General features: G+C 69.0%; 113 protein-coding genes and 3 tRNA genes (2 of these 116 running past the window's edge). 24 read left to right on the plus strand and 92 right to left on the minus strand.

Annotated features, from left to right (window positions below; genetic code table 11):
- Positions 1 to 96, plus strand: partial view of an N-acetylmuramoyl-L-alanine amidase gene (locus FHS23_RS00460; RefSeq protein WP_343053542.1) — the end only. The gene continues 1872 nt to the left of window position 1, outside the view; 96 of the gene's 1968 nt are visible here — the last part of the coding sequence; its start codon lies off the left edge, out of view; the stop codon is at positions 94 to 96.
- A gap of 77 nt (positions 97 to 173) precedes the next feature.
- Here FHS23_RS00460 and FHS23_RS00465 read toward each other — a convergent pair whose 3' ends face one another.
- The 6 genes from FHS23_RS00465 to FHS23_RS00490 form a co-directional block, all read right to left on the minus strand.
- Complete coding sequence (locus tag FHS23_RS00465; RefSeq protein WP_183646064.1) at positions 174 to 791, minus strand: LysE family translocator; 618 nt, start codon at positions 789 to 791, stop codon at positions 174 to 176.
- Between the two features lie 77 nt (positions 792 to 868).
- Positions 869 to 1657 (minus strand): helix-turn-helix transcriptional regulator, encoded by a 789-nt coding sequence (locus FHS23_RS00470; protein WP_183646066.1) that lies wholly within the window; start codon positions 1655 to 1657, stop codon positions 869 to 871.
- A 13-nt stretch (positions 1658 to 1670) separates the two neighbouring features.
- Positions 1671 to 2717, minus strand: coding sequence for a tRNA (adenosine(37)-N6)-threonylcarbamoyltransferase complex transferase subunit TsaD (tsaD, locus tag FHS23_RS00475; RefSeq protein ID WP_183646068.1), 1047 nt, complete (start codon positions 2715 to 2717; stop codon positions 1671 to 1673).
- Positions 2717 to 3211, minus strand: coding sequence for a ribosomal protein S18-alanine N-acetyltransferase (gene rimI, locus FHS23_RS00480; RefSeq protein WP_183650476.1), 495 nt, complete (start codon positions 3209 to 3211; stop codon positions 2717 to 2719). The genes tsaD and rimI overlap by 1 nt, the downstream gene beginning before the upstream one ends.
- A gap of 122 nt (positions 3212 to 3333) precedes the next feature.
- Positions 3334 to 3978: a tRNA (adenosine(37)-N6)-threonylcarbamoyltransferase complex dimerization subunit type 1 TsaB gene (tsaB, locus tag FHS23_RS00485; protein ID WP_183646070.1), complete on the minus strand. Its 645-nt coding sequence runs from the start codon at positions 3976 to 3978 to the stop codon at positions 3334 to 3336.
- Positions 3979 to 4005: 27 nt separating this feature from the next.
- Positions 4006 to 4764, minus strand: coding sequence for an FCD domain-containing protein (locus FHS23_RS00490; RefSeq protein ID WP_183646072.1), 759 nt, complete (start codon positions 4762 to 4764; stop codon positions 4006 to 4008).
- A gap of 284 nt (positions 4765 to 5048) precedes the next feature.
- Here FHS23_RS00490 and FHS23_RS00495 point away from each other — a divergent pair, with 284 nt between their 5' ends.
- The 3 genes from FHS23_RS00495 (at position 5049) to FHS23_RS00505 (ending at position 9290) form a co-directional block, all read left to right on the plus strand.
- Entirely contained in the window at positions 5049 to 6419 is a 1371-nt protein-coding gene (locus FHS23_RS00495) for an SLC13 family permease (RefSeq protein WP_183646073.1), read from the plus strand.
- Positions 6420 to 6514: 95 nt separating this feature from the next.
- The gene (locus tag FHS23_RS00500) at positions 6515 to 7945 is read left to right on the plus strand and encodes an acyl-CoA synthetase (protein ID WP_343053733.1); all 1431 of its coding nucleotides are present in this window, start codon (positions 6515 to 6517) and stop codon (positions 7943 to 7945) included.
- A complete protein-coding gene (locus FHS23_RS00505) occupies positions 7938 to 9290 on the plus strand; it encodes a carboxyl transferase domain-containing protein (RefSeq protein WP_183646077.1) in 1353 nt (450 codons plus the stop codon). The genes FHS23_RS00500 and FHS23_RS00505 overlap by 8 nt, the downstream gene beginning before the upstream one ends.
- 120 nt (positions 9291 to 9410) lie before the next feature.
- Here FHS23_RS00505 and tsaE read toward each other — a convergent pair whose 3' ends face one another.
- From tsaE to glmS, 5 genes are all read right to left on the minus strand, one after another.
- Positions 9411 to 9875, minus strand: coding sequence for a tRNA (adenosine(37)-N6)-threonylcarbamoyltransferase complex ATPase subunit type 1 TsaE (gene tsaE / locus FHS23_RS00510; protein WP_183650487.1), 465 nt, complete (start codon positions 9873 to 9875; stop codon positions 9411 to 9413).
- Complete coding sequence (locus FHS23_RS00515; RefSeq protein WP_343053543.1) at positions 9863 to 10870, minus strand: alpha/beta fold hydrolase; 1008 nt, start codon at positions 10868 to 10870, stop codon at positions 9863 to 9865. The genes tsaE and FHS23_RS00515 overlap by 13 nt, the downstream gene beginning before the upstream one ends.
- Positions 10867 to 11997: an alanine racemase gene (gene alr, locus FHS23_RS00520; RefSeq protein WP_183646081.1), complete on the minus strand. Its 1131-nt coding sequence runs from the start codon at positions 11995 to 11997 to the stop codon at positions 10867 to 10869. The genes FHS23_RS00515 and alr overlap by 4 nt, the downstream gene beginning before the upstream one ends.
- A 111-nt stretch (positions 11998 to 12108) precedes the next feature.
- Positions 12109 to 13581: an NAD(P)H-hydrate dehydratase gene (locus FHS23_RS00525; RefSeq protein ID WP_183646083.1), complete on the minus strand. Its 1473-nt coding sequence runs from the start codon at positions 13579 to 13581 to the stop codon at positions 12109 to 12111.
- A 6-nt stretch (positions 13582 to 13587) separates the two neighbouring features.
- Positions 13588 to 15453: a glutamine--fructose-6-phosphate transaminase (isomerizing) gene (gene glmS, locus FHS23_RS00530; protein WP_183646085.1), complete on the minus strand. Its 1866-nt coding sequence runs from the start codon at positions 15451 to 15453 to the stop codon at positions 13588 to 13590.
- 183 nt (positions 15454 to 15636) lie between these two features.
- On the opposite strand from glmS, the gene FHS23_RS00535 reads away from it, so the two are divergent.
- On the plus strand, positions 15637 to 16473 hold the full coding sequence (locus FHS23_RS00535) for a dienelactone hydrolase family protein (protein WP_183646087.1): 837 nt from the start codon (positions 15637 to 15639) through the stop codon (positions 16471 to 16473).
- A gap of 169 nt (positions 16474 to 16642) precedes the next feature.
- Here FHS23_RS00535 and FHS23_RS00540 read toward each other — a convergent pair whose 3' ends face one another.
- The 10 genes from FHS23_RS00540 to eccCa all read right to left on the minus strand — a co-directional run bounded on the left by FHS23_RS00540 (position 16643) and on the right by eccCa (position 31431).
- A complete protein-coding gene (locus tag FHS23_RS00540; RefSeq protein ID WP_183646089.1) occupies positions 16643 to 17107 on the minus strand; it encodes a hypothetical protein in 465 nt (154 codons plus the stop codon).
- Between the two features lie 81 nt (positions 17108 to 17188).
- The gene (locus FHS23_RS00545) at positions 17189 to 20230 is read right to left on the minus strand and encodes a hypothetical protein (RefSeq protein ID WP_183646091.1); all 3042 of its coding nucleotides are present in this window, start codon (positions 20228 to 20230) and stop codon (positions 17189 to 17191) included.
- Positions 20231 to 20232: 2 nt separating this feature from the next.
- Entirely contained in the window at positions 20233 to 20586 is a 354-nt protein-coding gene (locus FHS23_RS00550; RefSeq protein WP_343053544.1) for a WXG100 family type VII secretion target, read from the minus strand.
- Between the two features lie 213 nt (positions 20587 to 20799).
- On the minus strand, positions 20800 to 22143 hold the full coding sequence (gene glmM / locus FHS23_RS00555) for a phosphoglucosamine mutase (protein ID WP_183650506.1): 1344 nt from the start codon (positions 22141 to 22143) through the stop codon (positions 20800 to 20802).
- A gap of 411 nt (positions 22144 to 22554) precedes the next feature.
- Positions 22555 to 23025 (minus strand): 30S ribosomal protein S9, encoded by a 471-nt coding sequence (gene rpsI / locus FHS23_RS00560; RefSeq protein WP_183646093.1) that lies wholly within the window; start codon positions 23023 to 23025, stop codon positions 22555 to 22557.
- 14 nt (positions 23026 to 23039) lie between these two features.
- Complete coding sequence (gene rplM, locus FHS23_RS00565; RefSeq protein WP_183646095.1) at positions 23040 to 23492, minus strand: 50S ribosomal protein L13; 453 nt, start codon at positions 23490 to 23492, stop codon at positions 23040 to 23042.
- Between the two features lie 524 nt (positions 23493 to 24016).
- Positions 24017 to 24304: a WXG100 family type VII secretion target gene (locus FHS23_RS00570; RefSeq protein ID WP_183646098.1), complete on the minus strand. Its 288-nt coding sequence runs from the start codon at positions 24302 to 24304 to the stop codon at positions 24017 to 24019.
- A 62-nt stretch (positions 24305 to 24366) separates the two neighbouring features.
- On the minus strand, positions 24367 to 24684 hold the full coding sequence (locus FHS23_RS00575; protein WP_183646100.1) for a WXG100 family type VII secretion target: 318 nt from the start codon (positions 24682 to 24684) through the stop codon (positions 24367 to 24369).
- 470 nt (positions 24685 to 25154) lie between these two features.
- Positions 25155 to 27359 carry a type VII secretion-associated protein gene (locus FHS23_RS00580; RefSeq protein ID WP_183646102.1) on the minus strand — a complete coding sequence of 735 codons (2205 nt, stop codon included), beginning with the start codon at positions 27357 to 27359 and terminating at the stop codon, positions 25155 to 25157.
- A 52-nt stretch (positions 27360 to 27411) separates the two neighbouring features.
- Positions 27412 to 31431 carry a type VII secretion protein EccCa gene (gene eccCa / locus FHS23_RS00585; protein ID WP_183646104.1) on the minus strand — a complete coding sequence of 1340 codons (4020 nt, stop codon included), beginning with the start codon at positions 31429 to 31431 and terminating at the stop codon, positions 27412 to 27414.
- A gap of 288 nt (positions 31432 to 31719) precedes the next feature.
- Here eccCa and eccD point away from each other — a divergent pair, with 288 nt between their 5' ends.
- Together eccD and FHS23_RS00595 are read left to right on the plus strand one after the other, a co-directional pair.
- The gene (gene eccD, locus FHS23_RS00590; protein WP_183646106.1) at positions 31720 to 33114 is read left to right on the plus strand and encodes a type VII secretion integral membrane protein EccD; all 1395 of its coding nucleotides are present in this window, start codon (positions 31720 to 31722) and stop codon (positions 33112 to 33114) included.
- A 73-nt stretch (positions 33115 to 33187) separates the two neighbouring features.
- The gene (locus tag FHS23_RS00595; protein ID WP_343053545.1) at positions 33188 to 34939 is read left to right on the plus strand and encodes a S8 family serine peptidase; all 1752 of its coding nucleotides are present in this window, start codon (positions 33188 to 33190) and stop codon (positions 34937 to 34939) included.
- A 341-nt stretch (positions 34940 to 35280) separates the two neighbouring features.
- On the opposite strand, the gene eccB is transcribed toward FHS23_RS00595, so the two are convergent.
- Positions 35281 to 36924 (minus strand): type VII secretion protein EccB, encoded by a 1644-nt coding sequence (eccB, locus tag FHS23_RS00600; RefSeq protein ID WP_183646108.1) that lies wholly within the window; start codon positions 36922 to 36924, stop codon positions 35281 to 35283.
- An 866-nt stretch (positions 36925 to 37790) separates the two neighbouring features.
- On the opposite strand from eccB, the gene eccE reads away from it, so the two are divergent.
- Both eccE and FHS23_RS00610 read left to right on the plus strand, forming a co-directional pair.
- Complete coding sequence (gene eccE / locus FHS23_RS00605) at positions 37791 to 38969, plus strand: type VII secretion protein EccE (RefSeq protein ID WP_183646110.1); 1179 nt, start codon at positions 37791 to 37793, stop codon at positions 38967 to 38969.
- Positions 38970 to 39045: 76 nt separating this feature from the next.
- Entirely contained in the window at positions 39046 to 39765 is a 720-nt protein-coding gene (locus FHS23_RS00610; RefSeq protein WP_183646112.1) for a hypothetical protein, read from the plus strand.
- Between the two features lie 66 nt (positions 39766 to 39831).
- On the opposite strand, the gene truA is transcribed toward FHS23_RS00610, so the two are convergent.
- The 37 genes from truA to rpsL form a co-directional block, all read right to left on the minus strand.
- Entirely contained in the window at positions 39832 to 40659 is an 828-nt protein-coding gene (truA, locus tag FHS23_RS00615) for a tRNA pseudouridine(38-40) synthase TruA (RefSeq protein WP_343053548.1), read from the minus strand.
- Between the two features lie 71 nt (positions 40660 to 40730).
- Entirely contained in the window at positions 40731 to 41309 is a 579-nt protein-coding gene (gene rplQ, locus FHS23_RS00620; RefSeq protein WP_183646114.1) for a 50S ribosomal protein L17, read from the minus strand.
- A 70-nt stretch (positions 41310 to 41379) separates the two neighbouring features.
- Entirely contained in the window at positions 41380 to 42459 is a 1080-nt protein-coding gene (locus FHS23_RS00625; protein WP_183646116.1) for a DNA-directed RNA polymerase subunit alpha, read from the minus strand.
- 91 nt (positions 42460 to 42550) lie between these two features.
- Entirely contained in the window at positions 42551 to 43156 is a 606-nt protein-coding gene (gene rpsD, locus FHS23_RS00630) for a 30S ribosomal protein S4 (RefSeq protein ID WP_183646118.1), read from the minus strand.
- A gap of 23 nt (positions 43157 to 43179) precedes the next feature.
- Positions 43180 to 43578 carry a 30S ribosomal protein S11 gene (rpsK, locus tag FHS23_RS00635; RefSeq protein WP_030532865.1) on the minus strand — a complete coding sequence of 133 codons (399 nt, stop codon included), beginning with the start codon at positions 43576 to 43578 and terminating at the stop codon, positions 43180 to 43182.
- Positions 43579 to 43593: 15 nt separating this feature from the next.
- Positions 43594 to 43785, minus strand: a complete 192-nt coding sequence (locus FHS23_RS00640) for a hypothetical protein (protein ID WP_183651247.1) — start codon at positions 43783 to 43785, stop codon at positions 43594 to 43596.
- Positions 43785 to 44162 carry a 30S ribosomal protein S13 gene (gene rpsM, locus FHS23_RS00645; protein WP_183646120.1) on the minus strand — a complete coding sequence of 126 codons (378 nt, stop codon included), beginning with the start codon at positions 44160 to 44162 and terminating at the stop codon, positions 43785 to 43787. The genes FHS23_RS00640 and rpsM overlap by 1 nt, the downstream gene beginning before the upstream one ends.
- Positions 44163 to 44400: 238 nt before the next feature.
- Complete coding sequence (gene rpmJ, locus FHS23_RS00650) at positions 44401 to 44514, minus strand: 50S ribosomal protein L36 (protein WP_005453284.1); 114 nt, start codon at positions 44512 to 44514, stop codon at positions 44401 to 44403.
- Between the two features lie 79 nt (positions 44515 to 44593).
- The gene (gene infA, locus FHS23_RS00655; RefSeq protein ID WP_030532868.1) at positions 44594 to 44815 is read right to left on the minus strand and encodes a translation initiation factor IF-1; all 222 of its coding nucleotides are present in this window, start codon (positions 44813 to 44815) and stop codon (positions 44594 to 44596) included.
- Positions 44816 to 45127: 312 nt separating this feature from the next.
- Positions 45128 to 45940, minus strand: a complete 813-nt coding sequence (gene map / locus FHS23_RS00660; protein ID WP_221219025.1) for a type I methionyl aminopeptidase — start codon at positions 45938 to 45940, stop codon at positions 45128 to 45130.
- Positions 45941 to 45957: 17 nt separating this feature from the next.
- Complete coding sequence (locus FHS23_RS00665; protein ID WP_183646122.1) at positions 45958 to 46512, minus strand: adenylate kinase; 555 nt, start codon at positions 46510 to 46512, stop codon at positions 45958 to 45960.
- The gene (secY, locus tag FHS23_RS00670) at positions 46509 to 47816 is read right to left on the minus strand and encodes a preprotein translocase subunit SecY (RefSeq protein WP_183646123.1); all 1308 of its coding nucleotides are present in this window, start codon (positions 47814 to 47816) and stop codon (positions 46509 to 46511) included. Before secY ends, FHS23_RS00665 begins: the two co-directional genes overlap by 4 nt.
- 391 nt (positions 47817 to 48207) lie before the next feature.
- The gene (gene rplO, locus FHS23_RS00675; RefSeq protein WP_183646125.1) at positions 48208 to 48651 is read right to left on the minus strand and encodes a 50S ribosomal protein L15; all 444 of its coding nucleotides are present in this window, start codon (positions 48649 to 48651) and stop codon (positions 48208 to 48210) included.
- Complete coding sequence (gene rpmD / locus FHS23_RS00680; protein ID WP_183646127.1) at positions 48648 to 48833, minus strand: 50S ribosomal protein L30; 186 nt, start codon at positions 48831 to 48833, stop codon at positions 48648 to 48650. Before rpmD ends, rplO begins: the two co-directional genes overlap by 4 nt.
- A gap of 1 nt (position 48834) precedes the next feature.
- Positions 48835 to 49476: a 30S ribosomal protein S5 gene (gene rpsE, locus FHS23_RS00685; protein WP_183646129.1), complete on the minus strand. Its 642-nt coding sequence runs from the start codon at positions 49474 to 49476 to the stop codon at positions 48835 to 48837.
- A gap of 34 nt (positions 49477 to 49510) precedes the next feature.
- Positions 49511 to 49909, minus strand: coding sequence for a 50S ribosomal protein L18 (gene rplR, locus FHS23_RS00690; protein WP_183646131.1), 399 nt, complete (start codon positions 49907 to 49909; stop codon positions 49511 to 49513).
- 2 nt (positions 49910 to 49911) lie between these two features.
- Positions 49912 to 50451 (minus strand): 50S ribosomal protein L6, encoded by a 540-nt coding sequence (gene rplF, locus FHS23_RS00695; RefSeq protein WP_183646133.1) that lies wholly within the window; start codon positions 50449 to 50451, stop codon positions 49912 to 49914.
- Between the two features lie 16 nt (positions 50452 to 50467).
- On the minus strand, positions 50468 to 50866 hold the full coding sequence (gene rpsH, locus FHS23_RS00700) for a 30S ribosomal protein S8 (RefSeq protein WP_183646135.1): 399 nt from the start codon (positions 50864 to 50866) through the stop codon (positions 50468 to 50470).
- 79 nt (positions 50867 to 50945) lie between these two features.
- Positions 50946 to 51131: a type Z 30S ribosomal protein S14 gene (locus FHS23_RS00705; RefSeq protein WP_183646137.1), complete on the minus strand. Its 186-nt coding sequence runs from the start codon at positions 51129 to 51131 to the stop codon at positions 50946 to 50948.
- 3 nt (positions 51132 to 51134) lie between these two features.
- The gene (gene rplE, locus FHS23_RS00710) at positions 51135 to 51704 is read right to left on the minus strand and encodes a 50S ribosomal protein L5 (RefSeq protein WP_183646140.1); all 570 of its coding nucleotides are present in this window, start codon (positions 51702 to 51704) and stop codon (positions 51135 to 51137) included.
- Positions 51704 to 52018, minus strand: coding sequence for a 50S ribosomal protein L24 (gene rplX, locus FHS23_RS00715; RefSeq protein ID WP_183646142.1), 315 nt, complete (start codon positions 52016 to 52018; stop codon positions 51704 to 51706). Before rplX ends, rplE begins: the two co-directional genes overlap by 1 nt.
- Complete coding sequence (gene rplN / locus FHS23_RS00720) at positions 52019 to 52387, minus strand: 50S ribosomal protein L14 (protein ID WP_183646144.1); 369 nt, start codon at positions 52385 to 52387, stop codon at positions 52019 to 52021. It lies immediately after the preceding gene.
- 81 nt (positions 52388 to 52468) lie between these two features.
- The gene (gene rpsQ, locus FHS23_RS00725; protein WP_183646151.1) at positions 52469 to 52750 is read right to left on the minus strand and encodes a 30S ribosomal protein S17; all 282 of its coding nucleotides are present in this window, start codon (positions 52748 to 52750) and stop codon (positions 52469 to 52471) included.
- Entirely contained in the window at positions 52747 to 52998 is a 252-nt protein-coding gene (gene rpmC, locus FHS23_RS00730; protein WP_030532883.1) for a 50S ribosomal protein L29, read from the minus strand. Before rpmC ends, rpsQ begins: the two co-directional genes overlap by 4 nt.
- Entirely contained in the window at positions 52998 to 53417 is a 420-nt protein-coding gene (gene rplP, locus FHS23_RS00735; RefSeq protein ID WP_183646158.1) for a 50S ribosomal protein L16, read from the minus strand. Before rplP ends, rpmC begins: the two co-directional genes overlap by 1 nt.
- Before the next feature lie 3 nt (positions 53418 to 53420).
- The gene (rpsC, locus tag FHS23_RS00740) at positions 53421 to 54284 is read right to left on the minus strand and encodes a 30S ribosomal protein S3 (protein WP_183646160.1); all 864 of its coding nucleotides are present in this window, start codon (positions 54282 to 54284) and stop codon (positions 53421 to 53423) included.
- The gene (gene rplV / locus FHS23_RS00745; RefSeq protein WP_183646167.1) at positions 54284 to 54694 is read right to left on the minus strand and encodes a 50S ribosomal protein L22; all 411 of its coding nucleotides are present in this window, start codon (positions 54692 to 54694) and stop codon (positions 54284 to 54286) included. The genes rpsC and rplV overlap by 1 nt, the downstream gene beginning before the upstream one ends.
- Positions 54695 to 54724: 30 nt before the next feature.
- Positions 54725 to 55006, minus strand: coding sequence for a 30S ribosomal protein S19 (gene rpsS / locus FHS23_RS00750; protein WP_075849106.1), 282 nt, complete (start codon positions 55004 to 55006; stop codon positions 54725 to 54727).
- Between the two features lie 18 nt (positions 55007 to 55024).
- Positions 55025 to 55861, minus strand: coding sequence for a 50S ribosomal protein L2 (rplB, locus tag FHS23_RS00755; protein WP_183646169.1), 837 nt, complete (start codon positions 55859 to 55861; stop codon positions 55025 to 55027).
- A gap of 14 nt (positions 55862 to 55875) precedes the next feature.
- A complete protein-coding gene (gene rplW, locus FHS23_RS00760; RefSeq protein ID WP_183646171.1) occupies positions 55876 to 56184 on the minus strand; it encodes a 50S ribosomal protein L23 in 309 nt (102 codons plus the stop codon).
- Entirely contained in the window at positions 56181 to 56873 is a 693-nt protein-coding gene (rplD, locus tag FHS23_RS00765) for a 50S ribosomal protein L4 (RefSeq protein ID WP_183646173.1), read from the minus strand. The genes rplW and rplD overlap by 4 nt, the downstream gene beginning before the upstream one ends.
- Positions 56870 to 57526 (minus strand): 50S ribosomal protein L3, encoded by a 657-nt coding sequence (rplC, locus tag FHS23_RS00770; protein ID WP_183646175.1) that lies wholly within the window; start codon positions 57524 to 57526, stop codon positions 56870 to 56872. The genes rplD and rplC overlap by 4 nt, the downstream gene beginning before the upstream one ends.
- 31 nt (positions 57527 to 57557) lie before the next feature.
- Positions 57558 to 57863, minus strand: coding sequence for a 30S ribosomal protein S10 (gene rpsJ / locus FHS23_RS00775; protein WP_028848712.1), 306 nt, complete (start codon positions 57861 to 57863; stop codon positions 57558 to 57560).
- 370 nt (positions 57864 to 58233) lie between these two features.
- Positions 58234 to 59427 (minus strand): elongation factor Tu, encoded by a 1194-nt coding sequence (gene tuf / locus FHS23_RS00780; RefSeq protein WP_183646177.1) that lies wholly within the window; start codon positions 59425 to 59427, stop codon positions 58234 to 58236.
- A gap of 126 nt (positions 59428 to 59553) precedes the next feature.
- Positions 59554 to 61653 (minus strand): elongation factor G, encoded by a 2100-nt coding sequence (gene fusA / locus FHS23_RS00785; RefSeq protein WP_183646179.1) that lies wholly within the window; start codon positions 61651 to 61653, stop codon positions 59554 to 59556.
- A gap of 89 nt (positions 61654 to 61742) precedes the next feature.
- Entirely contained in the window at positions 61743 to 62213 is a 471-nt protein-coding gene (gene rpsG, locus FHS23_RS00790; protein WP_183646181.1) for a 30S ribosomal protein S7, read from the minus strand.
- Positions 62213 to 62587, minus strand: coding sequence for a 30S ribosomal protein S12 (rpsL, locus tag FHS23_RS00795; RefSeq protein ID WP_030532894.1), 375 nt, complete (start codon positions 62585 to 62587; stop codon positions 62213 to 62215). Before rpsL ends, rpsG begins: the two co-directional genes overlap by 1 nt.
- Before the next feature lie 563 nt (positions 62588 to 63150).
- Here rpsL and FHS23_RS00800 point away from each other — a divergent pair.
- From FHS23_RS00800 to FHS23_RS00830, 7 genes are all read left to right on the plus strand, one after another.
- The gene (locus FHS23_RS00800; protein WP_183646182.1) at positions 63151 to 63822 is read left to right on the plus strand and encodes a hypothetical protein; all 672 of its coding nucleotides are present in this window, start codon (positions 63151 to 63153) and stop codon (positions 63820 to 63822) included.
- Between the two features lie 73 nt (positions 63823 to 63895).
- Entirely contained in the window at positions 63896 to 64231 is a 336-nt protein-coding gene (locus FHS23_RS00805; protein WP_183646184.1) for a type VII secretion target, read from the plus strand.
- An 11-nt stretch (positions 64232 to 64242) separates the two neighbouring features.
- Positions 64243 to 65394, plus strand: coding sequence for a hypothetical protein (locus FHS23_RS00810; protein ID WP_183646186.1), 1152 nt, complete (start codon positions 64243 to 64245; stop codon positions 65392 to 65394).
- A gap of 124 nt (positions 65395 to 65518) precedes the next feature.
- Positions 65519 to 66103, plus strand: coding sequence for a YbaB/EbfC family nucleoid-associated protein (locus FHS23_RS00815; RefSeq protein ID WP_183646188.1), 585 nt, complete (start codon positions 65519 to 65521; stop codon positions 66101 to 66103).
- Between the two features lie 407 nt (positions 66104 to 66510).
- On the plus strand, positions 66511 to 66831 hold the full coding sequence (locus FHS23_RS00820) for an ESX-1 secretion-associated protein (protein WP_183646191.1): 321 nt from the start codon (positions 66511 to 66513) through the stop codon (positions 66829 to 66831).
- A 2-nt stretch (positions 66832 to 66833) separates the two neighbouring features.
- Entirely contained in the window at positions 66834 to 67949 is a 1116-nt protein-coding gene (locus FHS23_RS00825) for a WXG100 family type VII secretion target (protein WP_183646193.1), read from the plus strand.
- A gap of 3 nt (positions 67950 to 67952) precedes the next feature.
- On the plus strand, positions 67953 to 69401 hold the full coding sequence (locus FHS23_RS00830) for a hypothetical protein (protein ID WP_183646195.1): 1449 nt from the start codon (positions 67953 to 67955) through the stop codon (positions 69399 to 69401).
- Between the two features lie 261 nt (positions 69402 to 69662).
- On the opposite strand, the gene FHS23_RS00835 is transcribed toward FHS23_RS00830, so the two are convergent.
- The 15 genes from FHS23_RS00835 to rplJ form a co-directional block, all read right to left on the minus strand.
- Positions 69663 to 73574 carry a DNA-directed RNA polymerase subunit beta' gene (locus FHS23_RS00835; protein ID WP_183646198.1) on the minus strand — a complete coding sequence of 1304 codons (3912 nt, stop codon included), beginning with the start codon at positions 73572 to 73574 and terminating at the stop codon, positions 69663 to 69665.
- A gap of 115 nt (positions 73575 to 73689) precedes the next feature.
- Positions 73690 to 77184, minus strand: a complete 3495-nt coding sequence (gene rpoB / locus FHS23_RS00840) for a DNA-directed RNA polymerase subunit beta (RefSeq protein WP_183646200.1) — start codon at positions 77182 to 77184, stop codon at positions 73690 to 73692.
- 385 nt (positions 77185 to 77569) lie between these two features.
- On the minus strand, positions 77570 to 78742 hold the full coding sequence (locus tag FHS23_RS00845) for a hypothetical protein (protein ID WP_183646202.1): 1173 nt from the start codon (positions 78740 to 78742) through the stop codon (positions 77570 to 77572).
- A 70-nt stretch (positions 78743 to 78812) separates the two neighbouring features.
- A complete protein-coding gene (locus FHS23_RS00850) occupies positions 78813 to 79652 on the minus strand; it encodes a hypothetical protein (RefSeq protein ID WP_183646204.1) in 840 nt (279 codons plus the stop codon).
- A gap of 54 nt (positions 79653 to 79706) precedes the next feature.
- Positions 79707 to 80969 (minus strand): MlaD family protein, encoded by a 1263-nt coding sequence (locus FHS23_RS00855; RefSeq protein WP_183646206.1) that lies wholly within the window; start codon positions 80967 to 80969, stop codon positions 79707 to 79709.
- On the minus strand, positions 80969 to 82141 hold the full coding sequence (locus tag FHS23_RS00860; protein WP_183650518.1) for an MCE family protein: 1173 nt from the start codon (positions 82139 to 82141) through the stop codon (positions 80969 to 80971). Before FHS23_RS00860 ends, FHS23_RS00855 begins: the two co-directional genes overlap by 1 nt.
- A gap of 38 nt (positions 82142 to 82179) precedes the next feature.
- Positions 82180 to 83364 (minus strand): MCE family protein, encoded by a 1185-nt coding sequence (locus FHS23_RS00865; RefSeq protein WP_183646209.1) that lies wholly within the window; start codon positions 83362 to 83364, stop codon positions 82180 to 82182.
- Positions 83361 to 84347, minus strand: a complete 987-nt coding sequence (locus tag FHS23_RS00870) for an MCE family protein (protein WP_183646212.1) — start codon at positions 84345 to 84347, stop codon at positions 83361 to 83363. Before FHS23_RS00870 ends, FHS23_RS00865 begins: the two co-directional genes overlap by 4 nt.
- A complete protein-coding gene (locus FHS23_RS00875; protein WP_183646217.1) occupies positions 84344 to 85432 on the minus strand; it encodes an MCE family protein in 1089 nt (362 codons plus the stop codon). The genes FHS23_RS00870 and FHS23_RS00875 overlap by 4 nt, the downstream gene beginning before the upstream one ends.
- Positions 85432 to 86808, minus strand: coding sequence for an MCE family protein (locus FHS23_RS00880; protein ID WP_183646220.1), 1377 nt, complete (start codon positions 86806 to 86808; stop codon positions 85432 to 85434). Before FHS23_RS00880 ends, FHS23_RS00875 begins: the two co-directional genes overlap by 1 nt.
- Positions 86805 to 87644, minus strand: a complete 840-nt coding sequence (locus FHS23_RS00885) for an MlaE family ABC transporter permease (protein WP_183646223.1) — start codon at positions 87642 to 87644, stop codon at positions 86805 to 86807. The genes FHS23_RS00880 and FHS23_RS00885 overlap by 4 nt, the downstream gene beginning before the upstream one ends.
- Positions 87645 to 87647: 3 nt before the next feature.
- Positions 87648 to 88400, minus strand: a complete 753-nt coding sequence (locus FHS23_RS00890) for an MlaE family ABC transporter permease (protein ID WP_425501097.1) — start codon at positions 88398 to 88400, stop codon at positions 87648 to 87650.
- 32 nt (positions 88401 to 88432) lie between these two features.
- The gene (locus tag FHS23_RS00895) at positions 88433 to 89584 is read right to left on the minus strand and encodes an ABC transporter ATP-binding protein (protein ID WP_183650532.1); all 1152 of its coding nucleotides are present in this window, start codon (positions 89582 to 89584) and stop codon (positions 88433 to 88435) included.
- 438 nt (positions 89585 to 90022) lie between these two features.
- Positions 90023 to 90415 carry a 50S ribosomal protein L7/L12 gene (gene rplL, locus FHS23_RS00900; protein ID WP_183646230.1) on the minus strand — a complete coding sequence of 131 codons (393 nt, stop codon included), beginning with the start codon at positions 90413 to 90415 and terminating at the stop codon, positions 90023 to 90025.
- Between the two features lie 49 nt (positions 90416 to 90464).
- Positions 90465 to 91010 carry a 50S ribosomal protein L10 gene (gene rplJ / locus FHS23_RS00905; RefSeq protein ID WP_183646233.1) on the minus strand — a complete coding sequence of 182 codons (546 nt, stop codon included), beginning with the start codon at positions 91008 to 91010 and terminating at the stop codon, positions 90465 to 90467.
- Between the two features lie 320 nt (positions 91011 to 91330).
- On the opposite strand from rplJ, the gene FHS23_RS00910 reads away from it, so the two are divergent.
- Positions 91331 to 92545, plus strand: a complete 1215-nt coding sequence (locus tag FHS23_RS00910) for a hypothetical protein (protein WP_246381249.1) — start codon at positions 91331 to 91333, stop codon at positions 92543 to 92545.
- Between the two features lie 131 nt (positions 92546 to 92676).
- Here the strand turns inward: FHS23_RS00910 and rplA are convergent, their stop codons facing one another.
- From rplA to FHS23_RS00935, 5 genes are all read right to left on the minus strand, one after another.
- The gene (rplA, locus tag FHS23_RS00915; RefSeq protein ID WP_183646236.1) at positions 92677 to 93399 is read right to left on the minus strand and encodes a 50S ribosomal protein L1; all 723 of its coding nucleotides are present in this window, start codon (positions 93397 to 93399) and stop codon (positions 92677 to 92679) included.
- 91 nt (positions 93400 to 93490) lie between these two features.
- A complete protein-coding gene (gene rplK / locus FHS23_RS00920; RefSeq protein WP_183646239.1) occupies positions 93491 to 93925 on the minus strand; it encodes a 50S ribosomal protein L11 in 435 nt (144 codons plus the stop codon).
- An 89-nt stretch (positions 93926 to 94014) separates the two neighbouring features.
- Entirely contained in the window at positions 94015 to 94914 is a 900-nt protein-coding gene (gene nusG, locus FHS23_RS00925; protein WP_183646242.1) for a transcription termination/antitermination protein NusG, read from the minus strand.
- A gap of 81 nt (positions 94915 to 94995) precedes the next feature.
- The gene (gene secE / locus FHS23_RS00930; RefSeq protein ID WP_183646245.1) at positions 94996 to 95430 is read right to left on the minus strand and encodes a preprotein translocase subunit SecE; all 435 of its coding nucleotides are present in this window, start codon (positions 95428 to 95430) and stop codon (positions 94996 to 94998) included.
- Between the two features lie 34 nt (positions 95431 to 95464).
- Positions 95465 to 95537 (minus strand) — tRNA-Trp (locus FHS23_RS00935).
- 199 nt (positions 95538 to 95736) lie between these two features.
- Here FHS23_RS00935 and FHS23_RS00940 point away from each other — a divergent pair.
- The 3 genes from FHS23_RS00940 to FHS23_RS00950 all read left to right on the plus strand — a co-directional run bounded on the left by FHS23_RS00940 (position 95737) and on the right by FHS23_RS00950 (position 98460).
- Complete coding sequence (locus FHS23_RS00940; protein ID WP_183646248.1) at positions 95737 to 96969, plus strand: pyridoxal phosphate-dependent aminotransferase; 1233 nt, start codon at positions 95737 to 95739, stop codon at positions 96967 to 96969.
- Between the two features lie 184 nt (positions 96970 to 97153).
- The gene (locus FHS23_RS00945) at positions 97154 to 97504 is read left to right on the plus strand and encodes a GntR family transcriptional regulator (protein ID WP_183646250.1); all 351 of its coding nucleotides are present in this window, start codon (positions 97154 to 97156) and stop codon (positions 97502 to 97504) included.
- Positions 97501 to 98460, plus strand: a complete 960-nt coding sequence (locus FHS23_RS00950) for a DUF1648 domain-containing protein (protein WP_183646252.1) — start codon at positions 97501 to 97503, stop codon at positions 98458 to 98460. The genes FHS23_RS00945 and FHS23_RS00950 overlap by 4 nt, the downstream gene beginning before the upstream one ends.
- A gap of 5 nt (positions 98461 to 98465) precedes the next feature.
- Here the strand turns inward: FHS23_RS00950 and FHS23_RS00955 are convergent, their stop codons facing one another.
- From FHS23_RS00955 to FHS23_RS00985, 7 genes are all read right to left on the minus strand, one after another.
- Complete coding sequence (locus FHS23_RS00955; RefSeq protein ID WP_183646254.1) at positions 98466 to 98864, minus strand: MaoC/PaaZ C-terminal domain-containing protein; 399 nt, start codon at positions 98862 to 98864, stop codon at positions 98466 to 98468.
- Positions 98861 to 99310 (minus strand): FAS1-like dehydratase domain-containing protein, encoded by a 450-nt coding sequence (locus FHS23_RS00960; RefSeq protein ID WP_183646256.1) that lies wholly within the window; start codon positions 99308 to 99310, stop codon positions 98861 to 98863. Before FHS23_RS00960 ends, FHS23_RS00955 begins: the two co-directional genes overlap by 4 nt.
- 142 nt (positions 99311 to 99452) lie before the next feature.
- The gene (locus tag FHS23_RS00965; RefSeq protein ID WP_425501061.1) at positions 99453 to 100553 is read right to left on the minus strand and encodes a S1 family peptidase; all 1101 of its coding nucleotides are present in this window, start codon (positions 100551 to 100553) and stop codon (positions 99453 to 99455) included.
- 245 nt (positions 100554 to 100798) lie between these two features.
- Positions 100799 to 100966, minus strand: a complete 168-nt coding sequence (gene rpmG / locus FHS23_RS00970; RefSeq protein WP_075848953.1) for a 50S ribosomal protein L33 — start codon at positions 100964 to 100966, stop codon at positions 100799 to 100801.
- A gap of 54 nt (positions 100967 to 101020) precedes the next feature.
- Positions 101021 to 101094: transfer RNA gene (locus tag FHS23_RS00975), tRNA-Met, on the minus strand.
- Positions 101095 to 101305: 211 nt separating this feature from the next.
- Positions 101306 to 101377 (minus strand) — tRNA-Thr (locus tag FHS23_RS00980).
- A 175-nt stretch (positions 101378 to 101552) separates the two neighbouring features.
- On the minus strand, positions 101553 to 104240 hold the full coding sequence (locus FHS23_RS00985) for a putative bifunctional diguanylate cyclase/phosphodiesterase (protein WP_183650541.1): 2688 nt from the start codon (positions 104238 to 104240) through the stop codon (positions 101553 to 101555).
- Positions 104241 to 104644: 404 nt separating this feature from the next.
- On the opposite strand from FHS23_RS00985, the gene FHS23_RS00990 reads away from it, so the two are divergent.
- The 3 genes from FHS23_RS00990 (at position 104645) to FHS23_RS01000 (ending at position 108415) form a co-directional block, all read left to right on the plus strand.
- Positions 104645 to 105664, plus strand: coding sequence for a GNAT family N-acetyltransferase (locus FHS23_RS00990; protein ID WP_246381253.1), 1020 nt, complete (start codon positions 104645 to 104647; stop codon positions 105662 to 105664).
- A 398-nt stretch (positions 105665 to 106062) separates the two neighbouring features.
- Positions 106063 to 107814, plus strand: coding sequence for an aa3-type cytochrome oxidase subunit I (ctaD, locus tag FHS23_RS00995; protein ID WP_484573307.1), 1752 nt, complete (start codon positions 106063 to 106065; stop codon positions 107812 to 107814).
- Between the two features lie 115 nt (positions 107815 to 107929).
- Positions 107930 to 108415 (plus strand): DUF309 domain-containing protein, encoded by a 486-nt coding sequence (locus tag FHS23_RS01000; RefSeq protein WP_343053554.1) that lies wholly within the window; start codon positions 107930 to 107932, stop codon positions 108413 to 108415.
- Between the two features lie 148 nt (positions 108416 to 108563).
- Here the strand turns inward: FHS23_RS01000 and FHS23_RS01005 are convergent, their stop codons facing one another.
- From FHS23_RS01005 to FHS23_RS01015, 3 genes are all read right to left on the minus strand, one after another.
- The gene (locus FHS23_RS01005; RefSeq protein ID WP_183646260.1) at positions 108564 to 109268 is read right to left on the minus strand and encodes a tyrosine-protein phosphatase; all 705 of its coding nucleotides are present in this window, start codon (positions 109266 to 109268) and stop codon (positions 108564 to 108566) included.
- Between the two features lie 140 nt (positions 109269 to 109408).
- A complete protein-coding gene (fdhA, locus tag FHS23_RS01010; protein WP_183646262.1) occupies positions 109409 to 110626 on the minus strand; it encodes a formaldehyde dehydrogenase, glutathione-independent in 1218 nt (405 codons plus the stop codon).
- Positions 110627 to 110822: 196 nt separating this feature from the next.
- Complete coding sequence (locus tag FHS23_RS01015; RefSeq protein ID WP_183646264.1) at positions 110823 to 111716, minus strand: isocitrate lyase/phosphoenolpyruvate mutase family protein; 894 nt, start codon at positions 111714 to 111716, stop codon at positions 110823 to 110825.
- A 134-nt stretch (positions 111717 to 111850) separates the two neighbouring features.
- On the opposite strand from FHS23_RS01015, the gene FHS23_RS01020 reads away from it, so the two are divergent.
- On the plus strand, positions 111851 to 112528 hold the full coding sequence (locus tag FHS23_RS01020; protein ID WP_183646267.1) for a GntR family transcriptional regulator: 678 nt from the start codon (positions 111851 to 111853) through the stop codon (positions 112526 to 112528).
- Positions 112529 to 112553: 25 nt separating this feature from the next.
- On the opposite strand, the gene FHS23_RS01025 is transcribed toward FHS23_RS01020, so the two are convergent.
- The 3 genes from FHS23_RS01025 to FHS23_RS01035 all read right to left on the minus strand — a co-directional run.
- Positions 112554 to 113756 (minus strand): MFS transporter, encoded by a 1203-nt coding sequence (locus tag FHS23_RS01025; RefSeq protein WP_221218923.1) that lies wholly within the window; start codon positions 113754 to 113756, stop codon positions 112554 to 112556.
- 188 nt (positions 113757 to 113944) lie between these two features.
- Positions 113945 to 114802: a LysR substrate-binding domain-containing protein gene (locus FHS23_RS01030; protein ID WP_183646270.1), complete on the minus strand. Its 858-nt coding sequence runs from the start codon at positions 114800 to 114802 to the stop codon at positions 113945 to 113947.
- 17 nt (positions 114803 to 114819) lie between these two features.
- On the minus strand, positions 114820 to 115343 hold the 3' portion of the coding sequence (locus FHS23_RS01035) for an SDR family oxidoreductase (RefSeq protein WP_183646273.1). It continues 232 nt past the right edge of the window; 524 of the gene's 756 nt are visible here — the last part of the coding sequence; the start codon falls outside the window, past its right edge; the stop codon is at positions 114820 to 114822.

Genomic DNA, 115343 nt, shown 5'->3' on the forward strand with positions numbered 1-115343 from the left:
CACGTCGTCGTCCGCGGGGAGAAGTACGCCCAGGTGCAGCTCGGCCACCGTGTCGCCTACGTCAGACTCGCCGAGGTCGACACCTGGCACGTGTAGACGTCGCGAGTCCTGCGTTCAGCACCGCGTGTTCCGCACTCGCACCGCGTTCTCTGCGTTCACGCGCGTGCCTGCCGCTAGGACACGAACTGCACGGCGAGGCTGCCGATCATGCCGGTGCCGAACACGACGAGGAAGCCGCCTGCTGTCTTGGTGAGCCACGGCAGCACGCGGTCCATGCGCGCGAGTGCCCGCCGGGAACCGAGCACGAGGGCGACGAAGACGTCCCAGCCGAGCACGGCCGTCACCATCCAGGCGCCGTAGAGCACGAGTGTCGGTGGCCGGGCGGTGGCGACCACGGCGGCGAGGCTGACGTAGAACAGCGCGTTCTTCGGGTTCAGCAGTCCCGACGTGAAGCCGAGCCCAGCCCCACTCAGCCACGTCGCCGGTTCCGTACGCAGCCCCTGGTCGACGTCGACCCTGACGGTCGCCCTGACGAAAGCTATGCCGACGCAGACGAGGAATGCCCCGCCCGCCGCCTGGATCCCGTCGAGGAGCACGGGATGCGACAGCAGCGACACGCCGGAGAACGCCCCCGCGATGAGGATCCCGTTGGCGACGGCGATACCCAGGCAGACCCCGGTGGCGTTCCGCCAGCCGCGCGCCATCGCGGTGCGTGCGATGAGGAAGAAGTCCACCCCGGGAATCAGCAGGGCGAGGAAGTGGGCGGCGGCAACGGCGGCGAACTGCTCCATGTCCCCTCACATGTCTCGGCGACGAACGCACCGAGCATGCGCAGCAGGTGGGATCGGGATCTTGTACGTTCTTGCGCTCAGCCGCGGTAGGCGCCCGGCGAGACGGCGACGTGCGCGCGGAACACGCGGTGGAAATGGCTCTGATCGGTGAAACCGAGTTCCTGTGCGGTGTCCGCGATCGGCACCCCCGTACGGAGTAGGTAGCGGGCCCGCACGATGCGGGCGTTCTGCCGCCAGGCCAGTGGAGTGAGCCCGGTCGCGCGGCGCATCGCCCGCACCAGGCCGTACCTGGTCATACCGACCAACTGCGCCAGTTCGTCGAGTGGCGGGTTCGCCTCGTCACCGCGCAGGCGGTCCATCACCGGCCGCAACCGCAGGCGCAGCGCGGAATCCGTGCCGCTGGGAACGAGATGTTCCGGTGCTGCTGCTCCCAGTTCGGCCAGAGCGGCCCCGAACTCGGCTTCGATGCGCGCGGGTTCCGCGTCGGCGAAGACGGTCTGCATCGCAGCGGCCATCCGCTGATGCAGATCGTCTCGCCGCAGCACACCGATCCCGGACAGCAGTCGGTTCGCCGCTCCCCTGGACACGAGCGAAACCGCCCACTCCTGGCCCATGTGCGCCATCCGGTACCGCCACGGCCCGTCGTCGGGATTACAGGCGTGGACGTGCCCGGCAGGAATGACGACGACGTCACCCGGATGCAGCCGGATCGCGCCCGCGGGCGACCCGGTGAACACGGAGGAACCCCTGTCGATCAACCCGACCGAGAACGTGTCGTGGAAGTGCGGGCGGTAGCACGTGTTCCGCCGACACGAGCCACGCACCTCCAGGTGCGGCAACACCGTGCTGCGCCGGAACTCCCCCATGCTCTCGCTCCCCTCAGACGAGGACCGTGTCCACGGGCAGGCCGGGGTTGGCCGACAGGTCCAGGGAGCTGGGCTTGTGGCCCGCCGCCGCGACGTGGGCACCGAGCGCGGCGATCATCGCGCCGTTGTCGGTGCACAGCCGGGGCCGCGGGATGCGCAGTTCGATCCCGGCCTCGGCACAGCGTTCCCGCGCCAACGTCGACAGCCGCGAGTTCGCAGCCACCCCACCGGAGACGACGAGCGTGCCGACCCCGGCCTCGGTCGCGGCGCGCACCGCCTTGGCCGTGAGCACGTCGGCGACGGCCTCCTGGAAGGACGCCGCGACGTCGGCGACCGGCACCTCCTCGCCGCGGCCCTGCGCACCTTCGACCCACCGCGCCACAGCGGTCTTCAGGCCCGAGAACGAGAAGTCGAACTTCGCGTCCCGCGGGCCCGTCATGCCGCGCGGGAACGCGATCGCCTGCGGATCGCCGTCGCGAGCGGCCTTGTCGATCGGCGGGCCACCGGGGTACGGCAGGTCGAGCAGCCGGGCGACCTTGTCGTAGGCCTCCCCCGCGGCATCATCCACAGTGGATCCGATCTCGGTGATCGCGCCCGCGATGTCGTCCACCCGCAGCAGTTGCGTGTGCCCGCCGGACACCAGTAGCGCCAGGCACGGCGTCGGTAACGGCCCGTGCTGCAACGTGTCGACCGCGATGTGCCCTGCGAGGTGGTTGACGCCGTACAGCGGCACGTCGAGCGCAGCCGCGTACGCCTTCGCCGCGGAGACGCCGACCAGCAACGCGCCGGCCAGCCCGGGGCCGGCCGTCACGGCGACCGCGTCCACGTCGGACATCGAAAGGCCCGCGGCGTCGAACGCGCGGTGAGTGGTCGGCACCATGGCTTCGAGGTGTGCGCGGCTGGCGATCTCCGGCACGACGCCGCCGAACCGCGCATGCTGCTCCACGCTCGAGGCGACCTCGTCGGCCAGCAGTTCCACCGTGCCGTCGTCGTGGGCGGCGACCAGTCCGACACCGGTCTCGTCGCACGAGCTCTCGATGCCCATGATGATCTTCGCCATCAGTGGCCGTCCTCCTGTCGCTCACCGGTGATCGCGTCCCGGCGCATCGTGTAGGCGTCGGCTCCCGAGGGCTGGTAGTAGCCCTTGCGGACGCCGAGTCGCCGGAATCCGTGCTTCTCGTACAGTCCGATCGCGCTGTCGTTGTCGGTACGCACCTCAAGGAACACCGGCGCGGCCAGCTCGTCGGCCTTCTCCAGCACCGCGCGCAGCAGCGCCTTGCCGAGGCCGCTTCCCTGATGCTCCGGACGCACGCCGATCGTGTGCAGGCTCGTCTCGTGGTCACCGCGTTTGCCCATGACGGCGAGGCCCGCATAGCCGAGCACGTGCTCGTCGCCGCCCGCGACCGAACCGTCGACCGCGACGAGGTAGTGCCCGCCGAGGTCGAGCTCGCTGTGGAACGCGGCCGGTGGCCACGGGCTGTCCCCGGCGAACAGCACCTTCTCGATCTCCGCGCACTCCCGCACGTGCCGCCTGCGCATCGGCTCCAGCCTCACGGCCGCCGCAGCGTCGGCGTCGCTCGCCGCGTTCACCGCACCGTTGGCCATCGCACCGTTGGCCACCGCGCCGTCAGGGCTCACTGCACCGTCGGGGTGGGCGAAGGGGCGGTCGCCGGGGATCACGCCGTCACCCGCTTCCTGGTCGCAGGCTCGGCGGCGTGGGGCCTGCGCAGGTACAGCGGCGTCAACGGCCCCGGTTCGCGCCCGGCGAGGACGTCCAGCGCGGCGGCGCGCACGATGCCCACCGGCGTCGGCTGTTCGTGGTCGGCGAGGCGCCCCACCGGTTCCGGGACCTCGTCGCGCGGCCCGACGTGCGGACCGCCGGTGCGCGCTCCGGCGGCGTCGTAGGTCGCCCAGTACACCTCACGGCGGCGGGCATCGGTGACGACCAGCGCCGCTCCCTCCGGACCCGCGGCGATCGCGTCGAGCGTGCACACCGGGTAGGCCGGGACGCCGAGGCTGTGCGCCAGCGCGGCACCCGTGACCAGGCCCGCGCGCAATCCGGTGTACGGGCCGGGGCCGGTGCCCACGACGACGGCGCCGACGTCGGCGAGCGTGATCCCGGCATCGGCGACGGCGTCCAGCACGTGCGGGGTGAGCAGCTCGCCGTGCGCCCGGGGGTCGACGGTCACGCGCGCGGCCACCTGCTCGGCGACGGGCTCCGTGACGTCCGACGCCGTGACATCGGCGGCCGCGGGACCGGACAGCCGGACGATCCCGGCGGTCACCGCGGGTGTGGCGGTGTCGAGGGCGAGAATCAGCACCCTTCGAGCGTACGACGTCGCGGCCGGCTACTCGCGCGCGTCTCCGCCCGCGCCGCCGTCGTCCTCGTCTCGCCGGCCGTCGTCCTCGTCGTCGGGGTTCCAGGACAGCAGCCGGACCTTCGCGACCGTGCGCAGGTGCCTGCGCATCGCCGTGGCGGCGCGCCTGCCGTCGCCGAGGCTGATGGCGTCGAGGATGGCGACGTGCTGGGTCAGCGACCGCGACGGCCTGCCCGGTTGGCGCAGCGACTCGGTGCGGCTCTCGGTGATCCGCTCGGCGATGGAGTTCATGAACTCGGCGAGGATGTCGCTGCGGGCCGCCGCGGTGACGGCTGCGTGGAACCGGCGGTCCCCCTCGACGCCGTACGAACCCGCGGCGATCTCCTCCCGCATGTGATCGAGTGCCGCGGAGATGGCGTCGAGATCGACCTTCGTCCTGCGCTGCGCGGCCAGCTCGGCGAGTTTCGTCTCGACGGCCTCGCGCGCGTCCAGCACGTCGGGCAGCCGCTGCCGGCGTTCGACGAGCTGCTCGACCGGTTCGGCGTCGAGCGTGTGGCCGACGAGGTACGTCCCGCCGCCGTGCCGCGCCTCGACGAGGCCCTGCACCTGCAGCACGACGATCGCCTGCTTCACCGACGTCCTGCTCACGCCGAGCTGCTGCGCGAGGTCGCGTTCGGCGGGGAGCTTGTCACCCGCACCGAGACGTGCCTGGGCGACGTACTCCCGCAGCCGGTCGATGACCTGCTCGTACAGCCGCGGGCGGGCCATCGGCCGCAGGGCGTCGGACACGGTGGGGCCTTTCGATAGCGCTGACCTGCGATGTGTCCCGTCAGGTTAGCAGTCGGGACGATCGCGCCGCCCGGACAAGTGGCCCAGCCACTACACCACTCGAGTGGACCAGCCACTGTGCCACTTACGTCTTGACACGCCGCTGCACGCCGCCGCAAAGTGGTCCAGCCACTGGTCCTGTAGTCCACGACCGAGCACGACGACGTCACTCGGGACCACCACGGCGACGGCCCGGCCGCCCGGCCCACGGCCGACGACAGCGAGCCCAACGACGGGAGATCCGCATGTCCGCCGAACTCGTCTCGATCCTCGTGCTGGTCGTGATCTTCGTGATCGCCACGACGAGGTCCATCAACATGGGTGCGCTGGCGTTCGCCGCGGCCTTCGGCGTGGGCACCCTCGCGGCGGGCATGGACGCCGACGGGATCTTCGCCGGCTTCCCCGGTGACCTGTTCGTGGTGCTCGTCGGGGTCACCTACCTGTTCTCCATCGCGCGGGCCAACGGCACGACGGACTGGCTCGTCCACGCCTCGATCCGACTGGTCGGCGGCAGGCTCGTGCTGATCCCGTGGGTGATGTTCGCGATCAGCGGCACCCTCACGGCGATCGGCGCGGTGAGCCCGGCCGCGGTCGCGATCGTCGCGCCGATCGCGCTCAACTTCGCCTCGCAGTACCGGATCAGCCCCCTGCTGATGGGCGCGATGGTCGTCCACGGCGCCCAGGCGGGCGGCTTCTCCCCGATCAGCATCTACGGCACGATCGTGAACGGCATCGTCGCGCGGGAGGGCCTCCCCGACACCGAGCTCGTGCTGTTCCTCTCGAGCATCGCGATGAACCTCGTCATCGCGGTCATCGTGTTCGTGCTCTGCGGCGGCCTCCGGCTCGCCCGTGCTGCCGAGCGTGTCGGGCAGCCCGCGATGGCGACCGTCGGCGCGAGCACCGGTGGCGGCTCCGGGACCGGCTCCGACCCCGGTTCCGCCGACTCCGGTTCCGCCGACTCCGGTTCCGCCGGGGCCGGCGGTTCGGACGAGCCCGGCGGCCGCTCCTCGCTACGCCTCACCCCGGCCCGGGTCGCGACGCTGGTCGGCCTACTCGCCCTGGTCACCGGTGCGCTGGTGTTCGACCTCGACGTCGGCCTGTCGGCGATCACGCTCGCGGTCCTGCTCTCGGTCGTGTGGCCGGAGACCAGCAGGCAGGCGATCAACCACATCACCTGGCCGACGGTGCTGCTGATCTGCGGCATGTTGACCTACGTCGGTGTGCTGCAGGAGATGGGCACGATCGACTTTGCGGGCCGGGCGGTATCGGACGTGGGCATTCCGCTGTTGGCCGCACTGCTGCTCTGCTACATCGGCGCGGTCGTGTCCGCGTTCGCCTCGTCCGTCGGCATCATGGGCGCGCTGATCCCGCTGGCGGTGCCGTTCCTGGCCGAGGGCACGATCGGCCCGGTCGGGATGGTCTGCGCGCTCGCCGTCGCGTCGACCGTCGTGGACGTCAGCCCGTTCTCCACCAACGGTGCGCTGGTACTCGCCAACGTCGACGAGGACGTGGACAGGGACAGGTTCTTCCGGCAACTGATGATCTACGGCGGGCTCGTCGTGGCCGTGGCGCCGGCCGTCGCGTGGCTGATACTCGTCGTGCCGGGATTCGGATGACCGACCGGCAACCGCTGTCCCCCGTCCCCCGGTGTCGCCGCAGCTCGGCGAGCCGGCAACAGGATTCGACACCAGACCGAGGAGACCGTGTGAGCGTGCCGCCGTTGTTCCCGTCCCTGTCCGCCCCTCCCGCGAAGACCGCGGTGCGGTTCGGGGAGCGGACCCTGACCTACGACCAGCTGGCAGGGGCCGCTGGCGCGCTCGCGGGCAGGCTGACCGGCGTGGGCCGGGTCGCGGTGTGGGCGACGCCGAGTCTGGAGACCGCGGTCGCCGTGGTGGGCGCACTGCTCGCGGGGGTGCCCGCGGTGCCGATCAACCCGAAGATCGGCGAGCGCGAACTGGCGCACATCGTGTCCGACAGCGAGCCGGGCCTCGTGCTCGCCGCGGGAGACGACGAACTGCCTCAAGGCCTGGCCGACGTGCCGCGCATGGACGTCGACGACGGCCCCGCCACGGCCGACCCGCTCCCGGAGCCGGACGCCGAGGCGCCCGCGCTGATCGTCTACACCTCCGGCACGACCGGGGCACCGAAGGGCGTCGTCCTGCCGCGACGTGCGATCGCCTCCACATTGGACGCCCTCGAGGACGCGTGGCAATGGACGTCGGACGACACCGTGGTGCACGGGCTGCCGCTGTTCCACGTGCACGGCCTGATCCTCGGCGTACTCGGCCCGTTGCGCCGCGGCGGCACGGTGTGGCACCTCGGCAAGTTCTCCACCGGCGCACTGACCGCCGCGCTGTCCGACGGCGCCACGATGATGTTCGGCGTCCCGACGATGTACCACCGGATCGCCGACGAGGTCGACTCCGACGCGGCGCTGGCCGAGACGTTGCGCGGCGCGCGGCTGCTCGTCTCCGGGTCGGCCGCGCTTCCCGTGCACGACCAGGAGCGCATCCACGCCGCGACCGGCAGACGGGTCGTCGAGCGCTACGGCATGTCCGAGACCCTCATGAACACCAGCGTGCGCGCCGACGGCGAACGCAAACCGGGCACGGTCGGCGTCCCGCTCCGCGGCGTCGAGCTGCGGCTCGTCGACGAGTCCGGCACGCCGATCGAGACGTGGGACGGCGAGACCGTCGGCGAGATCGAGGTGCGCGGCCCCAACCTGTTCACCGAGTACCTCAACCGGCCGGACGCCACGGCCGAGGCCTTCCACGACTCGTGGTTCCGCACCGGCGACATGGCCACGCGCGACGGCGACGGCTACGTCAAGATCGTGGGCCGCAAGGGCACCGACATCATCAAGTCCGGCGGCTACAAGATCGGCGCGGGCGAGATCGAGAACGCGCTCATCGAACATCCCGGCGTGGCCGAGGCGGCGGTGACCGGCGAACCCGACGACGACCTCGGCGAGCGGATCGTGGCGTGGGTCGTACCCGCCGGTGCCGCACCGGACGAAGCGGAACTCGCCGACCACGTGGCCCGGCTGCTGACACCGCACAAGCGACCGCGAGTCGTGCGGTTCCTCGATCGATTGCCGCGCAACGACATGGGCAAGCTGATGAAACGGTCGCTCCATGGCTGACCTGCCCGACTCGGCCCGCGGAACGATCGACGCCGTCGCCTCGGCGTTCACCGACCTGCCGAACTCCGCCCTACCGAGTTCCGAGCATCCGCGGGCATCCGAGGTGGACGGACCGATCGGCTGGGCGGGCTACGACGCGGCCCGCGACCGCGCGCGGCAGCGGACGGGAGAGCAGGAGTCGGTCGTCTGCGGCACCGGTGTCGTCGACGGGGTCGAGGCGGTACTGATCGCCTTCGACTTCGGCTTCCTCGGCGGTTCGATCGGGCAGCGGACTGGGGACCGGATCGAGGCCGCGTTCGCGAGTGCCCGCAGGCAGCGGCTTCCCGTGGTGTCACTGATCGCCACGGGCGGCAGCCGGATGCAGGAGGGCATGCGGGCGCTGACCCAGCTGCAGCGCATCGCACGGCAAGCGGCGTCGACGCGCGCCGCAGGGTTGCCGCAGCTGGCCGTGCTGCGGAATCCGACGACCGGTGGCGGGTGGGCGACCCTGGGCGCAGGCGCGGACGTCACGCTGGCCGTTCCCGGAGCGCAGGTCGCCTTCGCCGGTTCGCGGGTGCGGCCACCGGGCGAGCCGGACGCCTACACCGCGGAGGGACAGTACGCCGCGGGACACGTGGACCAGATCGTCGAACCGCATCTGCTGCGGGAGCGCCTCGGCCGATGGCTACGGCTACTCACCGGCGCGTCCACTGAACCCGCTCCCCCACCGGCGAGGCCCCCGCGGGAGGCGCCCCGACCGCCCGCGACCGGGTGGGACGCGGTGCTCCGCGCGCGATCGACCGGTCGCCCCACTGCCCGGTCCTATGTGGATTCCTACGTGGACTGGCGCGAGGACATCCGCGGCGACCGGTCCGGCGGCACCGACGACGGTGTGTTGTGCGGTTTCGGGCATCGTAACGGTGCCACCGTGGCGTACGCGGCGCAGTGCGGCACGGCGACCACGCCCGCCGGATTCCGCACCGCGGCACGGCTGGTGCGGCTCGCCGACCGGCTGGGCATCCCCGTGCTGACGCTCGTCGACACGCCGGGCGCCGCCAACGACGCAGCGGCCGAACGTGCAGGTGCCGGCCCCGCGATCGCCGAGCTGTTCTCGGCGATCGCGTCGGCGACGGTGCCGGTCACCACGCTCGTGATCGGCGAGGGCGGTTCCGGCGGGGCGCTCGCGTTCGCAGCCGCCGACCGCATGTGGATCACCCCGGACGCCTACTTCTCGGTCACATCCCCGGAAGCCGCCGCGCGGATCCTCAAACGCGACGCCGACGACGTCCCCGCAACCGCCGACCAGCTACGCCTGCGCCCGCAGGACCTCGTCGACCTGGGCATCGCCACCGGCATCACCGACTGAGCCGCGTCACGGCTTCCACCGGCGACGACCCGGCTCCTTGAATCGACAACACAATCCCCGGAACCCGCAACACGATCTCCGGAACCCGCAACACGGCCCCCGGAATCTGCAACACGGCGGTCAGGGGAGGGTGTCGACGCGGGCTTTCCAGGTGCCGTGGGGCTCGAAGCTGACGGTGCGGGTGTCGTCGGCGTGGCGTTCGATGCGGACGACGAGACGGTCCTCCGACAGCGGTTCGGCCAGCCCCTCGCCCCACTCCACGACGACCGCGGACTGCTCGAGTTCCGCATCGAGGTCGAGGTCGTCCAGTTCGGACAGATCGCCGCCGAGCCGGTAGGCGTCGACATGGACGAGAGCGACGCCGCCGTCCGGCGCGGAATGGACGCGCGCGAGCACGAACGTCGGGGAGCTGACGCGGCCGGAAACGCCCATGCCGTCGGCGATGCCGCGCGTCATCGTCGTCTTTCCCGCACCGAGCGGGCCGGCCAGCAGCACGAGATCCCCCGCCCGCAGCGACATCCCCAACGACCGTCCGAATCGGATCGCGTCGTCGGCCGTGGTCAGTTCGATGGTCACCGGCGCCACCACCTCGACTTCCGTTTCGCCTTCTCCTTGCCCGTGACACCTGTGCACCGTTGCACCAGTTCGATCACGTGGCCGTTGACCTCGTCCGGCTGTTCGAGTTGCAACATGTGCCCCGCGCCGGGAAGTCGCAGCAGCGACGCGTCCGGCAGCTCGGCGACGATGCGTTCGGTGTGCGAGTACGGCGTGATGCGGTCGGCGTCCCCGCCGACGACGAGCGTGTGCACGTGTTTCAGTCCGGCCAGCGCCGCGTATCGGTTGTGGGTGCCGAACGTGTCGGCGAAACCGGCCAGCTGTTTCACCGATGACACCGCCAGCATCTCCTGCATGAACGACACGACCTCCGAAGGCACGTCGTGCTTGCCGAACGCCAAATGCCGCACGGCGGTGCGGGTCAGCTGCCCGCCCGCGGCGCGCACGAACTCGACGATCCCGGGCTGCCATCCGGCGAGTTCGCCGACACCGCGGGTGATCGGATTCTTCCGAGACAGCAAGGATTTCGGCAGTCCGTGGCTGCCGACCTCGCCGGCGGCCGTGGCCAGCAGCGCCACGCCACACACCTGCGAGGCGAACAGCTCGGGTGCCTGCTGGGCCAGCTCCATGAGCACCATGCCGCCCATCGAGTGTCCCATCAGGACGATCGGCTCACCCGACGCGACGGTGCGGATCACGACGTGCAGGTCGGCGGCGAGCTGTTCGATGGTGCTGGTGTCCGGGTCGGCGGGCCCGGACTCGCCGTGCCCGCGGTGGTCGTAGTACACCTGCCGCACGCCCGGCTGTTCGAGCGCGGTGAGAGCGCGGCGCTGGAAATGCCAGCTGCGCCGTGAAAGGGCGAATCCGTGCACACCCACCACTGTCAGTGCGGCCTTCCCCGACCGCGGTGCGATCTCCTCGACGAGCAGTGGCGTGCCGTCCTCGGCGGCGACCGTCGAGACCCTGCCGTCGCCCGGCGCGCCCAGGACGCCCTCGGGTTCCGGCCTGCCCACCTCCGCGGTCACGACTCCGCTCCCGTGTAGGTGCGCTGCAGCCGGGGCCGGTACATGCCCGTGACGATCTCGTAGTCGATCGTGCCGATCGTGTCCGCCCATTCGCGCGCGGTCGGCCCGCCCTCGGAGCCGGTTCCGAAGAGCACGACCTCGGCGCCGACCGGAGGTTCGTCGTCGCCGCAGTCGACGACGATCTGGTCCATGCACACCCGGCCGACGACGGGCCGCCTGCGCCCGCCGAGCCAGACGTCCATCCGGCCCGACAGCGTGCGCGGCACGCCGTCGGCGTAGCCGACGGGCACGAGCGCGAGTGTCGTGTCCCGATCGGCGGTCCAGGTGAGGCCGTAGGACACCGCTTCACCCGCCGCGATGCGCTTGGTCAGCACGACGTGCGAGGAGAACGTCATGGCGGGCGTCAGTTCCGCGGACCCGGGGACGGGATTGAGGCCGTAGATCGCGATGCCCGGGCGGACGAGGTCGAAATGCAGGTCCGGGCGGGTGAGCGTGGCGGCCGAGTTGGCCAGGTGCCGCAACGGGTTCAAACCCGCCTCGCGCGCGAGCTCGTAGGCGTCGGAGAACCGCCGGGCCTGCCGGTCGATCGAGGGGTCTCCCGGTTCGTCGGCCGCCGCGAGATGCGACCACACGGCGACGACGTCGACACCTGACTCGGCGGCGGCGGACTTGACCAGCGTGGGCCACAGTTCGGCCGGGCAGCCGTTGCGCGACAGCCCCGTGTCGATCTTCAGGTGCACGCGTGCCCGCCTGCCGGTGCGCGCGGAAGCGCCCGCCACGCGCGCCAACTCGGAGGCGGACGACACCGACACGTCGACGCCCGCCTCCAGCGCGGGTGCGAAGTCGGCGTCCCACGCATCGAGCCAGCTGAACAGCGGCACGTCGATACCGGCCTCGCGCAGTGCCAGTGCCTCGGCCATCGAGCACGCGCCGAGCCACGTCGCGCCGCCGCGCAGGGCCGCACGTGCGGCCTGCTCGGCGCCGTGGCCGTAACCGTCGGCCTTGACGATCGCCATCGTCTCGGCGCCCGACGCGGCCGCGCGCGACGAGAGCAGTGCGACGTTACGGCGGATCGCGCCGAGGTCCACGGTCGCCAGCGCCCGCGCCGGCCGGGTGTGTGCGGTCATGAGGTTCCTGCGCTGCTGTCGTGTGTCGTTCCGGTGTGCGGTGTCGTTCCGGTGTGCGGAGCCGCCGTTCGGGCCCCTCGTTCGTGGACTGTCGTCCGGTGGGGCCACCGTTCACGCACCGTGTGCGCCATCGTCGCACAACGCACGTACCCGCCGGATCGCCTCCGGTACGGCCGTGAGCACCTGCGATGCCGACGTCGGCGCCCCGGCCGCGGCGATCTCCCCCGCACGGGCGTGCACGTCGGCGGCCGCCCCCGCGGCGAACCACGGGTCGAGTCCCGCGGCGAGCAGTGCCCCGAGGATGCCCGAGAGCACGTCGCCGGACCCCGCGGTCGCGAGCCACGCGCCGCGCGGACGGTTGACGAGCACCCGCCCGTCGGGGGCGGCGACGAGCGTGCAGTGGCCCTTCAGCAGCACGACTGCGTCGAACCGGCGGGCCGCGTCGCGGGCGGCGGCCACGCGGTCGGCGCCGGGGCGGTCGCCGGTGAGGCGGGCGAACTCGCCGTCGTGCGGGGTGAGCACCAGCGGCGTGTCCGGATCCCGCGCGTCGAGGACCTCGGGCCGCGTGGCGATGAGCGTGATGGCGTCGGCGTCGGCGCACACGGGCACGCCCTGCCCGAGGACGTGGGCGAGGACGTCGGAACCGTCGCGGCCCGTGCCGAGGCCGGGGCCCGCAGACCACGCCTGCACCCGTCCCGCGTCGGCCACCGACCCGGTCGCGACGGCCTCGGGCCACCAGGAACGCACCTCGTCGGCGGCAGGCCCTGCATAACGCACCATGCCGGACGTCGCCCGCACCGCGGCGCCCGCGGCGAGGACCGCCGCGCCGGGGTAGGTGGCCGAGCCCGCGGCGATCCCGGCGACGCCCTGCGTGTACTTGTCGTCCTCGGGGGAGGGAACCGGCCAGGCCGCGGCGACGTCGGCGACGTCGAGCTGCTGCAGCTCGGGCGGCCGTCCGTGGTCGGCGCCCAACGGCAGGCCGAGGTCGACAAGTGTGACGTCACCGCACCGCCCCGGACCGAGCAGGTGCACGGGTTTGCGTGCGCCGAACGTGACCGTGGCGACGGCCCGCACGGCGGGTCCGTCGACGGCGCCGGTGTCGGGGTCGACGCCACTGGGCAGGTCGACGGCGAGTACGGGCGCGGTGACGCGGCCGAACAGGTCCGCGGCGGCGGGCCGGAGCGGACCGCGGGCGGAGATGCCGACCACGCCGTCGACGACCAGCTCGGCCCGTTCGATCCACTGTGGAACGTCCGTCTCGGACAACACGCGGCCACCGGAACGGCGCAACGCGGCCAGCCCCGCGGCGTGCGCCTTCTCGGGAGCGAGCAGCACCGCGGCGACGCCCACGCCGCGCCGGCGCAGGAACGCCCCCGCCCACAGTGCGTCACCGCCGTTGTTGCCCGCCCCGACGACGAGCAGCACCCGGCGTCCCGCGACACCGCCCGTGTGTTCGGCGAGCAGCGCGGCCGCGCGCACCGCGACGGCGTGGGCGGCGCGCCGCATGAGCGCACCGTCGGGCGTGCGGGCGAGGACCTCGTCCTCGGCCTCCCGCACCCCGGCGGTCGTCCACGCGCCGCGCACGGCGGGTTACTCCACCGTCACGGACTTGGCGAGGTTGCGCGGCTTGTCGACGTCGTAACCGCGCGTCCGCGCGATCTCGGCGGCCAGCACCTGCAGCGGCACGGTCGACACGAGCGGCTGCAGCAACGTCGACACGGCGGGCACCTCGATGAGCTCGTCGGCGAACGGACGCACCGTCTCGTCGCCCTCCTCGGCGATGACGACGGTGCGGGCGCCGCGAGCCTGGATCTCACTGATGTTCGACACCAGCTTGGCGTGCAGCACCGCGCGGCCCCGCGGCGACGGCATCACCACCACCACGGGCAGGTCCTTCTCGATCAGCGCGATCGGACCGTGCTTGAGCTCACCCGCGGCGAAGCCCTCGGCGTGCATGTAGGCGAGCTCCTTGAGCTTGAGCGCGCCTTCGAGCGCCACCGGGTAACCGACGTGCCTGCCGAGGAACAGCACGGCCTTCGAGTCGGCGAGCCGTGCGCCGAGTTCGCGCACCTGGCCGACGGTCGACAGCACCTGCTCGACCGCCTTCGGCATGGCTTCGAGCTCGGCGAACTCGCGGCCCACCTCGTCCGGGTACTTGGTGCCGCGGGCCTGGGCGAGCGCGAGGCCGACGAGGTAGTTGGCGGCGATCTGCGCGAGGAACGCCTTCGTCGACGCGACGCCGATCTCCGGGCCGGCGTGCGTGTACAGCACGGCGTCGGACTCGCGGGGGATCTGCGCGCCGTTGGTGTTGCAGACCGCCAGCACCCTGGCCTTCTGCTCCCTGGCATGGCGGACCGCTTCGAGGGTGTCCATCGTCTCGCCGGACTGGGAGACCGCCACGACGAGCGTGTCGCGGTCCAGCACCGGGTCCCGGTAGCGGAACTCGCTGGCCAGCTCCACCTCGACGGGCAGGCGGCACCAGTGCTCGATCGCGTACTTCGCGACCAGCCCCGAGTGGTACGCCGACCCGCACGCGATGACGAACACCTTGTCGATGTCGCGCAGATCCTGGTCGGAGATGCGCTGCTCGTCGAGGACGACCCGGCCGCCGGAGAAGTGCCCGCGGAGCGAGTTGGCGAGAGCCTCGGGCTGCTCCTCGATCTCCTTGAGCATGAAGTACTCGTGGCCGCCCTTCTCGGCGGCCGACAGGTCCCAGTCGACCGTGAACGGCTTGCCCTGCGCGAGCTCGCCGTGGAAGTCGCTGACCTCGTAGCCCTCGCGGGTGATCGTCACGAGCTGGTCCTGGCCGAGCTCGACGGCCTCGCGGGTGTGCTCGATGAACGCGGCGACGTCGGAGGCCACGAACGTCTCACCCTCGCCGACGCCCACCACCAGGGGCGACGACCGGCGTGCGGCGACGATCAGATCCGGGTGGTCCGCGTGCGTCACGACGAGGGTGAACGCACCTTCGAGCCTGCGGCACACCGCCCGCACGCTGGCGGGCAGGTCGCCCGCAGTGTCCGGGTCCTTGTCGTAGGCGCGCGCGATGAGGTGCGCGGCCGTCTCGGTGTCGGTGTCGCTCTCGAGCTCGACCCCGTTCGCCTCGAGCTCGGCGCGCAGCTGCGCGAAGTTCTCGATGATGCCGTTGTGCACCACGGCGACGCGTTCGGCCGCGTCACGGTGCGGGTGCGAGTTGCGGTCCACCGGCGGGCCGTGGGTGGCCCAGCGCGTGTGGCCCATCCCGGACCTACCCGCGAACCGCGACCGGCCCACCTCGTCCAGCGCACCCTCCAGGTTCGCGAGCCTGCCCGCCTTCCGCTCGACGGTCAGGCCGCCCGCCCCGTCCAGGACGGCGACGCCCGCCGAGTCGTAGCCGCGGTACTCCATGCGTCGTAGCCCACCGAGCACCACATCCAGTGCGTCCCGGTGCCCGACGTATCCGACGATTCCACACACGCCCTCCAGCGTATCGACACGGCGGCGCGGCGCCCTGGCGGCCGCGGTGGACGGGCGTTGCGCCTCCGCACGGCAGGTGCCCTCGGGGGCATGAACCTCCCGCCGCCCCCGGCAGCACCAGTGCGGATCGCGCACCTGTGTCGGCCGTCTCGTCGCCGCGGGTTGTCGAGTAATCTGCCCGGCATGGCCAAGGCGAAGCAGTTGCTCGAGGACCTCACCTTCCCGGGACCGCACGGCGTGCTGCGCGGCGACCTGGCACTGGTCGGGTTGCCGGGCGTGGTCTACACGCCGAAGGAGGGCCGCGGGCTGGCTGCCGTCGCGTTCGGCCACGGGTGGCTGCAGCCGACCGGCCAGTACCGCGAGCTGCTGCGGCACCTGGCGAGCTGGGGCATCGTCGCGGCCGCTCCGTCGACACAGGGCGGGCCGTTGCCGTCGCACCGGCTGCTGGCCGACGACCTGCTGTCGACCCTGGACATGCTCACCGGGGTGCGGCTCGGACCGGGCGCGATCAGCGTCGACCCGGAGAAGCTGGGCGTCGGCGGCCACTCCACGGGCGGCGGCTCGGCGGTGCTGGCGGCGGCGAAGGAGCAGTCGGTACGCGCGGTCGGCACGTTCGCGCCCGCGCAGACGGTCCCGTCGGCATCGGAGGCGGCCCGTCAGGTGGACCGCCCGGGACTGCACCTGGCCGCGGAGGACGACCTCGTGGCGCCCGCCCAGGGCAACGCCGAGGCCATCGCCCGCGCCTGGGCCGGCCCGGTGCAGCTGCGGACCGTGCCGAAGGCGTCGCACCTGGCCGTCACCGAGGGCATGCACTGGAGCAGGCTGCTCGTGCACGGCAAGCCGAACCGCGCGGCGCACCGCACCGTGCGCGCACTGCTCACCGCGTTCTACCTGACGCACCTGACCGGCACCGACACGTACCGGCCGCTGCTCGACGAGAGCGTGAAAGCCGCCAAGATCGTCGACCTCGACGAGTCGGGCTCCGGTTCCGACAAGGCCGTGACGGCGAAGGCGAACTGACCCGGCCGAGCTGGGTCTCGGCACACACCGGCCACAGCAGTCATAGCGGTCACAACAGTCATAGCGGCCACAGGGCCGGGCGGGCTGCGCTGATGTACCGACTCCGACATGGGCGTGTCAGGCCCCGACGCCGCAGTCGAGTTCCGGCATCTTCGCCGGAACTCGACGACTAGACGAACCAGTCGCGGTTGGCGAAGTCCTCGTCGTCGTCCTCCTCCGCGCGCCGGTGCCGCGCGGCCGGCCCGGGCTGCGTCGGCTGCTGCGACGGTGCAGGGTCCGCGGCGGGCGGTTGCGGCGGCGTGGCGGCGGGCTGCGGCGGGGCCGCGGCGGCCTGCTCGTCCTCGAAGCCGTCCCCGGCGGGACCGAAGTCCATCGTGCGGCCACCACCGTCGTCGCGCCGCTGCAACCACTCGTTCTTCGAGTTCGGATCCTCGCGGGCTTCCTTGTTGGCAGCGATCTGCTCGTCGAGTTCCTTGTTCAGTTGCACGGCAGCCTGCCGACGCGCTTCCGCAGCCTCTTCCCGCTCGCGTTCTGCCTGCTGCGCCCATTCGTTGATCTCGGCGGTCGCGGCACGCAACCGGGACCGATTGTCAGCGAGCCGCTGCGCCAGCTCCGAATCCGCACTCTCGACCATGACTGTTCCCCGCTTTCTCCCAGATCGGCGCCGAAGCGGCACCCATCCCGAAACCGTCGCCTGCCACGCCGGTAGGTGCCGTCACCGGCGGAACGCCACGGCGGACTCGACGCCCTCGCCGATCGTGCCCGTGATGTGGTTCCCGGCGACGGCCTCGCCGAACAGGTCGCTGACGGCGTTGAGGATGAACTGGCTCTGCCGTTCCTCATCGCCACCGCCACCGCCACCGCCGCCGCCTCCGCCGGCGCCGCCCATGCCTCCGCCCATCATGCCGCTGCCCGCACCGCCGGAGCCGCCACCGCGGTCGCCGGAACCTCCGGGCCCGCCGTTGTCACCGTCCCCGGAGTCGGCCGCAGGGCCACCATCGGCGCTGTCGCCCATGTCGGCGTCTCCGAGGCTGCTGCCGCCGGCCTCACCGGCACCACCACCGAGCGCGTCGTCTCCCAGGGACGAACCGAGATTGGATGCGGGCGCGGTGGAGTCGTCGGCACCACCACCGTCGGCGGCTTCGGCGGCGGGCGCCTGGTCGCCACCCGGCTGGCCGGCCGGGGACGGCTCCGCGGCCGGTGCGCCCCCACCGGATTCGGGCGAGCCGCCACCGGCCGAGCCCATGTCGTCGGGCATCGACGGGCCACCACCCGCGGCCGATGCGGACGGAGCGGCCTGCATCGCTTCGCCACCCGATTCTGCGGGCGTACCGCCGCCTGCGGCACCGAGGTCACCCGTGACCGATCCCGCATCGGCGGCACCCACGTCGGACGGGGCCGGTGGACCGCTGTCCTGAGCCGCCTGCGCAACACCGCCCTCGGCGGCATCGGCCTGACCGACCGGCCCCGACTCGGCGGTCATGCCGCGAGCTGCGAACTCGGCACCGCCACTGCCGGGCCGCATGCCGTCGCCCGCGGCCGACGGTTCGCTCTGCTCCTGGCCGAGGGTGTAGGTGGTGGGTTCGCCTTTGCCGTCGTCGACGGTCACCTTGGTGGGTCCGTCGGGTCCGTCGGGCTGTTCGGCGACGATCTCGGTCTCGCCGTCCTGGATGCGGATCTTGCCGTCCTCGTCCGGCGTGTAGACCTTCTCGTCCTGGCCGCCGCCCTGCGCGCCGTCAGCCCCGTCACCGGAACCCTGCGGACCGAAGTCCTGCCGGCCCGGCTCGCCGGGGTTCTGTCCCTGGCCGGCGCCCGGGCCCTGGTTCTCCCCTCCGGGCCCCTGGCTCTGGCCAGCGACCTGGGCGGGACCGCCCTGGTTCGGAGCACCTGGCTGCGCACCTCCGGAGGCGTCCTCGCCGTCGCCGAAGTCGAGCTTGTAGTCCTTGAGCTGCCCGTTGCCGTCGTCGACGGAGATGTTCATCTCGCCGTCGGCGTTGGGCTCGGCGAGTTCGAACTTCTTGTCGCCCTGCTCGACGGTCAGCCTGTCGCGCTCGGTGGCGTCCTTGACGGCTTCGCCGGTTTCAGGGTCGATCGGGTACGGCTCGCCGGTCTCAGGGTCGGTTTCGAGCTCGCCACCCGTGACAGGGTTCTTCTCCTCGCCCGCTTCACCCGGTTCGCCCGGTTTCGGCTGACCGCTGCCACCCTGGCCGGTTTCTCCCGGCGCCTGCTCACCGGCGGCGGCCGGGTCGACCGAGGCCTGCGGAGGCACGGCCGGCGAACCTGTAGGGGAACCACCTGGTTGCTGCGGTCCACCACCTGTCGGCGGCCCACCGCCCTGAACAGGACCGGCGGTCTGCGTCGCCGTCTGCTGGTCGGCGGGAACAGCAGGTTTGTCGCCCCCCTGGTCACCGAATACTTGCCCCAGATTCTTATTCAGGGCGTTAATCATTTCAGAGTAGTTTGTCTGAATACCCCCGACGTACTCCTGCCCAACACCATGGAACTGTTGGGCCTTCTGCTCATAGGCACCCAGAAACGCCTTGAGCTGATTTTCGGCATCCTTCAGGGCCTGCCTACCACGCTGAAGCTCCTGGTCGATGTTGTCACTGTTGATGACTTCAGAGAACTTGTAGTCCTGAAAATCGAACAAGGAAGATTGACCACGGGGCACACCGCCGCTGTACATCCCGAACGACTGAAGCTCCATAAAGCCACCAGCGATATCTTGAAAGACATTTGTGTCCTTCATTTCCTCGAGGCGAGAAATCCCGGAAGGAAACTGCTGAACCACCGCAATGAGCGTGTCGATGTCGGACGGAACCAAGCCCGAAATTCTGCCATTCCCGTACATGTCGAGTACAACCTCGACGTACTGCGCCACACACTCCCGGACTGCATCGATGCCGGCCATCACACTGTCAGCAGACGTGTTGAGCGCCTGCGAGAGATCACCAGCGTTCTTGTTGATCGCACTGTTTCGCTGGCCCGCCGCATCCTTGGCCTCGCCGACCCAGTCGGCGGTTCCGTCCTGCCATGCCCCGTTCAGTGATTCCTTGATCTCACCGACCTTCTCGTGAGTGTCCGAGAAGGAATTGGAGTCCTGCCAGAAGCAGTGGAACTCGATGCCACGGAACTCATCCAGGCCAGCCCGGATATCGTCCGGCTTGTTCCCGTCCGCCGAGTACTTCGCGGTCGCACCCGCTTTACCCTGACCCGAATTCGGGTCGTTGATCTCGGCTCGCGGCATCTCACGCTTCCCCGGATCACCGGAATCAGCGTTGTATCCCAGAGATTTTACTTCGGTGTACTTCGGGTAGAACTCACTGAAGAGCTTGACGATCAGCTTGGCCTTGTCGATGATCTGATCCGAAGACCGATACGACTTGAGTTCCTGCAGGCTGTCCTTCGCATCCGATATTTTACCCTGATGCGCTTCACGTTGCGCCCTGCGCAAAGACCGCTGCGCGTTGTACAGATTCTCGAGCGGAGCCTCTCCGCCCCGCTTTATATCTTCCGCGTCGTACCCGTACTTGTTGGAGTACTCGTCGATCTCCTGGACACTGACCATGTCCGCGTTGGACAGCGCCATCAGCATCTGCCCGCGATGCTCCGGCGAGACACTCGGGTCATCGAGCAGAGTCTTCATCTCTTTCAGCTCTGCATCGGTGAACATCGACTTGGCCGTCTTTTGCGCCGCTTCGGCGCGGGCCTCCTGGCCAAGGATTCCGGAGAGAGCGGTAGAGGTCTTGCCATCCATCCTCAGACCCCCTTCGAGGCGATGGTCTCCGCGTTCACGGTCTCGCCGTCCTCGTACGCCTTGGCGGCTTGCTTCATGTTGTCGCCCAGGTCCGCGGCCTGTTCACCGTACTTGGTCACAGCATCGCGGTACTTCTTGATCGCCTCGGCATACGGTTTCGCGGTATCCGACCAGGCTTTGCCGACCTGCGCCTCCCCGACGTCGGTCTCCAGCCTTCCGCCGACCTCCTTCAGCTGCCCACCGTCCTGGGTGTACGCATCACCGGCCGCGCGCAGCTTGCCGACGTCGACTGTTTGTCCACCGGCCATCGGTTCCTCCCCCTGTTGCATGTCGTGCAGGTCGAGCTTGTCTCTCACGGTTCAGACGCAACACGATGACGTCCGGTGCCGTTACGAAAGCACAGAGAAACATACCGAATCGCCCGGGTCTACGGGCGGGAACAGCCGCCCGACCTGTACGTGACCAGCGCCGCAGGAGTCGAAGCCCCGGTCACGGGCACCTTCCGGATGCGGCGCCGCGAGTGTCGCGCCCGTCATCCGAGGCGGCGCCCGGGACGCGGGTAATCGGCGTCACGCGACCGCGGCGACCACTCCGGCCAGCCGGTCGGCGGCTGCCTGCGCGGTGGCCTCCGCCTTGGCCTCGACCATCACCCGCACCAGCTGCTCGGTGCCCGAGGGGCGCAGCAGTACGCGTCCCTCCTCGCCCAGCTCCGAGGTCACCGCGTCGACAGCATCCTTCACGGCCTGCGACGCCGCCACCGCCGCCTTGTCGGCGACCCGGACGTTCACCAGCACCTGCGGGAGCCGCTCCATCACGGCCGCCAGCTCGGCCACGGGTTTGCCCGTCGCCGCAGCCCTGCTCATGAGCCGCAACGCCGTCAACAGCCCGTCACCGGTCGTCGCGTGCGCGGGCAGCACCACATGGCCCGACTGCTCACCGCCGAGCGCGAAGCCACCGGACCGCAGTTCCTCGAGCACGTAACGGTCGCCGACGGCCGCGGTGCGCAGCGTGATGTCGTGTTCCTTCATCGCCAGGTGCAGGCCGAGGTTGCTCATCACCGTGGCTACGAGCGTCGTGTGCGCCAGCTCGCCGCGCTCGGCCATGTCCAGCGCCAACACCGCCATGATCTGGTCGCCGTCCACGAGCGTGCCGTCGGCGTCCACGGCCAGACACCGATCCGCGTCGCCGTCGTGCGCGATCCCCAGGTCAGCGCTATGAGAGAGGACCGCCTCCTGCAGCCGCGACGGATGCGTCGAGCCGCACCCGTCGTTGATGTTCAGCCCGTCCGGCTCGGCGTGGATCGCCACCACCTCGGCGCCCGCCTTCCGGTACGCCTCGGGCGCCGCCGCCGACGCCGCGCCGTTCGCGCAGTCCACGACCACCTTCAGGCCCGACAGCGCGTGCGGCGTCGCCGCCACCAGATGCGCCACGTACCGGTCCAGCGCATCGTCGACGTCCCGCACCCGGCCGACCTCCGACCCCGTCGGACGCGCCTGCCCCGGCCCGCGACCCGCGAGCGCGGCCTCGATCTCGTCCTCGATGCTGTCCGGCAGCTTGTGCCCACCCTCGCCGAACAGCTTCACGCCGTTGTCGGGCATCGGATTGTGCGACGCCGAGATCATGACGCCGAAGTCGGCGCCCAGGTCGCCGACGAGGAACGCCACCGCAGGCGTCGGCAGCACGCCGACCCGCAGCACGTCCGCACCCGCCGACGTGAGCCCCGCGACCACCGCGGCCTGCAACATCTCGCCGCTCGCCCGCGGATCCCGCCCCACGACGGCCACGGGACGGTGCGACCGGTCGTGCGCCGCCAACACCCCCGCGGCGGACGCAGCCACCGACATCGCCAGCTCCGGTGTCAGCTCACTGTTCGCGAGACCGCGCACGCCATCGGTGCCGAACAGGCGGGCCATACGTTCCTCCAACTGCAACTTCTCGCGCCTCACGACGCTTCCGAGCCCACCGTGGGCACTGCACGCCGCGCGGACAACTTAGCGACACACGCGCGGGCGATACCGGCGGGTCACCGTTTGCACTACGGCCGGTGCCCGACCGGCGACATTCCGCACCCGCAGACGCCGCCGCGCGCCGCCCGAGGGACGGTGGCCGGCCGACGAATGCGCAACACCCGCCCCGGAAACCACAACACGCGCCCTGAGGACCGCAACACGGTCTCCGGAAAACGCAACACGGGGCCCGGAAACCGCAACACGACGGCTTCGGTACCCGGACACGCGAAAGCGCCCACCCGTGTATCGGATGGGCGCTTTCGCGTGTTGCCGCGCGCGCATGTGACGCACGCGACCGGAAGTCTTCGCCGAACGTCAGCGCTTGGAGTACTGCGGCGCCTTGCGGGCCTTCTTGAGGCCGTACTTCTTGCGCTCCGTCGCACGCGCGTCACGCGTGAGGAAGCCGGCCTTCTTCAGCGCCGGACGGTCGTCGGCGTCGATCTCGGCGAGCGCACGGGCGATGGCCAGGCGCAGCGCACCGGCCTGGCCCGACGGGCCGCCACCGCGGAGGTTCGCGGAGATGTCGAACGACTCGGGCTTCTCGACCGTCACCAGCGGCTCACGGATGAGCTGCTGGTGCACCTTGTTCGGGAAGTAGTCCTCGAGCGGCTTGCCGTTGAGCTTGAACTGGCCGCTGCCGGGCACGAGGCGCACCCGGACGACGGCCTCCTTGCGCCGGCCGACCGTTTGCGCGGTGCCACCGGCGGCGCGAGACGGCTTCGGCGCAGCCGGCGTCTCGCTCATCACAGCCGCTTCGGTGGCGGCCTCGGTCTCGGTGCTGGTCACAGGCTGTTCCTCACTCACTTGGTCACCTGAGCGATCTTGGTGATCTCGTGCGGCTGCGGGTTCTGCGCGGCGTGCGGGTGGTCCGGGCCGGCGTACACCTTCAGCTTCTTACCCATGGCACGGCCGAGCTTGTTCTTCGGCAGCATGCCCTTGATGGTCTTCTCGAGAAGGCGCTCCGGCTTGTGGTCCAGCAGCTCGCCGAACGACTGCTTGCGCATGCCGCCCGGGTAGCCGCTGTGGCGGTACGCGAACTTCTGCTCGCGCTTGTTGCCGGTGAGGGCGACCTTCTCGGCGTTCACGATGATGACGAAGTCACCCGTGTCCACGTGAGGAGCATAGGTCGGCTTGTGCTTGCCGCGCAGCAGCGTGGCAACCTCGGTCGCGAGCCGGCCGAGCACGACGTCCTGGGCGTCGATCACGTGCCAGGCACGGGTGACATCGCCGGGCTTAGGGCTGTACGTGGGCAAGGGTCTACCTCGTCGTCAAGATTGCTTGTGGGTAAGTGCGGGCCGGCCGCAAACACTCGGCGCGCGCACAGACTACGAAGATACCCGGTCGCTTCGGAGAGCATGGAAGCGGGGTCGGGTCGGCCGGTCATCCTAATACCGGCGACCCCGGCGGCCCAACAGGCCGCACCGGCGCGTCGACCTCCGGCGCGCATCAGTCTACGCACCGCCCCGACCAGGCCCGAGAACCCCCGATGGCCTCTCGACATACGCGCGGACGGGGCCATGCGCGAGACCGACGACACCGGGCCGTCGCCGCGTTGTCCACGCGCGCGCACGCGAGAGTCGCGCACCTGAGGGTGAAGCGTCCCGGCACCACCCCCAGGCATTTGCTCCCCAGGCATTTGCTCCCCCGGTACCGCTCCCGAGACATGGCTCTCGCCATCACGCCCGGCACAGCTCCCGGCGTCCGCACATGCGAAAGCGGGCCCGGCCGATACCGGACCCGCCTCACACTGCGTCGTCAGCCGACAGCCGGAGCCGTCTCAGCCGAACATGCCCTTGATGCCCTGCTCCGTACCCTGGTACGAGTCGGCGATCTGCGGCAGCGCGGTCGCGATCTGCGCGAGAACCTGCTTCAGCTCGTCGAGCGAGTTGTTCCAGTTCTGCTGCAGCTCCTGCCAGGCCGCCATGGCCTCGCCTTCCCACTCGCTGGTGAGCGGGGCGAGGTTGCTCTTCAGCTGCTCGAACAGGGCCTCGAGCTCCGAACCGGTGGCCTTGCAGTCCTCGGCCGCGGTCTGGATCGTCGCGTAATCAACCTTAATTCCGGACATGGTCTCTTCTTCCCTCCAGAAGTCTTAAGAAATGAAGTGGATCAGGATGCGGGAGCGCCTGCTCAGAGGCCGCCGAGGACGTTGCCGATGTTGCTGATGGCGGAGTTCTGCTCCTCCTCGGCCTGCTGGTACTTGTGACCCGACTGCTGGAGCAGGTCGGCGATGTCCTGCAGCGCCTGGTTCAGCTTCAGGTTCTTCTCGTCGAACGCGGCCATCACGTTCTGGAACGCGCCGGCAGCCTCGCCCTTCCAGCCTGCCGAGGTGGCCTCGATGTTCGAACGGAGCTTCTGCATGTTGGAGTCCATCTGAGTCTTGGTCTCCGACACGTCCTGGAACGCCTTCTGGAACTGCTCCGGTGTCCCTGCAAAACCGCCAGCCATTGGGAATGACCCCCTTCGTAAGTGGTTCGGTCGAGTACTTCCTCGTTGGTACTGACCCTACGACGAAGACCCTGCCACGGTCGGTTCCACGATGTCCCACGGGATCTGGAAGTAGTTGCTCCCGTAAACGCGACAGGTCGGAACCACCGGGAACCGACGTCGTTTCCCCAGGTCAGAACCACTCGAGTGGCGATGTGCATTCGTTTCCGAAAGCGCGCGTGAACACGTCCGGGTTACCGGCGAAGGATCGAATCCCACCATGGTCGGCGGTGGTTTGCGAAAGCGACAGCAGCGATTCGCAAACGCGACCCCCGCGGTTTGCGAAAGCGATCCTCGAGAGGTCGGGACATTGCCCGAACCCGGGACGCAGCACTCCGCCCTGCCCCGCTGCGCGGCAGCGCCCGGCCCGCGTGGCTCCGTGCGATGCACGGTCGGTTCGCGGAGCCGCGTCTCGTTGGTGGCGCTGCGCGTCAGTTGGTGAAGTCGAGGGTGCCGACGATCTGGCTGCACCCCGTTTCCAGCCGCTGCTCCATCTTCACGATGCGACAGCCGATGCTGACTTGCGCCTTCCCGTTGGCCTGGACGTACCACTTGATGATCACACCCTCGGACGGGAACTCCTCGTAGTAGATCGTGTCCTTGTCGGCGTAGGTGTGGTGCTCACGGAAGTTGCGGTACTTGCCGGGGCTCTGCGAGTTCGCCTCGTCGGCGTCGGCGCGCAGGGTGTCGTAGAGCTGCCGGTGCTGCTCGCCCGCGTCGAAGTCCTGCTCGATCTGCTGGACGACGACCCGGTCGGAACCGTCGGAGCCCTTCGGGGCGAACGCGACCCGCGCGCGTTGCGTGTCCTCGAGGAGCTTCTCCCATCCTTCGGGCGCCACGAACGAATAGGAGAACCGCGCGATCTCCGTGCCGGGCGGCCGGTCGTCGCGCAGGAAGAAGAACCAGCCCGCCGTGCCGGCCACCAGCAAAGCGACCAGCGCAGCCGCGGACCACACGAGTCCTCGACGCCTCCGCTTCGGTGCGCTCTGCCCGTCAGCGCCGTCGGTGCGGGAACCCGCGGGCTGCCGATACCCCTGCGACGGCTGGTGACCGAATCCGTACGGCCCGGACTGGTGCGCACCACCCGGCTGCTGACGCGGGAACGGCCCGCTCTGCGGATACGCCTGCGGAGGCTGTCCGTGCCCCGGGGACTGAGTCGCCCTGCCTTGCAGGCCCTGCTGGTTCGGACCCTGCTGGGTCGGTGCCTGCTGTGTCGGACCACCCGGGTGCCGACCGTGCCGGTTCGGCCCGCCGTGCCAGGCCTGCGGCGTACCGGACTGTGGGGTGCCGGACTGTGGTGTGCCGGTCCCGGGATGCGGTGTCCCGGAATGCGGTGCGCCCGAATGCGGTGGGCCTGAATGCGGTGTCTGCCCCTGGTCCGGGCGCCCGGAACCCGCCTGCGCCGGGGCGCCCGGCCCGCCCTGGATCGCGCGGTTCGCCTCGTCCCGGCCGACGACCGTCGTGGTCTCGCTGCCCCGCCCCGGCAACGCGGCCGGCACGGAACCGCCACGGTCAGGGATCACCTGCACGGCCCGCAGCGCGCCGCGGGCGACGACCGTTTCCGGCTGGTCGAGCGTCGTCGGCACCACTCCGGTGCGCTCGTGCACCAGCCTCGACATCATCGGGATCCGGCTCGACCCACCCACCAGGAAGATCGCCGTCAGCTGCTTGGCCCGCAGCTTCGCGTCCTCGATCGTGGCGAGCGTCAACTCGACGGCCCTGCCGAGCGGCGAGGCGATCAGTTCTTCGAGCTGCTCACGCGTGACGTGGGCGTCCGCGAACGGCGGCGGCATCGGCACGTCGGTGTAGGCGTGGCGTGACAGGGTCTCCTTCGCGCCGCGGATGTCCTGCCGGAGCACCCGCCTGCGCCTGCGGTCGGCGAGCTCGCGGCCCTGCACCAGCTCGTCCCACGCCTCACGGTCCGCAGCCGGCACGAGCGACCCGACGTGTTCGAGTAGCGCCTGGTCGATGTCCGCACCGCCGAAACTCGGATCACCGCGGGTGGCCAGCACCTCGAAGGCCGTGCGCCGCTGCTGCGACTCCGTCCTGCGCACCACGCTGACGTCGATCGTGCCTCCGCCGAAGTCCAGCACGGCCAGCGTGTCACCGGGACTGCCGGTGAACGCGACCGTCTTCTCCGGGTTGTCAGCCTTCGCGGGCGCGTACGTCGCGGCGTGGAACACCGCGGCCGCCACCGGTTCCGGCACCAGCGCCACCTCGTGCCCCAGTCCCGACGCCGCCTGCCGCAACAGTCGCGTGCGCACCGCGCCCCAGTCGGCGGGGTGCGTCAGCACGAGCAGGTCGACGTCGGCGTTCGCCGCGAGCCTGCGGGCCTCGCCCACCGCCCGGGACAGCACCGTGCGGACGACGTCGACGACCGGCAGCACCGTGTCACCCAGCAGCAGCTCACCTTCGTCGATGCGCCGCTTCGGCGTCGGTTCGAACCGCGCCGGGTCGACCGCGGCCTGCCGTTCGGCCTCCTGACCGACGAACAGCGTGCCGTCGCTGTGGGCGTACACCGCGGACGGCATCAGCGGCTGCCCGTCGATCACGACGACCTGCGGTTGCCGTTCCCCGATCGCCGCCACGACACAGGTGCTCGACGTGCCGAAGTCGATCGCGACGCGAAAAGTCACCGGTCGCCTCCGAGATCAGAGGCGACCGGTGACCGGTTCGACAGCGCGGTGATCACTCGGGGTTGATCCACGAGACATGCATGAGCTGTTTGCCGACCTTGCGGCTGACCAGGTTGCCACGGCCCGGAGGCATCGGCCCCGCCTTGACGTTGCCGAGCAGCTGCCCCTCGTCCTTCGACCCGTTCATGACGATGCCGGGCATCGCCAGCTCCTTGAGCTTGCCGAGGATCGGGTCCATACCGGTCCGCGCGGCACCACCGGTGCGGCGCGCGACGATCATGTGCAGACCGACGTCCTTCGCCTGGGCCAGGTACTCACCCAGCGGCCGCAGCGGGTTGTTCTGCTGGGTCGCCACGAGGTCGTAGTCGTCGACGATCACGAACAGCTCCGGTCCCTGCCACCACGAGCGGTCCCTGAGCTGCTGCGGCGTGACGTCCGGGCCGGGCAGTCGCTTCTGCATCGACCCGGCGACCTCCTTGACGATGCCGTCGAGCTGGTTGGCCGACACGACGTACGACAGCACCTGGTCGCCCTCGACGAAGCCGAGCATCGTGCGGCGGTAGTCGACGAGGATCAGCACCGCTTCCTTGGCCGTGTACCGGTCGGTGATGCCCCGGACGATCTGCCGCAGCAGGTTCGTCTTGCCGGACTCGCCGTCGGCGTACGCCAGGAAGTGCGGATCCGCGTCGAAGTCGAGGTACACGGGCGCCAGCTCGTCCTCGTCGACGCCGATCGGCACCAGCTTCGAGTCGCGGCGGTGGTCCATCGCGAGCAGGTCCTCGTACGGCATGACCTCCGGCAGCAGCCGCACCTGCGGCGCCTTCCGGCCGTGCCACGCGGCGTTGATCTTCGCGACGGCGTCGCTCACGCCCTCACCGATGGTCTCCGCGTCGCTCGAGCCGTCGATCCGCGGCAACCCGCCGAGAAAGTGCAGCTTGTCGCGGGTCAGACCGCGACCGGGCCTACCCGCCGGGATGTTCACCGCGGTGCGGCGGTCGATGTCGGACTCGCTCGGGTCACCGAGACGTAGCTCGAACCGCGTACCCAGCATGTCCTTGATGGCCGGGCGGATGTCGGCCCACCGGTTCGAGGCGATGACCACGTGCACGCCGTAGGCCAGGCCCTGCACCGCGAGCTTCGTGATCTGCGGTTCCAGCTCCTCGAAGTCGTCCCGCAGCGCACGCCAGCCGTCGACGACGAGGAACGCGTCGCCGAACGCGTCCTGGTCGGCCGTGATGTCACCCCGGCGCTTGCGGTTACGGAAGTCGGCCATCGAGTCGACGTTCAGCTCGCCGAACCGCGCCTCACGCTCGTTGGCGAGCGTCGTCAGCTCGGCGACGATCCGGCGGGCCTTGTCGGGATCCCGCCTCGCCACGGCCACACCACCGACGTGTGGCAGGCCGTCCAGCGAGGCGAGCGTGCCGCCGCCGAGGTCGATCGCGTAGAACTGCGCCTCCTGCGGCGTGTGCGTCAACGCCATCGACATGACCAGCGTCCGCAGCAACGTCGACTTGCCCGACTGCGGACCGCCCACGACCGCGCCGTGACCCGTGGCGCCCGAGAAGTCGGCCCACATCGGGTCGCGCCGCTGCTCGTACGGGCGGTCGACGATGCCGAGCGGCACCTGCAGCTTGCCGTTGCCGAAGAATCCGACCGGCGACAGGCCGCGCTCCTCGGTCGGGTTGAGGTTGGGCAGCAAGGTGTCGAGCGAGTTCGGCTCGTTCAGCGGCGGCAGCCACACCTCGTGGGCCGGCGGGCCCTGGCCGACGAGCCTGCCGACGATGACGTCGAGCTCGCTCGGCTCGACGGCCTCCTCCGACTCGGGCTGTTGCGGTTCCGGTTCCGGCTCCGGTTCGGGTTCCGGTTCCTTCGGCAGTTCGATGTAGTCGGGCACGAAGCGCTGCGGCCGCTTGTCCGCGCGCACGACCTTCGCACCCGGCGCCGCGGCCTTGATGCCCGCGGGCCGGTAAGGACCGGACACATAGGACGCCTTGAACCGTTCGAGCGTCGACGTGTCGTACTTCAGATAGCCACCGCCGGGCACCGACGGCAGCTCGAACGCGTCCGGCACGCCGATCGCGGCGCGGGACTCCGCGGCCGAGAACGTCTTCAGGCCGATCCGGTACGACAGGTGCGAGTCCAGACCGCGCAGCTTGCCCTCTTCGAGGCGCTGCGAGGCCAGCAGCATGTGCATCTGCAGCGAACGGCCCAGCCGGCCGATCGCGACGAACAGCTCGATGAAGTCGGGCTTCTCGCTCAGCAGCTCGGAGAACTCGTCGACGACGATGAACAGCGCGGGCAGCGGGTCGAGGTCGGCACCGTTCTCGCGGGCCTTCTCGTACTCCCACACGTTCTTGAAGTTGCCGCCGTTCTTGAGCGCCTCCTGGCGGCGGTTCATCTCACCGGCGAGCGCATCCTTCATACGGTCGACCAGCGTGACCTCGTCGGCGAGGTTGGTGATGACCGCCGAGACGTGCGGCGCCTTGTCCAGACCGAGGAACGTCGCACCACCCTTGAAGTCGACGAGCACGAAGTTCAGCGACGTCGACGAGTGCGTGGCCAGCATGCCCAGCACGAGCGTGCGGAGGAACTCGGACTTGCCGGAACCGGTCGCACCGATGCACAGGCCGTGCGGACCCATGCCCTCCATCGCGGCTTCCTTGATGTCCAGCTCGACCGGCTGGCCCATCTCGCCGACACCGAACGGCACGCGGTAGCGGTCGCGCACCGGGCGTGGCCGCCACGCCTGCTGCACGTCGAACGTCATCGGGTCGCCGGGGATGCCCAGCAGTTCGAGCAGAGACGGGTTGGACAGCAGCGGCTGTTCCTCGCCGTCCTCGGCCGCGGCCGTGCCGATGCGGTACGGCGACAGCTTGCGCGCGAGCGCCTCCATCTCGACGAGGCTGAGCGTGTCGGGCGCACCGAACCACTCGACGCCGCCCGCGCTGCGCGCACCCAGCCGCTCGGGCTCGGCGACCAGGCGCAGACCACGCCGGGCGGCGAGCGTGCCGATCGTGTCGGAGAGGTCGACCAGCGTGACGCCGACCAGCCCCTCCTCCAGCAGGATCCGCTCCTCGCCGGTGACGTCGGCGTCGTCGAGGACGATCACGATGTGCGGCTGATCCGGCGGGGGCGTGGCGTTGCGCGAGAACCGCTGCCGGTCGCGCAGTTCCTCCTCCAGCCACTGCTCGAGCTGCGCGAGCGAACCGGCCATCATGCGGAGCTGGCCGATGCCGTCCGACAGTGTCGGATGCTGGGTGTGGGGCAGCCACTTGGCCCACTCCCACTCGGCCTTCGACCGGCCGGTCGACGCGACCGCGATGAGCACGTCCTCCGGGCTGTGGAACGTGACGAGCTGCGCGAGCGCCGCCCGCGTCAGCCCGCGGACGAGTTCCCGCTCGCCCTGCACGCCGACGGCCGCGAACCCGCGCAGCGTGATCTGCGTCGGCAGGTCCGGGACGATCGAGTGCGCGCGCACGAACCGACGCAGCGCGAGCGTGGCGATCGGCTCCAGCTCGTCGACGGGGCCGGTCTGCGGCGGCACGAGCCGCGTCGCCAGCCGGTGCGCACTACGGCCCACCCGCAGGTGGAGAAAGTCCTGGTCGTTCTGCCTGCGCTCCCACATCCGGCGCGTGGCCGCCATCGACCACAGCGTCTGCGGATCCGGGTGCACCCACTCCAGCGAGGCGCGCTGCTCCTCCATCGCCTCGCGAGCGCGTTCGCGCATCTGGCCGAGGTACCGCAGGTAGTCCTTGCGGTCCTCGTTCATCTCGGCCTTCTTCTGACCGCCCCCACGGCCGCCGCCCGCGAACATGCCGACCATCGACATGATCATCATCATCGGCATCATCATCATGAACGGGCTGGGAGCCTGCCCCTGCTCCAGCCGCGGCACCATGATCATGCCGACCATGCCGAGCATCGCCACGATCATGACGACCGGCAGGATCTTCATCATGATGTTGCCCGGAATCGCCCGGGGAACCTCGGGTGGCGGCTCAAGGTGAACCTCGCCGCCCGGAGGGCGGGGCGCAGCAAGACGTGGCGACCGCTTGAACTGCAGCGTGCTCACCGAAAAGACCCCTCTTCAACTCGGCTGATCGAGTCGCCATGCGAGCGGCCACGTACGGGCCGAATGCTGGCAGAGACCACACGGTAGCGAACGAGAGCAACCTGCGATCCACAGACCGGCGAAGTCATGGCCGCCTTTCGGCGAATCCGTCCCGCCGAGCGGCCGAGTGCGCTAGAAACGGCACGCGGCCGCGTGAGACAGCCGTAGGCGTCCGGGCAGGCGAACGGTAAGTTCCCGTGCGCGGTATAAGTACCGGGTCAGCGACACATCCAGGTAGGGGGACAACAGGTGGCAACGGGCACGACCGTATTCAGCCGGGTCACGGTGGTCGCACCGAGCACCCGCATCGACGTCGCACTGCCGGCCGACGTGGCCGTTGCGGACCTGATGCCGATGCTGCTGGAGATGGCCAAGGAGGTCTCTCCCGACGGCGGCGCTCGGCACGGTGGCTGGGCACTGGCCAAGCTCGGTGACGCTCCCCTGGACCCCAGCCGCACGCTCGCCTCCCTCGGTGTCGTCGACGGCGAGCTGCTGCAGCTGCGCAAGCGCAACGAGAACCCGCCACCGCCGCTCTACGACGACGTCGTCGACGCCATCGCCGAGGCCGATCCGGACGGCTTCCGCCCCTGGAGCAAGGAGACGGCCCGCAAGATCGGCCACGCCGCGGGCGGCCTGTCGGCCGTGCTCGCCGCGCTCGCCCTGTTCCTCGGCGGCATCGGCGGCTACGCGCTGTTCGCCGCGATCGCGGCCGGCGTGGTGGCCATCGCCGCCGTCGCGCTGGGCGCCACCCTCGTCCGCGCCTACCAGGCCGTCTCGACCGGCGTGCTGATCTCCGCCGTGGGCGGCCTGCCGATGGCGTTCGTCGCGGGCTTCTTCATCGTGCCGCTCGATACCTCGATCCGGCCGAACCTTCTGCTGGCCAGCGCACTCGTGGTCGTGGTCGCCGCCGCCTCGATCATGATCATGGGCACGGGCCTGACGACCTTCATCGCCGCCGCGACCGCGGGCGTGTTCGGCGTCGTCGCGTTCCTCGTCGCCACGCTCGTCGACCACCCTGCGCCGGGCGTCGCCGCGGGCACGGCCGCCGTGGCACTCGGCTGCATCTCGATGCTGCCCCGCGCGACCATCTGGCTGGCCAAGCTGCCGCTGCCGACCGTTCCGGGCACCGCCGACGAGCTCAAGGAAGACTCCGAGATCCCGGACTACTCCGACATCGAGCAGCGCACCAGCTCGGCGCACAACTACATGACGGGCCTGCTCGTCGGTTGCGGCGCCGTCACCGCGCTCGCGGCCATGCTCACCGCCACCTCCGGCGACATCTGGGGCATCCTCACCGGTGCCATCGCCACCGTGGTGCTGCTGCTGCGCGCCCGGACGTACGCCAACGGCGCACAGGCCGTCGCACTGCTGGTCACCGGCATGGTCTCCGCGGGCGGCATCCTCATCGGGTGGCTGCAGGGCGCCGAGCCGTTCGACCAGCTGCTGTGGGCCAGCATCGCGTTCGTCGTGCTCTCCGCGGGCTCGGTCGTACTGGGCGTCGTGATCCCGAACCAGCGGTTCTCACCCCCGGTGCGCCGCACGGTCGACATCCTCGAGGCCGTCTGTATCGCGGCGGTGCTGCCGCTCGCGCTGGCGGTCATGGGCCTGTACTCGTTCTTCCGCCACCTCGACCTTCTCGGCTGACGGCGGGGGCGGACTCGCACGCGGCCGACAGCAGGCCACGCAGGCACGGCAACAGACGTCAAGGGGGTTTCGGGTGCGTTCGGTCGGTCCACACGCCGGTTCGAGATCTGCCGGCCGGTTCGGTGCCGGTCCACGGACCGGTACGCGCCGGACGGGACCGGCCCGCCGGATCTCCGCGGTACTGCTCACCGCCGCCATCGGTGCCACGACGGCACTCGTCCCGTCGCTGCCCGCGGCCGCCCAGGCGGATGCCTGGACACCGCCGCCAGACACCGGCCTGCCGCCCGTGGGCGGTCTGAAGATGAACGGGCCGGACGAGAACTACGAGCTCCACACCGAATGCGTGAAGGCCGCCGAACTCGAGGAGGCCGACCGTCTCCGGCAGGCCCCGTGGGGGCAGCTCTACCTGCGGCTCGACGAGGCCCACCGGATCCTGGCCGCCGAGGGCAAACAGCCGGGCGCGGGCGAGACCGTCGCCGTGATCGACACCGGCGTCGAGGACGGCCACCCGTACATGAAGGGCCCCGACGGGAACAGCCGCGTTCACGGCGTCGGCGAGTACGTGAAAGAGGAAGGCGGGCCCGGCGTCCGCGACTGTGACGGCCACGGCACCGAGGTCGCGGGCATCATCGGCGCGAACACCCCACCCGACATCGGCTTCCAGGGCGTCGCACCCCACGTGCGGATCAACGCGATCCGCCAGTCCAGCCAGTACTACGAGAAGAGCGACGAGCCCGCGCAGCCGCAGAACCCGGGCGGCGGCCAGAACGGCGGCGACGGCGGCGACGGCGGTGGCCAGAACGGTGGCGACGGCGGCGGCCAGAACGGTGGCCCCGGTGGTGACGGCGGTGGCCCCGGTGGTGACGGCGGTGCAGGCGGCGACGGCGGTGGCGACGCCGGCACCGGCGAGTCCTCGGCCACGGGCACGTCGCAGCGGCAGGCCGACAGCGAGGAGGGCGCGGGCACGCTCGCCACGCTCGCCGCCGCGATCATCAGGGCGGCCGACGAGGCGCCCGGCAGCGTCATGAACGTGTCGATCAACAACTGCCAGCCCTTCTCGACGACCATCGACGCCGAGAACAAGAAGCTTCAGGCCGCCGTCAAGTACGCGCACGAGGTGAAGGACGTCGTCGTCGTGACCGCGGCGGGCAACGTCGGCGAGAACTGCCAGCAGAACACCGACTCGGACCTCAACAAGCTCAACTCGATCGTCTCGCCGCCGGTGTTCTCCGACCACGTGCTGTCGGTGGCCGCGATCGGCGAGGAGGGAACCGCGCCGTTCAGCATGAACGGTCCGTGGGTCGGCGTCGCCGCGCCCGGCACGAAGATCATTTCGCTGGACCCTGCGGAGAACTCCGACCGCATCGTCAACCAGACGATCGACCCCAGCGGCAACGCGGCCCCGATCGAAGGCACGAGCTTCGCGGCACCGTACGTCTCGGGGCTGGCCGTCCTCGTGCGGCAGATGTACCCGAACCTCACGGCCACGCAGGTCATGGAGCGCATCAAGTACACCGCGCACCACCCGGCCACCCCCGACGGCCACGACCAGTACATCGGCGAAGGCGTCATCGACCCCGTCGCCGCGCTGACCGCCGACGTGCCCCAGGAGATGGGCGTCCAGCAGATCCAGCAGCAGCCGCTGCCCGACGACCTGCCGCCCGCGAACATCCCCAACTGGACACCGTTCGCCGTGGCCGTGACCGGGTCCGCGGGCGCGCTGGTGGCACTCGGCGTGACGATGTTCGTGGTGCACACCGTGCGGCGGAAACAGAAACCACCAAGGGCCTCGGCGAAGGCGTCCTCCTCCGGCTCACCGAGCTGACCCCGCTCGCCCCGCTTGTCCTGCAGAGCCCGCAGGGCCGTCACAACGCGCACGCCTGCCGAGCCGCTGGGCACTACCGGACCCGGTGGACCCAGCAGAGCCTGGGTTGAGCCGCTGAGCCTGCAGTACCCGCTGAACGGCTGGGCTTGCAGTACCGCCCGAGCCCGTGTGTCGGTGTCGGTGGCGGTGTCGGTGTCGATGCCGGTCCCGGTGGGTCAGCGTCGACCCGATCGGCCGTCACACACGACCGCCCGGGCCCGGACACGACGATGCCCCGAAGGACACCCTCGGGGCGCTCAACGCCACTAGGTGCCCTTCGGGGCATCAGACCGGAGGTGCCGTCAGCCGCCGGCGGCCGCCGCGCCGCTGTCGACACCCGGCGTCTGCACCTGGACCGAGTCGTACGTCTGCCGCACGTCCTGATAGTTCAGCGAGGAACCCGCGGGCAGCATCTTGAGAATCGTTTCCGGCGCCGCGTCGAACATGTCCCCGGTCAGGCCGAGCCACTCGGCGGTCGTCACGTCCGGAATGCTGTAGCGGATACCGCGATCGGAGACCAGCTGCAGCGGGCCTCCGTCGAACGTCTCCCGCGTGGTGGCCGAGCGGACGACCGCAGCGTGACCCGGCTGCATGTAGAACTGGTCGACCTGGTTGTACCCGTCGGGCGCGGGTGTCTCCACGTCGATCGGATTCGCCCCCTTGGGCAGCGGCGACGTGTTGTGCACGTACAGCCGGGTCACCGAGTCGCGGGCCCGTCCCTCGCCCTCGACGCTCCAGCCGAGGCAGGTGTGCGGGGTGAGTTCCTGGTCGACGATCTCGAGGTCACCGGCCACCGGCAGGTGGTCGAGCTCGTACCAGCCCTGGTCGCCCTCCGACAGCTTCGGCGCACCGGCGATGGCGCCCGGCCCCACGCGGCGCGCGGTCCTGGCGCTCTCGTCGGCGGCGAGCATGACGCTGGCCGCACCCTCGTTGATCTCCTGCACGCCCTGCTGCAGCACGAGGTAGTACGTCGTCGACCCCGCGTCCTGGACCTCGAGGACCGAGCCGACCGGCGCCGACTCCACGTCGAAGTCCTGCGGGGTGCTGCCCATTCCCGGGATCTTCGGGGCGACGAGCTCGCCGGACGCATTCGGGATGGCCTCGAGCAGGCTCGGCGACATCTTGCGGACGTCGTCTTCGCTCAGGTTGAACGCGTTCACGATCGGGTCATCGCCGGACATGTCGACCGGCGCCTTCACCGCATCGCCCTGACCCGCCTGTGTGTCCGCCTGGCGGTAGACCAGGTAAACCGTGTTGTCGCTGCCCTTCGAATTCTTGGCGAGAATCGCCTGGTTCCGCGCCAGTTCGTCCTGACGCGCGCCGCCGGACTCGCCGGCGAGCACCTGGCTCGTGACCTCGGCCTCCTGCCGCGCCGTGGTGTCGGGCAGCGAACTGTCGTAGTTCAGGTTGTCGCACACGGCCCAGTTCTGGCCGATCGTCTGCTCGTTCGTCGGCAGCAGCGGCGGGCCGTCGGGAATGCCCCGCAGCCGTTCCCGGCCGATGTCGACCAACTGCGTGTCGGGCACGACCTGCGGCTCGAGGTCAGCGGGATCGGGCGCCTGCGGCAGCTGTCCCCCACCTTCACCGCCGTCGCCGCCCTGCTGGGCCTGCGCCATGCTCAGCAGCTTCGCGGACGCGACGTTGAACGTCGGGATGAGCCGCTTGTCGCCGCCCTGCGCTTGGTGCACGACGTAGACCTGGCCGGACTGTTCACTGATCACGATGCCGCTGTCGGGCACGGTCGGCGCCGGCTTGAAAATGCCGAACACGAGGAATCCGAGGCAGCCGAGCGCGCCGAGGACGACGCCGACCGTGGTCGCACGTCCGTGGGTTCGCATCGGGTCGTGCAGCATGACCGGGTCCTTGCGCACCAGAGCCGACTGCATGCGGCGCAGTACGAACCGGTACGCCTGAACCTGTGACTTTGTTGTCGGTGTTGACGGCATTCTCGCCCCACTGCCTCCCCATCGCGATACGGTCCCGCAGGATAGCCGTGCAGGACCGGCTGGTGTTGGTTTCTACCAACACCCGCTAGTCTGCGGCTCCCCGGGATGGCTGTTTTCGCTGCGTGACCGTCACACGAGTCCCGCAGTGAACAAACCAGGCTGCGCCTGCGGCCGACCGGGCACACGCGAGGGACAAGAGGGGAAGAAGCCAGCGGATGTCCGTCACCACTCCACGTTCATCGGGCCCGCCTCCGGGAGGGAGGCCGCCGGGCCCCGGGGGACCCCAGCGGCCGCAGGGACCCGGCGGTCCCGGACGTCCGGGCCCGGGCGGACCCGGTGGTCCCGGTGGTCCTGCAGGCCCCGGCAGACCCGGTCCCGGCGGCCCGGGCGGACCCGGTGCACCCGCGGGTCCGAAGGGCCCGGGCGGTCCCGGTGGGCCGGGAGGTCCCGGCAGGCCCGGCCCCGGTGGCCCCGGAGGACCGGGTGGGCCGAACGGTCCGGGCGGCCCCGGCGGGCCGAGCGGACCCGGTGGCGCTCCGCAGCGACCCGGCGGCCCTGGAGGACCCGGCGGCCCCGGAGGACCCGACAAGGGTGCGCCGAAGGGACCGCCTCCCGGCGGACCCGGTGGCCCCGGCGGCAACGGCCCCGGCGGCAACGGCCCCGGCGGGCCGGGCGGACCCGGTGGGCCGGGAGGTCCCGGTGGGCCGGGAGGTCCCGGTGGGCCGGGTGGCCCGAGCGGGCCGCACGGCTCCGGCGGACCCGAACCCACGCCGCCCGAACCTGCCACACCGCAGGAATCGCAGCCCCGGAACGCACCGCCCGCCCGCAGGCGGACCCTCGGCGCGAGCCTCGGCCCGCTGCCGGTGATGAACGTCGTGCTCATCGAGGTCGGGCTCGCCATCGGACTGGTGCTGGTCGCGATCAACGAAGCGCTGCTGTGGGTCGGCGTCGGCGTTCTCGGCCTGACGATCGTCCTGGCACTGCTGCGCTGGAACGGCCAGTGGTTCACCCAGTGGGCGGGACTGACGTCGCGGTACACGTTCCGTTCGCGCGCCCGCACGGCGACACCGCCGCCTCCGAAGTCCATCGAAACGGTGGACGACGAGGAGGAGACGGTCATCGGCGACGACGACGTGCGCGTCAACCTGCTGCGGCTGGCGATCCCCGGCCTCGTCGTGGCGCACGGCAACGACCACGAGCACTCCGACGTCGGGCTCGCCTGGCACGACGGCACGTGGACGGCCGTGCTGCTGGTCGAGCCGACCCCGGCGCTGATCACGCAGGCGGGCGGCGCGCCGAGCCTGCCGCTGTCGGCACTGGCACCGTGCCTCGAGGACCGCGGCGTGGTGCTCGACTCCATCCAGATGACGTGGCACTGCTACCCCGGCAGCGCCGCGCTTCCCTCCGACTCGCCCGCGCTCAGCTCGTACATGGAGGTCCTCGGCCCGCTTCCCGCCGCCGCGCGGCGAACGACGTGGATCTCGCTGCGGCTGGACCCGAAGCGCTGCGCCGAGGCCGTCCGCGAACGTGGCGGCGGTGTCGTCGGTGCGCATCGCGCGCTGATGGGTGCGCTCTCTCGCGTCCGCAACGCCCTCGAGTCGAACGGCATCCCCACGCGCCCGCTGGACGCCGACGAACTGCTGAGGGCCGGAATCTCCGCCGCCGAGCTCACGGGCGTCGTCGGCTCGGGCCAGAAGGTGTCGCTGAAGGAGAAGTGGACGGGCGTGACGGCCGCGGGCATCGGCCACGCCAGCTACGCCATCACCGGCTGGCCGAAAGGCAAGGTCACACAGAACCTGAACGCCCTGACCAGCGTGCGCGCGCTGTCGTCCACGGTGGGCATGGCGATCTCCCCCGCCGAGGACGAAGGCAAGGTCACGCTGCGCGGCATCGTCCGCGTCAGCGCCCGCAACCCGCGTGAACTCGACACCGCCGACCAGCGACTCGGCACGCTCGCCGACAAGGTGGGCGTCTCGCTGACCCCGCTGCGCGGCAAACAGACCGACGGACTGGCGGCGACGATCCCGCTGGGAGGCACCGCATGACCCGGGCACAGACGACGACCCGTGCGCAGCGCAGGGCCGCCAAGGCCCGAGGCGCGGAGCGGGAAGGAATCGAGAAATGACCCGACTGCAAGACCCGACCAAGGTCGACGGGGTGGCGCCCGAGTTCATCGCCGACCCCGCGCTGCTCGACGCCGTCAGCCCGTCCGGCGACCGCGGCGGCATCATCCTCGGCTCCGGGCTGCAGGGTGAACCGCTGACGGTCTCCGCGCTGCGGTCGGTGCCGACGCGCATCGTGCTGGTCGGCGGGCTGTACCTGGCGCGCCAGGTGGCGATGCGTGCGATGGCGGTCGGCGCGTGGTGCATCGTCGCCACGGGCCGCCCCGCCGCGTGGCACGTGCTGCAGCAGGCCGCGGGTACGCATCGGGACGGCCAGCCGTCGCCGCTGGTGCAGATCCGCAGGCTCTCGCCCGTCGAACTGCCCCGGCCGTCGGAGGACGCGCCGCTGCTCGTGGTCAACGACGGCGGTCCCACGCCGCAGGACCTGTTCCCACCGCGCTCTCCGTGGCAGACGACCGTCTATGTGCTGCCGTACCTGCACCCGCAGGCCACGGCGGTCGCCAACGGTGCCGACCTGGTGCTGATGCAGCGACTGCCCGCGGGCCAGGCCGACCTGGCGGCGCAGATCTGGCGGCTGCCGCAGCAAATGACCCGTCAGCTGACGACGTTGAAGGACGACCAGGTCGTCGCCCTCGGCAGGAACCTGTGGCGCCCGCTCCGGCTCGTCACGACCAACAAGGAGCAGGCGATCCTCGGCCCCGTCCGCCGAGGCGACTGACAGGCCCGGCGCGTGCCCCCAAGGCACCTTGGGGGCGTTTGCCTTGGGGGCGTCCTCGCTGCGTGTTCAGAGTGCGTCGCGGACGTTGCGGGTCTGCTCTGCGCGGGCGGCGAGCTCGTCGTCGGGCGGGTAGTCGATCGCCAGGAGTGTGAGCCCGTGGGCCGGCGCGACGGAGCTCGCGCGCTGCCGGCTGTCGAGCACCCGGTGCGGCCATTCCACGTCACGCCTGCCGTCGCCGACCATCAGCACCGCCCCGACGAGGCTGCGCACCATCGAGTGGCAGAACGCGTCCGCGGACACGTCGGCGTGCACCTCGTGCTCGCCCACGCGCCGCCACGTGAACCGCTGCAGTTCCCTGACGGTCGTCGCGCCCTCACGCTGCTTGCAGTACGCCGCGAAGTCCTGCAACCCCAGCAGCGCCTGAGACGCCTCCTGCAGCGCGTCGACGGCCAACGGGCGGTGCCAGGCCAGCGTGTCCTTCCGCCGCAACGGTTCGACGCCCCACGGCGCGTCGGAGACCTGGTAGCGGTAGTGCCTCCGGACGGCGGAGAACCGGGCATCGAAACCGTCCGGGGCCGGAGCCGCGGCGAGCACGCGCACGTCCGGCGGCAGCAGTCGATTCCACCGGTGACGCATGCGGTCCAGGTCCGGCAGGCCGCGCTCGTCGACGGTCAACCGGCGCGACGTCGGCTGCCCGTCGTAGGGTTCGACGTCGACGTGCACCACCTGCCTCGCCGCGTGCACCCCGGCGTCCGTACGGCCCGCGACGACCACCGACCGCGGCACCGACGCGCCGGGCGGCTGCGTCGCCAGCGCCTCCTCCAGCGACCCCTGCACGGTCCGCCTGCCGGGCTGCCGAGCCCACCCGGAGAAGTCCGTGCCGTCGTAGGCCACCTCGAGGCGCAGACGAACGAGCCCGCCCTCCCCGAGGGGAGCGGCGGGCTCGTTCGATGCGTGACTGCCTGTCAGGCTTCGTCCTTCTTCTCGGACTCGGCCTGCTCGTCGGCCTGCTCGCCCGCCTCGGCGGCCGGGCTGTCGGCCGAGTCGGCGGAGTCCGCCGAGTCGCCCGAGTCGGCACTGTCGGCGGAGTCCGCGGACTCGGCGCTCTCAGCCGACTCGGCCTCTGCGGGCTTCTCGTCGGCCGCGAACTTCGTGCCGCGAGCCTTCTCGGCCTCGGACGTCACGGTCTTCTCCGCCACCAGTTCGATGACCGCCATCGGGGCGTTGTCGCCCTTGCGCGGCAGCGTCTTGGTGATGCGGACGTAACCACCGTTGCGGTCCGAGAAGTGCGGGCCGATCTCCTCGACCAGCTTGTGCACGACGTCCTTGTTGCGGATGGTCCGCATGATCTGACGCCGGTTGTGCACGTCGCCGCGCTTGGCCTTCGTGATCAGCTTCTCCGCGAGCGGCCGGACACGCCTGGCCTTGGCCTCGGTGGTGGTGATCTTGCCGTGCTCGAACAGCGACGTGGCCAGGTTCGCCAACATCAGCCGCTCATGCGACGGCGATCCACCGAGACGGCGTCCCTTGGTGGGGGTGGGCATCGGTTCTCCTCGTTAGCTTCTCAGCCGTGGGACCCGGTGGCCGGCGCGAACCGGCCACCGTCGTCGGGTCCTACAACTGCTCCGTCTCTGCGTAGTCCTGGCCATCGTCGTGGCCATCGTCGGACAGACCACCGGGGACGCCGACGGACATGTCGTCGCCCCAGCCCTCGCCGTCGTCGTAGTTGGCGGCCGCGGTCGTCGGGTCGAACCCGGGCGGGCTGTCCTTGAGCGCGAGGCCGAGGCCGACGAGCTTCATCTTCACCTCGTCGATCGACTTCGCACCGAAGTTGCGGATGTCGAGCAGGTCGGCCTCGCTACGCGAGACCAGCTCGCCGACCGTGTGAATTCCCTCGCGCTTGAGGCAGTTGTAGGACCGCACCGTCAGGTCCAGGTCCTCGATCGGCATCGCGTAGGCGGCGATGGTGTCCGCCTCCTGCGGCGACGGGCCGATCTCGATGCCCTCCGCGTCGACGTTCAGCTCCCGGGCGAGGCCGAACAGCTCGACGAGCGTCTTGCCCGCCGAGGCGACGGCGTCCCGCGGCGTGATCGACGGCTTCGTCTCCACGTCCAGGATCAGCTTGTCGAAGTCGGTCCGCTGCTCGACACGCGTGGCCTCGACCTTGTACGTCACCTTCAGCACCGGCGAGTAGATCGAGTCGACCGGGATCCGGCCGATCTCGGCACCCGCCTGCTTGTTCTGCAGCGCGGGCACGTAGCCACGGCCACGCTCGACGACGAGCTCGACCTCGAGCTTGCCCTTGTCGTTCAGCCAGCCGATGTGCAGATCCGGGTTGTGCACGGTCACCCCTGCCGGCGGCACGATGTCCGCCGCGGTGACCTCACCCGGGCCCTGCTTGCGCAGGTACATGGTGACGGGCTCGTCCTCCTCGGAGGACACCACGAGCTCCTTGAGGTTCAGGATGATCTCGGTGACATCCTCCTTCACCCCCGGGACGGTGGTGAACTCGTGCAGAACGCCGTCGATGCGGATGCTCGTGATCGCAGCACCCGGGATCGACGACAGCAACGTACGCCGGAGCGAGTTGCCGAGCGTGTAGCCGAAGCCCGGCTCGAGCGGCTCGATGGTGAACCGGGACCGGGTCTCGTTGACCGTCTCTTCTCCGAGAGTCGGCCGCTGGGAAATCAGCACTGTTCCTTGTCCTTTCCTGCCGGCGCCCGCCATATGACGCCGAAAGGGATGGCGGAGCGGCGGCGCGGATCGGCCGCGCCGCCGCCGGCGATCACTTCGAGTAGTACTCGACGATCAGCTGTTCCTGCACGGGGATCTCGATCTGCGCCCGCTCGGGGAGCTGGTGCACGAGAATCCGCAGCGTCGACGGCACGACCTGCAGCCAGGCCGGGATCGGACGCTCGCCCAGGGCCTCCTTGGCGGCCACGAACGGCAGCATCTTCGCGGACTTCGGCCGCACGTCGATGATGTCGAACTTGGACACCCGGTAGCTGGGCACGTTCACGTTCTTGCCGTTGACCGTGAAGTGGCCGTGGCCCACGAGCTGACGGGCCTGGCGGCGGGTACGGGCGATGCCCGCGCGGTACACGACGTTGTCCAGCCGCGACTCGCAGATCTGCAGGAGGTTCTCGCCGGTCTTACCGGAACGCCGTGCGGCTTCCTCGTAGTAGCGGCGGAACTGGCGCTCGAGCACGCCGTAGGTGTGGCGGGCCTTCTGCTTCTCCTGCAGCTGAAGCAGGTACTCGCTCTCCTTGACCCGGCCGCGGCCGTGCTGGCCCGGCGGGTAGGGACGACGTTCGAAGGCCTGGTCGCCGCCGATGAGGTCGGTCTTGAGGCGACGCGACAGACGCGTCGCGGGGCCGGTGTAACGAGCCATTTCTGTCTACTCCTCCCCGTTCCTCAGACCCGACGACGCTTCGGCGGGCGGCAGCCGTTGTGCGGCTGCGGGGTCACGTCCTGGATGGTGCCGACCTCGAGGCCGGCGGCCTGCAGCGAGCGGATCGCGGTCTCGCGACCCGAGCCCGGGCCCTTCACGAACACGTCGACCTTCTTCATGCCGTGCTCGGCGGCCTTGCGGGCCGCGTTCTCCGCGGCCATCTGGGCGGCGAACGGCGTGGACTTACGCGAGCCCTTGAAGCCGACGTGCCCGGACGAAGCCCACGAGATCACAGCACCGTTCGGGTCGGTGATCGAAATGATCGTGTTGTTGAACGTGCTCTTGATGTGAGCATGCCCGTGGGCAACATTTTTCTTCTCTTTGCGGCGCACCTTCTTGGCGCCGCCACTGCGGGGTGGCATTGGGTGATCTCCTCGTTAGCGCGAGTGCTTCTCGTCGGCGGCCGCGGCGGCTTCCTGCTGCCCGCGCCGGATGATCGTTCCGGCGTCGGAGTACAGCTCGCGCAGCGCCATCGGACGGGCGTACAGCGACTTCGGCGACGTCGCGTGATTGCGACGCGAGCCGACGCCCGCGCGCATCGCACGCCGCTTGGTCCGTACGACGGTCATCAGCGGCCCGCCTTCTTCTTGCCGGCGACCGTCTTCTTCGGGCCCTTGCGCGTGCGCGCGTTGGTCTTGGTGCGCTGACCGCGGACAGGCAGGCCACGGCGCCAACGAAGACCCTCGTAGCACCCGATCTCGATCTTCCGACGGATGTCGGCGTTCACCTCGCGGCGGAGGTCACCCTCGACCCTGAAGTTCTCTTCGATGTGGTCACGCAGCTTCACCAGGTCGTCGTCGCCGAGGTCCTTGACCCGGGTGTCCGGGTTCAGTTCCGTCGCGACGGCGATCTGCTTGGCGCTGGTACGGCCGATGCCGTAGATGTATGTCAGCGCGATCTCCAGCCGCTTCTCGCGGGGGAGATCGACGCCAGCGAGTCGTGCCATTGGCGCTTGTGCTCCTCGTAGTTTCTCTTCAGGTCTGCTCCCCGACCACTTCCGGGACGACTCGCGTCTCCACCCGCTCTCGCAGGCGGTGTCCCGGCCCCGGCCTGAAGTCCGGAGGTCGGCGCTGTACGGCTCGTGTCCGGTCAGCGCAGGTTCGGGGAGGCTGTAGTTGTCACAGTGCTCTTGTGATGTGCCAGTGCTCTGGTGTCACGTCACTGTCGACAAGTGGACGAGCTGCTCAGCCCTGCCGCTGCTTGTGCCGCAGGTTGTCGCAGATCACCATGATCCGGCCGTGCCGCCGAACCACCTGGCACTTGTCGCAGATTCGCTTGACGCTCGGCTTGACCTTCACGTCTCCTGCTTTCGTCGTGTCGAATAACCGCGTGCCCTACCGGGGAGGGCACCTCAGGCATCCGCCACGCCCTCCGTGATCACTTGTAGCGGTAGACGATGCGACCACGAGACAGGTCGTAGGGCGACAGCTCCACAACCACTTTGTCCTCAGGCAGGATGCGGATGTAGTGCTGCCGCATCTTGCCGCTGATGTGGGCCAGGACCTTGTGGCCGTTCTCCAACTCGACACGGAACATCGCGTTGGGGAGCGGCTCGATCACGCGGCCTTCTACCTCAATGGCCCCGTCTTTCTTCGCCATGTACTCCGCAATTCGTGATTGGTTGAGCGATGGTGCTTACCTGGACTGACGGGCGCTCCATCCTGCGTCCGAACACGTCGAGTGGCCGGGAGGATTCCGGAACCGGAAATCCGCACCTGCCCCGAACGGGCATCGGAGAACAGCATGGAAGGCACGCCAGCTGTACAGTCTACGCACCTCGTGTCACGGCCCCCAAACCGGGGCCGGTCGTGATAGGTGCGCGCAGCATCCGTGCGCTCCGCGAACGCGGAGAGTGAGCGGCCTTGGTCCATCCGAGTGACGGTCCGCAGCAACCTCGGTACAGAGTCCAGGTTACTCCGCTGACGCCGCCTCCGGCGCGGTGAGCACCCACGGGCCGTCCTCGGTGACCGCCACGGTGTGTTCCCAGTGGGCCGCGCGCGAACCGTCGTCGGTGATGACGGTCCACCCGTCGTCGAGCTCCACCGTTCCGCCGGATCCGCCGGTCAGCATCGGCTCGATCGCCAGGGTCACGCCCGGCTGCAGCTCGGGTCCACGACCCGGCTTGCCGACGTTCGGCAGGAACGGCTCCATGTGCATCTCGCGCCCGATGCCGTGCCCGCCGTACTCCTCGATCATGCCGTACTCGATGCCGTCCTCGAGGATCTTACTCAGGGCTTCCATCTCGACGGCGTGGGAGATGTCGGTCAGCCGGGCGCCGGGACGGGCGGCGTCGATCCCGGCCTGCATCGCCGACTTCGTCGCCGCCGACAACTTCCGGTCTGGCTCGCTCACCTCGCCGACCGAGATGGTCACGGCCGAGTCGCCGTGCCAGCCTTCGAGGATCGCACCGCAGTCGACCGACAGCAGGTCGCCGCTGGTGAGGACCAGCTCCGACGACGGGATCCCGTGCACGATCTGGTCGTTCACCGACGCGCAGATCGACCCCGGGAAACCGTGGTAACCCTTGAACGAGGGCACCGCGTCGGCGTCACGGATCAACTGCTCGGCCAGAGCGTCGAGTTCGAGCGTGCTCACCCCTGGCCTGGCCGCATCGGTGACGGCGGCCAGGGTGCGCGACACGACGAGACCCGCCGCACGCATGGCTTCCAGCTCGCCACGGGACTTCGCCTCGATCGAACCGCCGCGGCGCATCCACCGCGGCATCCTCAGGCCGAGCAGGTTCACGAGCTCTTGCCGAGCGCGTCCAACACGCGCTGCGAAACCTCGTCGACCTCACCGATGCCGTTCACGGTCACCAGGATGTCGGCGTAGTACTCGAGCAACGGCGCCGTCTCCTGCCGGTAGACCTCCTGCCGGCGACGGATGATCTCTTCGGTGTCGTCGCTACGGCCGCGGGCCAGCAGGCGCTCGACCAGCTCGTCCTCGCTCACCTTCAGCTCGATCACACCGTCGAGCGCCGTGTTCTGCGCGGCGAGCATCTCGCCCAGCACGTCCGCCTGCTTCGTGTTGCGCGGGAACCCGTCCAGCAGGAAACCGGCCTTGGCGTCCGGCTCCTCCAGACGTTCGCGCACCATCTCGTTGGTCACCGAGTCGGGTACGAGCTCGCCGGCGTCCATGTACCGCTTCGCTTCGAGGCCCAGCGGCGTTTCGTTGCCGACGTTGGCACGAAACAGATCACCTGTCGAGATGTGCGGAACGCCCAGTCGCTCGGAGAGAGAGACCGCCTGCGTCCCTTTGCCCGCTCCGGGAGGACCCACAAGGAGCACACGCGTCATCGGAGGAACCCTTCGTAGTTGCGCTGCATGAGCTGGCTTTCGATCTGCTTCACCGTGTCCAGTCCGACACCGACCATGATCAGAACCGCCGTGCCGCCGAGCGGGAAGTTCTGGTTCTGGCCTTCGCCGGTGAGGGACAGGAAGAAGTTCGGCAGGATTGCCACGATGCCAAGGTAGATCGATCCGGGCAACGTGATCCTGCTCAGTACGAAGCGCAAGTACTCGGCGGTCGGCCTGCCCGGGCGGATACCCGGGATGAAGCCGCCGAACTTCTTCATCTCCTCGGCGCGATCGTCAACGTTGAAGGTGATCGTGATGTAGAAGTACGTGAAGAAGATGATCAGGGCGAAGTACAGCAGCATGTGCAGCCAGCTGCTCTGATCACTCAGGTACGTCTGGATGAACTGCGTGAAGCCCGACGGGTTCTGCGGGTCGCCGGTCAGGTTCACCAGCAGGTCCGGCAGGTACAGCAGCGACGAGCCGAAGATCACCGGAATGACACCGGCCTGGTTGACCTTGATCGGCAGGTACGTCGACGTGCCCCCGTACATGCGCCTGCCGACCATGCGTTTGGCGTACTGCACCGGGATTCGGCGTTGCCCCTGCTCGACGAAGACGACGCTCGCGATGATCACCAGTGCCAGCAGGCAGACGAACCCGAACACGAGCGGCGTGTTCTGGTTCAGGATGTTGGCGCCCTCGGCCGGGATCTGCGCCGCGATGTTGAGGAAGATCAGCAGCGACATGCCGTTACCGACGCCGCGCTCGGTGATCAGCTCACCCATCCACATCATCACGGCGGTACCGGCGGTCATCGTCAGGACCGTGATCGCCATGGTGAGGACGCTGCTGTCCGGGAAGATCGATTCGGTGCAGTTCGGGAACATCCCGCCGCGCTCTGCCAGCGCGATCACACCGGTGGCCTGGAGGATGGCCAGCGCGATCGTCAGGTAGCGCGTGTACTGCGTCAGCTTGCCCTGCCCGGACTGGCCCTCCTTCTTCAGCTCCTCGAAGTGCGGGATGACCACCGTGAGCAGCTGCACGATGATGCTCGCCGTGATGTACGGCATGATGCCCGTCGCGAAGATGGAGAGCTGAAGGAGCGCTCCACCGCTGAACAGGTTCAGCAGCGTGAAGAAACTCTGACCCTCGACCTGCGCCTGACAAGCCTGAACGCTGTTGTACGACACGCCAGGCGCTGGAATGACCGCGCCGAGCCGATACACGGCCACGATCATCAACGTGAACAGGATCTTCTTGCGCAGGTCCGGCGTGGCGAGAGCCGAGCGGAAGGCGCTGAGCACGCGGGGGACCTCCTCAGGCGTCGCCGGCGGGTTCCGGCGAGCGGCTTGGCCGACGGTCTCGGACGCCGGCGGGACGACTCACTTCGCTGGCGAGCTGGCCAGACGGACGCTTGAAGACATGGGACGTCCCCAGGCGCCTCGACGACTCTAACAGCCGCTCAGGGTGGCGATTCACCGAGTTGCCGAACTGACCGCAGCATACCTACGGAAGTCGCGCAGCCCTCTCGCGCACCGTCCTCGAAGCGACGAACGCCACTCCGCGCGGGCCCGGACCGTCACGCGCATCACACGCGCCGACCGCGGTACGAACGCGCCGAGCACACTCCGACCACACACGGCAGCGGCCCGCCCGGCTGTCGCCGGACGGGCCGCTGCCGCGAATTCTCGAGCGTCAGAGCGTGGTGGCCGCGCCACCCGCCGCCTCGAGCTTCTCCTTCGCGCTCTTGGAGAACGCGTCGGCCGAAACCTCGAGCTTGACGCCGTCGACGTCACCGTTGCCGAGAACCTTGACGAGGTGGCCCTTGCGGACGAGGCCGCTGTCGACGAGCTCGTCCTTGCCCACCTTGCCGCCGTCGGCGAACACGCGGGCGATGTCGCCCACGTTCACCGGCTGGTACTCGGTACGGAAGCGGTTCTTGAAGCCACGCAGCTTCGGGAGCCGCATCTGGATGGGCATCTGCCCACCCTCGAAGCCGGCGGGCACGTTCTTCCGGGCCTTGGTGCCCTTCGTACCGCGACCGGCGGTCTTGCCTTTCGAACCCTCACCACGGCCGACGCGCATCTTCTCGCGCTTGGCGCCGGGTGCAGGCTTCAGGTCATGGATCTTGATGGTCATGAGTTGACCTCCTCCACGCTCACCAGGTGCCGCACCGTGTGGACCAGGCCGCGAACGTCGGGAGTGTCCTCACGCACCACGGACTGGCGGATCTTCCGCAGCCCCAGGGTACGCAGGGTGTCCCGGTGGCTCTGCCGCGTGCCGATCACGCTCTTGGTCTGGGTGACCTTCAGCTGCGCCATCTCAGACCTCCTGACCCGCACGCTGACGCAGCATGCGCGCCGGCGCGACGTCCTCGAGCGGCAGACCGCGACGGGCCGCCACCTCTTCCGGACGGGACAGACCCTTCAGCGCGGCGACGGTCGCGTGCACGATGTTGATCGCGTTGTCGCTGCCCAGCGACTTCGACAGCACGTCGTGCACACCCGCGCACTCCAGCACGGCACGCACCGGGCCACCGGCGATGACACCGGTACCGGCGGAGGCCGGACGGAGCAGCACCACACCGGCGGCATCCTCACCCTGAACCGGGTGCGGGATGGTACCGGCGATGCGGGGCACGCGGAAGAAGTTCTTCTTGGCCTCCTCGACACCCTTGGCGATCGCCGAGGGCACCTCCTTGGCCTTGCCGTAGCCGACGCCGACCTGACCGTCGCCGTCGCCGACCACGACCAGAGCGGTGAAGCTGAAGCGACGACCGCCCTTGACCACCTTGGCCACACGGTTGATCGCTACAACGCGCTCGAGGTGCGGGTTCTTGTCCTGGGCCGCCCCGCCACGGCCACCGTCACGACGGTCCCTGCGGTCCCGGCCGCCACCGCGCTCGCGGTTCTGCTGCTCGCCGGGCCCGCCCTGGCCGCCGGATTGCCGCGTACGTCCCGGCATCAGGCGTTCCTTCCGTTCTCGAACTTGTTCACCATCAGAATTCCAACCCCGCTTCGCGAGCGGCGTCGGCCAGCGCCGCGATCCGGCCGTGGTAGGCGTTGCCGCCGCGGTCGAACACCGCGGACTCGACACCCGCGTTCTTGGCGCGGGAGGCAACCAGCTCGCCGACCTTGGCGGCCTTGGCCTTCTTGTCGCCCTCGACGGCGGCCACGTCGGCCTCGAGCGTCGACGCCGAGGCCACGGTGTGGCCCGCCACGTCGTCGATCAACTGCACGTAGATGTGCCGGGAGGAGCGCTTCACCGACAGCCGCGGACGCTCCGCGGTGCCGAAGATCTTCTTGCGCAGCCGGTTGTGCCGGCGAGCTTTGCCCACGCGGCGACGGGTCGAGACGTCCTTGCCGATCGGCCTGCGCTTCGTAACCGTTTCGCTCATGATCACTTACCCGTCTTTCCGACCTTGCGACGGATGCGCTCACCCTCGTAGCGCAGGCCCTTGCCCTTGTACGGGTCCGGGCGCCGCAGCTTACGGATGACCGCAGCGGTCTGGCCGACCTTCTGCTTGTCGATGCCGGCCACCGAGAACTTCGTCGGGCTCTCCACGTTGAACGTGATGCCCTCCGGAGCCTTGATCAGTACCGGGTGGCTGTAGCCGAGGGCGAACTCGAGGTCCGAACCCTTGGCCTGCACGCGGTAACCGACCCCGTGGATCTCCATCTTCTTCTCGTAGCCTTCGCTGACGCCGACGACCAGGTTGTTCACCAGCGTCCGCGTGAGGCCGTGCAGCGACCGGTTCTCACGCTCCTCGTCCGGGCGATTCACCACGATCGCGCCGTCGGAGTCGCGCTCGACGACGATCGGCTCCGGCACGGTGTGCTCGAGGGTGCCCTTCGGGCCCTTCACCGACACGTGCTGGCCGTCGATGTTCACCTCGACCCCGGAGGGGACGGTGATCGGCAGCTTTCCAATGCGTGACATTGCCTTGTCCCCTCCCTTACCAGACGTAGGCGAGGACTTCGCCGCCCACGCCGTTGCGCATGGCCTGACGGTCGGTCTGGAGGCCGGCGGACGTCGAGATGATCGCGACGCCGAGGCCGCCGAGAACCTTCGGCAGGTTGTTGGATTTCGCGTACACACGCAGACCCGGCTTCGACACGCGGCGAAGGCCGGCGATGCTGCGTTCACGGTTCGGCCCGAACTTGAGGTTCACGACGAGGTTCTGGTGCTTCTCGCCGGGCTCGGTGCGGTACTCCGCGATGTACCCCTCGCGCTTGAGGATCTCGGAGATGTTCTCCTTGATCTTCGAGTGCGGGAGCGTCACCTCGTCGTGGTGCGCCGAGTTCGCGTTCCGCAGACGTGTCAGGAAGTCTGCGATCGGGTCGGTCATCGTCATGGTGACCTGTCAACCTTTCTCGCCCTGGTTCCCCGGCACTGCCGGGGCCTGTGGCGAAGTGGGAGTTATCGGGGCGCCTTCACCAGCTGGACTTGCTCACGCCGGGAAGCTGTCCCGCGTGCGCCATTTCCCGCAGGCAGATGCGGCAGAGGCCGAACTTGCGGTAGACCGAGTGCGGCCGGCCGCAACGCTGGCAACGCGTGTAGGCCCGCACCTTGAACTTCGGCTTCCGAGCGGCCTTGGCGATGAGGGACTTCTTAGCCATGGCTCACGCCTCCTTAAAGGGGAAGCCGAGCTTGCGGAGCAGCGCACGGCCTTCGTCGTCGTTGTTGGCGGTGGTCACGACCGTGACGTCCATGCCGCGCGGGCGGTCGATGGAGTCGGGGTCGATCTCGTGGAACATCGACTGCTCCGACAGGCCGAACGTGTAGTTGCCGTGCCCGTCGAACTGCTTGCTCGACAGCCCGCGGAAGTCGCGGATCCGCGGCAGCGCGATGTTCAGCAGCCGGTCCAGGAACTCCCACATGCGGTCGCCACGCAGCGTCGTGCGCGCACCGATCGGCATGCCCTCACGCAGCTTGAACTGCGCGATGGACTTGCGGGCCCTGCGCACCTCGGGCTTCTGCCCGGTGATGGCGGCGAGGTCACGCACTGCGCCTTCGATGAGCTTGCTGTCGCGGGCGGCGTCGCCGACGCCCATGTTCACGACGACCTTCGTGACACCGGGGATCTGGTGCACGTTCTCGAGGTCGAACTCCTCGCGCAGCTGGCCCGCGATCTCCTCGCGGTAGCGGACCTTGAGCCGCGGGGTCGGGTATGTCGTCTCTGCGGTCGTCATCAGATGTCCTTGCCCGTCTTACGCGAGATCCGAACCTTCTTGCCGTCCTCGTCGAAGCGGTAGCCGACCCGGGTCGGGTTGCCGTCGGAGTCCACGACCATCACGTTCGACACGTGGATCGGGGCCTCCTGGGTGACGATGCCGCCGGACTCGGCACCACGCTGGTTCTGGGAGATCCGCGTGTGCTTCTTGATCCGGTTCACGCCCTCGACGAGGACCTTGCTGCGCTCCGGGTCGGCCTTGATGACCTTGCCCTTCGCACCCTTGTCCTTGCCCGCGACGACGAGAACGGTGTCGCCCTTCTTGACCTTCATTCAGAGCACCTCCGGCGCCAGCGAGATGATCTTCATGAACTTGCGGTCGCGCAGCTCGCGACCGACCGGTCCGAAGATGCGCGTGCCTCGCGGCTCGTTGTCGTTCTTGATGAGCACCGCGGCGTTCTCGTCGAAGCGGATGTAGGAGCCGTCAGGGCGACGCCTCTCCTTCGCTGTACGGACGATGACCGCCTTGACGACGTCACCACGCTTCACATTGGCGCCCGGGATGGCGTCCTTGACGGTGGCGACGATGATGTCGCCGAGGCCCGCGTAGCGCCGCCCCGAGCCACCGAGCACGCGGATGGTCAGGATCTCCTTGGCACCCGTGTTGTCGGCGACTCGCAGTCGCGACTCCTGCTGGATCACGTCAACTCCTGTATGTCGCGCCGGTTCTCGGGGTTTCGTACCGAGCCTGGCGGAACGAATGGGGCTGTTGCCGCCCCCTGATTACTTGGCCTTCTCGCGGATCTCGACCAGCCGGTACCGCTTGGTGGCGGACAGCGGGCGGGTCTCCATCACGATGACGCGGTCACCCACGCCGGCCGTGTTCTGGTCGTCGTGCGCCTTGACCTTCTTGGTCGAGCGCATGACCTTGCCGTACAGCGGGTGCTTCTTACGGTCCTCGAGCTCCACGACAATCGTCTTGTCCATCTTGTCGGACACGACCAGGCCCTCACGGACCTTCCGGTAGTTCCGACCGGAGTCAGCCTTCTGTACCGGCTCGCTCATGCGGCACCTTCACTCTCGTCAGTCTCGTCAGGCGCGATCGAGAGACCGAGCTCGCGCTCGCGCATCACGGTGTAGATGCGCGCGATGTCCGCGCGGACCGTGCGAAGCCTGCGGTTGTTGTCGAGCTGGCCGGTCGCCATCTGGAACCGGAGGTTGAACAGCTCCTCCTTGGATTCCTTCAGACGCAGCACGAGCTCTTCCGCAGTAAGCTCACGCAGCTCCGACGCAGCAACTCCAGCTGCCGCCATCAGAACTCACCACCTTCACGGCTCACGATCCTGCACTTCATCGGCAACTTGTGGATCGCGCGGCGCATGGCCTCGCGGGCCACGGCCTCGTTCGGAAAGCTCATCTCGAACATCACGCGGCCCGGCTTGACGTTGGCGACCCACCACTCCGGCGAACCCTTACCGGAACCCATGCGGGTTTCGGCCGGCTTCTTCGTGAGCGGACGGTCGGGGAAGATGTTGATCCAGATCTTCCCGCCACGCTTGATGTGGCGCGTCATGGCGATACGAGCGGACTCGATCTGCCGGTTCGTCACGTAGGCGGGCTCGAGCGCCTGGATACCGTAGTCACCGAAGGTGACCTTCGTGCCGCCCTTGGCGGCACCCTTGCGCTTCGGCGCGTGCTGCTTACGGTGCTTGACCTTGCGTGGGATGAGCACGCCTCAGCCCTCCGTCTTCTCTGCAGCGTCCGGCGAAGCCACCTCGGGGGCGTTCGCGGACGCAACGTCTGTGTCGGCCTTGGCGGCACCGGAGCCGGACTCCTGCGCGGCCGCCCGACCGGCCTCCGTCGAGGTCGGCGTGGTACCCGAAGCGCCACCACGACGCCGCTGCGGACGCTCGCGGCGCGGCTGACGCTCGGACGCCGCGGCGGCGTCACGCTCGGCCTTGGCCTTCAGCCCACCGACGAGCTCGCCCTTGTAGATCCACACCTTCACGCCGATGCGGCCGAACGTCGTCTTGGCCTCGAAGAAGCCGTAGTCGATGTCGGCACGCAGCGTGTGCAGCGGGACCCGGCCGTCGCGGTAGTGCTCGGAACGGGACATCTCGGCACCGCCGAGGCGACCGCTGCACTGCACCCGAATGCCCTTGACCTGCGGCGACCGCATGGACGTCTGGATCGCCTTACGCATGGCGCGGCGGAACGCGACACGGTTGGACAGCTGCTCCGCGATGCCCTGCGCAACCAGCTGGGCGTCGGCCTCGGAGTTCTTCACCTCGAGGATGTTCAGCTGCACCTGCTTGCCGGTCAGCTTCTCCAGCGAACCGCGGATGCGGTCGGCCTCGGCGCCGCGGCGGCCGATGACGATGCCCGGCCGCGCGGTGTGGATGTCGACGCGGACCCGGTCACGGGTGCGCTCGATCTCCACCTTGGCGATGCCCGCCCGCTCCATGCCCGTGGACAGGAGCTTGCGGATCTTGACGTCCTCGGCCACGTAGTCCGAGTACTGCTTGTCGGCGTACCAGCGAGACTTCCAGTCCGTGGTGATCCCGAGCCGGAAGCCGTGCGGGTTGATCTTCTGGCCCACTACCGGCCACCTGCCTTCTTGCTCTTCTTCGCCTCAGGACGGGACTCGACCTCGACGGTGATGTGGCTCGTCCGCTTGCGGATCCGGAACGCACGCCCCTGGGCGCGCGGCTGGATGCGCTTCAGCGTCGGACCGTCATCGGCGTAGGCGTTCTTCACCCACAGCGTGTCGGGGTCCAGGTCGAGGTTGTTCTCGGCGTTGGCCATCGCGCTCGCGAGGACCTTGGACAGCTGGTACGCCGCGGCCTGCGGCGAGTACTTCAGCGTCGTCAGAGCGTCGTTCGCGTTCTGACCCTTGATCAGCTCGATCACCCGGCGCACCTTGGTCGGCGAGTCCCGGACGAAGCGAGCCCGCGCGAAAGCCGTCGGCAGGGTCTCCTGCTCGGCTACCGCGTCGTTACGCGCGTTCATCGTTACTTCCTTCTCTTAAGGTGCGCTGCTTCAGCGGCGACGAGATTTGCGGTCGTCCTTGACGTGGCCCTTGAAGGTCCGCGTCGGGGCGAACTCGCCCAGCTTGTGGCCGACCATGGCCTCGGTGACGAAAACCGGGACGTGCTTGCGGCCGTCGTGCACCGCGAGGGTGTGGCCCAGCATGTCCGGAATGATCGTGGACCGGCGGGACCAGGTCTTGATCACGGTCTTCTTGCCCGACTCGTTGAGCGCGTCCACCTTCTTGAGCAGGTGGTCGTCCACGAAAGGGCCCTTTTTCAGGCTACGCGGCATGTTCTTCTACCTCCCTGCTCAGCGCTTCTTCTTGCCGGTCTTCCGGCGGCGGACGATCATCTTGTCGCTTTCCTTGCGACGGCGGGTGCGGCCTTCCGGCCGGCCGTTCGGGTTCACCGGGTGGCGACCACCGGAGCTCTTGCCCTCACCACCACCGTGCGGGTGGTCGATCGGGTTCATGACGACACCGCGCACCGTCGGACGCTTGCCGCGCCAGCGGCTGCGGCCCGCCTTACCCCAGTTGATGTTGGAGTGCTCGGAGTTGCCGACCTCGCCGACCGTGGCTCGGTTGCGCACGTCCACGTTGCGGATCTCGCCCGAAGGCATCCGCAGCTGGGCGTACGGGCCGTCCTTGGCGACGAGCTGCACGCGGGCGCCTGCCGAACGCGCGATCTTCGCGCCGCCGCCGGGGCGGAGCTCGATCGCGTGGATCACGGTGCCGACCGGGATGTTGCGCAGCGGCAGGTTGTTGCCCGGCTTGATGTCGGCCGACGGGCCGTTCTCCACCGTGTTGCCCTGCTTCAGCTTCTCCGGCGCGATGATGTAGCGCTTCTCGCCGTCCGCGTAGTGCAGGAGCGCGATACGAGCCGACCGGTTGGGGTCGTACTCGATGTGCGCGACCTTGGCGGGGATGCCGTCCTTGTCATTGCGACGGAAGTCGATGATCCGGTAGGCGCGCTTGTGGCCACCGCCCTTGTGACGGGTGGTGATCTTGCCGCCGGAGTTACGACCACCGGTCTTGCTGACCGGCTTGACCAGCGACTTCTCCGGCGTCGACCGAGTGATCTCGGAGAAGTCGGCCACGCTCGAGCCGCGACGGCCCGGAGTGGTCGGCTTGTGCTTACGGATACCCATGTCTACTCAGTCCCTTACGCGCCTGCGCCGAAGATCTCGATCGGCTTGCTCTCGGGCGACAGCGTGACGATCGCGCGCTTGGTGTCCTTGCGCTTACCGAAGCCGTACCGGGTGCGCTTGCGCTTGCCCTGCCGGTTGATCGTGTTCACGCTGATCACCTTGACGCCGAAGACCTTCTCGACCGCGATCTTGATCTGGGTCTTGTTGGCGTCCGGACGGACCACGAACGTGTACTTGTTGTCCTCGAGCAGCCCGTAGGACTTCTCGGAGATCACCGGCGCGATGAGGATGTCACGCGGGTCGGGGATGGCCACCGAGCTCACTGCTGGTCACTCCCTTCCGAGACCTCGCCGGAGGTCGCCGTCGCCTTCGCACCCTTGCCCTTGACCGGGCCGGCGAGGAAGGCGTCCAGCGCCGCCTTGCTGAAGACCACGTCGTCGTTGACCAGCACGTCGTACGTGTTGAGCTGGTCCGCCGTGATCAGGTGGACGTTCTCGAGGTTGCGGGCCGACAGCCACTGCGTTTCCTCGTCGCGGTGCAGGACCACGAGGACGCGCTTGCCGCTCGTGAGGGCGGCCAGCGACTTCTTGGCCTCCTTCGTCGACGGAGTGTCACCGTCGATGAGGGCGGTCACCACGTGGACCTGGTCGTTGCGCGCCCGGTCCGAGAGGGCACCGCGCAGTGCGGCGACCTTCATCTTCTTCGGGGTGCGCTGCGCGTAGTCACGCGGCGTCGGCCCGTGGACGGTGCCACCGCCGGTGAACTGCGGCGCGCGCTCCGAACCCTGACGCGCACGGCCGGTGCCCTTCTGGCGGTACGGCTTGGCGCCACCGCCGCGGACCTCGCCACGCGTCTTCGTGTCGTGCGTGCCCTGGCGGGCAGCGGCCAGCTGAGCCACCACGACCTGGTGCATCAGCGGGATGTTCGCCTGGACGTCGAAGATCTCACCGGGCAGCTCGACGGAGCCGTCGGCAGTGCCGGCCGGGGTCTTCACCTCGATCGTCGCGGTCATGCGGTCACACCACCCTTCGCGGCGCTACGGACGAAGAGAAGGCCGCCCTTCGGGCCGGGAACCGCGCCCTTGATAAGCAGCAGACCGTCCTCGGCACGCACCTGGTGGACCTTCAGGCCCTGGGTCGTGACGCGGTTGTTGCCCATCCGGCCGGACATGCGAATGCCCTTGAACACGCGACCCGGGGTCGCCGCACCACCGATGGCGCCCGGCTTGCGGTGGGTCGCCTGGTTACCGTGGCTCGCGCCCTGGCCCGAAAAGCCGTGGCGCTTCATCGTGCCCGCGAAGCCCTTGCCCTTCGTGGTGCCGGTGATGTCGACGATCGCGCCGTCCTCGAACACCTCGGCGGTCAGTTCCTGACCGACCTCGTAGGTGTCCGCGTCGGACGTGCGCAGCTCGGCGACGTGACGCCGCGGCGTCACCCCGGCCCGGTCGAAGTGGCCCGTCTCCGGCTTGTTGACCTTGCGCGGGTCGATGGCGCCGTAGGCCAACTGCACGGCCGAGTAGCCGTCCTTCTCCTGATTGCGCACCTGGGTCACGAGGTTCGGCCCGGTCTGCACGACGGTCACCGGAACGATCCGGTTGTTCTCGTCGAAGACCTGCGTCATGCCGAGCTTCGTGCCCAGAATGCCCTTCACTTGCCTGTCAGACATGAGTCTCTTATCTCCGCCGCTCGCCCAACGCTTACTGGATGTTCACGTCGACACTCGCCGGCAGGTCGATGCGCATGAGCGCGTCGACCGTCTTCGGCGTCGGGTCCACGATGTCGATCAGCCGCTTGTGCGTGCGCATCTCGAAGTGCTCGCGCGAATCCTTGTACTTGTGCGGCGAGCGGATGACGCAGTAAACGTTCTTCTCAGTGGGCAGCGGCACCGGCCCAACCACGGAGGCGCCGGTGCGCGTGACCGTCTCGACGATCTTGCGCGCACTCGAGTCGATCGCCTCGTGGTCGTAGGCCTTGAGCCGGATGCGGATCTTCTGTCCCGCCATGGTGGCAGCTCGTTCCTTCGTCTCGTGCCGCTTGTCTGAAGCCTCGCAAGGTCCTTGTCGGACCCAGTTGGAGGTTTCCGCACGTCAACGATCCGGCCTCCGGTCCACGCGGTCGGGCGTGTCGCCCTTGCCGCGCACACGGATCCCGCAGGATCATTGTCGTGCCCTAGGTCTTTGCTCTATGAAGTGATCACTGCCGGAAAAGGCAGGCGGATCACTCCCGACTCACAGTCGACTGTCGTCCCTGTCAGCCCAGGACGCTCGCGCCGGGGCGGCCGATTCTCGTCTACTCGTAGAATCGGCCGCCCCGCGTCGAGCAACCTAAATAGGATGCCATACCGAAATATGGCTCCTGCACCCGGGGTGCGAATTACTTGTTGATCTTGGTGACCTGGCCGGCGCCGACGGTACGGCCACCCTCACGGATGGCGAACCGCAGACCCTCGTCCATGGCGATCGGCTGAATCAGCTGCACCGAGATCTCGGTGTTGTCACCCGGCATGACCATCTCGGTGCCCTCGGGGAGGGTCACGACGCCGGTCACGTCGGTCGTCCGGAAGTAGAACTGCGGACGGTAGTTGTTGAAGAACGGCGTGTGACGGCCACCCTCGTCCTTGGAGAGGATGTAGACCGAGCCCTCGAACTCCGTGTGCGGGGTCGTGGTGCCCGGCTTCACGATGACCTGGCCACGCTCGACGTCCTCACGCTTGATACCGCGCAGGAGCAGCGCCGCGTTGTCACCGGCCTGACCGGCGTCGAGCAGCTTGTTGAACATCTCGATCGAGGTCACCGTGGTCTTGGTGGCCTTCTCGCGGATGCCGACGATCTCGACGTCCTCGTTGAGCTTGATCTCGCCACGCTCGATACGGCCGGTGACGACCGTGCCGCGACCGGTGATCGTGAAGACGTCCTCGACCGGCATGAGGAACGGCTGGTCGACGGCACGCTCCGGGTCCGGGATGTTGTCGTCGACGGCGTTCATCAGCTCGATGACGGCGTCGGACCACTTCTCGTCGCCCTCGAGGGCCTTCAGGCCCGAGACCTTCACGACCGGGGCGTCGTCGCCCGGGAACTCCTGCTCGGAGAGAAGCTCACGGACCTCCATCTCGACGAGCTCGAGGATCTCCTCGTCGTCGACCATGTCGGCCTTGTTCAGCGCCACGACGATGTACGGCACGCCGACCTGACGGGCGAGCAGCACGTGCTCACGCGTCTGCGGCATCGGGCCGTCGGTGGCCGCGACCACGAGGATCGCACCGTCCATCTGGGCCGCACCCGTGATCATGTTCTTCACGTAGTCGGCGTGACCCGGGGCGTCGACGTGCGCGTAGTGACGCTTCTCGGTCTCGTACTCGACGTGCGAGATGTTGATCGTGATGCCGCGCTGCTTCTCTTCCGGCGCGTTGTCGATCTGGTCGAACGCGCGCGACTGGTTGAGCTCCGGGTAGCGCTCGTGCAGCACCTTGGTGATCGCCGCGGTCAGCGTGGTCTTGCCGTGGTCAACGTGACCGATGGTCCCGATGTTGACGTGCGGCTTGCTCCGCTCGAACTTCGCCTTCGCCACTGGAATGTCCTCCTGGACTGTACTTGCTCGCTCCCGGCGTGGCTGCGCCGATTGCGACTCGATCTGGTCGGTTGTGCGGACCTTAGGGGAGGCCCCTTTTCCGCCCGCTTTGGGTGCTGGTGGGAGTTACTCCCCTGTCGCCTTGGCGATGATCTCCTTCGCGACGTTCGACGGAACCTCGGCGTAGGAGTCAAAGACCATCGTGTAGTTGGCACGACCCTGGGTCTTGGACCGCAGGTCGCCCACGTACCCGAACATCTCCGACAGCGGCACGAGCGCCTTGACGACGCGCGTGCCAGACCGCTCCTCCATGGCCTGGACCTGGCCACGGCGGGAGTTCAAGTCACCGATGACGTCACCCATGTACTCCTCGGGTGTGGTGACCTCGACGGCCATCATCGGTTCCAGCAGTACCGGGTTCGCCTGCCGCGCGGCGTCCTTGAGCGCCACGGAGCCGGCGACCTTGAAGGCCATCTCCGAAGAGTCGACCTCGTGGTACGCACCGTCCAACAAGGTGAGCTTCAACCCGACGAGCGGGTAGCCGGCCTGCACGCCGTACTGCATGGCGTCCTGCGCGCCCTCGTCCACGGACGGGATGTACTCCCGCGGGATGCGGCCACCGGTCACCTGGTTGTCGAATTCGTAGAGAGCACCATCACCGGTGGTCAACGGCTCGAGCTTGATGATCACCCGCGCGAACTGACCGGAACCACCGGTCTGCTTCTTGTGGGTGTACTCGAACTTGTCCACCGTCTTGCGGATGGTCTCACGGTAAGCCACCTGCGGCTTACCGATGTTCGCCTCGACCTTGAAGTCGCTCTTCATCCGGTTGACGAGGACCTCGAGGTGGAGCTCGCCCATGCCCTCGATGATCGTCTGACCGGTCTCGTCGTCCTGGCTCACCCGGAACGTCGGGTCCTCCTCCGCGAGCTTCTGGATCGCGGTCGAGAGCTTCTCCTGGTCGGACTTCGTCTTCGGCTCGATCGCGACCTTGATGACCGGTTCCGGGAAGGTCATCGACTCGAGCACGATCGGGTTCTGCGGGTCGGCCAGGGTGTCACCGGTGGTGGTGTCCTTCAGGCCTTGGACCGCGTAGATGTGGCCGGCCTGTGCATCGTCGACCGGGTTCTCCTTGTTGGAGTGCATCTGGAAGATCTTCCCGATGCGCTCCTTGCGCTCCCGCGTCGCGTTCATGACCTGCGTGCCGGAGGTGACCTTGCCCGAGTACACCCGGATGTAGGTCAGCTTGCCGTAGAACGGGTGGACCGAGATCTTCGAGACCAGCGCCGCGAACGGCTCCTGGGTCGAGGGCTTGCGCTCGGCGGGCGTCTCGCCGTTGAGCAGCGTGCCCTGGACCGGCGGCACGTCGAACGGCGACGGCAGGTAGTCGACGACCGCGTCGAGCATGGGCTGCACGCCCTTGTTCTTGAACGCGGAGCCTGCGAGCACCGGGAACGCCTCGCGGGCGATCGTCAGCTTGCGGATGCCGGTCTTGATCTCGTCGATCGTCAGCTCTTCGCCGCCGAAGTACTTCTCGAGCAGCTCCTCGTCGGACTCGGCGACCTGCTCGATCAGCTTCTCGCGGTACTCCGCGGCGCGGTCGGCCAGGTCGGCCGGGATCTCCTCGATCTCGTACTGCTCGCCCTTCTTGACGTCACCGCGCCAGGTCAGAGCCTTCATGGAGACGAGGTCGACGATGCCTTCGAAGTCGGACTCCGCACCGATCGGCAGCTGCAGCACCAGCGGCGTCGCGCCCAGGCGGTCCTGGATCGTGCCGACGGTGAAGTAGAAGTCGGCGCCCAGCTTGTCCATCTTGTTGACGAAGCAGATGCGCGGAACGTCGTACTTGTCCGCCTGGCGCCAGACCTGCTCGGACTGGGGCTCGACGCCCTCCTTGCCGTCGAACACGGCGACCGCGCCGTCGAGCACGCGGAGGCTGCGCTCCACCTCGACGGTGAAGTCGACGTGACCAGGGGTGTCGATGATGTTGATCTGGTAGTCGCCCCAGAACGTGGTGGTGGCAGCCGAGGTGATGGTGATGCCCCGGTTCTGCTCCTCCTCCATCCAGTCCATCGTCGACGCACCGTCATGGGTCTCACCGAGCTTGTAGTTGATCCCCGTGTAGAACAGGATCCGCTCGGTAGCGGTGGTCTTACCGGCGTCAATGTGGGCCATGATGCCGATGTTGCGGACCTTTTTCAGGTCGGTCAGCACGTCACGTGCCACTTGAATGTTCCCCTGTCTCAAGCGTGGGGCCCGGCACTGGCTCGATCATTCACGTCGACCGGGCGTCGGTTTGCTTCGGTGGTGGCGATTCACCAGCGGTAGTGCGCGAAGGCCTTGTTCGACTCGGCCATCTTGTGCGTGTCCTCGCGGCGCTTCACGCTGGCCCCGAGGCCGTTGCTCGCGTCGAGCAGCTCGTTCTGCAGGCGCTCGATCATCGTCTTCTCACGGCGCTGACGCGAGTACGTGACCATCCAGCGGAGCGCAAGGGTCGTCGAGCGACCGGGCTTGACCTCGATGGGCACCTGGTATGTGGCACCACCGACACGACGGCTCTTCACCTCGAGGGAAGGCTTGACGTTGTCGAGGGCGCGCTTCAGCGTGACGACCGGGTCGGTGCCGGTCTTCTCGCGAGCGCCTTCCAGGGCGCCGTACACGATGCGCTCGGCCAGCGAGCGCTTGCCGTCGGTCAGCACCTTGTTGACCAGTTGCGTGACGAGCGGCGATGCGTAGACCGGGTCAGCGATCAGCGGCCGCTTCGGGGCCGGACCCTTGCGGGGCATTAGCTCTTCTCCTTCTTAGCGCCGTACCGGCTGCGCGCCTGCTTACGGTTCTTCACGCCCTGCGTGTCGAGCGAACCGCGGACGATCTTGTAGCGGACACCGGGGAGGTCCTTCACACGACCACCACGCACGAGCACCATCGAGTGCTCCTGCAGGTTGTGGCCCTCGCCCGGGATGTAGGCGGTGACCTCGATGCCGCTGGTCAGCCGGACACGCGCGACCTTGCGGAGCGCGGAGTTCGGCTTCTTCGGCGTGGTGGTGTAGACGCGGGTGCACACGCCGCGCCGCTGCGGGCTCCCCTTGAGCGCCGCGGTCTTCTGCTTGGCAGCCTTGTCCTGGCGGCCCTTGCGGACCAGCTGCTGGATCGTGGGCAATGGACCAGCTTTCTCTCGCGTCTGTAAAAGCTTCTGCAGCTTTACTGTGGCTCTTATCTGTGTGTGGCTCTGTCTCCCCGGTCCCCGCGGTCGGGCGTGTCGGCCCGCATCAGGGTCGTCACGACCCGTGAACTCCCGTCGGGGTTTCCGGAGTTATGACCGGAGCTCCGATCCACCGTTGTGCTGCAGATCCACGTTGTACTGCGGAAGCCTGCTGACCCGGTCCGGACACGAAAATCCGGCCCGTGAGCACTTCGGCGCACGGAGCAGCCCGGCAGCGTGCCGGGCACAGATGTCAAAGATACCCGCCCGTGCCGACAGCGACGACCCGGGGGGTCCCTAACGGCCCCGGCGACCGGCGGCGACGGCGGTGGTCATCGGGTACGGTACCGCGATCACCGTCCGGGGATCACCGCTCGGGCCGGCGTGAGATTCGTGCACGCGCGGACGCGGAGATGCTGGCGCCTAGCTTAACGCGACAGGCCGCCGCTTTCGAGGATCCCGGGCCGATCCGCGCGCCGTCGGGGACGGAACGCACCGACACCGAGGGGAGTCGCAGGGGCATGCATCCTGGCACGTTGATGGTGATTCTGCTGGGGCTTTGCGCCCTCGGAGCGCTCGTGGCGTTCCTCGTGTCCCGCCGGAACGCGGCGGCGAAGAAGATCGGCAGGGAGGAGTTCGCCCGCCGGACCGGCGCGGTCGAACACTACGTGGAGAGGGGAACGCGGCCGAGCTTCGGGGTGTTCCCCGGAAAGGACGCCCGCACCGGCGCGCCGTTCACCTACGCCGTCGAATTCACCTACGGGGGATATCCCGTCATGGCCGCCGAGTGGCGCATGGGCGGCGGAACCATGCGGGTGCGCTACACCGGCACCGTCCAGGTCCCCAGCGGCCTGCCCGCCGATGCCCCCTACCTGATGATCGGCGAGTACATGCGCTACGGCGTCGACCCGGAAACCGGCGGCAAGCTGCCTGCGCTGAAGGGGTTCGCCGACGAGCGGCTGCGCGTGCTGTGCCCCGACGAGACGTTCGCGCGGCGCATCGTCACCCCCGAGGTCGCCGCGATCTTCACTGAACACCGGCGCAGCCGCATGATGCCGCGGGTCACCTTCGAAGGCGGGGTCATGCACATGCTGGCCGTACAGCGGCTCGACCCGGACGGGCTCTTCCGGAACGCCGAGCTACTCACCCGGCTCGCCCGTACCGTCGCCGCGCAGCAACAGCCGCCGCGCTGACGAATTTCCGCCGCGTGGGAACCGGCGGACCCGCATCCCGGTCGAAGTGGACAGAGTTGCCAGGGAGGCGGGCATGACCGGATTCAACGTCGAGATCGAAGCCCTCGAGGGCTACGGCGACAATCTCAAGTCCTTCAAGGAGCAGGCGAGCACGTTCGACGAACTGACCGGCCGCGCCGATGTCGGCGACGAGTCGTGGGGCGTCGTCGGGATCATGACGAAAGGCAAGTACGACGAGGCCCTCGCCGAGCTGAAGAACCTGCTCGACGCGCTCAAGACGGGCCTGGACACGACGTCCGAGAAGATCTCGACGGCGGCGAAGGCCTACCGCGCGAACGACGATCAGCACGTCGTGACCCTGGGCAAGTACCAGGGTTCGATCGACACGACCGACGAGCCGCGAGTCTGAGGGGCGGAACCATGACCGAGGTCAACGACGTCGCGGGCGACATCAGTCTGAACGCGGACAAGGAATCGGGCTTCGGCGACTACGCGATGGGCGTCGCCAAGAACACCCCGGGTGTCGAGACCGCCATCAAAGGCGTCGACACCGTCACCAACTTCTGGCAGGGCCTTCCCGACGACCCGGACGCGGCCGACGTCATGCTGCACGGGGCCAACTGCGCCACCGACACGGCGGCGTTCATCGCCGAGTGCGGCACCGAAGCGGCGACGGCGGTGCTCGACCCGGTCGGCTGGCTCGTGGGGCACGGCCTGGACTTCTTGCTGAACCTGATCACGCCGCTGCAGGACGCGCTGCACATGGTCACCGGCGACGGCCCGGCGCTCGAGAAGGCATCGCAGGACTTCCAGGGCATCGGCGACGGGCTCGTCGACTACGCGAACGAGTTCCGCCGGGTCGCCGACGAGGCGCTGGCCGACTGGAACGGCGACGCGGCCGGCGCGGCCAAGAACGCGCTCGCCGACTTCTCCAAGGGCATCGACGGCGTGTCCACGAGCGCGGGTGGCGTCGTGGAGATCCTGAAGCTGTCCTCGATGCTCATGAAGGTCATCGAGGAGGTCATCAAGGCCATCATCACGGAGATCGTCAGCTGGCTCATCGCGCTGTGGGTGCCCGCGCTCGCGGCCGCGGTGCCGACGGCGGGTGCCTCGACGGCGGCGGCCGGTGCGGCCACGGCTCCGAAGGCGGCCGCCACGATCTCGAAGGTGACCTCGAAGCTGGGCAAGCTCGGCAAGATCCTCGACGACATCTTCGCGTTCTTCCAGAAGTTCGGCTCGACGATGGTCAAGCTCGGCAAGCGGCTCGGGGTCAAGCCGAACAGCCTCGGGGCGAAGGCCGACGAGCTCGCCGAGATCACCACGAACGCCGGGAAGATCGGGAAGATCGCCGCCGAGGCGGGCAAGGCGGGTGCGACGAAGCTGTCGCAGGAGACCATCGGCATCGACCCGACGAGCGGTCCCGGCGACGACCCGCTCCAGGCCGCCAAGTTCGTCAACGACCACTACGGCAAGATCACCGACAACACGCGGGGTCTGAAGGACGCCGCCGACGGCGCGAACACCGGCAGCGGCGCGTCGGCCGAGGAGACCGAGGAGAACCTGCGCATGTGACGCGTCGTCCGGCCTCCCACTGCGGGGCCGGACGATCGTGGCAGCGGGTGCGCGCACACGCACCCGGCGCAGCGAGGAGGATGGGCGGCGGCCGCCGTCCGATTGTCGTCGAGGGAGAAGCAACGTGTCAGCTGAGTTCGACCGGCTCGTCGCGGAGTTCGAGAAGTTCCAGTCGAAGATGAAACACGTCGACCAGCAGATGGCCGGCGTCCAGGACATGCAGAACGAACTGGCCGAGCTCGAGGCGACCGCCTCGAACGCCGACCGTTCGGTCACCGTCGTCGCCGGTCCCGGCGGTGCGGTCAAGGATCTGCAGCTCACCGACAAGGCGATGAACCAGCCGCCGCAGGCACTCGCCGCCGCCATCAAGTCGACCCTCTCCGAGGCCGTCGCCGAGGCCGCACGCAAGCAAGCGGGCATCGTCGACACCCACATGGGCGGCATGGGCATCAACGCCACCGAGCAGGTCATCGAGACCCAGGCCGAGGCGTTCGGCATCCCGGCGGAGGAGTTGCGGCAGCGCATGGCCGAGGAGCAGCCGGTGCGCAGGGAGGTTCCGGTCGAGGAGGAGTACCACGAGGACTACTCACGGCAGAGTGTCTTCGGCGGCGACTCCGAGGACGACCGCCCCGCTCCCCCGCCCGCGCAGAGCGGCGGTTCGGCGGGCGACGACTTCCTCAAGAACCTCTTCGACGAGGACGACCGCTGAGGCAGCCCCACGCGCGGCCGACCGGCCGCGGCGGCTCCGCTCCCGACCGGTGTCTCCGCTGAGCACCAGGGGCTGAGCACTGCGGGCGGGGCCGGTACTGCGGGCGGGCGGGACTCGGCGGCATCCACCGGCACCTTTCGAGGCGGCGCTCGCACACGTGCAGGCGCCGCCTTTCTCGGGTTCACGCCGTCAGCGGCGGACGCATGTACGTCAGGTCCGGTCCGGCGGGCGCGCGGGTCGGCGTACACATTCCCGGCCGGTCGACGAGCGCCGCACGTCCGAGGTCTACACCGCGGATCGGCACGGTCCGGTGTCGCGTCCGAGGGTGAAACGGCATCATGTCCTGTCAGACGCGCGCCGAGCCGCCGTAGGCGCCGCGCGCGAGCGGCAGCAACGAGGAGGGGGCCATGAGCGGCTTCGACGTCAATGCGAACGAACTGGATACCTACGCCGGGAAACTGGGCGGCCAGCGGGAGACCGCGGGCCAGATCGGGAGTTTGGTCGACAAGGCCGACGTCGGCGACCAGTCCTGGGGGATCGTCGGCATCTTCGTCCTCAACAACTACAAGGAGATGCTCGGCGACCTCAAAGATCTCTTCACGAGCCTCGACGAGGGTTTCGCCTCCGGTGAGGACAAGTTCAAGAACGCGGCCAAGGGCTACCGCGAGAAGGAGCGAGCGGTGAAGGAGCTCCTGGACAAGTTCGACATCACGATGGGGGGCAAGTAGCCATGGCCGAAGAGACGACCGAATCGGGCGGCGTCGAGATCACGACCGGCGGCAAAGGCCTGGGCACGACGGCACTGGAATCCGCACCGTTCCTCGGCGGCGCGATCAAGACCTTCCAGGCAGGCGGCAAGCTCACCGACGGTGCGGACCCTTCCGAGATCGGTGGGCTGCTGTCAGAAGGCACGAGTTTCATCTCGTCCTGCGCAGGCACCGCGGGTGAGATCGCCATGGACCCCATCGGCTGGCTGGTCGGGCAGGGCCTGGACTTCCTCATCTCCATCTGCCAACCGATCCAGGACGCCATCCATATGGTCAGCGGCGACGGCCCCGCTCTGCAGCAGGCAGCCGACAACTTCAAAGCCATTGGCCAAGGCATCCAGGAGCTGAGCGGAAAATTCAGTGAGGAACTGAACTCGTCGCTGCAGAACTGGGGCGGCGAGGCGTCCGAGGCAGCGGGTACCAAGCTCGCCGACTTCGCCAAGGGCATCGACGGCGTCGCCGGTCAAGCGGGCGAGCTCTCCTCACTGCTCCAGATGTCCAGCATGGTGATGACGGTCATCGAGGAGTTCATCAAGGCCATTCTCACCGAGTTCATCACCTGGCTGATCATGATCTGGGTCCCCGCGATCGCGAGTGCGGGGCCGACCTTCGGCGCCTCCACGGCCGCCGCAGGCACGGCCACCGGCGTCCGCGCTGCGAGCACGGGCAGCCGGGTGTCCCGCATGGTGCAGAAACTGAAGGACGTCCTGAACAAGATCATGGACTTCCTGCGCCGCATGCGGACCCGGATGGGCAACCTCAAGCAGGGCGTCCGCCAGGCGATGGATCACAGGAGGATGCGGAGCGGTCTGGCCGACTTGGCAGTCGAGGACGGCACCGCCGGCGCCCGGGAGAAACTGCTGAGCGGCGACGGTCTGGTCGGCGAACAGCTGCAACAGGGCTTGGGCAGGTCCATGTGGGAGGCAGGCAAGGATTCGCTCAAGGACCAGGTCGGCGTGGGTCCCAACGGCAAGGGAAAGCTGTACGGCAACCTCGGCAAGGTCGCCGGAGCCGCCGAGGGCGAAGGAACCGGCGAAGACCAGTCCAAGAGCGAGACCGAAGACCACTTGGACATCTGACGCATGGACTCCCTACTCGAAGGCATCGGAGATTGGTTCGACAGTCTGTCGGTCCTGCTCGACATGTGGCCACTGCTGCTCGGCCTCGCCGCGCTCCTTCTCTACGGCATCCGGTCCTCACGACGGCGAGCCCGTCAGGAGGCCGAAGCCAACCTCGCCCAGCTCCACGAGATGGCCAAGCCACTGAACGGCACGGTGTTGACCGGGGACCAGGCCGAGGGCTGGTCGACCGGACTGTGGCCACCGTTCGAGAGGAACAACCGCGGTCTGCGCCGGTTCGGACGGCGAAGCAAACCTCAGTTCGGCATGGCCGTCGAGTTCACCCGCGGGCCATGGCGGGTACGCATCAGCCAGGCATCGCAGCGGTCGCGCACGGCCAACCGCCGGTTCGTCACCACCTTCGAACACCGCATCGACATCGCCACCGCCGATCTTCCGCCGCTCAAGGTGTCCCAGCGGCAGTACACGGATTACCGGGGGCGACCGCACGATCCGGACGACGAGGCTTTCCTGTTCGGATCGCCGCTGGTCAAGGAACCACCCGCCACCGCCGAACAGCGTCAGGACCACTGGGTCCAAGCGGCGGTGTCGGCTCCGGCGAACCAACACCTCGCGGCGTTCACCAGTGACCCGGCCGCAGCAGCGCGCATGCTCAACGGCAACGCCACAGCATGGCTCCTCGACCGGCAGCGTTCGATGCCGCGACTGCTGACATTCGAGTCCGGCCTGCTGTACGCCACGGCACCCGGCCGCATCGACCCGTTCGGTGCCACCGAGACCGTCAACACGATGCTCGGGCTCCTCGACTGCATCCCCGGAGCGGCGCCCGCCGGGGCCGTGGCGGGGGCGACACCCGCTCAGGCGGGCCACGCGACACCCGTGCACTCCCAGGTCGAGAACGAGAACCACCTGATCGCCGAAACCCCACCGCCGGCGGCCGAGGACGACGAACACAAGTCCTCGGCCATGTCCACGCTGGGCTTCATCGGCATCGCGATCGCCGGACTGGCTCTGCTCCTCGGCCTACTCGGTTACGGCAGTGTCGCCATGATCAACGGAGTCGGCATGGCGACCGGACTGTCCGAAGAGATCGAGGTGCACATCATCGGTGAATCCGACTGGCGCGCCCATCGCCACAGCAGTATTACCTCGAAGTTCGTCGGCGAGTACACGGTGGACGGTCGGACTCACCAAGTCGGTGTGAGCAGCGGAGAGGTCGGTGACGTGATCGAGGGGAACCTCCCGCCGCTGCCCATCGAGTGGCTCGGGTTCCACTACGACGAGCCGACGACCGATACCAACTGGTGGGAGCCGTACCTGTACATCCTCGCCGGTGTGGTCTGTTTCGGCCTATTCGCGGTGCCGATATGGCTGGGTCGTGCCGATAGGAAGGACATGGCCGCCGCAGCGCAGGACTCGGCGCCCGGCGAACCGTCGACGCGACCGGAATGAGCCGACCGCTGTGATTCCGCGGCGGCGGTCCGGGCACGTCCCGGGCCGCCGCCGCGCCACCCCCTACCTGCAACGTCGCACCGGTGCCGAGCAGCGCCGTCGCGCTCAGGCCTGACGTCGTCATGAACCGCTCGGCCACGCCGGCGAACCCCGCGCCGGCCACCTCCGCGCCGGCCACCTCCGCGCAACGAAGCGGAAACGCCCCCGAACACGAAAACGGCCCCCGGTCCGATGTGGACCGAGGGCCGTTCCCGTCACTGCTTACCGGAAGTCGCGACCGAAGTCGTAGTCGTCCAGCGGGACCGCAGCACCGGTACCCGTACCGAACACGTCCGGGGTGTAGTAACCGTCGTCGTAGGACGGGATCGCGTACGCCGCGACCCGGGCCTCCTCCGTCGGCTGCACCTGGATGTTGCGGTACTTGTTGATGCCCGTACCGGCCGGGATCAACTTACCGATGATCACGTTCTCCTTCAGGCCGACCAGGGAATCGCTACGGCCGTTGATCGCCGCGTCGGTCAGGACCCGCGTGGTCTCCTGGAACGACGCCGCCGACAGCCACGAGTCCGTGGTCAGCGAGGCCTTCGTGATGCCCATCAGCACCGGACGACCCGAGGCCGGCTCGCCGCCCTCGGCCACCGCCTGCCGGTTGGTCTGCTCGAAGCGCGTGCGCTCCGGCAGCTCGCCCGGCAGGAACTCGGTGGCACCCGAGTCGATGATCGTCACGCGGCGCAGCATCTGCCGCACGATGACCTCGATGTGCTTGTCGTGGATGCCCACACCCTGCGCCCGGTAGACCTTCTGGACCTCCTCGACGAGGTGCATCTGCGCCTCGCGCGGGCCCATCACACGGAGCACCTCGTGCGGGTCCGGCGTGCCCTCGAGCAGCGGCTGGCCGACACCGACGTGGTCACCGTCGGCGAGCGGGCCGTTCGGGCCGACGGAGAGGCGCTGACGCTTCGACAGCTTGTCGAAGACGATCTCCTCGCTGCCGTCGTCCGGCACGAGCGTGATCTTCCAGAACCGCTCGCTCTCCTCGATGCGCACCCGGCCGTCGACGTCCGCGATCGGCGCCTTGCCCTTCGGGACACGGGCCTCGAACAGCTCCGTGACACGCGGCAGACCGGTCGTGATGTCGTCACCGGCGACACCACCCTGGTGGAACGTACGCATCGTCAGCTGCGTACCCGGCTCACCGATCGACTGGGCGGCGACGATACCGACGGCCTCGCCGACGTCCACCAGCTTGCCGGTGGCCATCGAACGGCCATAGCAGGTCGCGCACACACCGACCGACGACTCACAGGTCAGCACGCTGCGCACCTTGACCTTGGTGATGCCGCTGGCGATCAGCTTCTCGATCGCCGGGTCGCCGAGGTCGTCGCCCGCGTTGAGCACCACGTTGCCGGACGAGTCCGCCGCGTCGGCGGCGAGACTCCGCGCGTAGGCGCTCGTCTCGACGTTCTGCCCGCGGACGATCCGACCGTCGCCGAGGTCCTCACCGACGACCATGTTGATGCCGCGGTTCGTGCCGCAGTCGACCTCGCGGACGATGACGTCCTGCGAGACGTCCACCAGTCGCCGGGTCAGGTAACCCGAGTCGGCCGTACGGAGCGCCGTGTCGGCCAGGCCCTTACGGGCACCGTGCGTGGCGATGAAGTACTCCGCCACCGACAGGCCCTCACGGAAGTTGGCCTTGATCGGACGCGGGATGTACTCACCCTTCGGGTTGGACACCAGACCACGCATACCGGCCAGCGACCGGACCTGCGTCATGTTGCCCGCCGCACCGGACTTCACGATCATCGAGATCGGGTTGTCGTCCGGGAAGTGGTCCTCCATGACCTTGGCGACGTCCTCCGTCGCCTGGCCCCACACCTTGACGAGCTCGTTGTTGCGCTCGGAGTGCGAGAGCTGACCACGCTGGTAGCGCTTCTCCACCTGGGCGGCCTTCGACTCGAAGTCGTCCAGGATCTCCTTCTTCTCCGGCGGCACGAGCACGTCGGAGATGGCGACCGTGACGCCCGAGCGCGTCGCCCAGTGGAAGCCGGCGTCCTTGAGCCGGTCCAGGGTCTGCGCCACCTGCGTCATGGAGTACCGCTCGGCGAGGTCGTTGACGATCGCACCCTGGCGCTTCTTCGCCAGCGGCTCGTTGACGAACGGGTAATCCGCGGGGAGCAGGTCGTTGAACATGACCCGGCCCAGCGTCGTCTCGGCCAGCCACGACTGACCGGGCTCCCAGCCCGCCTCGCGCAGCTTCGGCTCGTCCTCGCGAGAGGGCTGCCGGTCCGTCACACGAATCTTGATCGGCGCGTGCAGGCTCAGCTGCTGCATGTCGAAGGCCATGATCGCCTCGGCCTCGGACGAGTACGCGTTGCCCGCACCGGTTGCGTTCTCGTCGAGGCGGGTGAGGTGGAACAGGCCCGTGACCATGTCCAGTCGCGGCATCGCCAGCGGACGACCCGAGGCAGGCGACAGGATGTTGTTCGCCGACAGCATCAGGACGCGCGCCTCGGCCTGCGCCTCCGCGGACAGCGGAAGGTGCACGGCCATCTGGTCACCGTCGAAGTCCGCGTTGAACGCCTCGCAGACCAGCGGGTGCAGCTGGATGGCCTTGCCTTCCACCAGCTGCGGCTCGAAGGCCTGGATACCGAGACGGTGCAGCGTCGGAGCACGGTTCAGCAGGACGGGGTGGCCGCTGATGACCTCTTCCAGCACGTCCCACACGGCCGGCTTCGACCGCTCCACCATGCGCTTGGCGGACTTGATGTTCTGCGCGTGGTTGAGATCCACCAGCCGCTTCATGACGAACGGCTTGAACAGCTCGAGCGCCATGTCCTTCGGCAGACCGCACTGGTGCAGCTTCAACTGCGGGCCGACGATGATCACCGAACGGCCGGAGTAGTCGACGCGCTTGCCGAGCAGGTTCTGCCGGAAGCGGCCCTGCTTGCCCTTGAGCAGGTCGGACAGCGACTTCAGCGGCCGGTTGCCGGGGCCCGTCACCGGACGACCGCGACGGCCGTTGTCGAACAGCGCGTCGACGGACTCCTGCAGCATCCGCTTCTCGTTGTTGACGATGATCTCGGGCGCGCCGAGGTCGATCAGTCGCTTGAGGCGGTTGTTGCGGTTGATGACCCGGCGATACAGGTCGTTCAGGTCCGACGTGGCGAAACGGCCACCGTCGAGCTGCACCATCGGGCGCAACTCGGGCGGGATCACCGGCACGGCGTCGAGCACCATGCCGCGCGGGTCGTTGCCCGTGGCCTGGAAGGCCGCGACGACCTTCAGTCGCTTCAGCGCACGCAGCTTCTTCTGACCCTTGCCGCCGCGGATGACCTCGCGCAGCGCTTCGGCCTCGGCGTCGACGTCGAAGTCCTCGGCCAGCTTCTGGATGGCCTCGGCGCCCATGCCGCCGGTGAAGTACTCGCCGTAGCGGTCGATGAGCTCGCGGTAGAGCAGCTCGTCGACGATCAGCTGCCGCGGCTCGAGCTTGGTGAAGGTGTTCCAGACCTCCTCGAGCCGGTCCAGCTCACGCTGGGCCTTGTCGCGGAGCTGGCGCATCTCACGCTCGCCGCCCTCCTTGACCTTGCGCTTGACGTCGGACTTCGCGCCCTCGTTCTCCAGCTCGGCCAGGTCGGCTTCCAGCTTCTGCGCACGCTCCTCGATGTCGGAGTCGCGCTTGGCCTCGATGTTCTTGCGCTCCACGCCGATCTCGCTCTCGAGCGTCGGCATGTCGTTGTGGCGCAGCTCCGTGTTCACGCTCGTGATCACGTACGCGGCGAAGTAGATGATCTTCTCGAGGTCCTTCGGGGCCAGGTCCAGCAGGTAGCCCAGCCGCGACGGAACACCCTTGAAGTACCAGATGTGCGTGACCGGTGCGGCCAGCTCGATGTGGCCCATGCGCTCACGACGCACCTTGGCGCGGGTCACCTCGACGCCGCAGCGCTCACAGATGATGCCCTTGAAGCGCACGCGCTTGTACTTGCCGCAGTAGCACTCCCAGTCCCGGGTCGGACCGAAGATCTTCTCGCAGAAGAGCCCGTCCTTTTCCGGCTTGAGGGTGCGGTAGTTGATGGTCTCGGGCTTCTTGACCTCGCCGAAGGACCACTGGCGGATGTCGTCGGCGGTGGCCAGCCCGATTCGAAGCTCATCGAAGAAATTGACGTCCAGCACTAGTCCGCCCCTCCGGAACGTTGCAATACGAAGAAAGTGTTACGACACATGGCTTTCCTTTGGCCGGCCGCGGGGCGGATCCGCACTGGAACCGCCCCGCGGCCATGGCGGGCCGTTAACCCTGGACGATCTCGTCGGCGGACGGCGCCTCGTTGCGGGACAGGTTGATGCCGAGGTTGGCCGCGGCGCGCTCGAGGTCCTCGTCGTCGGAGTCGCGCATCTCGATGGCGGCACCGTCGCTGGAGAGCACCTCGACGTTCAGGCACAGCGACTGGAGCTCCTTCAGCAACACCTTGAAGGACTCCGGAATGCCCGGGGACGGCATGTTCTCGCCCTTGACGACGGCCTCGTAGACCTTCACGCGGCCGAGCACGTCGTCGGACTTGATGGTGAGCAGCTCCTGCAGCGTGTACGCCGCGCCGTAGGCCTGCATCGCCCAGCACTCCATCTCACCGAAGCGCTGGCCACCGAACTGTGCCTTACCGCCGAGCGGCTGCTGCGTGATCATCGAGTACGGACCCGTCGACCGCGCGTGGATCTTGTCGTCCACCATGTGGTGCAGCTTCAGCATGTACATGTAGCCGACGGCCACCGGGTACGGGAACGGCTCGCCGGAACGGCCGTCGAGCAGCGTGGCCTTGCCGTCCTCGCCGACCATGCGCTCGCCGTCGCGGTTCGGCTTGGTCGACGACAGCAGGCCCATCAGCTCGGCCTCGCGCGCACCGTCGAACACCGGCGTCGCGGTGTTGGTACCCGGCTCGACGTCCAGCAGGTCCTCGGGCAACTGCGACGCCCACTCCGGGGACCCTTCGACCTTCCAGCCCTGTGAGGCCAGCCAGCCGAGGTGCAGTTCCAGGATCTGCCCGATGTTCATACGACGCGGCACACCGTGCGTGTTCAGCACGACGTCGACAGGGGTGCCGTCCGGGAGGAACGGCATGTCCTCGGTCGGCAGGATCTTGCCGACGACGCCCTTGTTGCCGTGCCGGCCGGCGAGCTTGTCGCCGTCCTGGACCTTCGACTTCTTCGCCACGTACACGCGGACGAGCTCGTTGACGCCCGGGGGCAGCTCGTCGTCCTCCTCGCGGGAGAACACGCGGATGCCGATGACCTTGCCGGTCTCGCCGTGCGGCACCTTCAGCGAGGTGTCGCGGACCTCGCGGGCCTTCTCACCGAAGATCGCGCGCAGCAGGCGCTCCTCCGGCGTCAGCTCCGTCTCGCCCTTCGGCGTGACCTTGCCGACCAGGATGTCGCCGTCGCGGACCTCGGCACCGATGCGGATGATGCCGCGCTCGTCGAGGTCGGCCAGCACGTCCTCGGAGACGTTCGGGATGTCCCGGGTGATCTCCTCGGCACCGAGCTTGGTGTCGCGGGCGTCGATCTCGTGCTCCTCGATGTGGATCGAGGTCAGCACGTCGTCCTGGACCAGCCGCTGCGAGATGACGATGGCGTCCTCGTAGTTGTGGCCCTCCCACGGCATGACCGCCACGAGCAGGTTCTTGCCGAGCGCCATCTCGCCGTCCTCGGTGGACGGGCCGTCGGCCAGCACCTGGCCCTGCTCGACGCGGTCGCCCTCGGTGACCACCGGGCGGTGGTTGAAGCACGTGCCCGCGTTGGTGCGGCGGAACTTGTAGAGCCCGTAGGTCTTCCGCTTCCCGTCGTCGTGCATGACGGTGATCATGTCCGCGGACAGCTCCTCGACCACACCGGCCTGCTCGGCGACGACCACGTCACCGGCGTCGACGGCCGCGGTGAGCTCGACACCCGTACCGACCAGCGGCGACGAGGCCTGCAGCAGCGGCACCGCCTGCCGCTGCATGTTGGCACCCATGAGCGCACGGTTGGCATCGTCGTGCTCGAGGAACGGGATCATGCCGGTCGCGACGGAGACCATCTGCCGCGGCGACACGTCCATGTAGTCGATGTCCTGCGGGTCGATCAGCTCGACCTCGCCGCCCTTACGGCGACCCAGGACACCTTCCTCGGCGAACGTCCCGTCCTCGTTCAGCGGCGCGTTGGCCTGCGCCTTGACGTAACGGTCCTCCTCGTCGGCGGTCAGGTAGTGCACCTCGTCGGTGACCCGGCCGTCGACGACCTTCCGGTACGGCGTCTCGATGAAGCCGAACGGGTTGACGCGCCCGTAGGAGCACAGCGAGCCGATCAGACCGATGTTCGGCCCCTCCGGCGTCTCGATCGGGCACATACGGCCGTAGTGGCTGGGGTGAACGTCTCGCACGTCCATGCCCGCACGCTCACGGGACAGACCGCCCGGGCCCAGCGCCGAGAGACGACGCTTGTGGGTCAGACCCGAAAGCGGGTTGTTCTGGTCCATGAACTGCGACAGCTGCGAGGTACCGAAGAACTCGCGGATCGCGGCGACGACCGGGCGGATGTTGATCAGCGTCTGCGGCGTGATCGCCTCGACGTCCTGAGTGGTCATCCGCTCGCGGACCACGCGCTCCATGCGGGACAGGCCCACGCGGATCTGGTTCTGGATCAGCTCGCCGACCGTGCGCAGGCGACGGTTGCCGAAGTGGTCGATGTCGTCGGTCTCGACGGGCACCTCGGTCTCGCCCGGCTGCATCGTCTCCTCGCCCGCGTGCAGGCGGACGAGGTACTCGATGGTCGTGACGATGTCTTCCTCGGTCAGCGTGCCGGTCTCGTACGGCAGGTCGATGCCGAGCTTCTTGTTGATCTTGTACCGGCCGACCTTGGCGAGGTCGTAGCGCTTGTCCTTGAAGAACAGGTTCTCCAGGAGCGTCTGCGCGCTCTCCTTCGTCGGCGGCTCACCGGGGCGCAGCTTGCGGTAGATGTCGAGCAGCGCTTCGTCGGTGCCGGCCGTCGAGTCCTTCTCGAGCGTCGCGAGCAGCGTCTCGGAGAACGAGAAACGCTCGCGGATCTGCTCGGTCGTCCAGCCGAGGGCCTTCAGCAGGACGGTGACCGGCTGGCGGCGCTTGCGGTCGATGCGCACACCGACGGTGTCGCGCTTGTCGACGTCGAACTCGAGCCACGCACCCCGACTCGGAATGATCTTGACGCTGAAGACGTCCTTGTCCGTCGACTTGTCGATGGCCTGGTCGTAGTAGACACCGGGCGACCGGACGAGCTGCGAGACGACGACACGCTCGGTGCCGTTGATGATGAACGTGCCCTTGTCGGTCATCACGGGGAAGTCGCCCATGAAGACCGTCTGGCTCTTGATCTCGCCGGTGTTGTTGTTGACGAACTCGGCGGTGACGAACAGCGGCGCCGCGTACGTCATGTCCTTGTCCTTGCACTCCTCGACCGAGGCCTTCACCTCGTCGAAGCGCGGGTCGGAGAAGGAGAGGGACATCGAACCGGAGAAGTCCTCGATGGGCGAGATCTCGCCCAGAACTTCTGCGAGGCCACCGAGCGGGTTCTCGTCGCCGTCGTTGACGGCGCGTTCGAACCACGCCTCGGAACCGGTGAACCATTCGAAAGACCGGATCTGCACGTCGAGCAGGTCAGGAGTAGCCAGCGGTTCACGGATCTTCGCGAATGAGACCCGCTTCGGTGCTCCTGGAATTCCCGTTGACGAGCGCGTCGAGGTGGTCGCAGCAGTGGCCTGATTCGCGGGAGAGACTGCCAAGATGCGTCCTTCCGGGGACATAAGCGGTTGAGCAGCCGCGTAGCGACGAGCAACACGAACTGTCAAGGGTGCGGTAGTGCCGACCATCCTAGCTACCACGAATGGGCAGCATGAAAGTGGGCAGCGCAAAGGAGCAGTCTAGCCCCGAAGACGGCGACTTGTCGAGGGGGCACGCCCAAGACGTGGGGCCCAGCCTCGTTCGCTCGTCTCCGGCTCGCCTCCCGCAAGGCTCGCCATTGCCTGTAAGCGTGAACCCCCGTGAGCGCTGAGTCAAGCATTCACACGCCGGATGCGCCGGGCGGAGGAGTACGAAATAGATCACGTAAGACCGACTCTGGACAGCCGGGCCGCCGGTATGGCAGCCCGGCCGTCGGAGCGGTCCGCATCAGTTCCCGCCCTGGTCACCGCCGTTCTGTCCGCCCTGCTGGCCGCCGTTCTGACCGCCCTGCTGGCCGCCGCCGGGCAGCGGTGCGCCGGAGGGGTCCTGCGACTGGCCGGGCGCAGGCGCGGGCTGCTGCGCGGCGTAGGTGTCGAGGTTCGTCACCTTCCACGTGCCGCCCTGCTTCTGTGTCTCCAGCCACATCGCGGCGCCGCCCACGGCCGGCTGCTTGTCCGACGGCCGCGTGGCCGCCTGGTCGATGAACACCATGACGCGGGCGCGGTCGCCGTCGAGGTTGACGACCGCACTGCGCGCCGCGTGCACCGTCACGACGATCTTCTGATCCGGCGCGAGCCGCTTGATCTCGCCCATGAGCGCGTCGTACTTCTGCTTCACCTCACCACCGGCGAGCAGCTCGTTCGCCGCCTTCTCGGTCTTGCCGAGGTTGTTGTGGTCGATGGAGAACAGCCGCTCGGCCGCCTTCTCCATGGCCTCCTTGGCCTCGCTCGTTCCCGGACCGTCGACCAGCGCGGCGTTCGACGTCGCCGCCCGCGCCTCACTGCCCTTGATCTGGAAGAACACCGCGGCGCCCGCCAACAGCAGGCCGACGACGAGCAGGACCGCGAGTGCTGCGTAGCCCGGCTTCCTGCGGGTCCTGCCGCTGCGACCGGGCCTGCGCACCGCGACCGCCGGCGTTCCCGGTTCCTCGGCGTCGAGCGTCTCGCCCTCGTCGAGGCTCGCAGGCTTGGCCCTGCCACCGTCCTTCGACTTACGCCGGGGCCCGGATCGCGCCCCCGTCTTCGCGGCGCCGTCGTCCGCGTCGGCCTCGGCGTCGTCTGCGTCGTCTGCGTCGTCTGCGTCGTCTGCCTTTGCGTCTGCGTCGTCTGCGTCGTCTGCCTTTGCGTCTGCGTCGGCGTCTGCGTCGTATGCTGCGGCGTCGGCCTGACGGTCGCCGACCGTGCCCGTCTCGTCCTCGGGCTCGGACGCCACCGGCCCGACACGGTCCGGCCCGCTCGCCGCGGTGCCGGTGTCTCCGGCCGCGGGCGCCTCGGCCTGCTCGGCGGACTCGGTCGTCTCCACGTCCTCGGCGGAACCCGGCTTGCGCAGACCCGCGACCTTGTGACGGCGCGTCGGCGTCGGGCGCGGCTGCGGGGTGGGCTTGCGACGGTTCGGTGGCACGGTAGGACTCCGTTCTGGGCTGCTGCGCGGTTCGTGGGCGCTGCGCGGTTCGGGTGCGCTGCGGGTGCGCTTACTGCTGCCCGCCGCCGGTGACGGGCACGTCGCCGATCTGCGACACCTTCCACGGGCCGTCCTCGCCGTCCCGCGTGAGCTGCACCTCGAGCCGCATGGTCTTCATGCCCTGCTGCTGACCGCGCTTGATGTCGGCACTCGCCGCGACGATGGCGCTGGCCTTGCCCTCACGGTCGTTGAGCTCGCTGACGGCGACGTCGTGCACGGTGGTCGTCACCTTGGACTTCGCCTTGGTGATCGCCTCCCGGTAGGTCTTCTCGGCCTGCGAGATCTGGTTCGCCAGCTCGCCGGTGGCGAGCTCCTTCTGCCTGCTGAAGTACTCGTCCAACTTCGTGTGGTCGAGTTCGGTGAAGGCCGTCACGGCCTGGCCCGCGACCCGCGTGACGTCCTGCCGCTCCGCGGCGATCTCGGCGTCGTCCCCGGTGGCGCTCACCAGCCACCACACGCCGAACACCGCGGCCACGACCAGTCCGGCCGTGGCGAACGCGGCCGCGCCCAGCAACGCCCAGCGCGGCGGTCCCGACCGCTCGCCCCCGTCGGTGCGGTCCTCCTCAGCCGTGCCGTCGTCGGTGGTGCTGTCGTCGTCGATGGTGCTGCCGTCGTCGGAGTCGTCGGCGCCCGACTCCGCCGCATCGGCGTCCGCGCCGGCTGCGTCCGTGGCCGCGTCGGCGTCGTCGGCACCGCCGGACACCGAGTCGGACGCCGAGCCGGTGTCCGGGGACTCCGCCGGCTCCACGTTTTCCGGATCCGCCGCTCCCGGAACGCCGGTGCCGGTCGCGCCGGTGCCGTCTTCCGCGTCGCCGGTGGCGCGGGCCTTCTCCGGCTCGTCCGAACTCATAACGCTCCAGGGTATTGCGGTCGTGTCAGCTTGCTGTGTGTCGTCCTGACCGGCTCACGGCCGGCCCAGGCCTGCGAGCTGGTCGAGGCTCGTGATGTCGAGCCCCGGGCTGCTCGCCACGCCGGGGGTGCCGCGCAGCGAGGCCAGCTCCTCCTCGTCCCGCGTCGAGTTCTCCTCCACCTGTTGCTGGCTCGGCTTGACCGGGACACCGTGATACGGCGCGTTCTGCGAGCCACGCACGCTGATCGGGCTGCCGGCCGGCTCGGCACAGTAGGCGTCGTCCTTGGGAGGCCGCTCGGAGGTGTCGTTGCCGGGACGGTACTCGTCGGGCGAACGGTAACCCTTGGTGCATGCAGGCGGGTTGAACAGGTTCAGCGCGAGGCCGAGGTGCGCGGTGCCGTCACCGGGTGTGACCGAGTAGGCGCCGCCGGTCACCATGGGGTAGGCGATGAACATCATCTCCAGCCCGTCCTGCCGGGGGACCAGCAGATTCGACGTCGTCAACAGGTTCGCCGTGAGCGCCGACAGGCCCGGTCCGGTCTCGGCCAGCACCCGCTGCACCTGGTCGCCGACCTGCGGGGCGACGTCGACGAGCTTGCGGAGGTCGGCGTCGGAGTCCTTCAGCGTCTGCGACAGCTTGCGCAGATCGCGGCTGAACGAGCGCATCGACCCGGACAGCTCGTTCTGCGTACGCAGCACCTTCGTGCCCGAGTCGAGCAGCTCCACCGTCTGCGGCACGTGCTCGGAGGCCACCTTCGTAAAATCCCGGGTGGTGTCCATCAGCTGCTGCAGGTCGCGGCCGGTGCCGTTGAACGCGTCGTAGGACTCGTCGACGACGGTGCGCAGCGAATCGGTCGGCACCGACTTGGCCAGCGACGACAGGTCGCCGATCAGTTTCTCCGTCGGCACGGGCGTGGTCGTGTTCCGCGAGTCGATGACCGAACCGGCCTCCAGGAACGGTCCACCGGAACTCTGCGGCTGCAGGTCGACGTACTGTTCACCGACCGCGGACCGGTTCGCCACGACGGCCTTCAGATCGGCGGGCACGGGCGGCGCGTCCGCTTCGATGTCCAGTTCGGCCTCGGTGCCGTCCTCGGTCAGGCTGAGCGGACCGACCGTGCCGATGTTGTAGCCGCGGTAGGTCACCTCGGCGCCGGTGAAGATTCCGCCCGACTCGGCCAGCTGCAGCTGCACGCTGTAGCCGCCCTGGCCGAAGGTCTCCTCGACGTCGGTGAACCGCACGAGGGCGTACACGACGGCGACCACCGAGATGATCACGAACACCACGAGCTGGATCTTGGTCTTGCGCACCAGCATCAGTTACCGCCCCCTGACAGGCTCTCGAAGATCCCCTCGACGCCCGACGACGACTGTTGCGAGGTCCGCCCGTCCTGCCCGCCGGACTGCTGCGACCCGGACTGCCCGGACGATTCGCCCAGCGGCAGCGGCGGCGGGTTGTCACCGGTTCCCTCGCGCGGCGACGTGAGGTTGCCCGGCAGCGAGACGTCCTGGAGCGGGTTCTGCCTGCTGCGGCCGAGGTTGGCCAGCACTTCCTGCAGGTCCAGGTCCATGTCGACGTAGAGGTTGAAGTAGTCGCCCTTGGCGCCCTTCACGGCCTGGTCGGTGAACGGGTAGCTGAGCAGCAGCTCGAGCGACTTCGGCAGGTCCGAACCCGCCTCGCCGAGCTTGCGCAGCACCGGCATGAGGGACTTCAGGTTCGCGACCAGATCCTCCTGGCTCTGGTTGATGGTCCGTGTGGCGACGCCGGACACCCGGTTGAGCGCCTGCAGCATCGTCACCAGCTGGCCCCGTTGCTGCTCCAGGACCTCCAGACCGGGGCCCAGATTCTCGATGGCACCCGCGATGCGGTCCTTCTGCCCCTTCAGGCTCATCGAGAGCCGGTTCAGGCCGTCCAGCGCGCTGGTGATGTCGCCCGACTGCGCGTCGAGCGCCGACACCAGCTGGTTGGCATTGCGCAGCAGGCCCTTGATGTCCTGCTCGTTGCCGGACAGCGCCGTGTTCAGTTCCTGGGTGATGTTGTTCAGCTGTTCCACGCCACCGCCGTTGAGCAGCATCGACAGCGCGCCGAGCACTTCCTCGACCTCGACGCTACGGTCGGTGCGCTCCACCGGGATCGTGTCGCCCTCGGCCAGTTCGGCCTCGGCCGGGTCCTGCCCCGGAGGGCTCAGCTGGACGTACTTCTCGCCGAGCAGGCTGGACTGACGCAGGTTCGCGATCGCGTTCGCCGGGAGCTCGACGTCGTTGTTGATCAGCAGCGTGACCTCGGCCGTCCACCCGTCGCGGGCCAGGCCGATCTTCTCGACCCTGCCCACCGACACCTCGTTCACCTTGACGCCGGACTGCGGCACGAGGTCGAGGACGTCGCGGAACTGAACCTTCACGCGGTACGGGTCGTCGCCCAAGTCGGCGCCACCCGGCAGTGGGAGGTCGTACACGCCGGAGAACCCGCAGCCGGACACGGCGAGCATCGCGGCGGCAGCACCCGCGGACAGCAGCTTGCGGAACTTCACTGGCCACCTCCCGAGGACAGCACCTGCTGCGTCACCGGGAGCGGCAGCGGCGGCAGCTCGCCGTTGTTCAGCGCGTGCACCGACTGCGCCAGCGACGGCAGCGGCACGTTGTTGTCCACGACGTCGGCCACGCCCTGGCACACGTTGCCGACGGCGTCGAGCGCGTCCGGTGTCTGCTTGAGCAGGTTGCACACCATCGTCGCCGGCGGTTGCGTGAGCTCGTTGAGGTTCGCCCTGGCGTCGAGGGTTCCCGACGAGGCGTTGTAGGTGTTGGCCAGGTTCGTCAGCGCGAGCGGACCGATGTCGAGCGTCTCGGCGAGGGCCCCGCGCTGTTCGACGAGCACCCGCGTGACGCTCGCCAGTTTGTCCACGTTGGACTTGAGCTTGCCCCTGTTGTTCTCGACGAAGCCCTTGACCGACGTCAGCGCCTCGCCGAGCTGTGCGACCGTCGCCGACAGGTTCTCGCGCTCACCCGACAGGTATCCGCTGACGTCGGCGAGCTGCTGTTCGAACTTCCGCACCGTCTGGTCGCTGTTCGCCAACGTCGTGGAGAACTTCGCCAGGTTCTCGACCGTGGCGAACAGGTCGCCCGAGTTGCCGGACAACGTCCCGGCCGCCTTGCCGAGCTTGGTGATCGTGTCGTTCAGGGCCTTGCCGTTGCCGTCGAGGTTGTTCGCGGTGGTGTCGAGCAGGTCCGACAGCGAACCGTTCTTGTTGGCGCCGTTCGGGCCGAGCGATTCGGACACCCGGCTCAGGCTCTCGGCGAGCTCGTCGACCTCGAGCGGCACCTCGGTGCGGTCCTGGCTGATCGTCGCGCCCGCGTCGAGCGTCGGGCCGCCGGTGTAGGCGGGTGCGAGCTGCACGTACCGGTCCGACACCAGCGACGGCGCCACGATGATCGCCTTCGCATCGGCCGGGATCTGCACGTCACGGTCGTAGGTCATCTCCACGAGCACGCGCTCGCCCTGCGGCTCGACGTTCGTGACCTCGCCCATCTCGACGCCGAGCACGCGGACGGTGTTGCCCTCGTACAGGCCGATCGCGCTCGGGAAGTACGCGCTGACCCGCTTGCTGCCCGCGTCCTTGAGCGTCCACCACAGTCCGCCCGCGACGACGAGCGCGAGCACGATGGCGATCGTGACGCCCTGGGCGAGCCGCTGACCGAATCGAGTGGTGATCATTTGACGTTGCACCCCTCTTCGTTCACCGGACCGACGGACGGGAGCAGGAGGCCGCAGATGTAGTTGTCGAACCAGCGGCCGTTACCGATCGTGTTGTTGAAGACACGGACGAACGGCGCGAACTGGCGGATGCCCTCGCTCAACGATTCCTCGTTGCGCTGCAGCATGCCGGTGAGCCGGTCGAGCTTGTTCAGCACAGGGCCGATCTGCTCGTTGTTGTCGTTGACGAGGCCCTTCAACTGGGTCGACAGCTCCTGGCTGCCCTGCAGCATCGTGGTGATGGCCTGCTTGCGCCGCTGCAGTTCGCCCAGCAGCGACGACCCGTCCTCCATCAGCTTCACCAGCTGCTCGTCGCGGCCGGCGAGGGTCCCCGAGATCTGCTTCGTGTTCTGCAGCAGGTTCTTGAGCTGCTGATCGCGCTTGGAAATGGTGTCCGACAGTTTCGACAGCCCGCTCAGCGCACCGCGCACGTCGTCCGGGGTGTCGGAGAACGTCTGGGACAGCACGTCGAAGCTCTGTGCCAGCTGGTCGGTGTCGATCTCGTCCACGGTGCCGGACAGGTCGCGGAACGCCTCGAGCACGTCGTACGGGGCCGTGGTGCGCTCACGCGGGATGGTCGCCCCCGGGTCGAGCGGCTGCTCCCCCAACGGGTCGAGCGCCACGTACTTCTGCCCCAGCAACGTCTTGATCTTGATCGTCGCCGAGGTGCGGTCGCCCAGCCAGGCGTCACGCACCTTGAACGACACGTTCACCCGGTCGCCGTCGAGCTCGACGTCGCTGACGTTGCCGACCTTCACGCCGGCCACGCGCACCTCGTCGTCGGGCTTGAGTCCGGCCGCCTCGCTGAACTCGGCCTGGTACGTCGTGCCACCGCCGATGAGTGGCAGGTCCTCGGTGTTCAGCGCCGACACGATGCCGAGCACGATCACGATGATGCCGGTGATCGCGATGGGGATCGGGTTGCGCTTCTGGAAGCTCTTCATTCGCTGGTGCACCGCTCCCTATTGACCGGCGCGATCGGCACGTTGACGGGCTCGGACATCAGCCCCGGGATCCGGACATTGCCGCTCGCACTGCACAGGTAGAAGTTGAACCACGAGCCGTAGTCAGCGGTCGCGGCCATCCGCTTGGCCTTCTCCGGCAGGAACTGGATGAAGTGCTCGACGACCTGCTCCTGCTCGTTGAGGTTCCCTGCCAGTTCACCGAGGGCCTTGATGTCCTGCTTCAGCGGCTCGCGGGTCTCCTTCAGCAGGCCCGCCGTGGTCTGCGCCAGCCCACCGAGCGCGTCGATCGACTGCCCGATCGGCTCCTTGTCCTTGGCCAGCCCCGACACCAGCTTCTGCAGCCGCACGATCAGCTGGTCCAGCTGCGGCGTGCGCTCGTTGACCGTCGTCAGCACCGTGTTCAAGTTGTCGATGACCTGGCCGATCACCTGGTCCTTCTCGGCGAGCTTCGTCGTCAGCGACGCCGTGTGCGACAACAGGCTCTCGACCGTGCCGCCCTCACCCTGCAGGACCTGGATGATCTCGTACGACAGTTTGTTGACGTCGTCCGGCGACAGCGCCCGGAACAACGGTTTGAACCCGTTGAACAGCTGGTCCAGGTCCAACGCGGGTGTCGTCTGCTCCAGCGGGATCGTCTCGCCCGGCTCGAGCGTGCCCTGCGGACTCCCGCCACCCGGCTGGTTGCCACCGCCCTGGTGTGCGGCCTGCTGCACCCCGCCCTCGCCGGCCCGCTCGAGCGCGATGTAGCGCTGGCCGACGAGGTTGCGGTACTTGATCGACGCCTGCACGTTCGCGGGCAGCTCGCGGGCGGCGTCGATCTCGAACTCCACCTCGGCGAGCCTGCGGTCCACGATCTCGACGGAGCTGACCTGACCGACACGCACGCCCGCGATCCGGACGTCGTCGTTGGGGATCACCATCGTCGCGTCGGTGAAACGGGCCTTGTACGTCACGGTGTCGGACAGGTTGATGTTCGCGATGCTGACCGCGAGCACACCCGTGACCAGAACCGTGACGGCGATGAAGGCACCGAGTTTGACCAGTGGTGCGGTGAGTCCACGCATTATTCGACCGTCACCTCCGCTCCGCGGTACATCGGGGCAATGAGCAGGGCGCCCCAGCCGGGCACCTGATCGGCGTCCATGCCGAGCCGCGGCGCGGTCAGCTGCGAGATCAGCCGCAGCTCACCCGGCGAACCCGCCGGGTCGCCGCCCGCGACACCGGGAGCGGCGCCGCCGCCACCGTTGTTGTTGTAGCCGCCCGCGTTCGCCTGGTCGTCGGCCTGACTGAGGCCGTTGTTGGACGAGCGTGCAGGCGGGGGCGCCGTGCTGCCGTCCTTGACGGGCCCGTCCGGCGGGTACTGCGGGAACGGATCCGGCTTCTCGGCGAAGTCGTAGCAGCGCGGGCCACGGTGGTCGTTCCACTCCGGTTCGTCCTGCCCCGGCTTGTACGGACCGCGGTTGTTGGTGATCTCGATCGTCGCGTGCAGGCCGGGCTGGTTGGTGCCCTTGCCGAACGCCTTGTCGATCCGCGGCACCAGTTCGGCCATCTGCCCGAGGAAGCACGGGTACGACGGCGCGTACTTGGCGAGCAGCTCGGCGGTCGGCCTCGCGGTCTCGCCGAGCTGGATGAGGTTCGAGGAGTTCGCCTTCAGCCACGAGTGCAGATCCGTCGAGGCGCCCGTGATGCTCGTGTACATGTTCGACAGCGCCTGCCGCTTCTCCACGATCGTCTTGCTCGTCGTGGTGAAGTTGTCGAGCGTCTGCACCAAGTCCGGAGTGACGTCGGAGAGGTTGTGCGAGAACTTCGCCAGTTCCCGCAGGTTCTCCTGGAGCTTCGGCACGTGCGGGTTCAACTCGCCGAGGTAGCTACCGAGGTCCGACAACGTCCGGCCCAGCTGCTCACCGCGCCCCTCCAGCGCCGTCGAGATCGCGCTCAGCGTGGTCGAGAGCTTCTGCGGCTGCACCGCCTGCAGCACCGGCATCAGATCCGCGAGGGCCTGTTCGAGCTCGATGGCACTGTCGGTGCGGTCCTGCGGGATGACGTCGCCGGACCGCAGTGACGTCGACTCGGCGCCCTCCGGGATCTCCAAGTTCACGAAACGCTCGCCGAAGAGCGTCTTCGGCAGGAACCGGGCGGACACGTTCGCGGGCACGAGCTCGGCCTGCTCCGGCTCGAGGTTCAACGTCAGCTCCGTGGAACCGCCCTCGACCGGGGTGATCTCGCCGACGTGGCCGACGATCAGCCCCCGCACCTTCACGTCGGAGTTCTCGGACAGCTGGTTGCCGATCTCGTCGGCCCGCAGCGTCACCGTGACGTACGAGCTGAACGCCTTGTTGTAGATCGCCACGCTCAGGGCCACGCCGCCGACCAACAGTCCGACGAGCAACAGCCCCAGCAGCCTTCGACGCAGTGTCGTCCACGTCCCTGTCGCCATCATCCCGCGATCCTCACCGTCGTGTCGGTTCCCCAGAGCGCGAACCCGACGAAGAAGTTGACCACCGCGACCGTGACGATCGACAACCGCACGGCCCGGCCGACGGCCACACCGACGCCCGCGGGGCCGCCGCTGGCCTTGTAGCCGTAGTAGCAGTGCGTGAGGATGATCAGGACGCTGAATATCAGCACCTTGATGAACGAATACAGCACGTCCTGCGGTGGCAGGAACATCTCGAAGTAGTGGTCGTAGGTACCCGCCGATTGGCCGTAGATGTAGATGACCACGGCCCGCGACGCCAGGTACGACGACATCAGGCCGATCACGTAGAGCGGGATGACCGCGACGAAACCGGCGATGATCCGCGTCGTGACCAGGTACGGCAGGCTCGGCACCGCCATCACCTCGAGCGCGTCGATCTCCTCGGAGATCCGCATCGCACCCAGCTGGGCGGTGAAGCCGGAGCCGACCGTCGCCGACAGCGCGAGACCGGCCACCAGCGGCGCGATCTCACGGGTGTTGAAGAACGACGTCAGGAAGCCGGTGAACGCCGACGTCCCGATGGAGTCCAGGGCCGAGAAACCCTGCAGGCCGACGAGCACACCGGTGAACAGGGTCAGACCGACCATCACGCCGACGGTGCCGCCGATCATCGCCAGCGACCCGGAGCCGAAGCTGACCTCGGCCAGCAGGCGCAGCACCTCCTTGAGGTACCGCCGGATCGTCCGCGGCGCCCACGCGAGGGCGCGCAGGTAGAACGACATCTGGTCGCCGAGATCGTCGAGCGTCTCGAGCGGGCGGTTCGCGATCTTTTTCGCGCGCTGGGTCACGGAGGCCATCGGTCAGCCCAACTTCGGCGGGACGAGCTGCAGGTAGATCAGCGTCACGACGACGTTGACCACGAACAGCAGCAGGAACGTGATGACGACGGACTGGTTCACCGCGTCGCCGACGCCCTTCGGCCCGGGCGGCGGGTTCAGCCCCCGGTAGGAGGCGACGACGGCGGCGAGGAACCCGAAGATGAGCGCCTTGATCTCGCCGACCCACAGGTCGGGCAGCTGCGCCAGGGCCGAGAAGCTCGCCAGGTACGCACCCGGTGTGCCGCCCTGGAGCACGACGTTGAAGAAGTAGCCGCCCAACACACCGATGACGCTGACCATGCCGTTGAGCAGCACGGCGACGAGCATGCACGCCAGCACCCGCGGCACGATGAGGCGCTGCACCGCGGAGACGCCCAGCACCTCCATGGCGTCGATCTCCTCGCGAATGGTGCGGGCGCCGATGTCGGCGCAGATCGCCGACCCGCCCGCACCGGCGACGAGCAACGCCGTCACCAGCGGTGCGGCCTGCTGCACGGTCGCGAGCACGCTGCCGGCACCGGTGTAGGACTCGGCACCCAGCTGGCTCGCGAGCGACCCGAACTGCAGCGAGATGATCGCGCCGAACGGGATCGCCACGAGAGCCGTCGGCAGGATCGTGACGCTGGCGATGAACCAGGCCTGCTGGATGAACTCGCGCAGCTGGAACGGGCGCTGGAAGAGACCCCGGGCGATGTCGAGGCCGAGGGCGAACAGCTTGCCCGTCTCGCGCAGCATCCCGAGGCCGGGGACGGTGGCCGGCCGTGAGCTCATGCGCCGCCTCGCCGCGGTCGCAGCGGCTGGGTCGGCGCCGACTGCTCGCCGCTCGGCCATGCGGGCGAGCCGGGCAGGTCGGCGACATCGCCCGCGGGCAGGTTGCCGTGGACCTGCGTCCGGCCGCCCGCTGTGACGGCGGGTTCCGGAATGCCGTAGTGCCTGCGCTCCTCGGGCGTCAGCGAGGCGATGATGCCTTCCCGAGCCGGCTCGGGAAGGGTGTGGAGCACCTGCACCACGCGGTCCTTGCGGCGGATCGCGCCCTGCCGCTCCGGCAGGCCGGGTGTGGGCTGCAACTGCGGCACGATGCCGCGCACGTCCTCGGTCGACCCGTCGTGGTGGCCCGCGTCGGCCTGCTCCTGCTCGAGCGCCATCTGCGCCGAGTCCTTCTCCTCGCTCATGCCGATAGGACCGAGCCTGCGGCCGTTGAGGAACTGCTCGACGACCGGTTCGTCGGAGGTCAGCAGGACCTCGCGCGGGCCGAACATGACGAGTTCCTTGCGGAACAGCATGCCGATGTTGTCCGGCACCGTGCGGGCGAGGTTGATGTTGTGCGTGACGATCAGGATCGTCGCGTCGATCTGCGCGTTCAGGTCGATCAGCAGCTGCGACAGGTACGCCGTACGCACCGGGTCCAGACCCGAGTCCGGTTCGTCGCAGAGGATGATCTCGGGATCGAGCACCAGCGCGCGGGCCAGACCGGCCCGCTTGCGCATACCGCCGGAGATCTCGCCGGGCAGCTTGTCCTCGGCGCCGGACAGACCGGTCAGCTCGAGCTTCTCGAGCACGATCCTGCGGACCTCGGTCTCCGACTTCTTCGTGTGCTCGCGCAGCGGGAACGCCACGTTGTCGTAGAGGTTCATCGACCCGAACAGCGCACCGTCCTGGAACAGTACACCGAACAGCTTGCGCGTCTCGTAGAGCTTGCGCTCCGAACAGCGCACGATGTCGGTGCCGTTGATCTCGCACTTGCCCTTGTCGGGCTTGAGGAGACCGATCATCGACTTGAGGAACACCGACTTGCCGGTACCCGACGGGCCGAGCATCACCGACACTTCCCCCGGCGGCAGGTTCAGCGTCACGTCACGCCAGATGGCCTGCTTGCCGAAGGACTTGGTCAAGCCCTCGATGACCACCTCGGCACCCATCGCACCCTCCCGGAGCGGTTCCGCGGCCGCGGCCGATGCGCCACCCGGTTCCGGTGGCGTACACCCGGCGGTGCCCACCTCCGCGGAGGTGCCGACCGCCATGTCCGCAGCGTCTTCCTTCTACGAGCAACGACCGAAGCCCGCGTAAGTTACTCACTGGTTCACACTCGGATCGCGCGCTCGGAGTAATCCCCGACACAGACCGTGTGATGTGGATGTGCAAGGTAACCCACGACGCACTCGCGGAACGAACAGCACTCCCACGAATGTGATGAATGGACACGCGGCGTGCGTACCGGTGCTCGTTTTCCGCTGCATTCTTCCGACATACGAAAACGTGCGCCGGCGATAACGGCCCCGGACACGAAAAAGCGGGCGGACACCCCGTGGGATGTCCGCCCGCTTTCGCCGTAATCGAAAACGCCGTGAGGCGTCAGATCACTTGAGCGAGACCTTGCCGCCGGCCTCCTCGAGCTTGGCCTTGGCGGCCTCGGCGGCCTCCTTGTCGACCTTCTCGAGCAGCGGCTTCGGGACGCCCTCGACGAGCTCCTTGGCCTCCTTCAGGCCGAGACCGGAGATGACCTCGCGGACGACCTTGATGACCTGGATCTTCTTGTCGCCGGCGTCCTCGAGGACGACGTCGAACTCGTCCTGCTCCTCCTCGGCGGCGGCACCGGCGTCGGCACCCGGAGCGGCGGCCACGACCTGGGCGGCCGGGGCGGCGGCCGTGACGTCGAAGGTCTCCTCGAACTTCGTCACGAACTCGGACAGCTCAAGCAGCGTCAGCTCCTTGAAGGCGTCGAGCAGTTCGTCCGTGCTCATCTTCGCCATGGTGGCGTTCCTTCCTTGCTTGCGACTCTGGAGTCGGTGGGTTTGTCGGTCAGCTCTCGGCGTCGGACGCGGAGCCGGAATCGGACTTCTGCTTGTCCTCGAGCGCGGCGGCGGCGCGGGCCATCTTCGACAGCGGCGCCTGGAACAGCGACGCGGCCTCGGACAGCTTGGCCTTGAACGCACCCGCGGCCTTGGACAGCAGGACATCGCGGCTCTCGAGGTCGGCGAGCTGGTTGATCTCGCTGACGCTCATCGTGCGGCCATCCATGTAGCCGCCCTTGATGACAAGCGCGTTGTTGTCCTTCGCGAAGTTCTTCAGTGCCTTCGCGGCCTCGACCGGCTCGCCCTCGATGAAGGCGATCGCCGTCGGACCGATGAAGAGCTCGTTGAGCTCCTCGACACCCGCCTCTTCGGCGGCACGCTTGGTGAGCGTGTTCTTCGCGACCCGGTACTTCACGGTGGAGCCGAGAGCGCGGCGCAGCTGACCCAGCTGGGACACGGAGAGGCCGGAGTACTCGGTGATGACCGTGGCCGAGCTGTTGCGGAAGGACTCCGCAATCTCGGCGACCGCCTCCACCTTTTCGGGCTTCGCCATGGTCGCCTCCTCTCTTGGCTGGTGACCACTGAGCTTGCCCGCGACTACCCTGGAAACGACGAAACGCCCCGGCGCGCGCGGCAGAATCCAGCGCAGCAGGCTCGGGGCGTCGATACACACGGGTGCCCGTGTGGCGATCCTCGTTCCTCCCTGCGCGGGTCGCCGCCCGTTCGGCGGACCTTCGTTCCCGAGGTAGCCCCGGGAAGACCAGCGGTCTTCGGTAGAACCGCCGTCGACTATACGCCCACGTCCCGCCTCCCCCGACACCCGGGTCGGCACACGGCTCCCGCGTGCGGAGCGTGAGCAGGCATCATGGGCGCGTGACGGAACAGCGAACCGATCCGGCGGGCGGCGAACCGGACCGGCCCGGCGAGTCCCCCGACGCCCCGCACCCGCCGGGAGCCACGTCCACCGGCCCCGGGAGTACAGGGGATCCGGCAGATGCGGCCGCGGGTTCCCTCGGTACGGACTCTCACGCCGGCGGGTCCCCTGCCGATGGTGGCCGGTCCGGCGTCGCCGGTGCAGGCCTCCCCGGCGACGCGACGCCGTCCGGCGACGTGACCCCGTCCGGTGGTGCGGACCCGACCGGTGCGGACCCGACGCCGCCGTCCGGTACTGAGATCCAGCCCGCGGCCGCCGCGACGCCGGATCCGGCCGGTCCCGTCGACGAGGAGCAGTTGCGGCAGTTCCGCCAGTTCCAGCAGTTCCAGGAGTTCCAGGAGTTCCTCAAGTTCCAGGAGGCCCAGCAGGGCGGACACGGGCAGGGCGGCGCGGTCGTCCCCGGCACGCCTCCGGCCCAGTACCCGCCTGCTCCGTACCCGGGCTCGCAGGTCACGGCCGCGCCGGCCGGTGGCCACGCGGCACCGCTGCCCGCGGCGGCGCCCGACCGGCTCCCCGAACCCACACAGCGGCCGCGGCGGCGACCCCCGCGATGGCTGACCTGGCTCGGCAAGAAGCTCCTCGGCTGGCTCGTCGCGTTCCTGCTGCTGGCGCTCGCCGCGACGTGGGCCTACAACCACTTCTTCGGCACCGCTGACAGTGACCAGACCACCGAGGAGTACGCGCGCGGGGGCGGCGGTTCGTACCACGCCACCGAACTGCTGGCCGACACTCCGTACGCGGCGGTGCGCTCGGTCTACGACGCGATCGCGCAGGCGGACCCGGACACCGGCCTGCCGGACGCCGACAAGGCGTGCGGCCGGTTCGACGAGGCCACCCAGCAGCGCTTCGCCGACAACGTCGGTTCCGCCGATTGCCGCGAGGCCGTGAATGCGCTGCACGAACAGGTCACCCACGTCAACGACTACGCCGAGTCCGTCTATCCGCGCGGCTACCTGCCCACGTCGACGACCGAGCGGATCGATTCCTGTTCGTTCACGATCAGCGGCGGCCCCGCACTCGGCGTGTTCACCGTGGAGAAGGTGGAACACGACCAGTGGCTGATCACCGGGCATGCAGCCGGGCCGGAGACGTGCCCCGGACAGGCGCCGTCGCGGCAGCAGCCGTCCGGCCCTGCGCAGCAGCCGGGCAACTGAGCGTTCCCCGCCCGCGCCCGGCCGGATCCGCCGACGAACGAAAGCGGGGCGGCCCACCCGCGATGGGTGAACCGCCCCGCTTCGACGCTGTGTGTCTCTGACGCTCAGGCGTCTGTGCGTTCGGTGACGCCTCAGGCGTTCGCGTCCTCCGCGAGGAGGTCGCGCGTACGCGTCGGGTCGACCGGGATGCCCGGGCCCATGGTCGTCGTGAAGGTGACCTTCTTGACGTAGCGGCCCTTGGCGGCGGACGGCTTCGCACGCAGCACCTCGTCGAGGGCCGCGGCGTAGTTCTCGACCAGCTTGTCGGTGTCGAACGACGCCTTGCCGATGACCAGGTGCAGGTTCGACTGCTTGTCGACGCGGAAGCTGACCTTACCGCCCTTGATCTCCGTGACGGCCTTCGTGACGTCGGGCGTCACCGTGCCCGTCTTCGGGTTCGGCATCAGGCCACGCGGGCCCAGCACGCGGGCCACGCGGCCCACCTTCGCCATCTGGTCCGGGGTCGCGATCGCGGCATCGAACTCGAGCCAGCCACCCTGGATGCGCTCGATCAGATCGTCGGAACCGACCACGTCGGCACCAGCGGCCTCGGCCTCTGCGGCCTTGTCACCGGTGGCGAAAACAGCGACGCGGACGGTTTTACCCGTGCCGTGCGGCAGGTTCACGGTGCCGCGGACCATCTGGTCTGCCTTGCGGGGGTCGACGCCGAGCCGCATCGCGACCTCGACCGTGGCGTCCAGCGTGTTCTTGCCGGACGTCTCCTTGGCCAGCTTCACCGCGTCGAGCGGGGCGTACAGCCGGGTCTGGTCCACGAGCTCGGCGGCCTGACGGTAGGCCTTGCTGCGCTTGGTCATGCTCTGTCCTTACATGCGAAATGGATCAGTTGTGGTGCGGGCCAGCGCCTGGCCCTTCCACGGCGCGCCTCGGGTGTGAGGCGATCGAGACTCAGTCGACGACGGTCAGGCCCATCGACCGGGCGGTGCCGGCGATGATCTTGGCCGCCTGGTCTTCGTCGTAGGCGTTGAGGTCGGTCTTCTTGGTTTCGGCGATCTCGCGGACCTGGTCCATCGTGACCTTGCCGACCTTGTTCTTGTGCGGCTCGCCGCTGCCCTTGTCGACGCCCGCTGCCTTCAGCAGCAGCTTGGCTGCCGGCGGCGTCTTGAGCTTGAAGTCGAACGAACGGTCCTCGAACACGGAGATCTCGACCGGCACGACGTTGCCACGCTGGTTCTCCGTGGCCGCGTTGTACGCCTTGCAGAACTCCATGATGTTGACGCCGTGCTGACCGAGCGCGGGGCCGACCGGGGGCGCCGGGTTCGCGGCACCCGCCTGGATCTGCAGCTTGATGATCGCTGCAAGCTTCTTCTTCTTGGGTGGCATTTCCGTTTCCTAGTTCAGCGTTGCTCTCCCCACGCACCTGCCGTGGCGCGGGGGCCTTCCGGCGTGCTCCCGACCCGCGGGAGCGGCCGTCAGATCTTGGAGACCTGGTTGAACGACAGCTCGACCGGCGTCTCGCGGCCGAAGATCGAAACCAGGACCTTCAACTTCTGGCCGCCGGCGTCGACCTCGCTGATCGTCGCGGGCAGCGTCGCGAACGGGCCGTCCATGACGGTGACCGATTCGCCGACCTCGAAGTCGACCTGCACCGCGGAGGTGGACGACGACGCCGCGGCCTGCGTGTCCGGCGCTGCGGACTCGCCCTTCGCGGCCTTCGCCGGCGCCTCCTTCTCGACCTGCGGCGCGAGGAACTTCAGCACCTCGTCCAGCGTGATCGGCGACGGCCGCGACGTGGCACCGACGAATCCCGTCACACCGGGCGTGTTGCGCACGGCACCCCAGGACTCGTCCGTGAGCTCCATGCGGACCAGGATGTAGCCGGGCAGGACCTTGCGGTTGACCTGCTTACGCTGGCCGTTCTTGATCTCGGTGACCTCTTCGGTCGGCACCTCGATCTGGAAGATGTAGTCCTCGACGTCCAGCGTCTGCCGCCGGGTCTCGAGGTTGTTCTTCACGCGGTTCTCGTAACCGGCGTACGAGTGCACGACGTACCACTCGCCGGGCAGCGACTTCAGCTCGGCGCGCAGCTGGGCCACCGGGTCGTCCGGCTCGGTGGCGTCGGCGTTCTGGTCGCTCGCGTCGGCGTTCTGGTCGGTGGCGTCGTCGGCCGCCGTCTCACCGTCGTCGTCGGCGCTCTCGGCGTCGGCCTCACCGGCGGACTCGTCAGCACCGGCCGTCTCGGCGGTGCCGGCCTCCGCGTGCTCGTCGACCTCTGCAGTCTCGGCGGCCGGCGTAGGCGTGTCGGCGGCCTCGGCCGGGTCCACGTCGGTGGCCGCGAGCACCTGCTCGTCTGAGCCGTTCTCGGAGGTCACTTTCCGTCCTCTCAGTTGATCGCGTGTGTCGTCACGGGCGCGGCGATCCGCTCCCGCCACCCGCGAGGCCTGGCCAAGGCGCTAGTTGCCGAATACGAAGTCGACTCCCTCGAGGAAGACGAAGTCGAGCAAGTAGACCAGGGCGATCATGAAGGCCACGAACACCAGCACCACGCCGGTGTAGGTGATCATCTGCTTGCGGGTCGGCCAGATCACCTTCCGCAGCTCGCCCCAGACCTCGCGAAGGAACCGCACGATCCGGGCGAAGAGCGAATGCTTCTCGGTCTTCTCTTTTGTCGTGCCGCTCCGCTTCGGCGTGGGCCGGTCCTTGCCGGCGGTGGTGCCCTTGCCGGGACCGGTGCCCGCCTTCCCCTGGGGAGCGGACTTGCCCGCCTTGGCGTCACTGCCCGTGCCGGAGGCAGCGGCGCGCCGCTCGCGGCGAGCGGCGGCGGTGTTCGGACGGGGGGCGGAGCTCTTCTGCTCCTTCCCCGGGTCCTTCTCGCCGTCCTCGCTCACGAGCCACTCCTCTGCCTAACCTGACACATCAACGCAGGGGCGACAGGACTCGAACCTGCGACCTGCGGTTTTGGAGACCGCTGCTCTACCAACTGAGCTACACCCCTTCGAACGTTCACGCAGTTCATGCCTCCATCCGATCGCGGACAGAAGGGCAGGAGCAACCGTCGAACGTTCCAAGTGCAGTAGTCTACGGCAAGGCCGATCGCGCTCTGCAACCGAGGCCCGTTTCCCGTCGACCACCACCGCCGCACCCGCTTCGGCCCAGGTGACACGGCCCCGGCGGGCGCGTGGAAAACTGTAGTCATGGCCACACCTGGAACGACACCCGCCCGCCCCCGCTCCCGAGTGTCCGCGCGGATCGCGGGCATCACACCGTCCGCGACGCTCGCGGTGGACGCGAAGGCGAAGGCCCTCAAGGCGGAGGGCCGCCCGGTGATCGGGTTCGGCGCGGGGCAGCCGGACTTCCCCACGCCCGACTACATCGTCGAGGCCGCGGCGAAGGCCACACGCGAGCGGGTCAACCACGGTTACACCGCCGCAGGCGGCCTGCCGGAGCTGCGCGAGGCGATCGCGGAGAAGACGCTGCGCGACTCCGACTTCCGCTGCGACCCCTCCCAGGTGCTCGTGACCAACGGCGGCAAGCAGGCCGTGTACTCGGCCTTCGCGACGTTGCTCGACCCCGGCGACGAGGTGCTGCTGCCGGCCCCCTACTGGACGACCTACCCCGAGTCGATCACGCTCGCCGGCGGCGTCCCGGTGCAGGTCACCGCCGACGAGACGACCGGCTATCTCGTGACGGTCGAACAGCTCGAGGCCGCGTGCACCGAGAACACGAAGGTGCTGCTGTTCAACTCGCCGTCCAACCCGACCGGCGCCGTCTACTCGCGCGAGCAGGTCGAGGCCATCGGCAAGTGGGCGCTCGAGCACGGCATCTGGGTGATCACCGACGAGATCTACGAGCACCTCGTCTACGACGGTGTCACCGCCGCGTCGATGCCCGCCGTCGTACCGGAGCTCGCCGACCGGACGCTGATCCTCAACGGCGTCGCCAAGACCTACTCGATGACCGGCTGGCGCGTCGGCTGGATCATCGGCCCCGACGACGTCGTCAAGGCCGCGTCCAGCTTCCAGTCACACCTGTGCGGCAACGTCTCCAACGTCGCCCAGCGTGCCGCCGAGGCCGCGGTCGCGGGTCCGCTGGACGCCGTGCACGCCATGCGTGAGGCGTTCGACGCGCGGCGCAAGAAGATCGTCTCGCTGCTGTCGGACATCCCCGGCGTCGAATGCCCGACACCCGAGGGCGCGTTCTACGCCTACCCGTCCGTGAAGGCGCTGCTCGGCAAGGAGATCCGCGGCGAGCGGCCCGGGGACACGGTCGCGCTGGCCGACCTGATCCTGCGCGAGGCCGAGGTCGCGGTCGTGCCCGGCGAGGCGTTCGGCACGCCCGGCTACTTCCGCTTCTCCTACGCCCTCGCCGAGGACGACCTCGTCGAAGGCGTGAACCGCGTGGGCAACCTCCTCGCCGAGGCGAAGTAACCAGCACCCCTCGGCCGGGCGCGACCCGGCGGAACCTCCCGAAACGGCCCCTCGGAACCCACTCCGAGGGGCCGTTTCGCATGTCCTGCACCCACCCCGCACCTCATCGACGCACCGCACTTCAGCGGGACGGCACGTCCAGACACCACTCGAGAACCTTGTTTGTTCTAGTATAGTTAGAACAATGTTGATTCGGATCGATCCGGCGTCCCAGGCGCCGCTGTTCGAGCAGGTCGCCGCGTCGGTGCGGCGTGCCCTGTCCGACGGCGAGCTCGCCAAGGGTCACCAGCTGCCGCCCGCGCGGGAGGTGGCGACGTCGCTCGACATCAACGTGCACACCGTGCTTCGCGCCTACGGCCTGCTACGCGACGAGGGGCTGATCGAGCTGCGCCGCAGGCGCGGCGCGGTCGTCACCGGCGCCGCCGACACGCGCGCACGCCTGAACACCCTGGCCGGAGAGCTCGCCGACGAGGCACGTCGGGTGGGGGTCGACCTGGACGAGCTCACGGAGATCGTGAAGGAGAAGTTCGCATGAAGACCACGAGGCTCGCACTGGCCGCGGGCGCGGTTCCACTCACGGCGCTCGGCGGTGCCTGGGCGTTACAGGGTGCCTGGTCGGCCCGGCTGCCTGAGGTGGTGGCGGTCCACTGGGGTACGAGCGGTCCCGACCGGTCGTCGACACTGTCGACGCTGACCGGCGTGACCCTCGGCATCGGTGCGGCGCTGACGCTGGTGACGCTGGTGGCGGTGCTCGCCTCGCGGGCCCGGGGGTCGGCCGTGCCGCGCAGCGCGGTCGGGTTCACGGCGGGGATGGCGGCACTGCCCGCGGGGGTTCTCGTGGGGTCGATGTACGCCGCACTGGACACGACGTCGTGGCGCGAGGCGGGCTCGGCCTGGTCGGCGGTGGTGTGGGCACTGGGGTTGAGCGTCGTGGCGGGTGCGATCGCGGCGCTCGTCGCGGGGCGGACCGAACGGCGGGCGTCCCCGGAACCACGTGACCTGCCGTCGGCGGGTCTGCAACCCGGCGAACGGGCGACGTGGATCGGCGGCGGCACCAACTACCCGATGACCTTCGGCGGCCTCGCCGTCGCCTGCGGGTACGGGCTGTTGCAGGTGTCGCTCCCCGACTTCGACGTCATGCCGTTCGCACTGGTGGTGCTCGTCGTCGTGCTGGCGATGGCGGCGACCTGCCGGGTGCGGGTCCGCGTCGATGCCGACGGGGTGGCGCTGTCACTCGGGCTGTTCGGCTTCCCGCACCGCACGCTGACGTTCGACGAGATCGCCTCCGCCGACACCGAGCAGATGACGATGTGGAGCGCCGGCGGATACGGCCTGCGCCGAGGTGTCGGCTACACGGCGTTCAAGGTGCGCGCGGGTGAGGCGCTCGCGGTCACGCTGACGTCGGGACACGTCGTCAAGGCCACGGTCGACCACGCCGACCGGGCGGCGGGCCTCGTCAACGACCTGGTCGCCGCGCGGCAGAGCGCCTGACGCGGCTACGCCCGCACGACCGCCTGGGCCTTGCCGAGGACGGTTCTCCCGTCGAACTTGGCCGTGACGTCGATGCGGGCGGTGCCGTCGTCGCGGACCTCGCCGACCTTGGCCGTGAACTCGACCAGCGCACCCTCGTCGTCGTCCGGCACGACGACCGGGCGGGTGAACCGCACGCCGTACTCGACGACGCGGCCGGGGTCACCGAGCCAGTCGGTGACGACGCGTCCGCCGAGCGCCATGGTCAGCATGCCGTGGGCGATGACGTTCGGCAGTCCGACCTCGGTGGCGAAGCGTTCGTTCCAGTGGATCGGGTTGAAGTCCAGCGAGGCGCCCGCGTAGCGGACCAGCTGCTCGCGGGTGACGTGCACGGACAGGCCGGGCAGTTCGTCTCCGACGTTCACGACCGCTCCCCCCTGACGACGAGCTGGGCGTAGGTGGTGCACACGGGCTGGCCGCCGTCGGTGGCGACGTCGGCGTGGACGCTGAGGAAGTCGTTGCCCGCACGCACGAAGACGTCGTCGATGTGCACCGTCACCTGCAGCCGGTCGCCGGCGCACGCCGGCCGGTGGTGCACGAACTTCTGGTCGCCGTGGACCATGCGGTCGTAGTCCAGGCCGAGGTCCGGGTCCTCGGCGACCGCGTTGATGGCGCGGATGTTGATGATCGTCAGGAAGGTGGGCGGCGCGATCACGTCCGCGTACCCGGCACCCTTGGCGGCCTCGATGTCGCGGTAGAGCGGGTTGTCGTCGCCGATGGCGTCGGCGAACTCGGCGATCTTGGCGCGGCCGACCTCGTAGGTCGTTTCGGGCGGATACGTGCGCCCGACGAATGACGGATCCAAAGGCACGGCGCAGACTCTACCGGCCGGAGAATGTTTCACCCACTGGACTGAACCGGCAGGCCGACCCTGCCGACGAATCCGCCCCCAGTGGCACCTTGGGCGCAGTGAGCGCAGCCGAGGTGCCACTGGGGGCGGCAGGGAGCGTTCGTCAGTTCAGGGACATGCCGTAGGCCGACAGGGCTTCGGTGACGGGCTGGAAGTAGGAGCTGCCACCGCCCATACCGGACGTGATGCCGACGCCGGTGCTGCCGGAGAACAGGCAGCCGCCGGAGTCGCCGGAGTCGACCGCCGCGGACGTCTGGATCAACCCGTCGACGGCGCCTTCGGCGTAGTTGACGGTGACGTCGACGGCCTCGACCGTGCCGCAGGTCAGCTGCGTCGTGGAGCCGCTCTTGCAGATGTCCTGGCCGACGGTGGCGTCGGAGGCGGATGTGATGGCCTGCGTGCTGCCGTTCCACAGCGTGACGGCGCCGGGTGCGCTGCCGGTGTCGTTGCGGATCAGGCCGTAGTCGTTGCCGGGGAAGCTGGCGTCGACCGAGGGGCCGACGTTCCACTCGGCGACACCCGCGGTGCAGTGGCCGGCGTCGAGGATGTAGTCCTGCGAGCCGTCGTTGACGTTGAAGCCCGCAGAGCAGCGGCTGCCGCCACCGGTGATGGCTTCGCCGTTGTAGATGCTCTTCTGCATGCCGCCTGCGACGTGCTCGACGCGCACCGCGTCACCCAGCTTCGCGGCCGCGGCGGTGAGCTTGCCCGCGGCGCTGTCGGCCGCCTTCTCGCCGATGGTCAGCACCAGCTGGTTCTCGGCGGGGTCGAGGCCGAGCGAGGTGTGCGGCACGGCGGGCAGCGCTTCGAGCTCGGCGCGGGCGGCATCCAGCTGTTCGGTGGTGCGCTCGGCGAGCTCGGCGGTGACGCCCGCGGCTTCGGCCTTGTCGGCGGCCGCCTGCGTGGCGACGGTGACGACCGGGTTCCCCTTGGCGTCGAGGTGTTCGCCCACCAGGTCGCCGGCGATGGCGGAGCGGACGTCGTCGAGCGTGTCGACGCTCTGCTGCTGGCGTTGCAGCAGCTCGGCGGCGGCCGTCTCACCGAGGCCGCGCTCACTCGTCAGGGTGGAGATCGCCTTGTCGGCGACGACGTCCGAGTAGCCCTCGATACTCGGGACGGATGCGGAGGCGGCTGCGGCCGGGGCGAACAACCCCAAGGCCAGCGCACCCGCGGCGGCGGCGATGACGCTCTTGCGCGACATGTTCATACCGGCAACTCACTTTCCCGCAGGGTTGGGATGTGTCACGCGACAGTGTGAGTTGACAAGGAGTCCCCGGGTAGGTCCTTTCGAAGGGACCTTTCTCACCGGTGCCGGTTTTGCTCAGAAAATGACAAACGTCCACAAGCGGTGTGTTCACGTGACGAACCGCCATCGGATCTCGGGCACAAAGAACCGCCCTCGCCGGTACGGCGAGGGCGGTTCGAAGCGGTGTGGACCCGGAGGCCGTTGGGTCAGCGGGTCTCCTTGTGGGCACGGTGCGTGCCGCACTTGGGGCAGAACTTCTTCATCTCAAGACGGTCCGGGTTGTTGCGCCGGTTCTTCTTGGTGATGTAGTTGCGGTCCTTGCACTCCTCGCACGCGAGGGTGATCTTCGGGCGAACGTCGGTGGAAGAAGCCACGGTCTTTCCTCTTTCAACGATGAGTGGGCCACCGCCGTGGCCGTGTAGTCCGAGTAGCGGGGGCGGGACTTGAACCCGCGACACCACGATTATGAGCCGTGTGCTCTAACCACCTGAGCTACCCCGCCCTGCCAACCCCAACCTAGCCCAAACCCAGCCGAATCGGACGCTCCTGTGGCGTGCCCCGCACGAGAACCGCACCACAAACCTGTCCGCCTGCTTCAGATCCGGGGGTCCGGGGGCAGAACCCCCGGGTCGGGTGTGGGGGCTACGCCCCCACGAGTGATCGACGAGCGATCCAGGCCGACGCAGTGCGTCGGCAGACCTCTCCCGATCGCGAGCCCCTTAACGGGTTCGAACCGTTGACCTTCTCCTTACCATGGAGACGCTCTGCCACTGAGCTAAAGGGGCGTGCTCAACGAGCCTCGAATAGAGTACCCGAGGACCGCGGGCGCGCGAACACGGGGGTGGCACTCCCCCGCGCCCGGCCGCGAAACCTCACGTCAGCAGCGGCCCAGTGCCCGTCGACGTCACTGCCCCTCGACGTCACTACCCCTCGGCGTCACCCAGCAGGATCCGTCGACCTTCAGGTCAGCAGCGTCAGCACCGTCTCGTCGCGGTTGCCCGCCGAACGGGCCGTGCGGGCCAGCAGCCACGCCTCGAGCCGGTCCTCGGCCAGTGGCCGCGAGATGAGGTAACCCTGCGCGACGTCACATCCCATGGCTTCGAGCTGGTCGCGGGACGAGTCGTCCTCCACGCCCTCGGCGACGACGGACAGTCCGAGCGAGTGGCCGAGTTCGACGATGGAGCGCACGACGGCGAGGTCGCCGAGATCGGTGCTCATGCCGAACACGAAGCTCTTGTCGATCTTCACCTGGTCGACGGGCAGTCGGCGCAGGTAGGCCAGCGACGAGTACCCGGTGCCGAAGTCGTCGACGGCGAGTTCGATGCCGAGGTCGTGCAGTTCGCCCAGGATCGGCAGGGCCCGCTGCGGGTCGGCCATGACGGCGGACTCGGTGATCTCGAAGGTCAGCAGCCGCGCGGGGACGCCGTGGCGGGCCAGGGCGTCGGCGACCTGCTCGGCGAAGTCCTCGTCGGCGAGGCTGCGCACGGAGAGGTTGACCGCGACCGACATCTCCAGGCCCTCGTCGAGCCAGCGCCGCACCCGGTCGAGCGCCTGGTCGAGCACGAACGACGTGAGAGCCCCGACCAGCCCGGTCGCCTCGACGGCGGGCACGAACTCATCGGGGTTGACCCGGCCGAACTCGGGATGCACCCAGCGCACGAGGGCTTCGACGCCGACGACGTTCTTGTCCGGCAACGACACCTTCGGCTGGTAGTGGACGCTGACCTGCCCGTCCTCCAGAGCCTGCCGGAACTGAGTGACCAGCTGGAACCGGCGGAGGAAGATCTGGCCCATGCTGGGGACGTAGCCGCGGACCTCCTCACCTCCGCGGGTGGCGCGCACGGCGACGTCGGCACGCTGCAGGAGCGCGTCGACGTCGGGCGGGTCGCCGTCGTCGCCGAGCACGTTGGTGCAGGCATAGCCGACCATGGCGTTGGCTTCGACGCTGAGCTTCTCGACCGGGTAGGGATCGGACGCCTCGGCGCGCACACGTTCGGCGACGGCGTGCGTCTCGTCGGCGGTGCGGTCGAGCAGCAGCGCCGCGAAGGACGCGCCTTCGAGGCGGGCGAGCGGCACCTCGGGGCCGAGCACGTCGCGGATCCGCCTGCCCGCGGCGACGACCATGCGGTCGGCCCAGGCGTAGCCGAGCGCGTCGCTGACCGTGGAGTACAGGTCGAGGTCGACGCGCAGGACGACGGCCCCGACATGCGGGTTGGCCTGCGAGAGCGCACAGGAGTCGCCGGTGCGTTCCGCGAGCGGTTCGGCGGCGATCTGGCGGAATCCCGGCCGGTTGAGCAGTCCGGTGAGCGGATCGTGGTACGCGTCGTGGCGCAGCGTGGCCAGCAGTCGCCGGTTGTCGAGCGCGGTGGCGAGATGGCTGGCCATCGTGCCGAGGAGCTGCACGTCGTACTTGCCGAAGCCCCGCCAGCGCGACAGCCGGTCGTGCGCCTCGACGAGACCGAGGAGCTGGTTGCCGCTGCGCAGCGGCACGACGAGGGCTTCCTGGGCACCACGCGCACCGAGAGCGGCCCTGACGGCGACGTTGCCGTCGGTGAGGCGGAAGTGCCGCACGTTGGCGCCGGGCAGCCGCAACAGCGGGTCGTCGGGGCGGAGCTGTTCGTCGGGCAACTCGCCGCCGACGACGAGGACGTGCATGGGCTCGTCGGGTTCGAGGCGCAGCCGCAGCACGACGCGCCCCGCGGCGAGCTGGTCCTTGATGCGCTCGGCGATGCTGTGCCACTCGTCGAGGTCCAGGCCTGTTTCCAGCTCGCCGGCCTTGCCGGCGGGCTGGGCGGCGACCTGGTGGTCGGAACGGGCGACCATCAGGCTGACGTCGAACAGCGCCTCCATGTCGCGCTGTTCGCGGAGCAGGTCGGAGTAGGCCCAGTACAGCGCGACGAGGCCGATGCTGACGGCGACGACGATCGGCCACGCGCCGGGCGTGCCCTCGATGACGAGGTAGCCGGTCAGGCCTGCGGAGGCGTTGACGAAGCCGACGACGAGGATGCGCGCGGCGAGCCGGACGACGGTGCCGATCTGCATGCGCCGCCGCAGCACGCGCACCGCGGCCATCGCCAGGATCGTGCTCGCCAGCGGCGCGGCGAGGGTGCCCGCGAGCGCGGCGGGCCAGGGCATGCCGCCGGGTTGGCCGAGCGCCGCCGCGACGACTCCCGCGACGGCGAAGGCACTGGTGACCTCGATGAGGAACGCGCCCGCGTTGTACAGCACGCGCCCGGTGACGCGGCGCGCGAGCAGGGTCGTCACACCCGCGACGACGTGCGCGGCCAGCACCACCTCGAACGGCGCGACGAAGAAGCCTATGACCAGCGGTATCTCGGTGAAGGAGATCGTCCAGGAGATGCCGCTGCGCACGTCGACGTTGACGCCGAGCTGTTCGGCCGCCAGGAACGACACGGCCAGCAGCGGGCCGATCCACCACAGGTGCACCGAGCCCTCGAACGGCCGCCACTGGGCGACGGAGACGGCACCGAGCACGCCGACGGCGAGCACGAACGCGGTGTAGAGACGGAACCGGAACTCGTCGCCGCGCGTCGCAGTAGCGGTCGCCGAAGTTTCGGAACGGGGGTTCTCACCGTGATCGGGCGGCTCCGCCGAGCCCGGCCCTTCGACAACGCCGGATCGGTCCATGGAGCCCGGTTCGCCTGCGGCGGGTCCGGCGGACTCGCCTGCCTGCGCGCTCGACCCCGCGGGCGCGCGGCGTGCCTGGCTCATGCCACCTTCCCCTTCCGTAACCATCGCGCGGGTCACTCGTCGGCCGTAGGCCCCGGCGCGGACCGGTAACTGCCCGCGAACGAGGCATAAACCGTACCCCGCACGACGGACAAAGCATCTGATTTGACCACCGTCAGGTCAACTCGCCGTGAGCCCGACATGAACGTAAGGCTTCGTTAACCGCATGCGAGTGATACCGCATCGCAGTCGATCGCGGCCAGTAGCAGTCGGCAGTCACTCATTGGATGTCATGATGAGCACTCGGTGAGATACGCCATAGCCGACGGTCGATCACATCGATGCCGACAGCGAGGTGGGACATGCAGGCGCAGGGGACCCGCGACTCCCGAACCGGTCGCGACCCGAAGCACGACAGTGGGGCCAGATCCGACCGCGGGAGCGCCGACCGCGACACCGCCGTCCTCGATGCGTACGCCGAACGGATGGCGGCCGAGGACGCGATGCTCCCCACGTTCACGAACCCGTCCGCGTCCGCGTCGGCCGTGCTGCGCACCCGCGACGGCGTGGCGTTCGCGGGCCGGTCCGCGGTCGCCCCCGGCTCGATGGGCTCGCTGTGGCGCCCGCTGGTCGAGTACCGCCTGGACCTGCGGGTGGCGGGAAGCGACCCGGCCGCAGCCGTTGACGGTCTGCTGTGCCGCTGGGAGGACCAGCTCGCGGAGGCCGTCTCCTACGACGAGGGCTACGGGTGGGACTGCGCCGCCGTGGTCACGCGTCCGAGCAGGGACACGTCGGGGGCGACGGCGTTGCTGCGCCGCGGCTTCACCGCCACCCGGGTGCTCGCGGTGCGGCCGGCCAATCGGCTCGGCTCGGGCCCGCCCGCCGTCCCGGGCGTGCGCATCCGCGAGGCCGTCGAGAACGACCTTCCGACCCTGACGAGGATGCGTGCCGAACTGCACGCCTACGACGCGCAGTTCGGCGTCGTCACCCCGCGCGCGGATGCACTCGAGCGGCTCACCGAGGACGCCCGCGCCCAGCTCGCGGCCGACACGCCGGTACCGCAACTGTGGGTGGCCGAGCTGTACGGCAGGCCGCTCGGATTCCTCGAGGTCGAACTGCCGCCGCGGGCGAACTGGGTCGGCGGCTACGTCAACGCGGAGCGGGTCGGTTACCTGGCGTCGTTGCACGTCGCCGAGGAAGCGCGCAGCAGCGGTGTCGGGTCCGCCCTCGTCGCCCACGCGCACCAGCTGTTCGACTCCGAGGACATCGAGGCCGTGCTGCTCCACCACGCGCTGGAGAGCCCGCGGTCGACGCCGTTCTGGTACGCCCACGGCTACCGTCCGCTCTGGACGTCCTGGTACCGGCGCCCCGCCGTGGGCTGACCGGCCGTGGGCCGACCGGCCGTAGGCCGACCGGCCGCGCGTCCACTCGGTCGGAGCTCACCGACGCTCCGATGTCTTGCAGATGCCTTGCACCCGGCACCGCGTGTCCTGCACTCGAGCAACCGTGTTGCGCTCTCCGGGGCCCGTGTTGCGCTCTCCGGTGCCCGTGTCGTGGTCTCCGGGGGCGGTGTTGCGGTCTCCGGGGCGCTGCACGTGGTCCACCACAGCCGTGGAGCCGTGGCGGTGACGAAGTGACGAAGTGACGAAGTGCTGCGATCACGGCCGCGCGCCCCTACGGTCAACGGGGGACCGTCCCCGCCGCAGGTGAACATGCTGGTGGAGGTGCCACCGTGACCACGCACTCGGTTACGCCCCCGACCGATGTGACGCCGACTCGGATCTCCGGCAACGAGCCGCCGCCGCGTAGGCGCGGGCTGCGCATGCTCAGCCTCGCGCGGACGACGGACCACAAGGTCGTCGGCATGATGTACATGGCCACGTCGTTGGCGTTCTTCATGATCGGCGGCCTGATGGCGCTGCTCATGCGCGGCGAACTGGCGCGGCCGGGTCAGCAGTTCCTGTCGCCGGAACAGTACAACCAGCTGTTCACGATGCACGGCACGATCATGCTCCTGCTGTACGCGACTCCGGTGGTGTTCGCGTTCGCCAACCTCGTGCTTCCGCTGCAGATCGGCTCCCCCGACGTGGCGTTCCCCCGGTTGAACGCGTTCTCGTACTGGCTGTTCCTGTTCGGCGGGCTGATGGTGTTGAGCTCGCTCGTCAACCCCGCGGGCGCCGCGGACTTCGGCTGGACTGCCTACGCCCCGTTGTCGCGCGCCCAGTTCTCCGTGGGCGTCGGCGGCGACCTGTGGATCATGGGACTGGTCGTGTCCGGTCTGGGCACGATCCTCGGCGCGGTCAACATGATCACGACGATCGTGTGCCTGCGCGCGCCCGGCATGACGATGTGGCGGATGTCCCTGTTCACCTGGAACATCCTGTTCACGAGCGTCCTGGTGCTCGCGGCGTTCCCGATCCTGACCGCGGCGCTGCTCGGCTTGTTCGCCGACCGGGTGTTCGGAGCGCACGTGTTCGACCCCGAGAACGGCGGCGCGATCCTGTACCAGCACCTCTTCTGGTTCTTCGGCCATCCCGAGGTGTACATCGTGGCCCTGCCGTTCTTCGGCATCGTCACCGAGATCATCCCCGTGTTCAGCAGGAAACCGCTGTTCGGCTACCGGCTGATGGTGCTGGCGACGATCGGCATCACGGCGTTGTCGTTCGCCGTGTGGGCGCACCACATGTTCGCCACCGGTGCGGTGCTGTTGCCGTTCTTCTCCTTCCTCACGTTCGCGATCGCCGTGCCGACGGGCATCAAGTTCTTCAACTGGATCGGCACGATGTGGAAGGGCCGCATCACGTTCGAATCGCCGATGCTGTGGTCGTTGGGCTTCATGGTGACGTTCCTGCTCGGCGGGCTCACCGGCGTGCTGCTCGCCGCACCTCCGGCCAACTTCCACGTGCACGACAGCTACTTCGTCGTCGCCCACTTCCACTACGTGCTGTTCGGGACGATCGTGTTCGCCACGTTCGCGGGGATCTACTTCTGGTTCCCGAAGTTCACCGGCCGGATGATGGACGAGAAGCTGGCCAAGCTGCACTTCTGGCTGACGTTCGTCGGCTTCCACACGACGTTCCTCGTGCAGCACTGGCTCGGCTCGGAGGGCATGCCGCGTCGCTATGTCGACTACCTGCCCAGCGACGGGTTCACCGCGCTCAACACCGTCTCGACCATCGGCGCGTTCGTCCTCGGAGCGTCGATGTTGCCGTTCGTGTGGAACCTGATGCGCAGCTGGCGGTTCGGTGATCCCATCAAGGCCGACGACCCGTGGGGCCACGGCAACTCCCTCGAGTGGGCCACCACGTCCCCGCCGCCGCGGCACAACTTCCTCGAGCTGCCGCGCATCCGGTCCGAGCGGCCCGCGTTCGAGCTGCACTATCCGCACATGACCGAGCGGATGCACGCCGAGGGCCACATCACGTTCACCGGCAAGGCCAAACCGCACGGCGGCCCGCCGCAGCCGGCGTCGAAACAGGCGACCGACGGACTGACGCCCGATTCGCAGGGACGGGATAAACCACCCGAGTGAGGGAGGCGGCGCGGGCGGTCACACGGTCACCCGGTGCCGGTGGCGCACGGCCGGCCGCGGACGGCGTCCCCTCGGCCACGGTCGGCCGTCGGAGGTGCGTGTCAGACTCGGGGGCGTGAGTGAACGGCTGCAACGCGACAGGGACTCGGACGGCAAGGCACGCAACGCGCGTCCGCGCGACGGCCTCGGCAGGCCGTTGCCGTACGGCTCGCCGGGCGTGGAACGCGCCCCCGAGGGTGTGGAACGCACGCCGGACGCAACGGTTGCCGAGGCGCAGCAGCTGCTCGACGACGGCAAGCCGTTCCACGCCCACGAGGTGTTCGAGGACGCGTGGAAGTCGGGGCCGGACGCCGAGCGCGGGCTGTGGCGCGGGTTGGCACAGCTGGCCGTCGGACTGACGCATGCGGCGCGCGGCAACTTCACCGGCGCCGCGTCGCTGCTCACCCGCGGCGCCGAGTCCATCGAACCGTTCTCCGGAGAGGCTCCCCACGGCATCGACGTGGCCGGATTGTGCGACTGGGCCGCGACGCTCGCCTCCGGCATGCCCGCCCGCACCGAACCGCCCGACGCCTCGACGGTCGCCCCACGCCTGCGCCCCTGACCGCCGGCCGCCGTGTTGCGGGTTCCCGGGCCCGTGTTGCGGATTCCGGGTCCCGTGTTGCGGATCCCCGGGACCGTGTTGCGGATCCCCGGGTCGCGTGTTGCGGGTTCCGGGTCGCAGGCAGTGCGGCCGACCCGGCGTGCATCTGTCAGGCCACGAGGCGCTGACGCAGCGCGGTGATGTCCGCGTCGTCGACGCCGCCGGCGCGCAGCAGGACTTCGACGTCGAGGGCGGCGTGCACGTCGAGGAACGACTTCCGCGGCGTCGTGCCGTGCCGGGCGAGCAGGTCGAGGATCTTCGGCTCGTCGTCCGGCCTGCCTAGCCGTGTCCACAACGGACGGAGGCGTGCGCGGCTGAGTTCGTAGTCGTCGGCGATCGCGGCACCGGGCACGCCGGCGAGGCTCAGCAGGACCAGCACCAGCAGGCCGGTGCGATCACGTCCGCTCGCGCAGTGCACGAGGACCCCACCCGGCCGGGCGTTCGCGACGGCGCGCACGGCGGTGACGACCAGGTCGGGGCGCTTGTCGAGCTGGTCGCGGTAGTACAGCGGCGTGGCGTGCAGTCCGGTTTCGGCGTAATAGGTCCAGAAATCGTCGCCGACGGGGTCGAGCGGCGCATGCACGACGTCGATCCCCTCACCCGCATGAGCGCCGGTCCGTTCGTCGTCGTTGCGCAGGTCGACGATGGTCCGCACGCCGTGCTCCCGGACAGCTCGCCAACCGGCCTCGGTCCACAGCCGCGGCTCCTCCGACCGCACGACGACGCCCCAACGGACTGCACGGCCGTCGGCTGTCGGCAGGCCGCCGAGATCGCGTGCGTTGTAGCTGCCTTCCCACCCCAGATCTCGTCCCATACGCGATGGACGCGTCGGCCGGCGCACACGTTGCACGCCGGCCGACGCGTGGTCGCAACACGAACCCCGGAACCCGCAACACGCGCCCCCGAACCCGCAACACGGGGGTTCCTGCGGGACGCGACGTGACGGTCCGTCTCTCAGGCCGCGGGGGCCATGCCGTGCGGGTCGATGACGAACTTGCGGGCCACTCCGCTGTCGAATTCCTGGTATCCCTGCGGCGCATCGTCGAGCGAGATCGTCGTGGCGTTCACGGCCTTGGCGATGTCGGCCCTGCCGCTGAGGATCATGTTCATCAGTTGGCGGTTGTACTTCTTCACCGGGCACTGGCCGGTGGTCATCGAGTGCGATTTCGCCCAGCCCAGCCCGATGCGCACGCCGAGCTGGCCGACCTTGGCGTTCTCGTCGGCCGCGCCCGGGTCGCCGGTCACGTACAGCCCCGGGATGCCGAGTGACGCACCCGCCCTCGCGACGCTCATGACGTCGTTGAGCACGGTCGCCGGTTGTTCGCCCGCGTCCTTGCCGTGGCCGCGGGCCTCGAAGCCGACGGCGTCGACGGCGGCGTCCACTTCGGGTTCACCGGTGATCTGCTCGATCATGTCGGCCAACTTCGCGTCGGACCGCAGGTCGACCGTCTCGCAGCCGAAGCTTCGTGCCTGTTCGAGTCGCTCCGGGATCATGTCGCCGACGATCACCGCCGACGCGCCGAGCAACTGTGCGGCGTGCGCGGCCGCCAACCCGACGGGCCCCGCTCCCGCGATGTAGGCGGTCGAGCCGGTGGTGACGCCCGCGGTGTAGGCGCCGTGATATCCGGTCGGGAAAATATCGGACAACATGGTCAGGTCGAGAATCTTTTCGAGCGCCTGATCACGGTCCGGGAATTTGAGCAGGTTGAAATCCGCGAACGGCACCATGACGTATTCCGCCTGACCGCCGATCCACCCGCCCATGTCGACGTACCCGTAGGCGGCACCAGGGCGAGCCGGATTCACGTTGAGGCAGATTCCGGTCTTTCCCTCGTTGCACATCCGGCAACGGCCGCAGGCGATGTTGAACGGGACGGAGCAGATGTCTCCCTCCCGGACGAACAGCACGTCGTCGCCGGCTTCCACGACTTCGCCGGTGATCTCGTGACCGAGCGTCTGCCCGACCGGAGCCGTGGTGCGGCCGCGCACCATGTGCTGGTCGCTGCCGCAGATGTTGGTGGTGACGATCCGCAGAATCGCCGCGTGCGGCGCCTTTTTCTTGATTCCGATCCCGTCGACGACGGGACCCGGCAGTTCCAGTTTCGGGTAGTCGACGGATTCCACCGCGACCTCACCCGGACTCTTGTACACGACGACGCGATTGTCCGGCATTGCGAAAACCCCTTTGTCTACTCACCGGGAAGGTGCGCGTATGCGCATAAATCAACCTAGCCGCGCACTCCGGTGATCACCACTCGGCGACCGGCCGCCCCCGCGGTGCACGAGAACAGCCCACGCGAGGCGGCACAGTCGCTCGGTGGCGCGGCCGTGCGGGGTGGGGCCGGGCGGCAGGTGGGCCGCGCGCCGGTCACGAGAAGCGTTGCTCCAGTTCGCCGATCTCGGGCAGTCCGATGAGGTCGGTGAACTCGCCGAAGGACGGCAGCTCGCCGAGTGCGGACGTCGGCGTGCCCTCGGCCTTCACCGTGGCGAGGAGTGACCGCATGCCGACGGTGGCCGCGAGCAGCGTGCCGATCGGGAAGATCACCAGCGAGAAGCCGAGTTCGCCGATGCGTTCGAGCGACAACGGCGGTGTGCGCCCGCCTTCGGCCCAGTTGAACACCAGCGGTGCGACGCCGCGGAGCTCGCGCGCCACGGTCTCGATGCCCTCCTCGCTGGTGGGTGCCTCGACGAACAGTACGTCGGCACCCGCGTCGGCGTAGGCACGGGCGCGGGCGATGGCGTCGTCCAGTCCATGCACGGCGGCGGCGTCGGTGCGGGCGATGAGCACGAAGTCGGGGTCGCGCCGCGCCTCGGCGGCCGCGCGGATCTTGCCCGCCATCTCGTCGGTGGGGATGACCGCCTTGCCGGACATGTGCCCGCACTTCTTCGGCATGACCTGGTCTTCGAGGTGGACCCCCGCGACGCCGGCCTGTTCGTAGGCGCGCACGGTGCGCACGACGTTGATGGCGTTGCCGTAGCCGGTGTCGGCGTCGGCGATCACCGGGACGTCGACGGCGGACACGATGCGCGTGGCATTGTCGACCATCTCGGCGCCGGAGAGCAGGCCGACGTCGGGCCTGCCGATCAGTGACGCGGTCGTGCCGAACCCCGTCATGTACACAATGTCGAATCCGGCCTGTTCGACGAGCCGGGCGGACAGCGCGTCGTAGGCACCCGGCGCCACGGCCGGTCCGCCCGTCGACAACAGGTCGCGCAACCGCTTGCGAGGTGGTGTGTCCACGGTGCCGAGCAGTTCTCCCACGGCTAGCCTCCCTATGACGGCCCACCGGCCGGACGTCGTCCACGCCCGCCACTACCGGAACGCCTCCGACCGAGGATTGCACACAATCGACCGCCAACGGCCACGAACCAGTGATCACCACCCGAGGGGACCGCATGACCGAACCGTCGACGTCGACCACCCGCACGGTCGACGCGCTGCGCGAGCTGATCCTCCGAGGCGAGCTGCAACCCGGTGAACGCCTGGCCGAGGTCGACCTCGCAACGCGTCTCGGCGTAAGCCGCACCCCGGTGCGCAGTGCACTGACGCAGCTCGCCAGCGAAGGGCTCGTCGACATCGCCCCGAACCGCGGCGCCCGCGTGGTGACCTGGACGGTGCAGGAGCTCGAGGACATCTTCGACCTGCGGACCACGTTGGAGCCGCGGGCGGCGGCACTCGCGGCCGCCAACGCGACGGCGGACGACGCGGCGGAGCTGGCGGACCTGGCCGACCGCATGGTCGAGGTCGGCTCCCCCGGCCCCCGGCAGGATCTCGACGCGCTGGCGGAGCTCAACCGGCGGTTCCACGACCGGCTGTCGACGTTGGCGGACAATTCGGCGCTGGCCAGCGCCCTGTCCGGGGCCGTGCACGCGCCGATCGTGCTCCGCAACTTCCACGCCTACGACGTCGCATCGCTGCGCCGCAGCCTCGCCCACCACGTGGAGATCGTCGCCGCGATCCGCGCACGTGATGCGGTGTGGGCGGAGGCAGTCATGACCGCGCACATGCGAAACGCTCGAGCGGTCATGGTCGCCGCCGCGGGGGCCACCGGACCCGCCCCGGGAGGGCCGTGACCACCGCATTGCGGGGTTTCACAGCTCAGACCAGCTTCTTGCGCACCGCGCGCCACGTGAGCCCACCGGACGTGCCGAGGAGCACGGCGGTCACGAGGAACACCCCGCCCACACCGGCGACACCGGCGATGGCGCCCGCACCGAGCGGGACGAGCACCTGGCCGAGGCGGTTACCGGTCAGGCGCAGCGACAGGGCGGACGCGCGGCTGCGTTCGGTCACCAGGCTCACGACCCAGCTCATCGTCAACGGTTGGCCCACACCCCAGAGGAAACCGACGATCACGAGGAACCCGCCGATGACGACCGGGTGCGGAACGACGGGGATGAGGGCCATCGGCACGGCCGAGCACAGCGTCGCGGCGAGCAGCATCCACCGCCGGTGCACCTTCCGCAGCAGGGCGGGCAGAAAGGAGCGGGAGACGATGGCGGCGCCGGTGCGCATCATCAGCAGCACGGTGACGGTCAGTACGCCGAAGCCGTGCTGGTGGCCGAGCACGGGCAGGAACGCGGCGAGCACGTCCATCGACGTCAACACGACGAGGCTGCTGAACATGGCGGCACGCATGCCGGGTGTGCGCAGCATGGTCGGCACCGACTGAGCTTCGCCGTGCTGCCCGGCGCGCGCCGCCGCGGAACCGACGACCGGCATCAGCAGGGTCGACGGCACGGCCAGTACGGCGAGTCCCGCGAGCGCCAGCAGTCCCGGGGTGGTCGCGACACCGCCCGGCCCGCTGCCGGCCGAGGTGACGAGTCCGGCGACGGGCAGGCCGGCCGTCTGCCCGATGGACGTGGCGAGCGCCCAGCCCGCGAACCGGCGGTCGAGCTGGTCGGACGCCGACAGCAGCGGGATGAACCCCTGCCCGGCGACGGTCACGAGAATCTGCGCGAAACCGAGGAGCACGTTGCCGATCGCGAGTACGACGAGGTCACCGCTGACGGCGATCACCAGGAGCGCGCCGACGGTCAGGAACACTCCCGCCCGCAGCATGCCCGCCGGATGACCGTTGTCGACCGCGCGCCCGACCGGTACCGCCACGATCAGTGGCAGGAGCGAGAACAACGCCGTGATCACGCCGAGGGCCACCCCGTGCCCGCCCAGCTCGAGGACCCGGTACGAGACGAGCATGCGGGCCGCGTTGTAAGCGGCCTGGGTCAGCAGCGTGCCCGCCCACAGGTGCGGGTACCACCGCGTCGTACGGCCGGGCCTGCTCGACTCCGCGCCGCTCACCCGGCCGACTCGGGACCAGCGACCCGCACCGCCGCGGTCCCGCGCATCACGGTCCGATAGGCGTCGCCCTGCCGAAGAGTGTCCGGTGTCATCGAGGCCCCCTGCTCATGATCGTGTCGACCACACGGCGGCCCCAGTATGCGGCGATGCGGTCCGCGGCAGCGGCGCCGGGCCCGCAGACCCGACGCTCAGCCGAACGATGCGAGGAAGGCGTCCCTGGCGTCCGACGCCGTGTGCTGCGGCCACAGCGCGTGCAGCGGAACGCGGGCCTCGGGCACCAGCTCCACCACCCGCACGCCGCCACCGGCCGCGGGGCCGGGTGCGGCGGTGACGAACGCGACTCCGCCGGTACCCGCCACGGCGGTGACGGGCGGCGTGCCCTGAATGGGGTTCCGCCGGGTGCGAGGCTCGAAGCCCGCGCCGCGGCACAGGCCGACGAGCAGGTCGGTGTATCCGGAGCGGCCCGGTTCGCCCCAGACGACGATCTCCTGGTCGGCGAGGTCGGAGAGCTGCACCCGGGTACGGGAGGCCAACGGGTGGCCCTCGGCCACGGCCACGTGGAGGCGCTGTCGCACGACGACCGTGCGGGCCAGGCCACGCGCGGGCGGCATCGCACGGCACAGCCCGAGGTCCAGCTCCCCGGAGAGCAGCTCACGGGTCAGCTCGTCCGGATACCGCTGGTTGACCCTCGTGTCGTGGCCGGTGGTGGGCAGCAGCGCTGTCACCTCGTCGCCCGTCACCGCGGGTGTGTGCCCGATGCGCAGCGTCTCGCGTTCCCCTCGGCCGATGCGCCGTGCGCGCTGCACGGCCGAGTGCGCGACGCCGTGGAGCACGCGCGCATCGGCCACGAGGACCTCCCCCGCCGGCAGCATCGTCACCCCGGAGGGCCCGCGTGCCAGCAGGTCGACGCCGACCTGCCGTTCCAGGGCACGGATCGATGTGGACAGTGCCTGCTGCGACAGGTGCAGCCGGGCGGCCGCGCGCGTGAAGCTGCCCTCCTCGGCCACGGCGACCAGATGGTCGAGTTTGTAGAGATCCAGCCCCACGCGTCGGCCCTTCGCGATCAGCGGGTGGTGTAGCCACCGTTCGGGAACATCGTCTGCCCAGTGAACCACCAGCCGTCCGTGGCCAGGAACAGGATGATCGGGACGATGTCCTCGATGCGGGTGAGCTGGTCGCCCATCGCCTGCGATTTGTGGAACTCGACCCGCTCGGGCGTCTCCTGCGGGTAGAAGAACGGCGTGTCCATCGGTCCCGGAGCGACGACGTTGACGGAGATGCCGCGGTCGGCGAACTCCTTCGCCGCGGCACGGGTGAAGTGCTCCAGCGGAGCCTTGCCGCCCGCGTAGGTCGAGTATCCGTCGGTGAAGGCGGCGAGCAGCGAGGTCCCGAGGCTGATGATCTTGCCGTTGTCGGCGAGCCTGCGGCCCGCCTCCTGGATGAAGAAGTACCCCGCCTTGGCGTTGACGGCGAACATGCGGTCGTACTCGTCCTCCGTGGTCTCCAGGATCGGCTTGCGCAGCACCATGCCCGTGGTGTTGACGGCCACGTCGACCCGCCCGTAGCTGTCCACAGCAGCGTCGAACA

The sequence above is a fragment of the Prauserella isguenensis genome, assembly GCF_014191605.1.
Lineage (GTDB): Bacteria > Actinomycetota > Actinomycetes > Mycobacteriales > Pseudonocardiaceae > Prauserella > Prauserella isguenensis.

Coding starts and splice junctions, on each gene's coding strand:
- FHS23_RS00465 (WP_183646064.1), bottom strand. CDS start 791: ATGGAGCAGTTCGCCGCCGTTGCCGCCGCCCACTTCCTCGCCCTGCTG.
- FHS23_RS00470 (WP_183646066.1), bottom strand. CDS start 1,657: ATGGGGGAGTTCCGGCGCAGCACGGTGTTGCCGCACCTGGAGGTGCGT.
- tsaD (WP_183646068.1), bottom strand. CDS start 2,717: ATGGCGAAGATCATCATGGGCATCGAGAGCTCGTGCGACGAGACCGGT.
- FHS23_RS00495 (WP_183646073.1), top strand. CDS start 5,049: ATGTCCGCCGAACTCGTCTCGATCCTCGTGCTGGTCGTGATCTTCGTG.
- FHS23_RS00505 (WP_183646077.1), top strand. CDS start 7,938: ATGGCTGACCTGCCCGACTCGGCCCGCGGAACGATCGACGCCGTCGCC.
- alr (WP_183646081.1), bottom strand. CDS start 11,997: ATGACCGCACACACCCGGCCGGCGCGGGCGCTGGCGACCGTGGACCTC.
- FHS23_RS00535 (WP_183646087.1), top strand. CDS start 15,637: ATGGCCAAGGCGAAGCAGTTGCTCGAGGACCTCACCTTCCCGGGACCG.
- FHS23_RS00540 (WP_183646089.1), bottom strand. CDS start 17,107: ATGGTCGAGAGTGCGGATTCGGAGCTGGCGCAGCGGCTCGCTGACAAT.
- FHS23_RS00545 (WP_183646091.1), bottom strand. CDS start 20,230: ATGGATGGCAAGACCTCTACCGCTCTCTCCGGAATCCTTGGCCAGGAG.
- glmM (WP_183650506.1), bottom strand. CDS start 22,143: ATGGCCCGCCTGTTCGGCACCGATGGCGTGCGCGGTCTCGCGAACAGT.
- FHS23_RS00570 (WP_183646098.1), bottom strand. CDS start 24,304: ATGTCCGGAATTAAGGTTGATTACGCGACGATCCAGACCGCGGCCGAG.
- FHS23_RS00575 (WP_183646100.1), bottom strand. CDS start 24,684: ATGGCTGGCGGTTTTGCAGGGACACCGGAGCAGTTCCAGAAGGCGTTC.
- eccB (WP_183646108.1), bottom strand. CDS start 36,924: ATGCCGTCAACACCGACAACAAAGTCACAGGTTCAGGCGTACCGGTTC.
- eccE (WP_183646110.1), top strand. CDS start 37,791: ATGAACGTCGTGCTCATCGAGGTCGGGCTCGCCATCGGACTGGTGCTG.
- FHS23_RS00610 (WP_183646112.1), top strand. CDS start 39,046: ATGACCCGACTGCAAGACCCGACCAAGGTCGACGGGGTGGCGCCCGAG.
- rplQ (WP_183646114.1), bottom strand. CDS start 41,309: ATGCCCACCCCCACCAAGGGACGCCGTCTCGGTGGATCGCCGTCGCAT.
- rpsD (WP_183646118.1), bottom strand. CDS start 43,156: ATGGCTCGTTACACCGGCCCCGCGACGCGTCTGTCGCGTCGCCTCAAG.
- rpsK (WP_030532865.1), bottom strand. CDS start 43,578: ATGCCACCCCGCAGTGGCGGCGCCAAGAAGGTGCGCCGCAAAGAGAAG.
- FHS23_RS00640 (WP_183651247.1), bottom strand. CDS start 43,785: ATGACCGTCGTACGGACCAAGCGGCGTGCGATGCGCGCGGGCGTCGGC.
- rpsM (WP_183646120.1), bottom strand. CDS start 44,162: ATGGCACGACTCGCTGGCGTCGATCTCCCCCGCGAGAAGCGGCTGGAG.
- infA (WP_030532868.1), bottom strand. CDS start 44,815: ATGGCGAAGAAAGACGGGGCCATTGAGGTAGAAGGCCGCGTGATCGAG.
- map (WP_221219025.1), bottom strand. CDS start 45,940: ATGCCGCGGTGGATGCGCCGCGGCGGTTCGATCGAGGCGAAGTCCCGT.
- FHS23_RS00665 (WP_183646122.1), bottom strand. CDS start 46,512: ATGACGCGTGTGCTCCTTGTGGGTCCTCCCGGAGCGGGCAAAGGGACG.
- rplO (WP_183646125.1), bottom strand. CDS start 48,651: ATGACCATCAAGATCCATGACCTGAAGCCTGCACCCGGCGCCAAGCGC.
- rpmD (WP_183646127.1), bottom strand. CDS start 48,833: ATGGCGCAGCTGAAGGTCACCCAGACCAAGAGCGTGATCGGCACGCGG.
- rpsE (WP_183646129.1), bottom strand. CDS start 49,476: ATGCCGGGACGTACGCGGCAATCCGGCGGCCAGGGCGGGCCCGGCGAG.
- rplR (WP_183646131.1), bottom strand. CDS start 49,909: ATGAGCGAAACGGTTACGAAGCGCAGGCCGATCGGCAAGGACGTCTCG.
- rplF (WP_183646133.1), bottom strand. CDS start 50,451: ATGTCACGCATTGGAAAGCTGCCGATCACCGTCCCCTCCGGGGTCGAG.
- rpsH (WP_183646135.1), bottom strand. CDS start 50,866: ATGACGATGACCGACCCGATCGCAGACTTCCTGACACGTCTGCGGAAC.
- FHS23_RS00705 (WP_183646137.1), bottom strand. CDS start 51,131: ATGGCTAAGAAGTCCCTCATCGCCAAGGCCGCTCGGAAGCCGAAGTTC.
- rplE (WP_183646140.1), bottom strand. CDS start 51,704: ATGACGACCGCAGAGACGACATACCCGACCCCGCGGCTCAAGGTCCGC.
- rplX (WP_183646142.1), bottom strand. CDS start 52,018: ATGAAGGTCAAGAAGGGCGACACCGTTCTCGTCGTCGCGGGCAAGGAC.
- rpsQ (WP_183646151.1), bottom strand. CDS start 52,750: ATGAGCGAGCCGGTACAGAAGGCTGACTCCGGTCGGAACTACCGGAAG.
- rpmC (WP_030532883.1), bottom strand. CDS start 52,998: ATGGCGGCAGCTGGAGTTGCTGCGTCGGAGCTGCGTGAGCTTACTGCG.
- rplV (WP_183646167.1), bottom strand. CDS start 54,694: ATGAACGCGCGTAACGACGCGGTAGCCGAGCAGGAGACCCTGCCGACG.
- rpsS (WP_075849106.1), bottom strand. CDS start 55,006: ATGCCGCGTAGCCTGAAAAAGGGCCCTTTCGTGGACGACCACCTGCTC.
- rplB (WP_183646169.1), bottom strand. CDS start 55,861: ATGGGTATCCGTAAGCACAAGCCGACCACTCCGGGCCGTCGCGGCTCG.
- rplD (WP_183646173.1), bottom strand. CDS start 56,873: ATGACCGCGACGATCGAGGTGAAGACCCCGGCCGGCACTGCCGACGGC.
- rplC (WP_183646175.1), bottom strand. CDS start 57,526: ATGTCTGACAGGCAAGTGAAGGGCATTCTGGGCACGAAGCTCGGCATG.
- rpsJ (WP_028848712.1), bottom strand. CDS start 57,863: ATGGCGGGACAGAAGATCCGCATCCGGCTCAAGGCCTACGACCACGAG.
- rpsG (WP_183646181.1), bottom strand. CDS start 62,213: ATGCCCCGCAAGGGTCCGGCCCCGAAGCGGCCGCTGATCGCTGACCCG.
- FHS23_RS00800 (WP_183646182.1), top strand. CDS start 63,151: ATGCATCCTGGCACGTTGATGGTGATTCTGCTGGGGCTTTGCGCCCTC.
- FHS23_RS00805 (WP_183646184.1), top strand. CDS start 63,896: ATGACCGGATTCAACGTCGAGATCGAAGCCCTCGAGGGCTACGGCGAC.
- FHS23_RS00810 (WP_183646186.1), top strand. CDS start 64,243: ATGACCGAGGTCAACGACGTCGCGGGCGACATCAGTCTGAACGCGGAC.
- FHS23_RS00820 (WP_183646191.1), top strand. CDS start 66,511: ATGAGCGGCTTCGACGTCAATGCGAACGAACTGGATACCTACGCCGGG.
- FHS23_RS00825 (WP_183646193.1), top strand. CDS start 66,834: ATGGCCGAAGAGACGACCGAATCGGGCGGCGTCGAGATCACGACCGGC.
- FHS23_RS00830 (WP_183646195.1), top strand. CDS start 67,953: ATGGACTCCCTACTCGAAGGCATCGGAGATTGGTTCGACAGTCTGTCG.
- FHS23_RS00850 (WP_183646204.1), bottom strand. CDS start 79,652: ATGAGTTCGGACGAGCCGGAGAAGGCCCGCGCCACCGGCGACGCGGAA.
- FHS23_RS00855 (WP_183646206.1), bottom strand. CDS start 80,969: ATGCTGGTGCGCAAGACCAAGATCCAGCTCGTGGTGTTCGTGATCATC.
- FHS23_RS00860 (WP_183650518.1), bottom strand. CDS start 82,141: ATGCTCGCCGTGTCCGGCTGCGGGTTCTCCGGCGTGTACGACCTCCCA.
- FHS23_RS00865 (WP_183646209.1), bottom strand. CDS start 83,364: ATGATCACCACTCGATTCGGTCAGCGGCTCGCCCAGGGCGTCACGATC.
- FHS23_RS00870 (WP_183646212.1), bottom strand. CDS start 84,347: ATGAAGAGCTTCCAGAAGCGCAACCCGATCCCCATCGCGATCACCGGC.
- FHS23_RS00875 (WP_183646217.1), bottom strand. CDS start 85,432: ATGCGTGGACTCACCGCACCACTGGTCAAACTCGGTGCCTTCATCGCC.
- FHS23_RS00880 (WP_183646220.1), bottom strand. CDS start 86,808: ATGATGGCGACAGGGACGTGGACGACACTGCGTCGAAGGCTGCTGGGG.
- FHS23_RS00885 (WP_183646223.1), bottom strand. CDS start 87,644: ATGGCCTCCGTGACCCAGCGCGCGAAAAAGATCGCGAACCGCCCGCTC.
- FHS23_RS00890 (WP_425501097.1), bottom strand. CDS start 88,400: ATGCTGCGCGAGACGGGCAAGCTGTTCGCCCTCGGCCTCGACATCGCC.
- FHS23_RS00895 (WP_183650532.1), bottom strand. CDS start 89,584: ATGGGTGCCGAGGTGGTCATCGAGGGCTTGACCAAGTCCTTCGGCAAG.
- rplL (WP_183646230.1), bottom strand. CDS start 90,415: ATGGCGAAGATGAGCACGGACGAACTGCTCGACGCCTTCAAGGAGCTG.
- rplJ (WP_183646233.1), bottom strand. CDS start 91,010: ATGGCGAAGCCCGAAAAGGTGGAGGCGGTCGCCGAGATTGCGGAGTCC.
- rplA (WP_183646236.1), bottom strand. CDS start 93,399: ATGACCAAGCGCAGCAAGGCCTACCGTCAGGCCGCCGAGCTCGTGGAC.
- rplK (WP_183646239.1), bottom strand. CDS start 93,925: ATGCCACCCAAGAAGAAGAAGCTTGCAGCGATCATCAAGCTGCAGATC.
- FHS23_RS00940 (WP_183646248.1), top strand. CDS start 95,737: ATGGCCACACCTGGAACGACACCCGCCCGCCCCCGCTCCCGAGTGTCC.
- FHS23_RS00945 (WP_183646250.1), top strand. CDS start 97,154: ATGTTGATTCGGATCGATCCGGCGTCCCAGGCGCCGCTGTTCGAGCAG.
- FHS23_RS00950 (WP_183646252.1), top strand. CDS start 97,501: ATGAAGACCACGAGGCTCGCACTGGCCGCGGGCGCGGTTCCACTCACG.
- FHS23_RS00965 (WP_425501061.1), bottom strand. CDS start 100,553: ATGAACATGTCGCGCAAGAGCGTCATCGCCGCCGCCGCGGGTGCGCTG.
- FHS23_RS00985 (WP_183650541.1), bottom strand. CDS start 104,240: ATGGACCGATCCGGCGTTGTCGAAGGGCCGGGCTCGGCGGAGCCGCCC.
- FHS23_RS00990 (WP_246381253.1), top strand. CDS start 104,645: ATGCAGGCGCAGGGGACCCGCGACTCCCGAACCGGTCGCGACCCGAAG.
- FHS23_RS01005 (WP_183646260.1), bottom strand. CDS start 109,268: ATGGGACGAGATCTGGGGTGGGAAGGCAGCTACAACGCACGCGATCTC.
- fdhA (WP_183646262.1), bottom strand. CDS start 110,626: ATGCCGGACAATCGCGTCGTCGTGTACAAGAGTCCGGGTGAGGTCGCG.
- FHS23_RS01020 (WP_183646267.1), top strand. CDS start 111,851: ATGACCGAACCGTCGACGTCGACCACCCGCACGGTCGACGCGCTGCGC.